83 protein-coding genes are annotated in these 88,925 nt (G+C 65.8%); 39 read left to right on the top strand and 44 right to left on the bottom strand.

The genetic code is table 11. The features are described 5' to 3' along the window. Window positions 1-193 precede the first annotated feature (193 nt). Complete coding sequence (locus IP83_RS18965) at window positions 194-790, bottom strand: 2-hydroxychromene-2-carboxylate isomerase (protein WP_054123797.1); 597 nt, start codon at window positions 788-790, stop codon at window positions 194-196. A 1-nt stretch (window position 791) separates the two neighbouring features. Further along, window positions 792-1,535 (bottom strand): SDR family NAD(P)-dependent oxidoreductase, encoded by a 744-nt coding sequence (locus tag IP83_RS18960; RefSeq protein WP_054123796.1) that lies wholly within the window; start codon window positions 1,533-1,535, stop codon window positions 792-794. A gap of 57 nt (window positions 1,536-1,592) precedes the next feature. Between IP83_RS18960 and IP83_RS18955 the strand changes: the two genes are divergently transcribed. The 5 genes from IP83_RS18955 to IP83_RS18935 all read left to right on the top strand — a co-directional run bounded on the left by IP83_RS18955 (window position 1,593) and on the right by IP83_RS18935 (window position 6,745). After that, complete coding sequence (locus IP83_RS18955) at window positions 1,593-2,195, top strand: uracil-DNA glycosylase family protein (protein WP_231625137.1); 603 nt, start codon at window positions 1,593-1,595, stop codon at window positions 2,193-2,195. A 43-nt stretch (window positions 2,196-2,238) separates the two neighbouring features. Continuing rightward, a complete protein-coding gene (locus IP83_RS18950; protein ID WP_054123794.1) occupies window positions 2,239-3,183 on the top strand; it encodes a carbon-nitrogen hydrolase family protein in 945 nt (314 codons plus the stop codon). A gap of 177 nt (window positions 3,184-3,360) precedes the next feature. Beyond that, window positions 3,361-4,701 carry an MFS transporter gene (locus IP83_RS18945; protein WP_054123805.1) on the top strand — a complete coding sequence of 447 codons (1,341 nt, stop codon included), beginning with the start codon at window positions 3,361-3,363 and terminating at the stop codon, window positions 4,699-4,701. Window positions 4,702-4,742: 41 nt separating this feature from the next. Continuing rightward, complete coding sequence (locus IP83_RS18940; RefSeq protein ID WP_054123793.1) at window positions 4,743-5,882, top strand: glycoside hydrolase family 68 protein; 1,140 nt, start codon at window positions 4,743-4,745, stop codon at window positions 5,880-5,882. Then, on the top strand, window positions 5,879-6,745 hold the full coding sequence (locus tag IP83_RS18935; protein ID WP_054123792.1) for an ROK family protein: 867 nt from the start codon (window positions 5,879-5,881) through the stop codon (window positions 6,743-6,745). The genes IP83_RS18940 and IP83_RS18935 overlap by 4 nt, the downstream gene beginning before the upstream one ends. Here IP83_RS18935 and IP83_RS18930 read toward each other — a convergent pair. Further along, on the bottom strand, window positions 6,738-7,739 hold the full coding sequence (locus tag IP83_RS18930; RefSeq protein ID WP_054123791.1) for a LacI family DNA-binding transcriptional regulator: 1,002 nt from the start codon (window positions 7,737-7,739) through the stop codon (window positions 6,738-6,740). The genes IP83_RS18935 and IP83_RS18930 overlap by 8 nt on opposite strands. A 244-nt stretch (window positions 7,740-7,983) precedes the next feature. Continuing rightward, the gene (locus IP83_RS18925; RefSeq protein ID WP_054123804.1) at window positions 7,984-10,413 is read right to left on the bottom strand and encodes a TonB-dependent receptor domain-containing protein; all 2,430 of its coding nucleotides are present in this window, start codon (window positions 10,411-10,413) and stop codon (window positions 7,984-7,986) included. Window positions 10,414-10,783: 370 nt separating this feature from the next. On the opposite strand from IP83_RS18925, the gene IP83_RS18920 reads away from it, so the two are divergent. Both IP83_RS18920 and IP83_RS18915 read left to right on the top strand, forming a co-directional pair. Then, window positions 10,784-11,977, top strand: a complete 1,194-nt coding sequence (locus tag IP83_RS18920; protein WP_054123790.1) for an acyl-CoA dehydrogenase family protein — start codon at window positions 10,784-10,786, stop codon at window positions 11,975-11,977. 61 nt (window positions 11,978-12,038) lie between these two features. Next, the gene (locus IP83_RS18915; RefSeq protein WP_054123789.1) at window positions 12,039-13,169 is read left to right on the top strand and encodes an acyl-CoA dehydrogenase family protein; all 1,131 of its coding nucleotides are present in this window, start codon (window positions 12,039-12,041) and stop codon (window positions 13,167-13,169) included. 142 nt (window positions 13,170-13,311) lie between these two features. Here IP83_RS18915 and IP83_RS18910 read toward each other — a convergent pair whose 3' ends face one another. Together IP83_RS18910 and mutM are read right to left on the bottom strand one after the other, a co-directional pair. After that, window positions 13,312-14,283 carry a nitronate monooxygenase family protein gene (locus IP83_RS18910; RefSeq protein ID WP_054123788.1) on the bottom strand — a complete coding sequence of 324 codons (972 nt, stop codon included), beginning with the start codon at window positions 14,281-14,283 and terminating at the stop codon, window positions 13,312-13,314. A gap of 89 nt (window positions 14,284-14,372) precedes the next feature. After that, entirely contained in the window at window positions 14,373-15,185 is an 813-nt protein-coding gene (mutM, locus tag IP83_RS18905; RefSeq protein ID WP_054123787.1) for a bifunctional DNA-formamidopyrimidine glycosylase/DNA-(apurinic or apyrimidinic site) lyase, read from the bottom strand. A gap of 59 nt (window positions 15,186-15,244) precedes the next feature. Here mutM and ubiE point away from each other — a divergent pair, with 59 nt between their 5' ends. The 5 genes from ubiE to dut are packed head-to-tail and all read left to right on the top strand — an operon-like array spanning window position 15,245 to window position 20,382. Next, window positions 15,245-15,997: a bifunctional demethylmenaquinone methyltransferase/2-methoxy-6-polyprenyl-1,4-benzoquinol methylase UbiE gene (ubiE, locus tag IP83_RS18900; RefSeq protein WP_054123786.1), complete on the top strand. Its 753-nt coding sequence runs from the start codon at window positions 15,245-15,247 to the stop codon at window positions 15,995-15,997. 9 nt (window positions 15,998-16,006) lie between these two features. Then, window positions 16,007-17,560 carry a 2-polyprenylphenol 6-hydroxylase gene (gene ubiB / locus IP83_RS18895; protein WP_054123785.1) on the top strand — a complete coding sequence of 518 codons (1,554 nt, stop codon included), beginning with the start codon at window positions 16,007-16,009 and terminating at the stop codon, window positions 17,558-17,560. Window position 17,561: 1 nt separating this feature from the next. Beyond that, on the top strand, window positions 17,562-18,680 hold the full coding sequence (locus tag IP83_RS18890) for an acyltransferase (RefSeq protein WP_156309872.1): 1,119 nt from the start codon (window positions 17,562-17,564) through the stop codon (window positions 18,678-18,680). 51 nt (window positions 18,681-18,731) lie between these two features. Further along, window positions 18,732-19,925: a bifunctional phosphopantothenoylcysteine decarboxylase/phosphopantothenate--cysteine ligase CoaBC gene (gene coaBC / locus IP83_RS18885; RefSeq protein WP_054123783.1), complete on the top strand. Its 1,194-nt coding sequence runs from the start codon at window positions 18,732-18,734 to the stop codon at window positions 19,923-19,925. Further along, window positions 19,912-20,382, top strand: a complete 471-nt coding sequence (gene dut, locus IP83_RS18880) for a dUTP diphosphatase (RefSeq protein ID WP_054123782.1) — start codon at window positions 19,912-19,914, stop codon at window positions 20,380-20,382. Before coaBC ends, dut begins: the two co-directional genes overlap by 14 nt. A gap of 16 nt (window positions 20,383-20,398) precedes the next feature. Here dut and IP83_RS18875 read toward each other — a convergent pair whose 3' ends face one another. The 4 genes from IP83_RS18875 to secB form a co-directional block, all read right to left on the bottom strand. After that, the gene (locus IP83_RS18875) at window positions 20,399-21,094 is read right to left on the bottom strand and encodes a DUF4136 domain-containing protein (RefSeq protein ID WP_054123781.1); all 696 of its coding nucleotides are present in this window, start codon (window positions 21,092-21,094) and stop codon (window positions 20,399-20,401) included. A 222-nt stretch (window positions 21,095-21,316) separates the two neighbouring features. Next, the gene (trpS, locus tag IP83_RS18870) at window positions 21,317-22,336 is read right to left on the bottom strand and encodes a tryptophan--tRNA ligase (protein ID WP_054123780.1); all 1,020 of its coding nucleotides are present in this window, start codon (window positions 22,334-22,336) and stop codon (window positions 21,317-21,319) included. An 8-nt stretch (window positions 22,337-22,344) separates the two neighbouring features. Beyond that, window positions 22,345-23,922, bottom strand: a complete 1,578-nt coding sequence (gene murJ, locus IP83_RS18865) for a murein biosynthesis integral membrane protein MurJ (RefSeq protein ID WP_054123779.1) — start codon at window positions 23,920-23,922, stop codon at window positions 22,345-22,347. Between the two features lie 42 nt (window positions 23,923-23,964). Further along, complete coding sequence (gene secB, locus IP83_RS18860; RefSeq protein WP_054123778.1) at window positions 23,965-24,492, bottom strand: protein-export chaperone SecB; 528 nt, start codon at window positions 24,490-24,492, stop codon at window positions 23,965-23,967. Window positions 24,493-24,744: 252 nt separating this feature from the next. Here secB and IP83_RS18855 point away from each other — a divergent pair, with 252 nt between their 5' ends. The 3 genes from IP83_RS18855 (at window position 24,745) to IP83_RS18845 (ending at window position 27,224) form a co-directional block, all read left to right on the top strand. Beyond that, window positions 24,745-25,419, top strand: coding sequence for a Tim44/TimA family putative adaptor protein (locus IP83_RS18855; protein ID WP_054123777.1), 675 nt, complete (start codon window positions 24,745-24,747; stop codon window positions 25,417-25,419). 6 nt (window positions 25,420-25,425) lie between these two features. After that, complete coding sequence (locus IP83_RS18850; protein ID WP_054123776.1) at window positions 25,426-26,625, top strand: murein transglycosylase A; 1,200 nt, start codon at window positions 25,426-25,428, stop codon at window positions 26,623-26,625. A gap of 206 nt (window positions 26,626-26,831) precedes the next feature. Next, a complete protein-coding gene (locus IP83_RS18845; RefSeq protein WP_369817044.1) occupies window positions 26,832-27,224 on the top strand; it encodes a Smr/MutS family protein in 393 nt (130 codons plus the stop codon). Here IP83_RS18845 and dapE read toward each other — a convergent pair. Continuing rightward, window positions 27,208-28,350 (bottom strand): succinyl-diaminopimelate desuccinylase, encoded by a 1,143-nt coding sequence (dapE, locus tag IP83_RS18840; RefSeq protein WP_054123774.1) that lies wholly within the window; start codon window positions 28,348-28,350, stop codon window positions 27,208-27,210. The genes IP83_RS18845 and dapE overlap by 17 nt on opposite strands. A gap of 133 nt (window positions 28,351-28,483) precedes the next feature. Between dapE and IP83_RS18835 the strand changes: the two genes are divergently transcribed. Further along, window positions 28,484-28,906 (top strand): hypothetical protein, encoded by a 423-nt coding sequence (locus IP83_RS18835; RefSeq protein ID WP_054123773.1) that lies wholly within the window; start codon window positions 28,484-28,486, stop codon window positions 28,904-28,906. Here IP83_RS18835 and IP83_RS18830 read toward each other — a convergent pair. Next, window positions 28,903-29,571 (bottom strand): glutathione S-transferase family protein, encoded by a 669-nt coding sequence (locus IP83_RS18830; RefSeq protein ID WP_054123772.1) that lies wholly within the window; start codon window positions 29,569-29,571, stop codon window positions 28,903-28,905. The genes IP83_RS18835 and IP83_RS18830 overlap by 4 nt on opposite strands. Window positions 29,572-29,720: 149 nt before the next feature. On the opposite strand from IP83_RS18830, the gene IP83_RS18825 reads away from it, so the two are divergent. After that, window positions 29,721-31,682: a bifunctional diguanylate cyclase/phosphodiesterase gene (locus IP83_RS18825; protein ID WP_082364850.1), complete on the top strand. Its 1,962-nt coding sequence runs from the start codon at window positions 29,721-29,723 to the stop codon at window positions 31,680-31,682. On the opposite strand, the gene yihA is transcribed toward IP83_RS18825, so the two are convergent. From yihA to IP83_RS18795, 6 genes are all read right to left on the bottom strand, one after another. Beyond that, window positions 31,679-32,338, bottom strand: a complete 660-nt coding sequence (gene yihA, locus IP83_RS18820; RefSeq protein ID WP_054123771.1) for a ribosome biogenesis GTP-binding protein YihA/YsxC — start codon at window positions 32,336-32,338, stop codon at window positions 31,679-31,681. The genes IP83_RS18825 and yihA overlap by 4 nt on opposite strands. Continuing rightward, the gene (yidC, locus tag IP83_RS18815) at window positions 32,338-34,161 is read right to left on the bottom strand and encodes a membrane protein insertase YidC (protein ID WP_054123770.1); all 1,824 of its coding nucleotides are present in this window, start codon (window positions 34,159-34,161) and stop codon (window positions 32,338-32,340) included. Before yidC ends, yihA begins: the two co-directional genes overlap by 1 nt. 40 nt (window positions 34,162-34,201) lie before the next feature. Continuing rightward, window positions 34,202-34,414 (bottom strand): membrane protein insertion efficiency factor YidD, encoded by a 213-nt coding sequence (gene yidD / locus IP83_RS18810; RefSeq protein WP_054123769.1) that lies wholly within the window; start codon window positions 34,412-34,414, stop codon window positions 34,202-34,204. Further along, a complete protein-coding gene (gene rnpA / locus IP83_RS18805) occupies window positions 34,411-34,809 on the bottom strand; it encodes a ribonuclease P protein component (RefSeq protein ID WP_054123768.1) in 399 nt (132 codons plus the stop codon). The genes yidD and rnpA overlap by 4 nt, the downstream gene beginning before the upstream one ends. 26 nt (window positions 34,810-34,835) lie before the next feature. Continuing rightward, window positions 34,836-34,970 carry a 50S ribosomal protein L34 gene (gene rpmH / locus IP83_RS18800; RefSeq protein ID WP_054123767.1) on the bottom strand — a complete coding sequence of 45 codons (135 nt, stop codon included), beginning with the start codon at window positions 34,968-34,970 and terminating at the stop codon, window positions 34,836-34,838. Between the two features lie 431 nt (window positions 34,971-35,401). Next, the gene (locus IP83_RS18795; RefSeq protein WP_054123766.1) at window positions 35,402-36,181 is read right to left on the bottom strand and encodes a universal stress protein; all 780 of its coding nucleotides are present in this window, start codon (window positions 36,179-36,181) and stop codon (window positions 35,402-35,404) included. A gap of 147 nt (window positions 36,182-36,328) precedes the next feature. On the opposite strand from IP83_RS18795, the gene IP83_RS18790 reads away from it, so the two are divergent. From IP83_RS18790 to IP83_RS18775, 4 genes are all read left to right on the top strand, one after another. Beyond that, window positions 36,329-36,997, top strand: a complete 669-nt coding sequence (locus IP83_RS18790; RefSeq protein WP_054123765.1) for an HAD-IA family hydrolase — start codon at window positions 36,329-36,331, stop codon at window positions 36,995-36,997. 226 nt (window positions 36,998-37,223) lie between these two features. Beyond that, window positions 37,224-37,934, top strand: a complete 711-nt coding sequence (locus IP83_RS18785) for a CoA transferase subunit A (protein WP_054123764.1) — start codon at window positions 37,224-37,226, stop codon at window positions 37,932-37,934. After that, window positions 37,934-38,593, top strand: a complete 660-nt coding sequence (locus IP83_RS18780) for a CoA transferase subunit B (protein WP_054123763.1) — start codon at window positions 37,934-37,936, stop codon at window positions 38,591-38,593. Before IP83_RS18785 ends, IP83_RS18780 begins: the two co-directional genes overlap by 1 nt. A 6-nt stretch (window positions 38,594-38,599) precedes the next feature. Then, on the top strand, window positions 38,600-39,283 hold the full coding sequence (locus tag IP83_RS18775) for a glutathione S-transferase family protein (protein ID WP_054123762.1): 684 nt from the start codon (window positions 38,600-38,602) through the stop codon (window positions 39,281-39,283). On the opposite strand, the gene IP83_RS18770 is transcribed toward IP83_RS18775, so the two are convergent. Genes IP83_RS18770 through IP83_RS18755 form a run of 4 tightly spaced genes read right to left on the bottom strand, consistent with a single transcriptional unit; the run spans window position 39,280 to window position 42,782 of the window. After that, a complete protein-coding gene (locus tag IP83_RS18770; protein ID WP_054123761.1) occupies window positions 39,280-39,696 on the bottom strand; it encodes a DUF983 domain-containing protein in 417 nt (138 codons plus the stop codon). The two genes, IP83_RS18775 and IP83_RS18770, sit on opposite strands and share 4 nt — an antisense overlap. Before the next feature lie 51 nt (window positions 39,697-39,747). Next, window positions 39,748-41,265, bottom strand: coding sequence for a DHA2 family efflux MFS transporter permease subunit (locus IP83_RS18765; protein ID WP_231625135.1), 1,518 nt, complete (start codon window positions 41,263-41,265; stop codon window positions 39,748-39,750). A gap of 19 nt (window positions 41,266-41,284) precedes the next feature. Beyond that, window positions 41,285-42,358: an HlyD family secretion protein gene (locus tag IP83_RS18760; RefSeq protein ID WP_054123759.1), complete on the bottom strand. Its 1,074-nt coding sequence runs from the start codon at window positions 42,356-42,358 to the stop codon at window positions 41,285-41,287. Further along, the gene (locus IP83_RS18755; RefSeq protein WP_369817043.1) at window positions 42,351-42,782 is read right to left on the bottom strand and encodes a MarR family winged helix-turn-helix transcriptional regulator; all 432 of its coding nucleotides are present in this window, start codon (window positions 42,780-42,782) and stop codon (window positions 42,351-42,353) included. Before IP83_RS18755 ends, IP83_RS18760 begins: the two co-directional genes overlap by 8 nt. A 157-nt stretch (window positions 42,783-42,939) precedes the next feature. On the opposite strand from IP83_RS18755, the gene IP83_RS18750 reads away from it, so the two are divergent. Together IP83_RS18750 and IP83_RS18745 are read left to right on the top strand one after the other, a co-directional pair. Next, window positions 42,940-43,566 carry a lysophospholipid acyltransferase family protein gene (locus IP83_RS18750; protein ID WP_054123757.1) on the top strand — a complete coding sequence of 209 codons (627 nt, stop codon included), beginning with the start codon at window positions 42,940-42,942 and terminating at the stop codon, window positions 43,564-43,566. Then, on the top strand, window positions 43,559-44,344 hold the full coding sequence (locus IP83_RS18745; protein ID WP_054123756.1) for a DUF1295 domain-containing protein: 786 nt from the start codon (window positions 43,559-43,561) through the stop codon (window positions 44,342-44,344). The genes IP83_RS18750 and IP83_RS18745 overlap by 8 nt, the downstream gene beginning before the upstream one ends. Before the next feature lie 9 nt (window positions 44,345-44,353). On the opposite strand, the gene IP83_RS18740 is transcribed toward IP83_RS18745, so the two are convergent. Beyond that, complete coding sequence (locus IP83_RS18740; protein WP_231625134.1) at window positions 44,354-46,144, bottom strand: bifunctional UDP-sugar hydrolase/5'-nucleotidase; 1,791 nt, start codon at window positions 46,142-46,144, stop codon at window positions 44,354-44,356. 126 nt (window positions 46,145-46,270) lie between these two features. Between IP83_RS18740 and IP83_RS18735 the strand changes: the two genes are divergently transcribed. Beyond that, the gene (locus IP83_RS18735) at window positions 46,271-46,906 is read left to right on the top strand and encodes a TetR family transcriptional regulator (RefSeq protein WP_054123755.1); all 636 of its coding nucleotides are present in this window, start codon (window positions 46,271-46,273) and stop codon (window positions 46,904-46,906) included. On the opposite strand, the gene IP83_RS18730 is transcribed toward IP83_RS18735, so the two are convergent. After that, the gene (locus IP83_RS18730; protein WP_082364848.1) at window positions 46,903-47,370 is read right to left on the bottom strand and encodes a thermonuclease family protein; all 468 of its coding nucleotides are present in this window, start codon (window positions 47,368-47,370) and stop codon (window positions 46,903-46,905) included. The genes IP83_RS18735 and IP83_RS18730 overlap by 4 nt on opposite strands. Window positions 47,371-47,615: 245 nt before the next feature. Here IP83_RS18730 and IP83_RS18725 point away from each other — a divergent pair, with 245 nt between their 5' ends. Further along, window positions 47,616-47,906: a hypothetical protein gene (locus tag IP83_RS18725; RefSeq protein WP_054123754.1), complete on the top strand. Its 291-nt coding sequence runs from the start codon at window positions 47,616-47,618 to the stop codon at window positions 47,904-47,906. 23 nt (window positions 47,907-47,929) lie between these two features. On the opposite strand, the gene IP83_RS18720 is transcribed toward IP83_RS18725, so the two are convergent. The 4 genes from IP83_RS18720 to gluQRS all read right to left on the bottom strand — a co-directional run bounded on the left by IP83_RS18720 (window position 47,930) and on the right by gluQRS (window position 50,560). Beyond that, the gene (locus tag IP83_RS18720) at window positions 47,930-48,799 is read right to left on the bottom strand and encodes a 3-hydroxyacyl-CoA dehydrogenase NAD-binding domain-containing protein (protein WP_054123753.1); all 870 of its coding nucleotides are present in this window, start codon (window positions 48,797-48,799) and stop codon (window positions 47,930-47,932) included. An 84-nt stretch (window positions 48,800-48,883) separates the two neighbouring features. Further along, window positions 48,884-49,459, bottom strand: a complete 576-nt coding sequence (locus IP83_RS18715; protein WP_054123752.1) for a cob(I)yrinic acid a,c-diamide adenosyltransferase — start codon at window positions 49,457-49,459, stop codon at window positions 48,884-48,886. A gap of 13 nt (window positions 49,460-49,472) precedes the next feature. After that, on the bottom strand, window positions 49,473-49,709 hold the full coding sequence (locus IP83_RS18710) for an HIG1 domain-containing protein (protein ID WP_054123751.1): 237 nt from the start codon (window positions 49,707-49,709) through the stop codon (window positions 49,473-49,475). After that, a complete protein-coding gene (gene gluQRS / locus IP83_RS18705) occupies window positions 49,706-50,560 on the bottom strand; it encodes a tRNA glutamyl-Q(34) synthetase GluQRS (protein ID WP_054123750.1) in 855 nt (284 codons plus the stop codon). Before gluQRS ends, IP83_RS18710 begins: the two co-directional genes overlap by 4 nt. A 537-nt stretch (window positions 50,561-51,097) precedes the next feature. Here gluQRS and guaA point away from each other — a divergent pair. Beyond that, window positions 51,098-52,657, top strand: coding sequence for a glutamine-hydrolyzing GMP synthase (gene guaA / locus IP83_RS18700; RefSeq protein ID WP_054123749.1), 1,560 nt, complete (start codon window positions 51,098-51,100; stop codon window positions 52,655-52,657). A gap of 44 nt (window positions 52,658-52,701) precedes the next feature. On the opposite strand, the gene IP83_RS18695 is transcribed toward guaA, so the two are convergent. Beyond that, entirely contained in the window at window positions 52,702-53,799 is a 1,098-nt protein-coding gene (locus IP83_RS18695; RefSeq protein WP_054123748.1) for an NmrA family NAD(P)-binding protein, read from the bottom strand. A gap of 97 nt (window positions 53,800-53,896) precedes the next feature. On the opposite strand from IP83_RS18695, the gene IP83_RS18690 reads away from it, so the two are divergent. Further along, window positions 53,897-54,826, top strand: coding sequence for a LysR substrate-binding domain-containing protein (locus tag IP83_RS18690; protein ID WP_197274451.1), 930 nt, complete (start codon window positions 53,897-53,899; stop codon window positions 54,824-54,826). 30 nt (window positions 54,827-54,856) lie between these two features. On the opposite strand, the gene IP83_RS18685 is transcribed toward IP83_RS18690, so the two are convergent. Continuing rightward, window positions 54,857-56,209 (bottom strand): hypothetical protein, encoded by a 1,353-nt coding sequence (locus tag IP83_RS18685; protein WP_156309870.1) that lies wholly within the window; start codon window positions 56,207-56,209, stop codon window positions 54,857-54,859. Between the two features lie 134 nt (window positions 56,210-56,343). On the opposite strand from IP83_RS18685, the gene IP83_RS18680 reads away from it, so the two are divergent. Next, window positions 56,344-56,739, top strand: a complete 396-nt coding sequence (locus IP83_RS18680; RefSeq protein WP_054123745.1) for a MerR family transcriptional regulator — start codon at window positions 56,344-56,346, stop codon at window positions 56,737-56,739. Between the two features lie 28 nt (window positions 56,740-56,767). On the opposite strand, the gene IP83_RS18675 is transcribed toward IP83_RS18680, so the two are convergent. Then, a complete protein-coding gene (locus IP83_RS18675; RefSeq protein WP_054123744.1) occupies window positions 56,768-57,664 on the bottom strand; it encodes a LysR family transcriptional regulator in 897 nt (298 codons plus the stop codon). A 109-nt stretch (window positions 57,665-57,773) separates the two neighbouring features. Between IP83_RS18675 and IP83_RS18670 the strand changes: the two genes are divergently transcribed. From IP83_RS18670 to IP83_RS18660, 3 genes are read left to right on the top strand one after another with little or no spacing between them, the layout of a single operon-like run. Continuing rightward, window positions 57,774-59,351, top strand: coding sequence for a proton-conducting transporter membrane subunit (locus IP83_RS18670; RefSeq protein ID WP_054123743.1), 1,578 nt, complete (start codon window positions 57,774-57,776; stop codon window positions 59,349-59,351). Window positions 59,352-59,381: 30 nt separating this feature from the next. Next, on the top strand, window positions 59,382-61,790 hold the full coding sequence (locus IP83_RS18665; protein ID WP_054123742.1) for a YbcC family protein: 2,409 nt from the start codon (window positions 59,382-59,384) through the stop codon (window positions 61,788-61,790). A gap of 3 nt (window positions 61,791-61,793) precedes the next feature. Further along, on the top strand, window positions 61,794-62,636 hold the full coding sequence (locus IP83_RS18660) for a DUF6671 family protein (RefSeq protein WP_054123741.1): 843 nt from the start codon (window positions 61,794-61,796) through the stop codon (window positions 62,634-62,636). Here IP83_RS18660 and IP83_RS18655 read toward each other — a convergent pair. From IP83_RS18655 to IP83_RS18640, 4 genes are all read right to left on the bottom strand, one after another. Continuing rightward, on the bottom strand, window positions 62,633-63,469 hold the full coding sequence (locus IP83_RS18655) for a class III extradiol ring-cleavage dioxygenase (RefSeq protein ID WP_054123740.1): 837 nt from the start codon (window positions 63,467-63,469) through the stop codon (window positions 62,633-62,635). The genes IP83_RS18660 and IP83_RS18655 overlap by 4 nt on opposite strands. A 76-nt stretch (window positions 63,470-63,545) precedes the next feature. Next, window positions 63,546-65,066 (bottom strand): cryptochrome/photolyase family protein, encoded by a 1,521-nt coding sequence (locus tag IP83_RS18650; RefSeq protein ID WP_054123739.1) that lies wholly within the window; start codon window positions 65,064-65,066, stop codon window positions 63,546-63,548. After that, on the bottom strand, window positions 65,063-66,589 hold the full coding sequence (locus IP83_RS18645; RefSeq protein WP_156309868.1) for a deoxyribodipyrimidine photo-lyase: 1,527 nt from the start codon (window positions 66,587-66,589) through the stop codon (window positions 65,063-65,065). Before IP83_RS18645 ends, IP83_RS18650 begins: the two co-directional genes overlap by 4 nt. Further along, window positions 66,586-67,761, bottom strand: a complete 1,176-nt coding sequence (locus IP83_RS18640) for an FAD-binding domain-containing protein (protein ID WP_197274450.1) — start codon at window positions 67,759-67,761, stop codon at window positions 66,586-66,588. Before IP83_RS18640 ends, IP83_RS18645 begins: the two co-directional genes overlap by 4 nt. Window positions 67,762-68,092: 331 nt before the next feature. Here IP83_RS18640 and IP83_RS18635 point away from each other — a divergent pair, with 331 nt between their 5' ends. Further along, window positions 68,093-71,491 carry a glycosyltransferase gene (locus tag IP83_RS18635; protein ID WP_054123737.1) on the top strand — a complete coding sequence of 1,133 codons (3,399 nt, stop codon included), beginning with the start codon at window positions 68,093-68,095 and terminating at the stop codon, window positions 71,489-71,491. Here IP83_RS18635 and IP83_RS18630 read toward each other — a convergent pair. Together IP83_RS18630 and IP83_RS18625 are read right to left on the bottom strand one after the other, a co-directional pair. After that, window positions 71,447-72,850: a HAMP domain-containing sensor histidine kinase gene (locus IP83_RS18630; protein ID WP_231625133.1), complete on the bottom strand. Its 1,404-nt coding sequence runs from the start codon at window positions 72,848-72,850 to the stop codon at window positions 71,447-71,449. The genes IP83_RS18635 and IP83_RS18630 overlap by 45 nt on opposite strands. Before the next feature lie 7 nt (window positions 72,851-72,857). Next, window positions 72,858-73,547: a response regulator transcription factor gene (locus IP83_RS18625; RefSeq protein WP_054123735.1), complete on the bottom strand. Its 690-nt coding sequence runs from the start codon at window positions 73,545-73,547 to the stop codon at window positions 72,858-72,860. Between the two features lie 360 nt (window positions 73,548-73,907). Here IP83_RS18625 and IP83_RS18620 point away from each other — a divergent pair, with 360 nt between their 5' ends. Then, on the top strand, window positions 73,908-77,084 hold the full coding sequence (locus tag IP83_RS18620) for an autotransporter domain-containing protein (RefSeq protein ID WP_082364847.1): 3,177 nt from the start codon (window positions 73,908-73,910) through the stop codon (window positions 77,082-77,084). A 59-nt stretch (window positions 77,085-77,143) separates the two neighbouring features. On the opposite strand, the gene IP83_RS18615 is transcribed toward IP83_RS18620, so the two are convergent. Further along, window positions 77,144-78,289: an aminotransferase class I/II-fold pyridoxal phosphate-dependent enzyme gene (locus IP83_RS18615; RefSeq protein WP_054123734.1), complete on the bottom strand. Its 1,146-nt coding sequence runs from the start codon at window positions 78,287-78,289 to the stop codon at window positions 77,144-77,146. Window positions 78,290-78,416: 127 nt separating this feature from the next. On the opposite strand from IP83_RS18615, the gene IP83_RS18610 reads away from it, so the two are divergent. Beyond that, window positions 78,417-78,944: a hypothetical protein gene (locus IP83_RS18610; RefSeq protein ID WP_054123733.1), complete on the top strand. Its 528-nt coding sequence runs from the start codon at window positions 78,417-78,419 to the stop codon at window positions 78,942-78,944. Here IP83_RS18610 and IP83_RS18605 read toward each other — a convergent pair. From IP83_RS18605 to IP83_RS18595, 3 genes are read right to left on the bottom strand one after another with little or no spacing between them, the layout of a single operon-like run. Further along, on the bottom strand, window positions 78,941-79,627 hold the full coding sequence (locus IP83_RS18605; protein ID WP_054123732.1) for a TadE/TadG family type IV pilus assembly protein: 687 nt from the start codon (window positions 79,625-79,627) through the stop codon (window positions 78,941-78,943). The genes IP83_RS18610 and IP83_RS18605 overlap by 4 nt on opposite strands. Further along, window positions 79,615-80,238, bottom strand: a complete 624-nt coding sequence (locus tag IP83_RS18600) for a TadE/TadG family type IV pilus assembly protein (protein ID WP_054123731.1) — start codon at window positions 80,236-80,238, stop codon at window positions 79,615-79,617. The genes IP83_RS18605 and IP83_RS18600 overlap by 13 nt, the downstream gene beginning before the upstream one ends. Next, window positions 80,238-82,241, bottom strand: a complete 2,004-nt coding sequence (locus IP83_RS18595) for a TadE/TadG family type IV pilus assembly protein (protein ID WP_156309866.1) — start codon at window positions 82,239-82,241, stop codon at window positions 80,238-80,240. Before IP83_RS18595 ends, IP83_RS18600 begins: the two co-directional genes overlap by 1 nt. A gap of 476 nt (window positions 82,242-82,717) precedes the next feature. Between IP83_RS18595 and IP83_RS21015 the strand changes: the two genes are divergently transcribed. Further along, a complete protein-coding gene (locus IP83_RS21015; RefSeq protein ID WP_231625132.1) occupies window positions 82,718-82,861 on the top strand; it encodes an aldehyde dehydrogenase family protein in 144 nt (47 codons plus the stop codon). Between the two features lie 67 nt (window positions 82,862-82,928). Here the strand turns inward: IP83_RS21015 and IP83_RS18590 are convergent, their stop codons facing one another. Continuing rightward, complete coding sequence (locus IP83_RS18590; protein ID WP_054123729.1) at window positions 82,929-83,189, bottom strand: ketopantoate reductase C-terminal domain-containing protein; 261 nt, start codon at window positions 83,187-83,189, stop codon at window positions 82,929-82,931. A gap of 51 nt (window positions 83,190-83,240) precedes the next feature. Beyond that, on the bottom strand, window positions 83,241-84,131 hold the full coding sequence (locus IP83_RS18585; RefSeq protein ID WP_054123728.1) for a LysR family transcriptional regulator: 891 nt from the start codon (window positions 84,129-84,131) through the stop codon (window positions 83,241-83,243). Window positions 84,132-84,180: 49 nt separating this feature from the next. On the opposite strand from IP83_RS18585, the gene mdlC reads away from it, so the two are divergent. From mdlC to IP83_RS21010, 4 genes are all read left to right on the top strand, one after another. Further along, window positions 84,181-85,791 carry a benzoylformate decarboxylase gene (gene mdlC, locus IP83_RS18580; protein WP_369817042.1) on the top strand — a complete coding sequence of 537 codons (1,611 nt, stop codon included), beginning with the start codon at window positions 84,181-84,183 and terminating at the stop codon, window positions 85,789-85,791. Window positions 85,792-85,813: 22 nt separating this feature from the next. Continuing rightward, window positions 85,814-87,145 carry an SRPBCC family protein gene (locus IP83_RS18575; RefSeq protein ID WP_231625130.1) on the top strand — a complete coding sequence of 444 codons (1,332 nt, stop codon included), beginning with the start codon at window positions 85,814-85,816 and terminating at the stop codon, window positions 87,143-87,145. Then, entirely contained in the window at window positions 87,142-87,642 is a 501-nt protein-coding gene (locus IP83_RS18570) for an aromatic-ring-hydroxylating dioxygenase subunit beta (protein WP_054123726.1), read from the top strand. Before IP83_RS18575 ends, IP83_RS18570 begins: the two co-directional genes overlap by 4 nt. 614 nt (window positions 87,643-88,256) lie before the next feature. Beyond that, window positions 88,257-88,526 carry a helix-turn-helix domain-containing protein gene (locus tag IP83_RS21010; protein ID WP_082364845.1) on the top strand — a complete coding sequence of 90 codons (270 nt, stop codon included), beginning with the start codon at window positions 88,257-88,259 and terminating at the stop codon, window positions 88,524-88,526. Here IP83_RS21010 and IP83_RS18565 read toward each other — a convergent pair. Then, window positions 88,521-88,925 (bottom strand): tyrosine-type recombinase/integrase (locus tag IP83_RS18565; protein WP_156309861.1); only part of this gene is annotated, 405 nt, incomplete at its 5' end. The two genes, IP83_RS21010 and IP83_RS18565, sit on opposite strands and share 6 nt — an antisense overlap.

The following is an 88,925-nucleotide window of genomic DNA, read 5'->3' as shown; positions in this document are numbered from 1 at the left end:
ACGACACCGCCATCATCGGCGGCGGAAACCTCGGCAACCTCGGCGCAGAGTGGATCTTGATCTAGGGCAGGCAGCCATAGAACCGGTTGAACGAGCTAGCTGCCGTCGACCAGACGGTCTCCAAACCTGTCCGATAGCACAGCCTTTGCTCGTTGCATGGATCGTGCACCATCAAACTCCGCGACCAAAACGGCTAGCACAACTCCTCGATCTGGCCGAGGCGTTCCTTGCCAAAGAACATCTCGCCATCGACGAAGAAGGTGGGGATGCCGAACGCCCCGCGATCCACCGCGTTCTGCGTGTTCGCGGCAAGGCGGTCCTTGACCTCGGCGGACTGGGCACCCTCTGCCAGCGCAGCGGCGGGCAGACCTGCTGCGGCGATGACGGCGTCGACGGCGGTCGTGTCAGCCGGGTTGAGCCCGTCTTCCCAGATCGCGCGCAGGAAGGCTTCGGCAAAGGCCTCTCCGCAGCCGAGATCGATCGCGGCGAGCAGCAGGCGCTGAAGATCGACCGAACGGAACGGGAAGGCCGGATTCATGCGGAACTTCGTCAGGCCATGGCGGACGATGAAGCGCTGCATTTCGAGCTGGGCGTAAGCGCTCTTGCCCTTCACATCGGCGTCGCGGATGAACGGCGGAGCATTGCCGGTGAGCTTGTGCATGCCGCCGAGCAGCGCCGGGGTAAGCGTGATTGTCGCGCCTTTGCGGGCGGCGAGTTCCTGCAGCGGCTGCCACACGAGGTAGCCGTTGGGGCTGACAAAATCGAAGATGAACTCGATGGTTTTGGGCATTTCAGAAGCGCTCCTGCCAAGGGCGAAGGTCAAGCTCGTGCGTCCATGACGAGCGGGGTTGCTGATGCAGCCAGACGAAAGCCTGTGCGGCATCTTCGGGCTTGAGCACGGAATCCTCCGCGAGCAGCGGGGCGACATCCTCCACGCGGCTGCGCAGGAAGGTGCCGTCGATGGCGCCGTCGCAGACGACGTGGGCGACGTGGAGGCCTTCGGGGCCAAGTTCGCGCGCCATCGATTGGGCGAGCGCACGCAGGCCATGCTTGGCGGCGGCGAAGGCGGCAAACCCGGCAGCGCCGCGCAAGGAGGCGGTCGCACCGGTGAAGAGGATCGTGCCCCGCCCCCGCGGCGCCATCACCCGCCCGGCTTCGCGGCCTGTCAGGAACCCGGCGAAGCAGGCCATTTCCCACACCTTTTGGAACACACGGGCTGTCGTCTCGCGGATGCCGAAACGGACATTGGCGCCGATGTTGAACACGGCGACTTCGATGGGGCCGATTTCGCGCTCGATCTTGTCGAACAAAGCGACGGTCTCCTCCTCGGAGCGGGCATCGACGCCGAAGGCATGCGCCGTGCCGCCCTCGCTGCGAATCTCGGCGCAGAGCGCTTCGAGCTGATCGAGGTGGCGGGCACGGCGGGTGACGCAGACGGTGAGGCCGGTGCGCGCAAAAGCCCGCGCAATGGCTCCGCCCAATCCATCACCGGCGCCGATGACGAGGCAGACGCCAGCGGGCGATAGTTCGTTCATGGCACTCCCCCGTTTTGCTTCTGGCACTGTCGTAGCTTGCGGGACGGGCGGCTGGCAATGCGGACAAGGATCGGCGACAAGGCAAGGATGGACCACGTAGGCCCCCTGCTGGACGAAATCGCCGCCTGCCGGGTCTGCGCGGAGAAGCTGGCGCATCCGCCACGTCCAGTCGTACAACTGGGGGCCGGTGCGCGCGTGGTGCTGATCGGGCAGGCACCGGGGCGCAAGGTGCATGACAGCGGCGTGCCGTGGGACGATGACAGCGGGCGGCGGCTGCGCGATTGGATGGGGATCGACGAGGCGGATTTCTACGATCCCGGCAAAGTCGCGATGCTGCCGATGGGCTTCTGCTATCCGGGCAAGGCCAGCGGTGGAGACATGCCGCCCCGCCCCGAATGCGCGCCGCTGTGGCATGCACGGGCGCTGGAGGTCCTGCCGCCGGACAGGCTCACGCTGCTGATCGGCACTTATGCCCACGCCCGTTATGCGCCCGGCAAGGGGAAGCTGGCCGAACGCGTGCGGCGGGGCAGTGGTTCGCCTGACGTGTTTGTCCTGCCTCATCCGGCTTGGCGCAGCGTGCTGTGGATGAGAGACAACCCGTGGTTCGAAGCGGATATCCTGCCCGAATTGCGCGCGGCCGTTGCAGCGCGGATCGGATAAGTTTGCACCTCGCGCGCCAGCCGAGGCGTGCTAGCTTGAAGGCATGAGCACCACACCCTTTCGCGCCGCTGTCGTGCAGGCGGCGTCCGATCCGGCCGGAGGCGGCGCATCCGCTGCCAAGGCCGCCAGTCTGATCGCCGGAGCCGGAGCTGCGGGCGCGCGGCTGGCGGTGTTTCCGGAGGCCTTCATCGGCGGCTATCCCAAGGGGGCGCGGTTCGGCGCGCCGATTGGCCTGCGCTTCCCCGAAGGCCGCGAAGCCTATGCGCGGTACTTCGCGGCCTCGGTGGCGCTGGACGGGCCGGAAATTGCGCTGGTGCGCGAGGCGGCGGGCGCGGCGGGCATGATCGTGGTGATCGGCGTGATCGAGCGGCTGGGCTCGACGCTCTATTGCACCGCGCTTATCATCGACGGCGAGCGCGGCACCATGGCGCACCACCGCAAGCTGATGCCGACGGCGGCGGAGCGGCTGGTATGGGGCTTTGGCGATGGCTCCACCCTCCCCGCCGTGGAAACCGCGCTGGGCACCGTCGGCGCGGTGATCTGCTGGGAAAACTACATGCCGATGCTGCGCATGGCGATGTATGGGCAGGGCGTGACGCTCTACTGCGCGCCCACCGCGGATGACCGCGACGGCTGGGTTTCGACGATGCGCCACATCGCGCTCGAAGGGCGCTGCCATGTGCTTTCCGCCTGCCAGTTCTTGCGGCGGCGCGATGTGCCCGAGGGGCAGGAATGCGTGCTGGGCGAGGATCCCGAGACAGTGTTGATGCGTGGCGGCAGCCTGATCGTAGGACCGCTCGGCGAAGTGCTGGCAGGGCCGGACTACAGCGGCGAGACGGTGCTCTATGCCGATATCGACCCGACCGAAACTGCCCGTGCCCGCTATGATTTCGACCCGGTCGGCCACTATTCCCGGCCCGACGTGTTCCGCCTCACCGTCGACCGCCGGGCAAAGCCGGCAGTGGCTTGGCAGGACGAGGAAGCGTGATTGCATGTGCAATTGATTCACTCGATTGAATCAAGGCAAATCTTGAGGTAAGCGGGTCGGATAAGGCTCCTTCGAGAGTCGTGCGGGAGAGAGCCGTTGGACCTGACCAAGCCCAAGTCGAGCACACCAGGTGCGGCAAAACACAAGCCGATCCTCTCGCTTGCACGCGTGATCGAGATGAACCTCGGGTTCCTCGGCCTGCAGTTCAGCTTCGGCCTGCAGCAGGGCAACATGGTGCCGATCTACTCATGGCTCGGCGCCGACGAATCGAACCTTCCGATCCTGCAGCTAGCGGGGCCGATGACCGGCCTCCTCATCCAGCCGCTGGTTGGCGCGCTTTCGGACCGCACCAGTTCGAAGTTCGGTCGCCGCACACCCTACTTCCTGCTCGGCGCGGTGATGTGCAGTCTTGGGCTGCTGTTCATGCCCTTCTCGTCGAGCCTGCTGATGGCGGCGAGCCTGCTGTGGCTGCTCGATGCCGGCAACAACATCACGATGGAGCCCTACCGAGCTTACGTCAGCGACCGGCTTGACGAGAGCCAGCACGAGATCGGCTATCTGAGCCAGAGCGCGTTTACCGGCCTTGCCCAGTGCCTGGCGTTCCTCTCCCCCTCGATCCTCGTCTACTGGGTGGGAATCGACCGCAATGCGGTGGATGCGCACAATATCCCGACGATCACGCATATCTCGTTCATGATCGGCGCGGTGCTGTCGATCACCACGATCGTGTGGTCGATCTGGCGCGTGCCCGAACTGCCGCTCAGCGAGGACGAGAAGGCCCGCATCGCCGCCGCACCGCGCTCCGCCGGGGCGACGCTGGGCGAGATCGGGCGCGCCATCGTGGAAATGCCGCAGGCAATGCGTTCGATGGCGTGGATGAGCCTTTTCCAATGGTACGGCTTCTCGATCTACTGGTCGTACAGTTCGCTTTCGATCGGGCGCTCGATTTACGATACCGCCGACAAGAGCAGCGAAGCCTTCCGCGCGGCAGTGCTGACCACGCAGCAGCTCGGCGCGTTCTACAACCTCGTCGGCTTTGTCGCGGCGCTGGCGATGGTGCCGATCTCGCGCGCGCTGGGCGCATCGCGGGTGCACATGGCGTGCCTTGCGGCTGGCGGGCTGGGCATGTTGGCGCTGGCACACGTATCGAGCGCGGCCAGTGCCCCCGGCGTCTTGTTCACCGCGCTGGCGATGCCGGACCTTGGCAGCCATACCCCGCTGCTGCTGATCGCGGTCACGCTGGGCTTCTGCTGGGCCAGCATAATGGGCAACCCCTACATCATCCTTGCAGGCTCGATCCCGCCTGAGCGGACCGGGGTCTACATGGGCATCTTCAACATGATGATCGTGATCCCGATGCTGATCAACGGCGTCACCTTCGGCTGGATCTACAACCACCTGCTCGGCGCGGACCCCCGCAATGCGCTGACCTTTGCCGGCGTGCTGCTGGTCATGGGAGCGATCACCATGCTGCGCGTGCCCGATCCGCGGCGGGCGGCCGGACTGGCTGCGGCCTGAATTCCCTTCGCAAAACCTTTATTCCGTCAGGACCGAATTTCATGCCCGTTCTCGCTTCTCCCACTGCGCTCTGGACCAGCGAGCACTTGCGCGCGCTGCGGATCTCGCCTTGCCATGAGATACCGCTCGTCGAAGGCGCAGGACTGCACCATCCGCTGCCGGGCTTCGATCTGTGGGACCTCTGGCCGCTGCAACTGGCCGACGGCAGCACTGCGGTGGTCGATGGCTGGACGCTGTGGTTCGTGCTCTCGGCCCCGGCTGGCGAAGACCCGGAAGCGCGGCACGATATCGTGCGCATCCGCCTGATGGCCGAGCGCGGCGGCGCATGGCGCGATCACGGCAATGCCCTGCCCGATGAACTCAATCCCGGCAGTCGCGAATGGGCCGGGTCAGCGCTCTACGATCCCGAGACAGGCGCGGTGACGCTGTATTGGACCGCATCGGGCCTGCGCGGCGAGGAACCCAGGACCTTCATCCAGCGCATGTTCGAGACGACCGGCACGCTGGCCGGTGACGCCACCACGTTTGCCATCGAGGGTTGGACCGCGCCGCGCGAGATCGCGGGAGGGCCGATACCGCACTACATGCTGGTGACCGCCGCGCAGGGCGTGCCCGGCTTTATCAAGGGCTTCCGCGATCCGGCCCATTTTCGCGATCCGAGGGATGGCTCGAACTATCTGCTGTTCACCGGATCGCTGCAGGACGCCAAAAGCGACTGGAATGGCTGCATAGGCCTGCTGCGACAAGAGAATGACGGCTGGGCCGTGCTGCCGCCGTTGCTGAGCGCGGATGGGCTTAACAACGAGCAGGAGCGGCCCCACGTGGTGTTTCACGCCGGGCGATACTACCTGTTCTGGTCGACCCAGCGGAAGGTCTTCGCGCCGGGCGTGCCCAACGGTCCCAACGGGCTCTATGGCATGGTGGCAGAAAGCATGGAGGGGCCGTGGCTGCCGCTCAACGACAGCGGGCTGGTCGCGGGCAATCCGGAGGAAGCGCCGGTGCAGACCTATAGCTGGTGGGTGACGCACGAGCTCACCGTGCACGGCTTTGTCGATTATCCCAACTCGCTGAAGGGCAATAACCATGGCGACGCGGCGTGGCGGCGAGCGCATTTTGCCGGGGTGCCGGCGCCGGTGTTCTGCCTCGTTCTCGACGGCACGCGCGCGGAAGTCGCGGCATGAGCACGGCGCGCTATGGCCTGATCGAGGCGGGCGGCACCAAATTCGTGCTGGGGGTCGCCGATGCTGAGCGTACAATCTACGCCCGGGAACGCATTCCCACGACCACCCCGGCTGAAACGCTGGGCTCGGCGTTGGAGTGGTTTGCGGCGCAGGGCGTGGACTATGCCGCGTTCGGCATTGCCTCGTTCGGGCCGCTCGATCTCGATCCCGCCTCGCCCGCCTTTGGCTGCGTGCGGGCGACACCCAAGCCGCACTGGAGCGGTGCGAGCTTGATCGAGCCGTTACTCGAGCGGTTCGGCGTGCCCGTTGCGATCGATACCGATGTGAACGGCGCCGCCTTGTCAGAAGCGCTGTGGGGTGCCGGGGCCGGACTCGGCTCGGTGCTCTACCTCACCATCGGCACGGGAATCGGCGGCGGCTTCTGCAGCGGCGGGCAGTTGCTTCAGGGCCTCTCGCACCCGGAAATGGGCCATATCCGCATGCCGCGCCATCCTGTGGACCTCGATTTCGCCGGAACCTGCCCCTTCCACGGCGATTGCCTTGAGGGCCTCGCCTGTGGTCCGGCGGTGATCGCGCGCTGGGGCATGTCGCTCTCGGAACTGCCGGCCGGTCATCCGGGCAAGGGCATTATCGCCTGGTACATCGGTCGCGCGCTGGCGACCTTCCAGACGGTGATGGAACCGGCTCGCATCGTGCTCGGCGGCGGCGTGACCGCGACGGAAGGTCTGCTCGATCTGATCCGGGTCGAGGCTCTGGCGGCGAACGGCGGTTATACCGTGGGCAAGATCGATGAACTGATCGTGCCGCCGGGCCTTGGTGACAATGCCGGGCTGCTCGGCGCGCTGGCCCTCGCGCTCAGGTAGATTCGCGGATGAGCAGGCGCGGCTGGAGGATGACCGAATGGATCTCCTCCCCCGCGATGCGCTGGATCACGCTGTTGACGAGGTTTTCCGCACCCTGCTCCAGATCCTGCGCGATCGTGGTGAGCGGAGGCATCGTGTGCTCGCCGAGCGGCAAGCCATCGTACCCGATCACCTTCACGTCGCCGGGAACTGACAAGCCTTGCTCGGCGAGTACGCGCATGGCGGTGACGGCGATGACGTCCGACGCGGCGAAGACACCATCCGGGCGATTGACCTTTGATCGGAAGTACTTGGCAATCTCGCTCTGGGCTTCATCGGCGACGAGGTGCGTGGGGACAGCGTTGAACTCCACGCCCGGCGCACGAGCGATCACGGATTGGCAGCCTTCGAGGCGCTGACCGATCTCAATCGCGCGCGGATCGCCGAAGAACACCACGTTGCGGCAACCGCGCTCCACCAGATGCTGACCGGCGAGCGCCCCGCCGCGGAAGTTATCCGATCCCACCGAGCAATGCGCCTGCCCTGCAAGGTGCGAGCCCCATGCAACCAGTGGGCGATAGAGCTCGGCCACGCGGTCGAGCACGGCGGACTGGTCCGATTGGCCGATCACGATGATGCCATCCGATTGGCCTGAACGCGCCAGCTTGAGCAGCCAGTCTTCGTCGGTCGGCACCACGCGCGAGAGGAGCAGGCTGTAGCCGCGGTTGGTCAGTTTGTCCGCGAGCAGGCCCAGCATCGTGATGAAGAACGGGTCGGAAATGTTCTGGCGGACTTCGTGGCCGAGCGGGATGACCACGCCGATCGTGTTCGTCTTGCGCATGCGCAAGTTGCGCGCGGTCGCGTTGGGCGTGAAGCCATGTTGCCGGGCGAGCGCCACGATCATGTCGCGCGTGGCGGGCGTGACGAGGTTCGAGCCCGACAGGGCGCGCGAGACCGTGCCGCTGGTGACGCCCGCCAGTTCGGCAAGCTCCTTGAGGGTCTTGGGCCCGGTCATCGAGAAAGCGTCATGGCAAATCAATGTCTTCAGGCGGAGACGGAGCGGGCATCAATCGCGACGTCTGCTCCGACTTCCGCTGCTGGCGGACAAGTCCCATGCCACAGGATAATCGCGAAGACCACTTGGGAGGGTAACCTCGAGACAAGTTTGTTTCCCTCGCCTGCGCGGATCGAACAAGAAAATCCCCCGGATGCAGACTGGCGCACCCGGGGGACTGGAGACCTTGCGGTCCGGCGTCGGCTCAGAAGTCGAGCTTGAGCGAAGCCGAGATCGTGCGACCGTTGATCGAGCGGGCGCGGACGATGCCGTTGCCCGGGATCGCGCCTTCTTCGGCCTCGGTGAAGCCGAAAGTGTCGAACAGATTGTTGGCGTTGATCGAAACCTGCACGCGCTTCAGCGGGCGGACCGCGACGAAGGCGTTGACCTGCGCGAAGGCGGGCAGCTTCAGCAGGTTGCTGTCCTGCGTGTAGCTCGAGGTCGTGCCGACAACGCTGCCGCCGATCGAGAACAGATCGGTGTTGTAGGTCGGCGCGAAGCGGTAGATGAACTCGGCCTGGCGGCGCGGACGGTTGCCGATCACGGTCGCGTCGAGCGACTTGATGATCTTGGCATTGGTCCAGGTGCCGCTCGCGTTCAGCGAGAAGTCGCCGATGCGGTAGGCGCCTTCGAGTTCGATACCATAGGCGCGGTAGGTGTTGGCGCTCGAGCGTTGCGTGGTCGCTTCGTAGTTCTGTTCCTCGGTCTTGGCCCAGAACGCGGTGCCATAGAGCGCGAGGCCGCCCGACTGGTACTTCACACCCGCTTCGGCTTGGCGGACGAAGTCGACCGGGCGCGCACCGGGGAGCAGGGCGCCCGAAGTCGGGCTGGTGTTGCCGCCGAACACGAAGCGATCGGCATTGGCACGGCCGCCGCGGCTGTAGCGCGCGAAGACCGATAGATCGTTCGCGAGGCGATAGTTGGCGCCGAACGAGTACGACCAGTAGTTGTAGTTGTAGTTGACCGGGCGCTGGGCATTCAGCGGCAGGATCGTCGTCTTCGATTCCGGCACCGAGATCACGCCGTTGCCATCGACATCGGTCGGCACGACAGGGCCGTCGCCCGCGACATAGCCGCGCGCATTGCCGGCGTCGTAGCGCAAGCTGCCGTCGACGGTGAACTTGCCGCTATTGTAGCTGGCGGCGAAGTAGGGCGCGTTGGTATCGAAATCGAGGTTGTAGGTGCGGCGGCAGCAGTTGCCGAAGAACGAGGCACCGTACGACACGAGCCCGCCATCGGTCTGGAGCGCGCCGGCAGCGTTGCGGACGTCGATGAGCGCGGCGTTGTCACCCTTCGCTTCGAGCAGGTAGGAAGACCACAGCCAGTCCATGTTGATCGTCTGGCGCGACTTGTAGAAGCCGGCGGTGAGATCGAGCGAACCGCTGCCGAGATTGAACTTGCGGTTGATCTTCAGGTCGTTGGTGATGTTGTCGAGGCTGCGCAGCTTGGTGTTGAACAGCACGATGTTGATCGCATAGGCGCCGGCGGGGACGGCCTGACCCGCGTTGGGACCGTTGGCGAAGACCGCCGTTGCGCCCGCGCCGCCGATGCCGGTGGCAAGGTTGCCAATGGTGTCCGCGCCCGCCGGGAACGGCGAGTTGAAGCCACCCGAGATATTGGCGTACCGGAACTTGTCGTTGACGGTCCAGCCATCAGCGACGTCGAACTGCGTCTCGAAGCCGATCGACTTCACGAGCGGGCGCATGCCGTCGCGGATGTCGTCAACCTGGCGGTTGTTCTGGCCATCGAGCGTCACCGCGCGGGTGAAGAAGGCGCTGTGGATGGTGTCGTTGTTGGGGCTGAGGCCCGGCAGGGCTTCGTACTTCGGGTTGGCATTGGTACCGGTCACGCGGACCGGGCTCGGCAGGTAGCCGATGGCGCGGTCGTCGAGGTACTTGAAGTTCAGGCGGAAGAAGCCGCCGTCGAAGGTCTTGGTGATGTTGCCCTTGATCTGGCCGCCCTTGTTGCCATCATAACCGGCACGGCGCGGGCCTTCGCCGACGCGGTAGAAACCGCCGACGTGGTAGCTCAGGGTGTCGCTCAGCTTGCCGCCGTAATCGGCATCGATGCGATATTCGCCGTAGTCGAGGCCGACGGTGCCCTGGATCGAGCCGCCTTCCTGGTTGCCGGTCTTCGAGATCAGGTTGATCACGCCGCCGGGCGAGTTCGAAGCGAAGGTCGAGGCCGAGCCGCCACGGACCGCTTCGACGCGGGCGACGTTGAAATCGGCGCGGAGGAAGATGTCGGCGTTGCCGAACGCGATGTCGCCGAATTCGAGGATCGGGAGGCCATCTTCCTGCAGCTGGAGGAACTTGGCACCGCCGGTCGAGATCGGGATACCGCGGACCTGGATGTTGGCGTTGCCTTCACCACCCGACGATTCCGAGCGGATGCCCGGCAGGCTGCGGAACAGTTCGGCGGCGGAGCGCGGCGCGGCGGCGGCGATCGTCTCGGCATTGAGCGAGCTGACCGAGACCGAGCTGTCGAGCTTGTTGGCGCTGCGAGCGACGGCGGTGACGACGATCTCGGCATCGCTGGCGGGTGCTTCGGCGGCGGTGGCAGCAGCATCTTCAGCGCAGGCAGGCGCGGCAAGGCCGGCGACGGCGAGTGCGAGGACTGATGCACACGATTGAATCGCGCGATAAGAATTGAACGTCTGCTTCACAGGTCTCTCCCTTGTGCGTGCACTTTTGTGCCAACGTCGGCAGCGAATCGAGCCATCGATGCGCTTTCTTTGCGCTCCACTCGCAAATGAGCGGAGCATCTGCAAGGTGTAATGCAAGCGATTGAATCAAGTTTAGCACGGGAACGGCAAACCTGTGTCTTCCATGTCACGCCTGAATCGACTGCCCTCTGCAAGCGCTCCGATACTCCGTAGACCAACGCCCCTCTTGACGTTTACGTAAAGTGGAAGGATGGAGGGTACAGGAGACCGGATGCGTGGCTGCGCGCCGAGTCCCGTCGTTTCGCGGCCTTCAAGGCCCTGAATATAAAGGGAGAGCATCATGGATCTTGAGTTCAGCCCCGAGGACCTCGCGTTCCGCGACGAGGTGCGCGCGTTCATCGCCGAGAACTATCCGGCCGAACTGCGCGGCAAGCAGGACGAAGGCGACGAGCTTTCGAAGGAAGACTTCCTCTCGTGGCACAAGGTGCTGGCGAAGAAGGGCTGGGTCGCCCCGGCATGGCCGGTGGAATACGGCGGCACCGGCTGGACGGCGACGCAGCGCTACATCTGGTCCGAGGAGACCGCGCGCGCGGACTGCATCCGCCTGATGCCCTTCGGCCTCTCGATGGTCGGCCCGGTGATCTACACCTTCGGTACGCCCGAGCAGAAGGCCAGGTTCCTCCCCCGCATCCTGTCGGGCGAGGACTGGTGGTGCCAGGGTTACTCGGAACCGGGTTCGGGCTCCGACCTCGCCTCGCTGCGGACCAAGGCGGTGCGGGATGGCGATCACTATGTCGTCAACGGCCAGAAGACCTGGACGACGATGGCGCAGCACGCCGACTGGGGCTTCTTCCTCGTCCGCACCGATCCCGATGCCAAGCAGCAGGAAGGCATCAGCTTCCTCCTGATCGACATGAAGACGCCGGGCATCGAAGTGCGCCCGATCATCACGCTGGGCGGCGAGCATGAAGTCAACGAAGTCTGGCTCGAAGACGTGCGCGTGCCGGTGGAGAACCGCGTCTACGAAGAGAACAAGGGCTGGACTTGCGCCAAGTTCCTGCTGGCGCACGAGCGCACCGGGATCGCCGGTGTCGCTGCTTCGAAGCGCGGGATCGAGAAGGTGAAGACCATCGCGCGGGCGGAGATGGACGGCGACAAGCCGCTGATCGCCAACGCCTTCTTCAAGCGAAAGATCGCGGAGCTGGAAATGGACCTCACCGCGCTCGAGTTCACCGAACTGCGCAGCCTCGCTGGTGAGAGCGCCGGCAAGGGCCCGGGGCCGGAATCGAGCCTGCTCAAGATCAAGGGTTCGGAAATCCAGCAGCGCCTGACCGAGCTGACCCTGGAAGCGGTGGGCCACTACGGCGCGCCCTACTTCCGCGGCTTCGGGGAAGGCGACAACGAGCACCCGATCGGTCCGGACTACGCGCACCGCGCCGCGCCGACCTATTTCAACACCCGCAAGACGACGATCTACGGTGGCTCCAACGAGATCCAGCGCAACATCATCGCCAAGATGGTGCTGGGGCTCTGATTTGACATGAGGCCGCCGCGCAGCATGTGCCGCGGCGGCCCTTTAGCGGGATTTGAGGACAATGGATTTCAGCTACACCGAAACGCAGGGCATGCTGCGTGACACGCTCGCGCGCTTCCTTGCCGACACCTACGATTTCGAGACGCGCAAGAAGATGCTGCTGCGCCCCGAGGGCCGCGATCCGGGCATCTGGCAGGCGCTCGCCACCGAGCTTGGCATTCTGGGCGCGCCCTTTGCCGAAGAGCATGGCGGCCTTGGCGGCGGCGCGCTCGAGAACATGATCATGATGGAAGAGCTGGGCAAGGTCATCGCGGTCGAGCCCTATCTCCAGACCGTGGTGATCGGCGGCGGTGCGATGAAGCGCGCCCCTGCCGCCATGGCCGATGCAGTGATCCCGGAGATCATCGCGGGCAATGCCGTGATCGCCTGGGCCTATGCCGAGCCGCAGGGCCGCTATGACCTGGCGAATATCCGCACGACCGCGAAGGCGGACGGCGCGGGCTATGTGCTTTCGGGCCACAAGGCGGTGGTCTATGCCGCGCCCTGGGCGACGCACTTGCTCGTGACCGCGCGCACCGGCGGGAGCCAGCGCGAGCGGGAGGGCGTCGAGCTGTTCCTGATCGATGCCAGCCTGCCCGGCATCGTGCGGCGCGACTACCCTTGCGTCGACGGCTTCCAGGCGAGCGAAGTCTACTTCGAGAACGTCGCGATCCCGGGCGATGCACATATCCCGGGCGGCATCGACCTGATCGAACTGCTGGCGGACGAAGCCACCATGGCGATCTGCGGCGAAGCCTGCGGGGTGAGCCGCAAGCTGCACGAGGGCACGCTCGACTACATCAAGCAGCGCAAGCAGTTCGGCCAGCCGATCGGCAAGTTCCAGGTGCTGCAGCACCGCATGGCTGACATCTTCATCGAGGTGGAGCAGATCGCCTCGATGGCGCTGATGGGCACCTTGAAGCTCGATCTGCCGTCGGACGAGCGCAAGGCGGCGGTAAGCCTCGCCAAGGCGAAGGTCGCGCGTTCGATCAACTTCGTCGGGCAGAACGCGATCCAGACCCACGGCGGCATCGGCATCACCGTGGAACTGGCTATCGGCCACTACTTCAAGCGCGGCACGATGATCGAGAACCAGTTCGGCTCGGCCGACTTCCACCTTGGCCGGTTCGAGGATCTGACGCTGGCGGCGTAACGCAACTGCCCCTTAAAGCCCCTTCCCCGCTCGGGGAGGGGTTGGGGAGGGGTGCCCAAGCTTTCCGGCAGGCGCCGCGCACCCCCACCCAGCCTCCCCCGAACGGGGGAGGAGCAGGTTGCGCTTGGTTGCGGGGTGGCGCCTACGCCATCCCCGCCAGCCGCTCGCGGATGATGCCGTTGGCCTGCGCCATGATGCGGTCCACCAGCTCCTTGCAGGTCGGGATATCGTGGATGAGGCCGGCGACCATGCCGCAGCTCCATGCGCCGGCTTCCATATCGCCTTCCATCATGATGCGCGGGTAGACCCCCGCGACTTCCTCGATGATGTCCTCGAACTTGATGTCCGCCCCGAGGCGGCGTTCCTTTTCGAGCAGGCGTTCGACGGCGGCGTTGGTGAGCACGCGTTCGGTATTGCGCAGCGGGCGCATGACGAGCCGGGTATCGAGTTCGGACGCGGCGACGAGCGCCTGCTTCACCTTTTCATGCACCGGCGCTTCCTGGGTGGCGATGAAGCGTGTGCCCATGTTGATGCCTTCCGCGCCCATGGCCAGCGCGGCGACGAGGCTGCGGCCATCGGCCATGCCGCCCGAGGCGACGAAGGGAATCGTGAGTTCCTCGGCCGCGCGGGGGAGCAGGATGAAGTTCGGGATATCGTCTTCGCCCGGATGGCCGCCGCATTCGAAGCCGTCGACCGAGATCGCTTCGCAGCCGACGTTCTGGGCCTTCACGCTGTGGCGCACCGAGGTGCACTTGTGGATCACCTTGATCCCGGCGTCCTTGAAATAGGGGAGGAACGGCGCGGGGTTGTTGCCCGCGGTCTCGACGATCTTGACCCCGCCTTCGATGATTGCGCGGATGTAGCCCGGGTAGTCGGGCGAATTGACCGTGGGCAGGAAGGTGAGGTTCACACCGAAGGGCTTGTCGGTCATGTCCTTGCAGCGCGCGATTTCATTGGCGAGATCGGCGGGCGTCTTCTGCGTGAGGCCGGTGATGATGCCCAGTCCGCCCGCGTTGGACACGGCGGAAGCCATCTCGGCAAAGCCGACATAGTGCATGCCGCCCTGGATGATCGGATGCTCGATGCCGAAGAGTTCGGTGATGCGGGTCTTCATGGGTGCCTTGATCCTCTCGGTCGTTGTTGTCCGCGTTGCGGGTCGCAGGAAAGGCAAGTTTGGCCCGCCGCGCAAGAGGGGCTGCGCTGCTATTTCTGGCAGGAAGCACAGAAGAACGTTGAGCGCCCGCCCTGCACCAGCCGCTGCACCGGCTTGCCGCAGGCGCAGGGATCGCCCTCGCGGCCATAGACGCGCCAGTCCTTGGCAAAATAGCCCAGTTCGCCGTCGGGCCGGACATAATCACGCAAGGTGGAGCCGCCTGCGCGAATCGCTTCCTCGAGCACGGCGCGGATTTCAGGCACGAGGCGGTTCAGCGCGGCGCGGCTGACTTTGCCGGCCTCGCGCTCCGGGTGGATCTTCGCGCGGTGGAGTGCCTCGCAGACGTAGATATTGCCAAGGCCCGCGACGATCTGCTGATCGAGCAGGAGCAGCTTCACGGCGGCGAAGCGGTTCTCGAAGGCCTTGGCGAGGTGGGCTGCCGTCAGGCCGGGGCCGAGCGGTTCCGGCCCCATCGCGGCGAATTGCGGCCATGCTTCCAGCACGGCGGTATCGACGAGATCGACCGAGCCGAACCGGCGTGCGTCGTTCAGCGCCAATGTGCGCCCTGCCCCGGTTTCGATCACCAGATGATCGTGCTTGCCGATTTCCTCGGGATCGATTCGCCAGCGCCCGCTCATGCCGAGGTGGAACACCATCGTCTGCCCGCGATCGACATGGATCAGTCCGTATTTGGCGCGGCGGCCAAGCCCCGTCACCCGCGCGCCGGTCAGCGCCTGCACCAGCTCCAGCGGGAATGGGCGCCTGAGGTCCGCGCGGCGGGTCTCGATACGTGCGATCACCTGCCCATCGAGGACATGGGCGAGGCCGCGGACGGTGGTTTCTACCTCTGGCAATTCAGGCATGGCTCTGTGCCCCTAACAGGCTTTGCGGTTGCGGCAATTCCCACGTAAAGGCGCGTGTCATGACCGACGCAACCGCTGCCGAGCCCGAAACCGTCTCCTTCGGCTATGAGGAGGTGACCCCGGAAGAGAAGACCGAGCGCGTGGGCGCGGTGTTTTCCTCCGTCGCCAAGAACTACGACCGGATGAACGATGCCATGTCGGCGGGCATGCACCGGCTGTGGAAGGACCGCTTCGTGCGCCGGGTCAAGCCGCGCAGCGGAGAGGCGATCCTCGACATGGCGGGCGGCACCGGCGACATCGCCTTTCGCATGGCGCGGCATGGCGCGGAGATCACGGTCTCGGACATCAACCAGGACATGCTCGATGTCGGCATCGAACGCGCCGAAAAGCAGGGCATTCAAGGCCTGACCTGGTCGCGCCAGAACGCCGAGGAGCTGACCTTCGGCGACAAGACCTTCAACGCCTACACGATCGCGTTCGGCATCCGGAATGTGACCCGGATCGACAAGGCGCTGGCCGAAGCACACCGCGTGCTGAAGCCCGGCGGGCGGTTCTTCGTGCTCGAGTTCTCGACCACCGAATGGCCGGGCTTTGCCGAGGCTTACGACTTCTATTCTCACCGGATCGTGCCGCAGCTGGGCCAGATGATCGCAGGCGATGCCGATTCGTATCGCTACCTGATCGAATCGATCCGCCGCTTCCCCAAGATGCGCGAATTCGAGGGCATGATCCGCAGCGCTGGTTTCCGCCACACAAAGGTCGAGCCGATTCTGGGCGGCGCAGTCGCGATCCATTCGGGCTGGAAGATCTAGGACCGGCCCTTGCTCCGCCACACGACTCATATTCGCCGCCTGCTCGGCTGGGGCATCACGCTTGCCCGGCACGGCGCGCTGATCGGCATCGAGAACGACCGCAATGCCCCGCCGCAGGTGCGCCGCTTGGCAAAACTCGCGCGCTGGGTTTCGCTGACGGGCAAGAACCGCGAGCGCGATTACGCGGGGGCCTTCCGGGCCATCGGTCCTGCCGCGATCAAGCTGGGGCAGACTTTGGCGACGCGGCCCGATCTGGTCGGTCCGGGACCAGCGACCAACCTGCTCAAGCTGCAGGACAAGCTGCCGCCGGTGGATTTCGCGCTGATCCGCCGCGAGATCGAGGACAGCTTCGAGCGGCCGCTGGAGGACTTGTTCGCCGAGTTCGAGCAAGAGCCGGTGGGTGCGGCTTCGGTGGCGCAGGTCCACCGCGCCGTGACGACCGATGGCCGCAAGGTGGCGGTGAAAGTGCTGCGTCCCGGCGTGCGCGAGAAGTTCACCGCCGATATCGCCACGTATGAATGGGCGGCCGCGCATCTCGAATCGTTCGGCGGCGAAGCCTCCCGCCTGCGTCCGCGCATGGTCATCGCCAATTTCAAGCGCTGGACGATGAGCGAGCTTGATCTGCGGCGCGAGGCGGCTTCGGCCTCCGAACTCGCCGAGCAGATGCACGCCTTCCCCGGCTACCGCGTGCCCGGTATCGACTGGGATCGCACCAATGGCCGGGTGATGACGCTCGACTGGATCGACGGCATCAAGATCAGCGACAACGATGCCATCGACGCCGCCGGGCATGACCGCAAGGTGCTGGCAAGCCGGCTGGTGATCGCGTTCCTGCGGCAGGCGATCAGCGGCGGTTTCTTCCATGCCGACATGCATCAGGGCAACCTGTTCATCGAAGCCGACGGAACGATCACCGCGATCGACTTCGGCATCATGGGCCGGATCGACCGCCGCGCGCGGCAGTGGCTGGCGGAAATCCTCTACGGCCTGACGACGGGCAACTACACCCGCGTCGCCGAGATCCATTTCGAGGCGCAATATGTGCCGAGCTACCATTCGGTAGCCGAGTTCGCGACGGCTTTGCGAGCCGTGGGCGAGCCGATGCGCGGCAAGCCGGTGAGCGAGCTTTCGGTCGGCCAGATGCTCGACGGGCTTTTCGCGATCACCCGCGATTTCGACATGCAGACCCAGCCGCATCTGTTGCTGCTGCAGAAGACCATGGTGATGGTCGAGGGCATCGCCACCCAGCTCGACCCGTCCATCAACATGTGGGACGTGGCGGCGCCTTTCGTGCGCGAATGGATCCGCGACGAACTGGGCCCGGAAGCAGCGATTGCCGACCGCATCCGCGAGAACGTGAAGACCCTGCTCGGCCTGCCCGATCTGGTCCGCCGCGTGGAGGAACGCTTCCCGCCCAAGGGCGGCGCGCCGGAAGATCCGCCCTTGCCGCCGGTGGTGCTCATCGGCGATGGCGGCGGGCTCAAGTGGCTCGGCTACGTCGCCGCAGCAGTGATTGGTGCGGCAGCCAGCGCGGGAGTCCTCCTGCTCGGTCCCTGGAGCTGAGGTGAGCAAAGCGCCTCCCCTGCCCGGCCTGCGGCTCAAGAAGCGGCACTTCAACGCGCTGGATCTCTCGCGCCTGCTCGCCGCCTGTGCAGTGCTGTTCTGGCACTACCAGCACTTCTTCGTGCCGCCGGTGGATTTCCAGTTCCACGTGGCCCGGGCGAAAGTTTCGCCGCTCTATCACGAGCTATGGTGGCTCTACGATTACGGCCACGTCGCGGTGCAGTATTTCTGGGCGGTCTCGGGTTTCGTCTTCGCGCATGTCTATCTTGCCGATGCCGGCGCGCGGGGGCGATTCTGGCTGGCGCGGGTGGCGCGCCTTTGGCCGCTGCATCTGCTGACGCTGGTGCTCGTGGCGGTGCTGCAGGCGGCCTACAGCGGCGTGAACGGCACCGAGTTCATCTACCACCATCAGGACATCAAGCACTTCGTCCTGAGCCTCGGCCTCGCGCATTTCTGGGGCTGGCAGGCGGATCAGTCGTTCAACGGCCCGTCATGGTCGCTCTCAACCGAGATCCTCGCCTATGCGGTGTTCTGGCTGCTGCTGCCGGGCCTCCGGAAGTCCCCCATGGTTCTTGCGCTGACAGCGGCGGTGACCGCGTTGGCGCTGTTCTTCCTCAAGGCGCCGGATGAGCCGGTGTTCACTTGCATCGGCTATTTCTTCGGCGGCGCGGCCGTCTATGGGGCGGCGCTGAAAGGCGGACTGCGTGCGGGCGTGTTGGCGCCGCTGGCGACCATGCTGGCCGTCGCCGCGGTGTGGCTCGGGTTGAGCCTGCACTGGGAAGACGGCGCGACACTGGCGGGCACCTTTGCCGCGCTCCTCGCCGTGCTGGCGATCGATACCGCAGACCGGGACGACAAGCTCGCCGCCGCACGGCACTTGGGCGATGCCTCTTACGGCGTCTACTTGTGGCACTTCCCGCTGCAGCTGATGCTGGTGCTGCTGATCGACGCCACGCTGGGTTCGCGTGGCATTGCTCGGCAACCGGCCTTCCTGCTGTTCTTCGTCGGCGCTAGCGTGCTGGCGGGCTTTGCCTCGCACCGCTGGTTCGAACGGCCTGCACAGAAATTGGTGCTGAAGCTTGCGGGCAAGCGGCGGGAGCGGAAAGCGCTCACAGCCTGATAGGCGCAAAACGGATTGCGCCGCGCGGCGCGCCATTGCACAAGCGCGGCCATGCTCGGCAAGCGCATCCTCCTCATCATCGGCGGCGGCATCGCGGCCTACAAGGCCAGCGAACTCGTGCGCCTGATCCGGCGCGAGGGCGGCTCTGTGACCTGTGTGCTGACCAAGAGCGGCGCGCAATTCGTGACGCCGATGACGCTTGCGGCGCTGAGCGAGAATGAAGTCCACACCACGCTGTGGGACCTCGATGCCGAAGCGAAGATGGGCCACATCCAGCTTTCGCGGAATGCCGATCTCGTGGTGGTCTGTCCGGCAACGGCTGATCTGATGGCCAGGATGGCGGCAGGCCTCGCCGATGATCTGGCCACCACGCTGCTGCTGGCGACCGACAAGCCGGTGCTCGCGGTGCCCGCAATGAATGTGCGGATGTGGCAGCACCCGGCCACCCGCCGCAGCGTCGCCACCCTGCGCGGTGATGGCATCGAGGTGATGGAGCCCGACGAAGGCCCGATGGCGTGCGGTGAATTCGGCCCCGGCCGCCTGCCCGAACCGCCCGCGATCCTCGCCGCAATTGTCGCGAAGCTGGGCGGAGAGCCGACCGGACCGCTTGCGGGCAAGCACGTGCTGGTCACTGCCGGGCCGACTCACGAGGCCATCGATCCGGTGCGCTACATCGCCAACCGTTCGAGCGGCAAACAGGGCTTTGCGATTGCCGCCGCCGCCGCGCGGATGGGTGCGCGGGTGACGCTGGTGGCGGGACCCGTCACGCTGCCGACGCCGCCGGGGGTGACGCGCGTGAACGTCGAAAGCGCGCGCGAGATGGCCGCGGCCGTCGCGACTGCCCTGCCTGCCGATGCGGCAGTGATGGTCGCAGCCGTTGCGGACTGGCGTGTGGCTTCCGAAGCCGAGCAGAAGCTCAAGAAGGATGGCTCGGGCGCGGTTCCCCCGCTGCAGTTGACCGAAAACCCGGACATCCTCGCGCGCCTCGGCGCTTCGCCCGATCGCCCGCGCCTGCTGGTCGGCTTTGCGGCCGAGACCGAGAACGTGGTGCCGCACGCGCAGGCCAAGCTGGTGCGCAAGGGCGCCGACTGGATCGTGGCGAACGACGTGTCCGGCGATGTGATGGGCGGGCACCTCAACGCGGTGCATATCGTGCGTGCCGACGGGGTGGAGAGCCTGCCCGAAATGCCCAAGGATGCGGTTGCTGCCGCGCTGGTTGAAAGGATTGCCAATGCACTCGCCTGACCCTGTGCCCGTTATGGTCAAGCGCTTGCCGGGCAATGATGACTTGCCGCTGCCAGCTTACGCCACCGCAGGCGCGGCGGGCATGGATGTCGTGTCCGCAGAAGACGTCGAGATCGCGCCCGGCGCGCGCCACGCGGTCGCGACGGGTCTTGCCATGGCAATTCCGGCGGGTTTTGAAATCCAGGTGCGTCCTCGGTCGGGCCTTGCACTCAAGCATGGCGTGACGGTGCCCAACACGCCGGGCACCATCGACAGCGACTATCGCGGCGAACTCAAGGTCATCATGATCAACCTTGGCGCAGAGACGTTCTCGATCCGCCGGGGAGACCGCGTGGCGCAACTTGTGTTGGCGCCGGTAACGCAGGCCAGCTGGCTGGAGGTCGAAGAGCTTGACGAAACTGCGCGCGGCGCGGGCGGGTTCGGCTCGACCGGGGGCCTTGCGGCGCTCCCCGGCTAAGCCGAACCCTTCGGGATCAGCTCTTCTTCTTTTCCGGTGCGATCGAGATCTTCACCGTTTCGCCATTGTTGCCGGGGAAGTTGGTGAAAATCGCTTCCACCAGCTTGGGCACCAGATAAGTCAGACGATTCGAACTGGATGATGCTTCGGCCTTGCCTTCGAACAGGCGCTTGCCATCGGCGCGGCGGTCGATCTTCATCTCGATCCCGCTGTTGAAGACCGTGACGACATCGACGCCGCCTCCCCAGCCGCCACCCCAGCCGCCGCCCCAGCCGGGACCCCAGCCGGGACCCCAGGCACCGCCCCAACCCGGGCCCCAGCCGCCCCAGCCGCCCCAGCGGCCACCCCAGCCAGGCCCCCAGCCCGGACCCCAGAAGGGATCGGCGAGGCCGTTATTGCGCAGGCGGTCACGACCCTTGTCGACCCCATAGTCAAACTGGACGACGAGATCGGCGGTCTGCGGGCTGGTGGCGGGCACGTAGCCAACCTTCTGCAGCTGCGCGGCGACAAGGCCGGCATACTGCGCGAACTCGAGACCGCCCGCATTGCGCGGATTCTCGGGGACAACCGCGAAGGTCTGACCGGCAGGCGCCGGCAACTCGGCCTGGAAGCGCGAGACATTGGCGTTGAACGGTGTGGTGCAGGCGCCGAGCGCCAGCAAGAGAGGCGCCGCGATCAGGGCGAAGCGATTACGCGTGGATATCAGGCTCATATGATTAAGACTCCTTAGCGCAGTTTCGGCCCCCCTGTTGGCCGGAACTGCGGCATTGGTAGCATGCAAAATGCATGAGCGTCAGGTGCTGAATGCCAGTTTAACGACAGCAATAAACTCCCGCAATTGCGGGCGATTCCAGCACCAAGGAGGCAATCTGATGCAATTTGTTACACTGTCGCAGCACGGTGCAAACACAGCAACTGATGTTAACCGCCGGGGTTACCCTCTGAGCAGCCCGAGCCCCGCATAGGCGCGTTCAAGCGTGGGCGCCGCGAGCGCCTTGGCCCGCGCGGCACCGTCCGCGAGAATCGCATCGAGCGCGGCGGTGTCGCGGCGCAGGTCGCGGTAGCGCGCGGTGATCGGCGCGAGCTTCTCGACGAGGAGCTCGCCCAGTGCCGGCTTGAACGCGCCGAAACCCTGCCCGGCGAATTGTGTCAGCACATCGGCCTGCGTGATCCCTGCCATTGCGGCATAGATACCGACGAGGTTGGCGGCCTCGGGGCGCCCTTCAAGACCGTCCTTGTCGCCCGGCAGAGGTTCCGGATCGGTCTTGGCCTTGCGGACCTTCTGCATGATCGCGTCGGCATCATCGGTAAGGTTGATGCGGCTCATGTCCGAAGGATCGGACTTCGACATCTTCGAGGCTCCATCACGCAGGCTCATGATCCGGGCTGCTTCGGGCGGAATGATCGGCTCGGGCAGAGTGAAGACGGGGGCCTCTTCCGAAGCGAAGTCGTTGTTGAACTTCTGCGCGATGTCGCGGGCGAGTTCGAGGTGCTGCTTCTGGTCCTCGCCCACCGGAACGTGGGTCGCCTGATAGAGCAGGACGTCCGCAGCCTGCAGCACCGGATAGGTGAACAGCGCGACCGAGGCGCCTTCGCGGTTCTTGCCGGCCTTGTCCTTCCACTGCGTCATGCGGTTCAGCCAGCCCATCCGGGCGGTGCCGGTCAGCAGCCATTGCAGTTCGGCGTGGGCGGGGACCTGCGTCTGGTTGAACACGACCGAGCGCTTGGGATCGATCCCGCAGGCGACCAGCGCGGCGACCATCTCGCGCGTGCCGGCGGTCAGCGCGGCGGGATCGTGCGGCATCGAGATCGCGTGGAGATCGGCGAGGAAGTAGAGGCACTCGCCGCCCTTCGCGGTCCATTCATCCTGCATCGCCACCCAGTTCCGGATCGCGCCCAGATAGTTGCCGAGGTGAAGATTGCCGGTGGGCTGGATGCCCGAGACGATGCGCATGGGACGAGTCACTCTGAAGGGGCGCGCTTGCGGCGCAGGAGAAGTTGCAAGTCGGCCTTGGAGAATGCGCCGAGGATGACCGCGCTGAGCCCATAGACGAGCCCGCCCGCCGAGACCAGCACCGCCAGCGCGAGGAAACGAACCAGCCAGGTGCCGTGGACGTAAGGCATCAACAGGCCCTGCCCCGCCCACAGCACGCCGCCCATGGCCAGCGCGGCAAGCGCAAGGCGCGGCACACGGCGGCGCAGGCGCGCATCCGTGGTGAACTGCCCGCGCGCCACGAGCGTGCGGTAGAGCATCAGCACGTTGACCGTGGACGCGATGGCCGTCGCCAGCGGCGGGCCGACATGTTGCAGCGGCAGGATCAGCACGAGATTGAGCACGAGGTTCACGACCATCGAGATCGTGGCGTAGCGCACCGGCGTCACCGTATCCTGCCGCGCGTAGTACCCGGGGGTGAGCACCTTGACGAGGATGTAGCTGGGCAGGCCGATCGAGAAGGCGGCCAGCGCCTGCGCGGTGAAATGCGCGTCCTGCGGCGTGAAGCGGCCATAGCCGAACAGCGCGGCAGCAATCGGCTCACCGCAGAGCACCAGCGCTACTGTGGCAGGCAAAGTCAGCAGCAGCGCGAGTTCAAGCCCGCGGTTTTGCGTTTCCATCGCAGCCGCTTCGTCGCCGCCGCCGAGCTGGCGCGAGATGGTTGGGAGCAGCACGGTACCAAGCCCGATACCGATCAGGCCCAGCGGCAGCTGGTTCAGCCGGTCCGCCATGTAGATGTAGGTGACCGAACCATGCGCGAGCAGCGAGGCGGCGAGCGCAGTCGAGATGACGAGGTTGATCTGCACCGCGCCAGCCCCGGCGGCGGCAGGCCAGATCAGCGCCATGAGGCGCTTCACGTCGGCATCGAGCCGCGGCAGGCGGAGCTTGAGGCTCACCCCGGCGCGGCGGCAGGCCCAGACCAGCCATGCCAGCTGCAGCGCGCCCGAGACCGAAACGCCGATGGCCTGATTGCGCGCGGTGATCATCGGATCGGCCGAATGGAACAGCAGCAGCGCCGCGATCAGCGTCAGGTTCAGCAGGATCGGTGCCGCGGCATTGACCCAGAACTTGTGCAGCGAATTGAGAATCCCCCCGCAGAGCGAGACGAGACTGATCAGCATCAGATAGGGGATCGTCATGCGCGACAGCGCGACGGCGAAAGCGAACTGCTCAGCGCTCACCCCGTTGAACTGGCCGGAGAGGACCAGCGTGACCGGCCACGCGAACACCTCGAGCAGCGCGGTCATCACGACCAGCGTCGGCAGCAGCACCGCCAGCGCCCGCTCGGCGAAGTCGAGGCCATCAGGCAGGCCCTGCCCCTCGGGATCGCCCACCTTGCGGTTGAACATCGGGATGAAGGCCGAGGCGAACGCGCCCTCGGCGAAGAGGGCGCGGAACATGTTGGGCAGGCGGAAGGCGACGAGGAACGCGTCGGACGCGAAGCCTGCGCCGACATAGCGGGCAAACAGGCTGTCGCGCACGAGACCCAGCACACGGCTGGCGAGCGTGAGCCCGCCAATCGTGCCGGTTGCCTTCAGCAGGTTCATGGCATCTGCTTCATGGCTGGAGCGGCCATGAAACCGGCCGGATCAGGCCTGACCGGCGGTGCCGGCGGCCAGTTCCTCGGCCTGGCGGGCCTGGAGCTGCTGAAGGTAGAGGCCGTTGAAATCGATCGGCTCGAGCAGCAGCGGCGGGTAACCCGCATCGCGCACGGCATCGGCAATGATGCGGCGGGCGAACGGGAACACGAGGCGCGGACCCTCGGCGAAGAGGAACGGATGGGCCTGCTCGTCCGTGATGTTGCGCATGCCGATCAGTGCGCCGTAGAGCAGTTCGACCGCGTACTGGGTGCCCTGCGGCGCCTTCGAGGTGGCGGTGATCTTCATTTCGATCTCGTGCACGTCGGGCCCGAGCGGGCGGGCGCCGATGTTGAAATCGATCGAGACTTCGGGCGCGTCGGTCCAGCCATAGCTGTCGGGCGCGTTGGGATTCTCGACCGAGAGGTCCTTGATGTACTGCGAGATCAGGCCGATCGCCGGGCTGGTGTCTTCCCCGTTGGGCATGGGCTGCGCCGCATCGAGATCGAGCGGGGTGATGATATCGCCTTCTTCGGCCATGATCGTGCTTTCGTGCGAATGAGTTGAGGAGATTGCGGCGGCGCCTAGCACCTGCCGGAGAGCGGGGCAATCACGCTTGCTGCGACAGAGTGCACCTAGAGGCAGGCGAAAATTGGCCTCAGGAGGGCAATCCGGGTGCCGTCCACGCGTTGTTCATTTGTATTTCGTAACCACATAGGGCACGATACTCATTCGGCGGCGACCGGGACCCGCAGGCCCGGCAACCGCCCTGATCAAGCAGGATGTGGCCTTGTGATTGTTGAAATTGTGATTCTCGCGATGATCGCAGCATTCCTGGGCCTGCGACTCTATGCCGTGCTGGGCCGCCGTCCGGAGCAGAACGAGGAGCCGATGCGCCGCCGCGTCGAGCAGCCCGATCCCTCCAGCGCGCCGCGCACGCTTGCACCGCGCCTGCCGGAAAAGACCGCCGCCGCGCCGCGCACGTTGCCGATGCCGCAGGATAACCAGCTCGACTCCCGCGCCGAGGCAGGCATTCGCGCCATCGTGAATGCCGATCGCCGCTTCGATGTCGGCCAGTTCCTTGCCGGGGCGCGCGGCGCCTATGGCATGGTGCTCGAAGCCTTCTGGCGTGGCGACAAGAGCGAGCTTTCGCAGCTCTGCGACAGCGATGTCTACGCCGGTTTCGCCGAAGCGATCGACGCGCGCAATGCGGCGGGCGAGGCGATCACCGCCAAGCTGATCCGCATCGAGGAAGCGCGGATTGTCGGGGCGGACTATGCCGCGCCGCGTGCACGGATCACCGTCCGCTTCACCGCCGATGTGGCGTCGGTCACCCGCGATGCGAACGGCGCGGTCATCGCCGGCTCGCTCGACGATGCCATCGAGACCCACGACGTCTGGACCTTTTCGCGCGATCTCACCTCGCGCGATCCGGACTGGGTGGTCGACGAGACCGACGAAGGCTGATTTTCTGTGGGGTTTCGGCGTGCAGGACAGGCCGGGAAGCTGGCCTGGCTTGCCGTTCTGGCACCGGCATTCCTTTCGAGCTGCCTTCCCATCATCCCGCAGGGCGCGCCGGTTCCCCCGGTGCCGCCCACCGCGCCCAACGCCGCGCTGGTCGGCACGCATCGGGGTCCGCTCGCAGCCGGACTCGGCTTCAGCGACGCCAATGCCCGCGCTGCGCTGTCTGCCTTCATCACCAGTTGCCCGCGCCTGACAAAGCGCAATGATACGAGCGGCCTGACCCGTCCCGAAGACTGGGCGCCAGCTTGCGACGCTGCGTCTGCTTGGCCTGCGGAAGACGCACGCGGCTTCTTCACGCGCTATTTCGAAACCGCCACGGTGGCGCGCGGCGAAGCGCTGGTGACGGGCTACTACGAGCCGGAGATCGCCGGGGTCCGCGTGCGCCAGCCGGGCTTCGACGTGCCGGTCTATGCCCTCCCCCCCGATCTCGTCCGCGCGCGTCCCGGCGATGCACCGCCGCAGCCCGATGGGACACAGCCGCTTGGCCGTTATGACGAGACCGGACGCTTCGTGCCCTACTACGACCGTACCGCGATCGAGAACGGCGCGCTTGCCGGTCGGGGCCTGGAAATCGGCTGGGTGGCCGACCGGGCCGAGCTGTTCTTCCTCCAGGTCCAAGGCTCAGGCCGCCTCCGCGCGCCCGACGGCAGCGTCGTGCGCCTCGGCTTTGCCGGGCAGAACGGCTATCCCTACACTGGCATTGGCAGCGTGATGCGGGCGCAAGGCCTGATCGGCACCGGCCCCGGCCAGTATCCCGGCTCGATGCAGGGCATCCTGCGCTACATCCACGAACACCCTGTGGAAGGCCGCGCGCTGATGCGGCAGAACCAGAGCTATGTGTTCTTCCGCGAGCGGACCGGGACGGACACGGTGGGCGCTCTGAACGTGCCGATCATGCCGCGCACCACCTTGGCGGCAGACCCGGCCTACGTCCCGCTCGGCGCGCCGGTGTGGCTGCAGGGTGAAGGCGGCATCAGCGGGCTCTGGGTGGCGCAGGATACCGGCGGCGCGATCAAGGGGCCCAACCGCTTTGACAGCTTCTGGGGTGCCGGGGCCGAGGCGCGCACCATCGCGGGCGGCCTGAAAGCGCAAGGGCAAGCGCTGATCCTGCTGCCCAAAGGCACGCTCGCCCGGCTGAACGGCCAATGAGAGCCCCTCCGCGCGGGCTCAGCCCCGATGAAGCCGCGCTATGGCGGAAAGTGGCGGCGACCGTCACCCCGCTCCACCCGAAGAAGGCGCCTCTTGCCCCTCTCCCGCCTGCAGCAGGGACCGGGAGTGGGCCGGACGAAGCACCGTCCCCTCCGCCCAAGCGTATCAAAGGCCGCGTCCCGCCGCCGCGCCCGGAACCTGCTCCGGTGCCAACTCCGCTCCGCCCGCTCACCGCAGGAGGCCTCGATTCGAGTTGGGACCGCAAACTCACGCGCGGACCGCTCCAACCTGACGTGACCATCGACCTCCACGGCCTTTCCATCGCCCTTGCGCACAGCCGCCTCAATGGCGGGATCGAGCAGGCGCTGGCGATGGGTGCGCGGGTGATCCTGCTGATTGCAGGCAAGCACCGTCCGGTGGCGGAGAACGGCCTGCCCAATCACCTTGAGCCAGGCGACAAGCGCGGCGCGATCCGCGCGCGGCTGCTCGACTGGCTGGCGGCGAGCCCGCATGCCGGGCGCATCGCATCGGTCCGGCCCGCCCAGCCGCGCCATGGCGGCGACGGGGCGGTCTACATCGTTCTCAGGAAAGCGCGCTGAGCGCGATCCGGCGGTAGATCCGCGTCAGGACTTCCAGGTCGTCCACCGCCACCGCCTCGTCGGTCTTGTGCATCGTCGCGTTGGTCAGGCCGAATTCGATCACCGGGCACAGCGCACGCAGGAAGCGGGCATCACTGGTGCCGCCGGTGGTGGAAAGCTCAGGGCTGATACCCGTCTCAGCCTCGACCGCCGTCGCCACGAGCGCCGACTGCGCGCCGGGGAGAGTGATGAATGCCTCGCCGTGCAGGGTCGCGCGGACCTCGGTGCGATGCCTGGCGGCAATCTCGGTCACGCGGTCGACCAGCGCCTGCCCGGTGTGGTGATCGTTGTAGCGGATCGAGAGCCGCGCGCGGGCTTCGGCCGGGATCACATTGGTGGCGCGGTTGCCGACTTCGAGATCGGTGATCTCGAGATTCGAGGGCTGGAACCACGCGCTGCCTTCATCGAAGACAAGTGCATCGAGTTCCGCCAGCAAGGCGACAAGGCGCGGGATCGGATTGTCGGCGAGGTGCGGATAGGCGACGTGGCCCTGCGCGCCCTTCGCCGTGAGCCACACATTCACCGAGCCGCGCCGACCGATTTTCACCATGTCGCCCAGCCGGTTCACCGAGGTCGGCTCTCCCACGAGACAGAAATCGGGAAGCGCGCCCACTTCGCGCATGTGGGCGATCAGCGGTAAGGTGCCGTACTTGGCGGGGCCTTCCTCGTCGCCGGTGATGATGAAGCTGATTGTGCCGGCCTCGGCTGAAATCTGCTCCACAGCACAGACCATCGCCGCGATGGCGCCCTTCATATCGACCGCGCCGCGCCCGTAGAGCACTTTGCCGCCGGGTGCGTCGCGCAAGTCCGCCGCGAACGGATCGCTGGACCAGCCCTCGCCCGGAGGCACGACATCGAGGTGTCCGGCAAACGCAAAGTGGCGCGAGCGTGCAGGGCCTTGGCGGATAGCGAAGAGGTTCTCGACCGGACCTTCCGGCGGCTCTCCGGCGAGGAAGCGATGCACCGCGAAGCCCATCGGCGCGAGCATGGCTTCGAGCACATCGAACACGGCGCCGGTGGCCGGGGTGATGCTGGGCGCCTCGATCAGCGCGGCGGTGCGGGCAAGGACATCGGTGGGAACAGCCATGGGGCGGCGTTAGACGAGCAGGAAAGCGGAGGGAAGCGTCTGCAAGGGCGGAGAAGCATGACCAGCGAGGTAATTGCAGGCCGCCGGGCGCACTGGGACAATCAGGGCGGCGCGCAAGGGGAGAGGATCAACGATGCGATCGCGCGCGTTTCACAAGTTCTGGCTGAAGGTGGCGGCTCTGATCATCGGATCGTTCGGGCCGGTGTTCTTTCTCGGCACGATGATCGCGACAGCCGAGCCTGCCCGGCTTACCCTCGACTTGCTCAGTTGGCCGATCGACGGCAGCGTAACCTATGCTGCATCCGACACGCGCTTCCTGTCCGCACTGACGGGCGGGTTCCTGCTGGGTTGGGGCGTGATGATCTGGTGCCTTTCCGCCTGGGTCCATGACGCAGCGCCCGAAGGCGTTCGGCGCGCGGTGGTGACGGGGCTGACGGCGTGGTTCTGCCTCGACAGCGCGGGATCGATCGCCTCGGGCAATGCGCCCAATGCGGTGATCAACGTGCTTGTGCTGTTGTCCGCCGTCGGCCCGCTGTGGTGGCCGGCGCGGGACTAGACCTCAGCCGCAGCATCAAAATGCGGGATCGACCAGCTTTCGTCCGCCGCCGCAGCCCGCCAGGTCTCGAGCCACTCGTGGTCCCAGACCGCATCCATGTAGGCAGCAGCAAAGCCCGGCACAGGCACACCATACTGCCGGAAACGTACCACCACCGGCGCGAAGAAGATGTCCGCTGCGCCAAAGGTGCCGAACAGGAACGGTCCGCCTTGCCCGAACCGCGCACGGGCCTGTGCCCATAGCGTAAGGATTCGCTCGACATCTGCACGAACTGCATCGGTCAGGGGCTTCGCCACCGGCTCCATGCGCAAGTTGAACGGCAGCTCGCTGCGCAGCGTGCCGAAGCTCGAATGCATCTCAGCGACCATTGCGCGGGCCAGCGCCCGGGCATCGTCAGCTTTCGGCCAATAGCGGTCGCGACCGACCTTGTCGGAAAGGTATCCCAGGATGGCGAGGCTGTCCCACACCACTCCGTCGCCGTCCCACAGCACCGGCACTTTGCCCTGCGACGGCGCGAGTTCGGGAATACCGGCTTTCACTGCATCCCAATTCTCGCGGTAGAGCGGAATGACCTGCGTTTCGAACGCAAGGCCGGATTGGCGGGCTGCCAGCCACCCGCGCAGGGACCAGCTGGAATAGGAACGGTTGCCGATGATGAGCTTCATGGGCGAGCAGGCCTAACCCGTCCGCACGGCGGTGTCGAGGCGCGCCGTCAAGGCCGGTCGCAAGGTTAGTTTTTTCAAGGCATGCCCGGCGTGGTCGCGCGGATGGACGGGACAACCGCGCGACAAGGCGCCTTGCGCAAAAGAGCCGTATGACATCGCAGGCCGACCTGACTGCTCCGCGCCTGGTGGCGGCGGGCGGATCCCTTGAGCAGGGATCCGGCCAACGTCCGCTGCCCGTCGTCCAGTTCCTGCGCCTGCGCAAGCAGTTGCCGCCGATGTACCTCATCCTGACGATGAACGCGGGCGCGCTGGCCTACACCCACCATGCTGTCGCGCCGCGCTGGCTGGCTGTCTGGCTGCCGCTTCTGCTGATCGCGGCCTGCGCCGTCCGCGTCGTACAGTGGATGCGTCCCATCGACGAGGGTCGTGTCGACGAAGTCTATGCGCTGCGGATGCTGCGGCGGACCGAAGTCATGGCCGCGCTGCTTTCGCTGCTGTTCGTGTTTTGGGCGCTCGGGCTCGACCACTACGGCCATGGCGACGAGCATGCGCATGTCACCGTTTTCGTGGCGATCACGGTGATGGGCTGCATATTCTGCCTGACCTATCTGCCCCGCGCGGCGCATCTGGTCTGCTTTATCGTGCTCGGGGTGTTCCTCACCTACTGCCTCGCGCGCGGGACGGTGACGATGGGTTCGATGGCGCTCAACATCCTCATGGTGGGCGTGGTGGTGCTCAAGGTGCTGCGGAATTCGTTCGGTTCGTTTGCCGCGCTCGAAGATTCGCAGGCGGCGTTGCACCATGAGCGGACGCAGGCGCAGCACCTTGCCGAAGAGAACGCGCGGCTGGCCCATTCCGATCCGCTGACCGGGCTGCCCAACCGCCGCTATTTCTTCGCCCGGCTCGATGCACTGCTGGCGCGGGGGGACAAGGCCCCGCCCTTCGCCATCGGGGTGATCGATCTCGACCGCTTCAAGCCGATCAACGATGTCCACGGCCATGCGCAGGGTGACCGCCTGCTGCAGGCCATCGGCGAACGGCTACAGGCGGCAAGCGGCCCCGACGCGGTGATCGCGCGGTTGGGCGGGGACGAGTTCGGGCTCATCATCGAAGGTTCGCTGGAAGCCGCCGAAGCAATGGGCGCCTGGCTCTGCGCGCAGGTGCAGGAGCCGGTGCCGCTGGGCGATATCGTGGTTTCGGTCGGCTGTTCGGTCGGCCTTGCTGCCTGGCCCGAGGCGGGCGCCAGCGCGCACGACCTGTTCGATCGCGCCGACTTTGCGCTCTACCATGCCAAGAGGACACGGCGCGGCGGCATCGTGCGGTTTTCATCTGAGCTGGAGCACATCATCCGCTCCGAACAGGCACTCGAAGCGGCGCTGCAAAGCGCGGACCTCAAGCGCGAGCTGGCCATGGTCTACCAGCCGATTGTCCGCACCCGCTCGCTGATGATGGTCGGTGTCGAGGCGCTGGCGCGCTGGGAATCGCCGACCATCGGTGCCGTTCCAGCCGAGCAGCTCTTCGCCACGGCCGAGCGGCTAGGGATGGGGCGCACCGTAACGCTCGCTGCCTTCGAGCGCGTGCTTGCCGACTTCGCCCGCCTGCCGGGTGAGCAGCGCCTCTCGTTCAATCTCGCACCGACCGATATCGCCGATCCCGGCACGGTCGCCGCGCTGATCGAGCGCATTGCGCGCAGCGGGGTCGAGGCCGAGCGGCTGGTGTTCGAGATTACCGAAACCTCGCTCATTGCCGACTACGCAGGCGCACGCGCCGCGCTCGAAAAGCTGCGCGCCTGCGGAGCCAAGATCGCGCTCGACGACTTCGGGACGGGCTACTCCAGCCTCAGCACGCTGCACATGCTGCCGATCGACATCATCAAGATCGACCGCAGCTTTGCCGTGCGACTCGACGATGGCGAGGGGCGCCGGCTGGTCCGCGCGATCTTCAACCTCACCCGTTCGCTGCGGCTGGAATGCGTGTTCGAGGGGATCGAGACCGAAATGCAGCTGATGGAAGCGACCCTGGCGGGCTTCCACTATGCACAGGGCTATTTCATCGATCGCCCGGTGGCGCTGGACGTGCTGCTGGAGCGGCGGACTACCAGAGCTGCCTAGATCGCGGCATCCTCGAGGATGGCGCCGCGCAGCTCTGCAATGCCCATCTTGAGCTCCGACGAGGTGACGTGGACTTGCGGAAAGGCCGCAGTCCGTTTGCGCGCGGCCGCTTCGGTCGCGGCGAGGGTGGCGGCAAGCTCGCTCGCCTTGATCTTGTCCGCCTTGGTGAGGACGACGCGGTAGCCGACCGCCGCCTCGTCGAGCATCTTCATCATGTCCTCGTCGACCGGCTTGATGCCGTGGCGCGCATCGATCAGCAGCAGCGTGCGCTTCAGCACCACCCGCCCGCGCAGGAAATCGCGCACGAGGCGTTTCCACTGCTCGGTGACCTTGGGCGGGGCCTTCGCGAAGCCGTAGCCGGGCATGTCGACGAGCCGTATCTGCAGGGGCGTGCCAACGTCAAAAAAGTTCAATTCCTGAGTGCGCCCCGGCGTGACCGACGTGCGCGCCAGCGAATTGCGGCCCGTCAGCGCATTGAGCAGCGAGGACTTGCCGACGTTGGAGCGCCCGGAGAACGCGATCTCGGGCACGTCCGGATCGGGAATGAACTTGAGCGCGGGCGCGGACTTCAGGAAAGTGATCGGCCCGGCGAACAATCGCCGGGCACGCTCTTCAAGCTCCGCGCGCGCAGCGGCTTCCGCTTCGGTGATCTCCATCAGCGCGTCTTGGGCTTGCGCGGCCCGCCCTTGGGTTCCTGCGCCTTCTGCTCACGCGCCACGACGCGGTCGATATCGAGTTGGTCCTTGCTCGCCTGCGCCTTGAGCTGCGGGTGCTTGCTGTAGAGGTACTTCTGCTGCGCGATGGTGAGCAGGTTCGAGGTGATCCAGTAGATCAGCAGGCCTGCCGCGAAGGGCGCCATCACGAACATCATCATCCACGGCATCAGCGCCATGACCTGCTGCTGCGACGGGTCCATCGCCGCCGGCTGCAGCTTGAACTGCGCCCACATCGTGATGCCGAGGAGGATCGCCAGCACGCCGATGGCAAGGAACGCAGGCGGGTTGAACGGCAGCAGGCCGAACAGGTTGAGCACGTGCAGCGGATCGGGCGCAGAGAGGTCCTTGATCCAGCCGAAGAAGGGCTGGTGCCGCATCTCGATGGTCAGCACGAGCACCTTGTAGAGCGCGAAGAACACTGGGATCTGCAGGAAGATCGGCAGGCAGCCGGCGAGCGGGTTCACACCCTCCGCCTTGTAGAGCGCCATGATCTCCTGCTGCTGCTTCTGCTTGTCGTCCTTGAAGCGTTCCTGGATCACCTTCAGCTTGGGCTGGATCGCGCGCATCGCCGCCATCGAGGCGAACTGGCGCTGCGCCACCGGGAACATGATGCCGCGCACGATCAGCGTGAGCAGGATGATCGCAAGGCCGAAGTTGTGCACCGCGCGGAACAGCGCGTCGAGCAGCCAGAAGATCGGCTTCTCGAACCAGCGGAACCAGCCCCAGTCAATCGAGAGCGAGAGATTGGTTGCGCCCTGCTTCTCGTAGGCTTCGAGGACGTTGTTCTCCTTGGCACCGGCGAACAGGCGCACGGTCTGCGTCGCCGTCTGGCCCGGCGCGACGGTGGCGACCGGGTAGATCAGATCGGCGCGGAAGATATCGGGCGAGACGCTGCGGAAATCACCCTTGGGCTGCACGGCACCATTCGCGGTGTCCGGGATCAGCGCGGAGAGCCAGTAGATATCAGTGAAGCCGATCCAGTTGGCCGCGCCCGCCGGGCTGACGGCGCCGGCGGTCTTTACGTCCGAATAGTTGGTGTCGAACGTCACCGCGCCGTCGAAGGCGGCAATCGGGCCCGAATGGACGTTCCACGTGTCGATGCTGGCGGTGCGATCGGTGCGGTTGACCAGCGCAAACGGCTTCACCGCGACCGGCGCCCCGCCCGCATTGCTGACCGACTGCGTCACCGTGATCATGTAGTTTTCATCGATCGCATAGCGGATCGCGAAAGTCTGGCCGGTGGCATTGCTCCATTTGAGCGTGACCGGTGTCGCGGGCGTCAGCTTGGCGCCGTCGGCCTGCCACATCGTGTCCGGACCAGGCGCGGCGACGCCGTTCTGGCCGAGCCAGCCGACTTGCGCGAAGTGCTGGGCGGGCGTCCCGGCGGGCGAGAACAGGCGCACCGGCGGGCTGTTCTTGTCGAGCGTCTCGCGGTGGCGCGCGAGCGTCAGATCATCGACGAGGCCGCCGAGAAGATTGATCGAGCCCTTGAGGCCCGGCGCATCGACGGGGATGCGGTGACCGGCGGTGAGCGCCTGCGCAAGGTCCTGCTTTTCGAGCGCGACATCCGCCGGGGCCTGCAAACCGCCTTCGCGGTTCGGCTTGGGGGTGGCGGCGGGTGCGGGCACGGCACCCGGCGTGGCGGGCGCTCCGGCAGCAAGCTTGGCAGGCTGCGGATAGTAGTACCGCATGCCGATGTCCCAGCCCACGAGCATGAGGGCCATGAGCACCATCGCCAGGATCACATTGCGCTGATTTTCCACTCTGCCTCGCGTTCGTAAGTCTGGTGTGCCGGTTGATTGTTCAGGGCACCGGATCGTAGCCGTGGCCACCCCAAGGGTGGCAGCGCAATAGCCGCTTCACCGTCAGCCAACCACCCTTAATCGCACCGTGTTTACCGAGCGCCTCGATCGCATATTGCGAACAGGACGGGCTGTAGCGGCAGGACGGCGGCAGCACGGCTGAAGGGCCGATCTGCCACAGCCGGACAATCAGGAACAGCAGCTTGCGGATCACTTGCCACGCCCCCTCGGTTTGCCTTTGAAGCCGGACGTGCGCGGCGGATCGCCCTTGCCCGCAGCAGCCCGCGAGAGCGCGGCTTCGAGTTCCTGCCGGAGCAGGCCGAAATCGCGCTCGATCCCGTTCTCGCGGCCGATCAGCACATGGTCCGCACCGGGAATGCCCCGCGCTGGCAGGATTTCCCGCGCCAGTGCCCGGAGGCGCCGCTTCATGCGGTTGCGGGCAACCGCGTTGCCGATGCGCTTGGTGACGGTGACGCCGAAGCGCCGTGATCCGTCAGGGCGCGCGAGCGGGTTCACCAAAAGCACGAAACCGGGCCTTGCGACCCGGATTCCGTTGTTCGCCGCGAGGAAATCGCTGCGCTTCGCGATTGTTTCCAGCTTGCACCCCATGACGGGCGCAACCGGAGCCTCGGCGATCAGGCCGAGAGCTTCTTGCGGCCGCGGGCGCGGCGGGCGCGGAGCACCTTGCGGCCGCCGACAGTGGCCATGCGGGCGCGGAAGCCGTGGCGGCGGGCACGCACGAGGTTGCTGGGCTGGAAAGTGCGCTTCATCGGTCTGCTCTTTTCGTTCGAATCGGTTTGCCCATGGCCTGCGCAGGACGCGGCCCGGAATCAGGAGCGCGCCGATACGCCGGGATGCCCGTGCAGTCAAGCGCTGCGGCGGCTTCGCGTCCTTCCGCACCACCCCCTTGCCTTGGCGAGGCTGACAGAAAAAAAGGCCCGGTCGTTGCCAACCGGGCCTGAAAGTTTTGGGAGAGGATGCCTGAAAGGCAGCTTTCATATGCAACTATCCCGTCATTTTCGCAAGTGCGAAATGGGGCAGGTTGATTGCACTTTTTGCAATACACTCATTACCATTGCCCATAAATGGCCAGTTTCCGCCGATATTACAGCGCCATGACTCCATGGCATGCAGTCAATGCCGAAATCAGATAGTGCTACTGCTGCGTCGCAACATGCCCCTAGAGGTAGGTCTCGCGCGCTTAATGAGCCAGCAGCAGCGGCACCATCGACTTGTCGAGCAGATCGCGCGAGACCCCGCCGAGCAGCAGTTCGCGCAGGCGGCTCTTGCCGAATACGCCCATCACGATCAGCCCCGCGCCCAGTTCGTGGGCCTTGTCGGCGATCGTCGTGGCAATCGCGCCATGTTTGGCGACTTCATGCACCTCGGCATGGATATCGTGGCGCGAGAGGTAGCAGGCGGCATCGCGTGCCGGGAAGCTGTCCTCCTTTTCGCGCACCATCAGGATGTGGACCGAGCTTGCCAGCGCGAGCAGCGGCAGCGCGGCACGCATGGCGGCCGCCGCTTCATGTCCGCCGTCCCACGCCAGCAGGACCGGCTTGTCGAACACCACGAAGGGCACCCCGCGCGGCAGCGCAAGCACAGGGCAGTGCGAGCCGAGCGCGACTTCCTCCAGCGCCGGATCATCGAGACTGGCGACGAAGACGTCGGTGAAGCGTGCCGCAGCCGCCACACCTTCGACCCGACCCTGATCGGTCAGCACGACATCGAACGGAACGTCCTCGTTGGCGAGGCGTGCGTCGAGATCCTTGGCGAGTTGCTCATCCGCCGCACGCACTTCGTTGATCACCTGGGCAGACAGTGCCGCACCGCCGAACGGCTCCCACAGCGCCATCTGCGCGAAGGGAGTCGCGATCTGGAACGAGACATGGCCCCGCATTGCCCGCGCCAGCGCGAGCGCGGTTTCGACACGGTCATCGAGGGTATCGGCAGTATCGGCCGGGCAAAGAATCGAGCGCATCTGGTTCCTCCGCAAAACAGGCTGGCAGAGCTTCATTACACCCGTTTCGGACCGAGCCCCAATGATCCAGATCAACTAACTACCTGCCCTTGCGCTCGCCGTGCCGACCGCTATGCCGCCGAGGCACAGGAACACGGAGCGGACAGCATGGCGGAGCGGGCATTTTCGGCAGTGATCTTCGATTTCGGCGGGGTCATCACCTCCTCCCCGTTCGAGGCATTCAACCGGCTGGAAGCAGAGCGCGGGTTGCCGCAGGACTTCGTCCGCCGCGTCAATGCGACCAACCCTGACGACAATGCCTGGGCCCGATTCGAACGCGCGGAAATCGGCGCTGCGGAGTTCGACGCGCTGTTCGCCGCCGAAGCCAAGGCGCAAGGGCATGAACTGACAGGGGCGGACGTGCTTGCCGTGCTTGCAGGAACGGTGCGCCCCGCGATGGTCCGCGCGCTCGACCAGCTGAAGGGCGCCGGCTACCGCATCGCCTGCATCACCAACAATGTGCCCACGGGGCCCCAAGGACTTCTGGGCGCAGGGCTTGCCCGCAGCGAGGATCGCAGCGATGCGCTGGAGCAGATCTTCGCCCGCTTCGAGCACGTGATCGAAAGCAGCAAGGCCGGCGTGCGCAAACCCGATCCGCGCATATATCTTATGATGTGCGAGAAACTCGGGCTGGAACCGGCGGCCTGCATCTACCTCGACGACCTTGGCGTGAACTGCAAGCCGGCCGCACAGCTCGGCATGCACGCGATCAAGGTGACCAGCGGTGAACAGGCGCTTGCCGATCTTTCCTCGCGGCTGGGGATTGCGCTTGGTTGAGCTGCTGCATTACAGCGTCGGTCCAAGGCCTTACAGCTGCGTGCACTGACAGGATGTAACCCCTCACCGGCCTCGCACGAACAACGGGGCAGGTGAAAATGAAGCCGGGCGCAGGGCCCACGCCGCGCTCGGGATAGCAGTCGCCGACCAGATTTGCGACATACAGATTGATGAGAAGCGGTCACGCGTTCTAATGCCTCCCGCTGCCAGAGGGACTGAAATTCGTATGCCGAAGAAACTCTACCCCGATGCCGCCAGCGCCCTTGACGGGCTATTGCGCGATGGTCTGCTCGTCGCCTGCGGGGGCTTCGGCCTGTGCGGCATTCCGGAACGCCTGCTCGATGCGGTGCGCGACAGCGGGGTGAAAGACCTCACGTTCGCCAGCAACAATGCCGGGATCGACAACGAAGGCATCGGCAAGCTGCTGCGCACGCGGCAGGTGAAGAAGATGATCGCCAGCTACGTGGGCGAGAACAAGGAATTCGAACGCCAGTACCTCTCCGGCGAGCTTGAAGTGGAGTTTTGCCCGCAAGGAACCCTCGCCGAGCGCATGCGCGCGGGCGGTGCGGGCATTCCGGGCTTCTATACCAAGACCGGCGTCGGCACGCTGGTGGCCGAAGGCAAGGAAAGCAAGGTCTTCAATGGCCAGGAGTACATCCTCGAGCAGGGCATCTTCGCCGATCTCGCGCTGGTCAAGGCATGGAAGGCGGATGAGACGGGCAACGTCGTGTTCCGCAAGACCGCGCGCAATTTCAACGTCCCGGCGGCGACCTGCGGCAAGGTCTGCGTGGTTGAAGTCGAAGAAATCGTGCCCATAGGCGCGCTTGATCCCGATGCGATCCACCTGCCGGGCGTCTACGTCCAGCGCATGATCGTGGGCGCGCCCTACGACAAGAAGATCGAATTCCGCACCACTCGCAGCACGGATCTGGGCTGATGACCAAGCATGATGGACTGACGGCGGGCTGGACCCGTGACCAGATGGCCGCCCGCGCCGCGCGCGAGCTGCAGGACGGCTTCTACGTGAACCTCGGCATCGGCATCCCGACGCTGGTGGCGAACCATATCCCCGAGGGCATGACCGTCACGCTGCAGAGCGAGAACGGCATGCTGGGCATCGGGCCCTTCCCGCTCGAGAACGAAGTCGATCCCGACCTCATCAACGCGGGCAAGCAGACGATCAGCGAGCTGCCGCACTCGGCCTATTTCGACAGCGCGCAGAGCTTCGCGATGATCCGCGGCGGGCACATCGATCTCACCGTGCTCGGCGCGATGGAAGTGGCCGAGAATGGCGACATCGCCAACTGGATGGTGCCCGGCAAGATGATCAAGGGCATGGGCGGGGCGATGGACCTCGTCGCCGGCGTCAAGAGGATCATTGTCGTCATGGAGCACTGCGCCAAGGACGGCAGCCCCAAGTTCATCCCCGCCTGCACCCTGCCGCTGACGGGCAAGGACGTGGTCGACATGGTGATCACCGATCTCGCCGTGTTTGCGCGGCCCGATCACGCCTCGCCGTTCAAGCTGGTCGAACTGGCGCCCGGCGTGAGCGCCGAGGACCTGCGCGCGAAGACCACCGCGCATTACGTGGAGTAGCAGACTGTGGCCTATACCCTCATCACCGCGAACCGGAACTATTCGAGCTGGTCGCTGCGCCCCTGGGTGCTGATGAGGGCGCTGGACATTCCCTTCACGGACAGGATCGAGCCCTTCACCAAGCCGGTGAACTACGACGAGTTCCGCGCGTTCTCGCCGACGGGGCAAGTGCCGGTGCTGCTCGACGGCGAGACGACGGTGTGGGACTCGCTTGGCATCGCGCTCTATCTCGCGGATCGGCATCAGGGCGTCTGGCCTACCGATCCCGCCGCCCGAGCCTTCACGCAGTGTGCGGTGACCGAGATGCATGGCGGCTTCTCGGCGCTGCGCAATGATTGTCCGATGAATGTCGGCGTCCGTGTCAAGCCGCGCCCGATGCGCGAAGCGCTCGTGAAGGACGTCGCCCGCGTGCGCGAGATCTTCGAGCAGGGCCTATCGCGCTTCGGCGGGCCATGGCTGGCGGGTGAGCGCTTTACGGTGCTCGATGCCTTCTATGCACCGGTTGCTTTCCGCATCCGCACCTACGGGCTGGATGTAGGGGCCGGACAGGCCTGGGTCGACCACGTGATCGCACATCCCGCCATGCAGGAATGGGAAGCGGCCGCGCTGGCGGAAGACTGGCGCGAGGCGAGCCACGAGGAAGAACTCGCGGCAACCGGCGTGCTTATCGCGGATTACCGGACGGCTTAGCCCCGTTCCTTCTCGCGTGCGTTAAGATCGGCCCATAGCCCCTCGGTGCCCGCCTCGACTGCCTTGTTCACGTATTGCGAGGCGGCAAGCCAGCCCTTGAACGGACGCAGCGTGGCGACGCAGCCGAGGACGAGAATCGGCACCGAGGTGAAGACGTGCACCCACCACGGGGGATCGAAGCGCACCTGCGCGTAGACCACCACGAAGACGAGCGGGAATGCGGTGATGCACAACGCGAAAAAGGCCGGGCCATCGTCCGTCTGCGCGTAGCTGAAATCGAGGCCGCAATGTTCGCAGGTCTTGGCGAGCTTGAGCCAGCCGGCGAACATGTGACCTTCGCCGCAGCGCGGGCATTTGCCGTGCCAGCCGCAGCGGAGGATCCATGCGAGCTTCGGGTTGGATATCAGCGCCATAAGGGGGGCGTTAGACCTCGACGCCCCCTTCAGCAACCGGTTAGTGGCGGGTTAGTGATCCGCAGCCGCGGCCATTTGCGGCGCGCCCGCCGGGGGCGCCTTGCCGGCCTTGACGAAGAACAGCACCGGGATCGAGGCCCAGCACAGCAGGCCCATCATGTAGAAATCGTTGAGGTAGCCGATCATCGCCGCCTGCTTGTTGACCATACCGTCGACCACCCGCATCCCCGCTTCGGATACGCCGCCAAATGCCGTGATCCGGTCAAGATCGAAGGGCACGCTCATCCTCGTGATCCGCGCGCCCATCTCCGCGTGGTTCACCTGGATGTTGCGCGCGAGCATGAAGGTGCAGACGGCAATGCCGATCGAAGCCCCGATCGAGCGCATCAGGTTGTTGAGCCCCGCCGCATCGGTGCGCATCTCCGGCGGCAGGGTTGCAAACGCGATCAGGTTTATCGGCATGATCGTGAAGGCGATGCCCACGCCCTGGATAAGGCCGGTGATGAAGATCGGCGCCATCGGCATATCGGGCGACCAGCCGGACATCAGCCAGAGCGACCAGCCCGAGAGCCCCATCCCGATAGTCAGTGCGACGCGCGGGTCCATCCTGGTGATCCAGCGGCCCAGCAGGGTGATCGTGACCAGCAGACCCACGCCGCGCGGCGCCAGCAGCCAGCCGGCATCGACCGCGGGATAGCCGTAGATTCCCTGCAATAGCCCCGGCAGGAGCGCCAGCACGGCCATCATTACGCAGCCGATCAGGAACATGAAGATCAGGCTGGCGACGAAATTGGTGTCCGCAAACATGCGCCCCGGAAACAGCGGCTTCTCGGCGGTGACGAGGTGGACCAGCGCCATCCAGCCGCTGCAAGCCCAGATGACGGCATAGGTCACGACCTCGGCGCTGCCGAACCAGTCCTGCGAGGGGCCGCGATCAAGCATCAGCTGGAACGAAGCGAGTGCAAGCGCGACGAGCAGCCAGCCGGTGAGGTCAATCGGCCGCCGGATCGCGGGCTGGCGCGGCAGCAGCCACCACAGCACGCAGCCTGCCGCAATGCCGATGGGCACGTTGATGAAGAAAACCCAGCGCCACGAATAGCTCTCTGTGATGTAGCCGCCGAGCAGCGGCCCGGCGATGGGGCCGAGCATCACGCCTTGCGTGAACAGCGCCATCATCTTGGGCCGCTCCTCCGCCGTGCTGGCGTTGAGCATCACCGTCTGCGCGAAGGGCGACAGGAACGCGCCGCCGACACCCTGGATGATGCGGAACGCCACCATCTGCCCAAGATTCTGCGCGAGCCCGCAGAGGATCGAAGCCACAGTGAACGCGACGACCGACAGCGTGAACACGACGCGGATGCCGAAACGGTCGACCAGCCAGCCGCCCAGCGGCAGCGCAACGGCCGAGGCGAGAACGTAGCTCGTCAGCACCCAGCTGATCGTCTCCTGCGTCGCCGAAAGCGAGGCTTCCATATGCGGCAGCGCGACGTTGGCGATGGTGGTATCGAGCACCTGCATCACCATCGCCGCCATCACCGAGGTGAACAGCAACGGCCGGTGCTTGACCACCCACGCAGGTTGCTGCGCGCTACTTGTCCCCGACATGGACCGTGACGTTCGCGCTGAGGCCGGCGATCAGCGGGCGATCCCCGCTGGAGCTGTCGATGGCGATGCGCACCGGCACGCGCTGTGTCACCTTGACCCAGTTGCCGGTGGCGTTCTGCGCCGGGAGCACCGAGAATTCGGAGCCAGTCCCCGCACCGATGCTGTCGACATGGCCCTTGAGCTTGAGGCCGGGATAGGCATCGAGCTTCACTTCGGCGGGCTGGCCGGGGCGCATGTGTGCAAGATCGGTTTCCTTGAAATTCGCCTCCACCCGCGCACCGCCTTCGCGGACGATCGAGAGCATCGGTACGCCGGTGAACACCATCTGGCCGATCTGCAGACGCGAAACTTGTGTCACGCGGCCCGAGACCGGCGCGCGGACCACCGTGCGGGCAAGGTCGACCGCCGCCTTGGCGCGGGTGGCCTGCGCGGCAGCGACTTGCGGGTTGAGGCCGGGCACCTGCGCGCCGGTCGCGAGCTGGGCGCGCGCCTTCTCGACTTCGGCACGGATCGAGCCGAGCCGGTCGCGCGCGACGGCGACAGCATGCTGCGCCTCGTCGATCCGCGCGCGGGTATTGAATCCGCGGTCGAGCAGCGCCTTTTCGCGGGCGTATTGCGATTCAGCGAGCGCCAGATCGTCGCGCGCGGCGGCAAGATCGGCAGCATTGGCGCCGACATCGGCCTCAAGCGCGGTCATGTGGGCCTGCGCCCCGGCGATCTGGGCATCGGCCTGACGGATCGCCACTTCATAGCTGGTGGGATCGATCCGGAACAGCACATCGCCGGCCTTGACCTGCTGGTTCTCGCGCACTTTCACATCGACGACCAAGCCGGTCACTTCGCCCGCGATCGAGACGATGTCCTGCTTCACATAGGCGTTGTCGGTAGAGACTTCGCCGGGCTGGCCGAACCACCAGTAAAGCGCGCCGCCGACGATCAGCGCGGGGATGACGAGCATTCCGACCAGCCGGAGACGCTTGGTGCGGGTTGCCTTGCGGCGTTCGGCAGCGGAGGTTTCTGCCGCTGCAGCGGGCTTGAAGGGATCGGCTTCAGCCATGGGCGAGCGCTCCTTCGGTCACGGGCTTTTCGGGCGCGCTGTCCTCCAGCAGATTGGCGCGCACGCGTTCGAGCAAGGTGAGCAGCAACTCGCGCTCGGCGGGCGCAAAGCCCTGCTGCGCTTCCTCGAACACCTCGGTGGCGCAGACGAACAACTCATCGAGCAACGGCGTCGCCGCATCGGTCAGGAACAAGCGCCAGGCGCGGCGGTCGTTGGGATCGGCGCGGCGCACGACCATGCCGGACTTCTCCAGCCGATCTATCATGCGCCCCGCCGTGATTGCTTCGACTTCAAGCCACTGCGCCAGCGCGCCCTGATTTATGCCGGGCGTGCGGCGCAGCGCGGCAAGCATGCGCCACTGCGGGCCGGTCACGCCGAAGCGGCGGCTGACGACGTCGAAGCGCTTGCGCAGCAGGCGGCTCACATCCGAGGTCAAAAAGGCAATATTATTCTGCATAAGCGCACATATAATAATCATGCTTATTATCGTCAAGCTTGCCTAAATGGACAGCTGGCCCTTTTGTTCCCTTCGACAAGCGAAAATGTCCCCGCTAAACCCCCCGAGTAAAAGGGGATCATGAATGGGCGAAAGGGTGCTGGAAAGCGGTCCGGGCGGCCGGAAGGCGAGCCTGTCGTCGCGGCTGGTCAAGCGCGCGCTGCTCGGGTTTTACCGGATGCAAGGCTGGAAAGCGGTTGGCACGCCGCCACCCGGTGGGCGCTATGTCATCATCGCCGCACCGCACACCTCGAACTGGGACTTCGTCTACTTCCTCGGCCTCGTCAACGAACTGGGCCTCGATGCGCATTTCATGGCCAAGGACAGCTTGTTTCGCTGGCCGATGGGCGGCTTCATGCGCGACATGGGCGGCATCTCCATCGACCGGTCTGCCCGGCACAACGTGGTCGATGCAATGATCGCCGAGTTCGCTCGGCGTGACCGTTTCGCCCTCACCATCGCACCCGAAGGCACGCGCAGCGCGGTCAACCAGTGGCGGACGGGGTTCTATCACATTGCCCTTGGAGCCGGGGTTCCCATGGTCGTCGGCTTGATGGACTATGGCCGCAAGGTGGGTGGACTTGGCCCCGCGATCATGCCGACAGGAGATTACAAGGCGGATATGCAGCAGGTGGTAGAAATCTATCAGAGCGTGACGCCGAAACACCCGGAACGCGGCATCAAGGACTTTGCGGGGATGTTCAATGCTTGAGGGCCTGCTGATCAATGCGCTTGCACTCGCCGTGCTGATGGCGCTGCTGGCGCGTACCGCGGCAAAGATCGGCGATGTCAGTTTCATCGATGCCGTATGGGGCGCGGCCATGGCGGTGCTGGCAGCATCTGCGTGGGTGCAGGCGGCGGAGAAAGGCCCGCGCGCAACGCTGATCGCAGCGATGGCCGTGATCTGGGGCGCCCGCCTCGGCTGGCATCTCTACACCCGCTGGCGCGCGCACGGCGAGGACGTGCGCTACGCCCGCATGCTCGGCAAGGCGCGCAAGGCCGGCAAGTATGGCCGGGCGGCGGCACAGGTCTTCGCGGTGCAGGCGGTACTGCTCTATGTGACGTGCCTGCCCGCGCAGCTCGGCGTGCTGGCGGCGGACAACGACGCCATCGGCCCGCTCGCGATGGCAGGGGCCGCGCTGTGGCTGATCGGCTTCGCGTTCGAGACCATTGGCGATGCCCAGCTCACCCGCTTCCGCGCCGACCCCGCCAACAAGGGCCGTGTGCTCGATACCGGGCTGTGGCGCTACACCCGCCATCCCAACTATTTCGGCGATACTTGCGTGTGGTGGGGCATCTGGCTGGCGGCGAGCGAGGCCGGCCTGCCGGTGGCGCTCGCCTCGCTGGCAGGGCCGGTGTTCCTGACCTTCACGCTCACCCGCTGGTCCGGCAAGCCGCTGCTCGAGAAAGGCCTCGTGCAGCGGCGGCCGGACTACGCCGCCTATGTCGAGCGGACCTCGGGCTTCATTCCATGGCCGCCGAAACGCTAGAGGCTGCGGTCATTTGCGGGCGTCGATGGTCCGCACGTCGCGCGGCACGTCGACCACGGTCTTGCTGCGGAACAGACCTTCGAACGCGTCAATATCGGTCGGCCCGGTCACCGTATCGCGCCCGGCCTTGAACACGGTAAAACCGTCGCCGCCGAGCGCAAGGAAGCCGTTCACCGTCACGCGGTAGCTCGCGGCGGGATCGAGGGGCTTTCCGTTCAGCGTGATCGCGGTGACCCGGCTGCCCTCCGGCTGGCGGCGATCATAGCGGAAGACAAACCCCGCCGAGGGCGCCAGCACCTGCTCCGGTCCGATCGCATCAAACCCCTGCTCCAGCACCGCCTTGATCTCGGCCCCGGTCAGCGTTTCGGTCACCAACGCATTACCGAAAGGCTGGACGAGGTAGATGTCGCCGAAGGTGACCGTTCCGTCCGCGGCCGGAACGAGCGCAGCGCGTACGCCATAGGGGTTCATGAAGGCGATCTGCGCTCCCGCGCTGCGGGTGGCCGCCAGCTGCGCATCGGCAATCAGGTGCGCGAGCGGCCCGCCGGTGCTGCCCGCAGGCGCCTCGCCGCGATCCGCCGGGCCGGAGAGCTTGCCGACCGGACGCGTCGCGGAGGACTTCGCCGCATCGACATAGCGCTGGACATAGGCGGCGATGTCAGCACGCGGGGCATAGGCAGGCACCAGCTGCGAGAGCGCGACCGGCCCCTTGGCCGAGTTGAACGGCTGCGACTGCACGATCAGGTTGCGCGCGCTCCGGGCGGTGACGCGGTGCGCGACGGGATCGATCGTGAGCGTGATCTCGCTCAGCTCCTTGCCATAGAGCCCTGCGCTGGTGAGCAGCACCTTGCGCGCCGGATCGCTGGTCGGCAGCTCGCAGATATAGTCGGCATGGGTATGGCCCGAGACCACGACATCGACCTCGGGCGACATCCGCGCGAGGATCGGCTGGATATCTCCAGCAAAGCCATTGCAGCCGTTGGGATCAGGCGCGCCCGTCTGCTTGCCGCCCTGATGGATCAGCACGACAATCGCATCCGCGCCCTGGGCCTTGAGCTTGAGCACCTCGGCATTGATCGTGTCTGCTTCGTCCTCGAAGGTGACGTCGGCAATGCCCGCCGGATTGACCAGCATCGGCGTGCCCCTGAGCGTGAGGCCGATCACCCCGACCTTCACTTGCGACGCACCGGTTCCGAAGGTGCGGATCGCACTCGCCGGGAACAGCGGCGCGCCGGATGCGGTCAATGTGCTGGCGGCGAGATAGTGGTAACGTGCTCCGGCAAAGCGTTCGAGCTGACATGGCTCGCGCACCGTCAGCTTCTCGCAGCCGCCTGCCTGCATCCGCAGCAGTTCCTTCGTGCCGCGGTCAAACTCGTGGTTGCCGACCGCCGCGTAATCGAGGCCGATGCGGCTGAGCGTTTCGACCGACGGCTCATCAAGAAACAGCGACGAGGCCAGCGGCGAGGCGCTGATGAGATCGCCCGCAGCGACAGTGAGCGAGTAGGGATGCTTCATGCGCAGCGTATCGAGCGCGCTGGCAAGCCAGGCCGCACCGCCTGCGGGGACTTGTGCGGTACCGCCTTGCCCATCGGGCATGCCCACGCTCTGGCGCGGGGGTTCAAGATTGCCATGGAAATCGTTGAACGCCAGCACTGCAACTTCCACGGGAACGGCCGGTGGCGGCGTCGAAACCAGGGCGCCCCCTGCCTGCGGTGCGGCACAGCCCGAAAGCAGCCCGGTAAACGCCAGCGCACCCGCTGCCAGCATACCGGCGCGGCGTGTATTGCCCATAAACGTCATCGACCCATCTCCTGCTGTCGGCATCACCGCCGATCCGGACTCGATCAATTACCTGTAACGCAATTGAATCCGTCTCGGGCAATGCCTAGTATGGGCAGTAGGCCTCCCCGGCGACAGGATCATAACATGCCCCGCGCGCAGTCCGATATCGAAGCCGGTCAGGAGCGTCTGGTCGAACTGGCCTGCGCCCTGATCGAGGAGCGCGGCGGGCAGGCGCTGAACATGCAGGAAATCGCGCTGCGGGCAGGCATCTCTCCGGCTCAGGTCTTCCGCTATTTCGAAAGCCGCGAGGCGCTGCTCGAAGCCGTCGCGGAATACTGGTTCCGCCCCAAGGTCGCGATCATGGAGGAAGTGGTCGCCAGCGAGCTGCCGCCCCGCCGCAAGATGTACGAGTTCTTCGCGCGCCGCTTCGTGATGATGCGCGATGCCTACCGTGCCGATCCGGTCGCACACGAGATGTATGTCGAACTGGGCAACGAATACTTCGAACAGGTCCGCAGCTACGTCGATCTGGCCGATCACTACCTCAGCATGATCATCGCCGAAGCAATGGGCGAAGGGTTCTTCCCTGGGCTCGAGATCGACATGACGCTGAGCCTGATCAACCAGATGGTCTCGCCCTACTGCAACATCGGCGTGATGGGCATGCTGATGGACCGCCTGTCCGAAGAGAAGCTTGCCCGGATCATCGATGCGGTGTTCGACGGCCTTTCCGCGCAGGACCGCGGGGCCATGGGCGTCAGCGGGCTGCGCGCCGCCTAGGCCACGCACCAGTCGCCGCGCCGGCCTTGCCAGTGTTCGGCGAGGCCTTCGCGTTCCAGCACTGCACCCAGACTGCGCCCGCCGCGCAACACCACGCGCAGTGCGCGCCCATAGCGGTCGGTCTCGCGCCCCTCGACCACCAAGGTGAACGAGCCGGCATTGAGCAAGTCGGTCAGCCGCAGTGTCGCTGCCTGTGCCAGACGGGCCTCATAGGCGCAGGAAGGATGGTCGAGCTCCGGCGCATTTATGTCGGCAATGCGGATCTTCAGGCCGCGATACCAGAACGTATCGCCGTCGACGACGCAAGTGACGCGCACGGGTCCCTCGCATGGCGCAAACCTGGCCGTTTCCGTGTCAGCCGCGGCGATTGGACGCGGCTCGGCGAGAATGGCGCGACCGGACAAAGCGGCGGCAAGCAGGACGGTGAGACCGGCAGTTTGCCGGATGACAGCTGCATTCTTCATGCCGCCGCGATGACATGTTTTCTTGCTTTGTTCTATATAAAATTATTATAGTACAGTAACTTAGGGTTCATTCGTAAAGCTGGGCGGCGGCAAGATTGCGGGGCCGACTGAGAAATCGCGGCAAAAGACCACAGCAAAGCGAAAAACAGTAATTCGAAAACAGCATCGGTCGATTGGCGATATCTTGACCAGAATTGCGGATTTCTACTGGCGCTCGGTTTCGCTGCAGCAGGTGTTTTCAGATCATGCCGGACTTCTTCTTCGATCTGCGTTGGCGCATCATTATCGGCCTTGGGGTGATGAGCTTGAGTTCACTGGGTCTCGCCATGATCGGCAAGAGCGCGTCCGTCAGCTATCAGGGGCCGAGCGCCGAAGAGCGCGAAGAGGCCCGCAAGGCCGTGCAAGAGTACGAGGCCGAGCGCGAAATTCGAAAGGCCCGGCGGACCGAAGGCTATGACCCCTCCGATCCGTCCGTCGTCCGCGATGGCTATCAGGACGAATACAACCGCGGGTCCTACAGCGATTCGCAACCCTGACAAGGCAGGCCGCGCCCCGGCGCCTAGCGCGTCGGGACCGGCACCTCGCCGCTGTAGTCATAGAAGCCGCGGCCCGACTTGCGGCCGAGCCAGCCTGCCTCGACATACTTCTGCAGCAGCGGTGCGGGGCGGTACTTCGGGTCACCCGTCGAGGCGAGGTAGATCTTCATGATCTCGAGCAGGGTGTCGAGCCCGATGAAGTCCGCGAGTTCGAGCGGGCCCATCGGGTGGTTGAGGCCCAGCTTCACGCCCTTGTCGATATCCTGGATCGAGCCGGTGCCCGAGCCGAGCACGAAAGCCGCCTCGTTGATAAACGGCACGAAAATGCGGTTGACGATGAAGCCTGGCTCGTCCTGCGACAGCACGATTTCCTTGCCGATATCGCTCACGAAACCGCGCACCGCTTCGATGGTCTGCACCGAGGTGGCAAGGCCGGGGATCACCTCGACCAGCTTCATCAGCGGCACGGGATTGAAGAAGTGGATGCCGATGAAGCGCTCCGGATCGGGCGAGGAGACGGCCATGCGGGTGATCGGGATCGAGGAGGTGTTGGTCGCCATGATCGCGGCGGCGCCAAGGTGCTTGCCGGCGGCTTCGAAGATCCTGTGCTTGATATCCTCGCGCTCGGTCGCGGCCTCGATCACGAGATCGGCCTCGCCGAGGCGGGCGTAATCGCCGACGGCGGTGATGCGCGAAACCGTCGCGACGGCGTCTTCAGCCGCGATCTTGCCGCGCTCGGCCAGCTTCATCAGGCCCTTCTCGATCTTGGCGCGGGCAGCTTCGGCGACGGCCAGCGAGATATCCGAAAGCAGCACGGACTTGCCCGAAGCGGCCGCGACCTGGGCGATGCCCGAACCCATCTGCCCGGCCCCGATGACTGCGATTGTCTGCATGTGAACTATCCCGCCTGATTGCACGTTTGCGGGCTGCCTAGTGGGGAATGGCGCCCATGGAAAGCTGCCAATTTGAGGGGGCAATCAGCGCGAGGCGCCCGGCACCCAGAGCGGATCGTTGCCCGCATTGATCGCGCGCGCGAGCACGAAGAAATAGTCCGACAACCGGTTGAGATAGGCCAGCGCTGCCGGGTTTACCGGCTCGCTCGCGGCCAGCGCAGTCGCGGCGCGCTCGGCGCGGCGGGTGATCGCGCGGGCCAAGTGGACGCGCGCGGCGCCTTCGCTGCCGCCGGGAAGGATGAAGCTCGTCAGCGGCGGCAGCGACGCATTGAGCGCGTCGATCTCGGCCTCGAGCCGGTCGGGCTGGGCAGCGACAACACGCAGCACCATTTCGGACGGGGTGAAATCCGCTCCGCCAATCTCGCCGAGCGGAGTCGCCAGATCAGCGCCCAGATCGAACAGATCGTTCTGGATCCGGCGCAGCGCGGTGGCGCGATCAGCCTCCAGCGCCAGCGCAGCGAATCCGACCGCCGAGTTCAGTTCATCGACTTCGCCGATCGCCTCGAGGCGCAGGTCATGCTTGGCGCGGCGCGAGCCATCGACGAGGCCCGTCGTGCCGTCATCGCCGGTGCGCGTGTAGATCTTGTTGAGCTTGACCACGCTGGAGGAACAGTCAGCGGCCGCCGTGGGTGAACAACAGCAGAATGGCGACAACCGCGACCGCGAGGCCCTGATACTTGATGCGGTTGAACATCATCTTGTTCTGCAGCAGCTGCATCTCGGTCGCACGCGTGCCATCGCCTTCCAGCTCGGCCTTGGTGCTGTTGAGGAAGGCGCCGATGCCGCGCAGCAGCGACCATACTGTAAGCCCCATCAGGATGAGGATCACGGGGACGAGGAAAAGTGTCATGGCAAGAGGTCTAAGCCCTCATGCAGCGAAATGCCACTGTCAAAGCGGGTAGCACGCAAAGCGGCTGCGAGCGCTGTCCCGTCCTCCCCGGCGCGGCGGCGATCCGCAAGCGACGGCGCATCACGGCGCTTGGCGAGCTTGCGGCCATCGGGGCCGGTCAGCAGGGGGTGATGATGCCAGCGCGGCTCGGGCAGGCCGAGCAGGACTTGCAGCAGGCGGTGGATATGCGTGGCGGCAAAGAGATCCGCCCCGCGGGTCACGACCGTCACACCGTCCTCGGCATCATCAAGCGTGGCAGCGAGGTGGTAGCTCGCTGGCGCGTCGCGGCGCCAGATCACCACGTCGCCAAACATGGCAGGGCGCGCGCTTTGCGGTCCGCGCAGTTCATCGAACCATGTGAGCGGCCCTGCCAATTCCGCCGCCTGCTCGACATCGAGGCGCCAGACCGGATCAGAAGAGCCGAGCGGCGGGTTGCGCAGACAGGTGCCGGGATAGATCGGGCCATCCGGCCCCTGCAGCGTGGCCGCCGCAGCCACTTCGGCACGGGTGCAGCGGCAGGGATAGATGAGCCCCATCGCGCGCAGGTTCTGCGCGGCTTCACGGTAGCGCTCGATGCGGGTGGACTGCGCGGGCACTTCCTCGAAAGTGAGACCCAACCAGTTCAGGTCTTCGCGGAATTCATCGGCCAGTTCAGGCCGGCTGCGGACGCCGTCGATATCCTCGATGCGCAGCAGAAAGCGGCCGCCGTCTCGCAGCGCACGATCGTGCGCGGCAATCGCGGCATAGGCGTGGCCCAGATGCAGCGATCCGTTGGGGCTGGGCGCAAATCGGGTGACGGTGGGCGCGGACATGGCCTCGGTTCATAGCCATGTGCCGGGAAAACAAAAACGGCTGCCTTAAAGGGTAAGGCAGCCGTTTTCTTTGGGAAGCCCGCGAAGCGGGTTGGCGTTCACCGGGCCGGCTCAGACGAGCGTGGCACCGAAGAACATGCTGCTGATGCCAGCAGCCAGAACGAGCGAGACGATCGCCGAAGTGTAGTTACGCATAATGTCCTCCTGTTTTGGGCACTTTCAGGGGACTCTCCCATTCCAGAGGCGCCGGCAGGGTGGTGGATTGCGCAGAGCGTTTGGAACGAGGGTGCAAATAGGCGTTCCCGCTCGTGCTGCAAGTGCGAACAAGGCAATAACAGTTGCATTTCACGCAATTGGTTTTGTTTTGAGACTGAATTACTGAAAAACAAGGATTTTTTCGATTCATGCCCTTTGGTGAAGCACAAATGTTTCAATGACAGAATAACTTCTAAACCAGATGCGCGTCGCGCAACCGTAACATTAGCCTTTTTTCGCGCGTCGCTGGACAGGGGGAACGCACAACATTATCCGCCTGCCATGAGCATTCAGCCTTCAGAATCGATCCTGATCGTCGACTTCGGCAGCCAGGTTACCCAGCTGATCGCGCGGCGCGTGCGCGAGGCGGGGGTCTACTCCGAAATCGCCCCCTTCACGCAGGCCGAAGCCGCATTCCACCGGATGAAGCCCAAGGGCATCATCCTGTCGGGCTCCCCGGCCAGCGTGCCCGCCGAAGGCAGCCCCCGCGCACCGCAGGTGCTGTTCGACAGCGGCCTGCCGATCCTTGGCATCTGCTATGGCCAGCAGGTGATGAGCCAGCAGCTCGGCGGCGAGGTCCAGCCGGGCGATTCGGGCGAGTTTGGCCGTGCCTTCCTGACGGTCACCGAGCCCTGCGCTCTGTTCGACGGCCTTTGGCAGCCGGGCGAACGCCATCAGGTGTGGATGAGCCACGGCGACAAGGTGACCCAGTTTGCGCCGGGCTTTCGCATTGTTGCCGTGTCCGATGGCGCCCCGTTTGCGGTGATCGCCAATGACGAGAAGCGCTACTACGGCACCCAGTTCCACCCCGAAGTGGTCCACACGCCCGATGGCGGCAAGCTGATCGCCAACTTCGTGCGCCATGTCTGCGGCTGCACCGGCGAATGGACCATGGCGGAATTCCGCAAGACCAAGATTGCCGAGATCCGCGAACAGGTCGGCGATGCCCGCGTGATCTGCGGCCTTTCCGGCGGCGTCGATTCCGCCGTCGCCGCCGTGCTGATCCACGAGGCGATCGGCGACCAGCTGACCTGCGTCTTCGTCGATCACGGTCTGATGCGCATGGGCGAGGCCGAGCAGGTCGTCAGCCTGTTCCGCGGCCACTACAACATCCCGCTGGTCCACAAGGACGTCTCGGCGCTGTTCCTCGGCGGCCTCGCCGGGGTGACCGACCCCGAAGCCAAGCGCAAATTCATCGGCAAGACGTTCATCGACGTGTTCGAGGCCGAGGCCAAGCAGGTCGGCGGCGCGGACTTCCTCGCACAGGGCACGCTCTATCCGGACGTTATCGAGAGTGTCTCGTTCACCGGTGGCCCTTCGGTGACGATCAAGAGCCACCACAACGTCGGCGGCCTGCCCGAGCGGATGAACATGAAGCTCGTCGAACCCTTGCGCGAGCTGTTCAAGGACGAAGTCCGCGCGTTGGGCCGCGAGCTCGGCCTGCCGGACGTCTTCGTCGGCCGCCACCCCTTCCCCGGGCCGGGCCTTGCCATCCGCATCCCCGGCGAAGTGACCCGCGAAAAGTGCGACATCCTGCGCAAGGCCGATGCGATCTACCTCGAGGAGATCCGCAATGCCGGGCTCTATGATGCGATCTGGCAGGCCTTCGCCGTGCTGCTGCCGGTGCGCACCGTGGGCGTCATGGGCGATTTCCGCACCTATGACAGCGTCTGCGCGCTGCGTGCGGTGACCTCGACCGACGGCATGACCGCCGACATCTATCCCTTCGATGCCCATTTCCTCAGCCGGGTGGCGACACGGATCGTCAACGAGGTCAAGGGCATCAACCGCGTGGTCTACGACTACACCTCGAAGCCGCCCGGCACCATCGAGTGGGAGTGATGGCATGAACAGGCCCACCTCGCGTATGCGGGGTGGGCCCGGGTTCACGCGACGTCGCGGGCAAGACGCAGCGCCGGGCGTCCATAGACCTGGCTTCCATGCTCGGCCTGCCAGCGCAGATCGTCGATGGCGAGACGCGGGTTGGCCGGCTGGGGATGCTTGTGCCGCCGCGCGTAGCGATCAAGATCGACGTTCGGGGTCATTCCGGTGCGCAGGAACAGCCCCACCGCTGCAGCAAACCGCCCCCAGCCGGGTTGCGCTTCCGGCAGTGCGGCATAGCGGCGCGCAATGGCCAGAAAGTCATCCGGATCGCGGCCGGTCACTTCGCGGACATGGTCGGTCGGACCGCCATGACCGAAGGTGCCGCGTTCGTTCTCCGCAATGTAGCTGCGCGAATCGAGCGCCACTTCCGGCGTGAACCCGGCGGCCAGCATCGCCTTCGTGAACATCCACAAGGGCATCGGCATGACCCTCAGCCGCCGCCCGAAAGCCGTTTCGAGATCGCGGCGCATATCTGCAAAACGTATCTCGCGCGGGCCGGTCGGCCGGTAGGTGCGGCCGTCGTGACGCTTCGGATCGAGCAGGGCATGCGCTGCAACCGCAGCGATATCCTCGTTCGAAGGCGGCGCATTGGGCCCGTCGCTCCACACCTGCGGCAACACGCCGAGATGCGCGATGAAGGGCAGCACCGGACCAATGTAGTTGTCGGCGAAGAATCCGGGACTGACAGTGGTGTGGGCAATCCCCGGCAGCTGGTCGAACAGCCGGTCAGCCAGCCAGTGGCTGCGCGTGGTAAGTGAGGGATTGGCCGGATTGGCGAGCCACTGGGTCAGTTGCACCACCGATTCGAGCCGGGCCGCGCGGGCCGCTTCGGCAAAGCCGGCGGCTGCGTGCAGCGCAAAGGGATGCATGGGCGCCGCGAAATAGGCACGCGAGACGCCCTTCAGCGCGTCCTCGACTGAATCGAAATCGAACAGGTCGCCGGTCACGACTTCGGCACCGGCACGCTCCAGCGCCGCGGCGCGCGCATCGCGGCGGTGGACCATCGCACGCACCTTGGCGCCGTTGTTCAGCAGCTCATCGACCACGGCGCGGCCGGTCTTTCCGGTTGCGCCTGTCACCAGGATCAGGGGCTTTGTCATCGCAGGTCTCCTTTGCTTCGGTACCTGCAAGCTAAGCCCCTTCCCTTGATGCGATAATCGGGATTATACTGCACTTGCTATGAAGCAACGCTTCACAATGCGTGCAGGCGCCCTCGACGGGATCGAGACCTTCCTCGCGGTCGCTCGGCATCGCAGTTTCCGCAAGGCTGCGGTCGACCTCGGCGTATCGCCTTCCGCCGCCAGTCAGACGGTGCGCGCGCTGGAAAGCCGACTCGGTGTCCCACTGTTCCTGCGCACCACGCGCAGTGTCGGGCTGACCGAGGCCGGCGAGCGCCTCCTCGCTGATGCGGCACCCGCTTTCGAGGCCCTGACCCATGCCGCCGCCAATGCGCAAGGCCTGGGCGGCCGGCCCAGCGGCCGCCTGCGTATCGCCATTGCGGCCGGCGCGGTGCCGATCATCCTGCGACCGGTTGTAACGCCATTTCTCGCCGCCTTTCCCGAGATCGAACTCGAGATCGTGATCGGCTCGAGCGTTACCGACATAGTCGGCGAAGGCTTCGACGCCGCGATCCGCTTCGGCCAGCTGATCGCGCCCGATCTCACCGCCATCCGCCTGACCCCAGGCTTCCGCCTGCTCGCGGTCGCGGCGCCGGCCTATCTTGCCGCACGCGGCACTCCGGCCCGCATCGAAGACCTGGCGGGCCACAGTTGCCTCCGGCTGCGCGGCAACGGCGGTGCGATCGATCCCTGGCGCTTCCGCGACGGTGCGCACGACATCGCGGTGGAAGTCCGCGGGCCGCTGATCGCCAACGACTTCGCCACCTTGCGCGACGCCGCGCTTGATGGTCTCGGCATTGCTCAGATCCCGGCGCCGCTCAGCCTCGCGGCGCGGCGCGGCGGAACGCTTGTCCCGCTGCTCGATGACTCGGCGCCCGATCTGCCTGGCATGTTCCTGTGCCATTCGGGCCGGCATCAGACCCTGCCCAAGCTTCGCGCCTTCATCGACCACTTGCGCGCCTATACGGGTCGATTCCTCGATCGGAAAGAGCAGCGCGGGCCGGGCTGACCTGCACCGTTCGAGCGTGGCAGTCCCATCTCAGCCGATGATCCGGATGCGCGCGAAGAGCATGAAGCTCGTCGGGCTCAATCCATAGCTGGGCTTGATCGCATCCGGCAGCGCATACTTGCTGACGAGCCCGCCCAGATCGAAGGCGACCTTGCCAACCGGCAGCGAGTAATAGCCGCCAAGGCTGAACTTGCTGACGTTGAACGCTTGCCCGGCCAGTGGATTCTCGTCGGCCTCGTCACCGAACAGTTCGTCCTTGTCGACGTTTTCGGCGCGGCCGAATACAGTCCAGCGCCCCAGTTGCAGCGCGCTGTCGAGCAGGAAAGCATCGGCGGGATGCGCATGATCGCCGCCCAGATGGGTGTTGCGCCCCCATGCCAGGGTGGACTGCCAGTTGCGCTTCGGTCCGAGCGCACGGTTCCACGTGATCGAGGCCGTGGTGCGGCGCACGTCTTCGTCGGGATGGAGGCCTTCGGGGCTCTTGAGGAAGCCGTGGCTCACCTGCATCGAAAGGTTCGCGGTCGGGTTCCATGTCGCGCGCACGGACCAGCTGTCGAAGCGCGGTCGCTCGAAATCCCAGCGATTTGAGTCGGGTTCGCGCCCGGTGAACACGGAGCCCTCCAGCTTGACGCCCTTGGTCGCAAGGCCCGCCGTCAGCACGCCGAAGGTGACATGGGTGCTGTCGAGCCAGTGGTGCGAGATCGGCGCCTCCGGGTTCGCCATACCGGGGAAGCGGTGCATGAAGGTGGCCGGACCCAGCGCCGGTTCACCCGGCAGGCCGAAGTAGACGAAACCGGAGAGCCCATCGGTGATCGGGTGGCTGTAGGTCGCCGAAAGTTCCATGAAGGCATCGTGCGGGTGCTGCCGGTCGATGAGCTTTGTAACGCCGTCAGCACTTTCGCCGCTGGCGAGAAGCAGCGGATAGCCGCGCTTGCCCATCAGCGGGTCGAGGCTGACCATCCCGCGCAAGGTCAGCGTGCCGCCGCCGAGCGGGCGCTGCGCGCTGCCCATCAGCATCGAGGTTGAGAACGTCTTGCGATCGCCGCGCGGGCCACCCTGATTGTCATATATCAGTGTGGCAAAGCCGTGGACCATCGTCGACCAGCCGCCGAGCCGGCCCATGATCGCCCACATCGGCGCCGTATCGGGCTGCCATGCCGTCCCCGATGCATCGCGCATCATGCTGTAGGGGCCGAGCGCGCCTGCGAAGCCCTTCATGTCCATGCCATGCCCGGAATGATCCATGCCCGCATGGTTCATGGCCGCATGATCATCCGGCGCCGGCGCAGACGGCTCCGCAGCAATATCTGCCGAGGGGTGCCGGTGATGGTCCATTCCCGCCATGGACTGGGCGTGCAACGCCGAAGGGAGAGCAAGTGCCATGACGCCCACCAGGCAAGCGCTCGCGGAGGTGGTCATCGGGTAAGCCTTGCCTGAGGTTTGGTACACGCGGTCTGCCTTGCTGGTTGCACTGCCGCGGCGCATATAGCTTCCGTACCATAGTACGGAGTCAACCCATGCCCGCGATGACCATTGCGAAGCTGGCGGCAGAAGGTGGCGTGGGGGTCGAAACGGTCCGCTACTATCAACGCCGTGGCCTGATGCCCCAGCCTGAACGTCCCAGCGCACAAGGACGCGTGCGGCGGTATGACGCCGGGGACTTGCGCCGCCTGCGCTTCATCAAGGCAGCGCAGGCGGCGGGCTTCACACTTGAGGAAATCGGGCAATTGCTGGCGCTCGATGCATCGGAAGACCGGGCGCGCGCCCGCGAACTCGCACGTGCCCGCGTCGGCGCACTCGACGCGAAGATCCGCGAACTTCAGGCCGCGCGCGACGCGCTGAGCCGGTTGGCGCAGGTCTGCGAGGAGGGCTCTACCCTTCTCTGCCCAATATTGACCGCGTTCGAAACGTGATAAAGCCAGTTGCCGGCTGCGATCGGGTTCACGCCTGATCGAAGCGGTCCTGCATCGCACGGTCGATGAGCTGGCGCACCACAGGATTGGGGAAGCGCCGGAGGGTCGTGACAGCAAGGAAGGTCTCGGCAATGCCAGGAAGGGCCTCGGCCTCGGCCAGCACACCATCGGCGAGCTCGTCGCGCACCGCGATCGGGGGAAGCACGCCGAGCGCGTGACCTTCGCGCACAATCAGACGCATCATCGCCATGTCGTCCACTTCGGCGGCGATCTGGGGGCGTATGCCAAGCCGGTCGACATACCCATCAAAGGCTATGCGCATGCCGCTGCCCGAGGCTGGCAAGACCACCGGATGCGTGCGCAGCAAGTCTGCCACTGCGCGGGTTTCGCCCAGCAGCACAGGGGCACCGACGAGACTGACCGGCTGTTCGGAGAGCCGCTGGACGATGAACGGCGCAAGCGCGTCGCTCGCCGGGGCGAGATCGGTGAGCACGACGTCGATCGCCAGTGACTGCAACGCGCCCAACAATTCCGCCTGGCTGCCCGAGCGCAGCACCACTTCGATATCGGTCCGCGCGAGGAGGGGCTCCACGAAGCTGATCTGGAAGTTGCGCGACAGCGTGGCGAGTGCGCCGATGCGGATGGCCTGTCGCACCTTGCCGGTCTCCTTGAGCGTGCCGAGCAGTTCATCGCCAGTCGCAAAGATCGCCTCGGCATGGTCGAGCGTGATTCGGCCCGCTTCGGTCAAGTGCAGCGCGCGCCCGCGCCGCTCGAACAGCGCATGGCCCAGCCGGTCCTCTAGCTTGCGGATCTGCACCGACAGCGCGGACTGCGAGACATTGAGCCGCTCGGCTGTGCGCGAGAGATTACCGTCCTGCGCGACGGCCCAGAAATAGCGGAGGTGGTTGTAGTTGAGATCTGCCATATCGTTCACATAAAGCGAACGATATGGGCTAAACAATGAATTTTTTGCTGAGCGCCGGTTTCGCTACGAGGAAGGCAACTTCGAAAGCCCCACCAGCGGAGCACCGATCATGCCTTTCTCGCTCGCCGTCCTTGTCCCACCCGCGTTGCTGCTGATCGCAGCGGCGCTTGGTTTCTCCCAGCCCGGCCGTATCGGTCGCGGCCCGCTGGCACTGATCGAACTCCTCGCGCTTATCGCCGTGGCGATGGCCGGGGGCACGATGGCTGCACTGGCCATCGGCGGAGCGACCACGCTCACCCTCGCCGCCGCGGGCCCCGCGCTGCCGCTGCTCGCGTTCCGGCTCGATCTCATCAGCGCGACAATGCTGCTGCTGGTCAGCTTCGTCGGCTGGATCGTGGTGCGCTATGCCCGCGTCTACCTCGATGGCGAGACGCGCCAGGGCGTCTTCATGGCCTGGCTGGCGACGACGCTGGCGATGGTCATGCTGCTGGTGACGGCCGGTTCGCTCGTCCAGTTGCTCGGCGCGTGGATCGCGACCAGCCTCGCGCTGCACAAGCTGCTGCTGTTCTACCCTGAGCGGGTCGCCGCCCAACGCGCCGCGCGCAAGAAGTTCGTCACCGCCCGCGCCGGCGACGCCGCGCTGCTTGGTGCCGCGCTGCTGCTGTTCAAGGCTTATGGCACGACCGACCTGCCCGCAATCCTCGCCGCCGCGCATGCCGGGATGGGTGGCTACGGCGCGATGACCGCCGCTGGCCTCCTCGCCATCGCCGCGCTGCTCAAGTCCGCGCAGTTCCCGCTCCATGGCTGGCTGACCGAAGTGATGGAAACCCCCACCCCGGTTTCCGCGCTGCTCCATGCCGGTGTGATCAACGCGGGCGGCTTCCTCCTCATCCGCTTCGCCGATGTCATGCTGCTCGCTCCCGGCGTGCTGGCGGTGCTCGTCATGGTCGGCGGCTTCACCGCGCTGTTCGGCGGCCTCGTCATGCTCACCCAGCCGGCGATCAAGACCTCGCTGGCCTGGTCGACGGTCGGCCAGATGGGCTTCATGATCATGCAGTGCGGCCTCGCGCTGTTCCCGCTCGCGCTGCTCCACATCGTGCTGCACTCGCTCTACAAGGCGCATGCCTTCCTCGCCTCGGGCGGTGCGGTGGAACAGATCGCCGCAGCGCGGCGGCCGGGTCCGGTTGCCATCCCACGCCCCGCAGCGGTCGGCCGGGCCTTCGTTGCGGCGCTTGCCATCTACACGCTGATGAGCTTCGCCTTCGACGCCGTCCCCGGCTTCCACCACAAGTCACCGCAGGCGGTCGCGCTCGGCGCCATCCTGATCTTCGGCGTCGCCTACCTCTTCGCCCAGGGCCTCGCCGACAGCGCCCCCCGCGCCCTCACCCGCAAGATGGCGGTCTACGCGGTCGCTGCCTCGATCGGCTACTTCACGCTCCATGGCCTCGCGCTCTGGCTGACCGCCGGGACACTGCCCGCCACCCCCGCGCCCGGCCCGCTCGAATGGACGCTGATGGTGCTGGCAGTGCTGAGCTTCGGCCTCGTCGCGGTGGCGCAGTCGATGTTCCCACTCTGGGCGTACCACCCGGCAGCCGCAGGCCTGCGGGTCCACCTCTCCAACGGCCTTTACGCCAACGCCCTGTTCGACCGGATGCTCGGCGGCTGGACGCTCAAGCGGTCGGCCTGAGACGCACCCTCTTTTCCCGAAGGATCTCCCATGCTCATGATCCCCACCGACAACAGCCAGACCCTAGCCCAGCTCAAGATCGCAGCCGATGGCGCGGCCCGCGCGATCCCGCCGGTCTGGCCGCTCGCCTCGAGCGTCGCGGTCAACCCCTACCTCGGCCAGACCGGCCTGACGCTGGCCGAGACCGCCGCGCTGATGGCGCGCGTCTCGGGCACGCCGGTGACCATGCCGCGCCAGTGGTACCGCGACCGGATCGCCAGCGGCGCAATCACCGAGGCACATCTCTCCGCCGCGCTTGCCGCTTCGCCGCACGCCGGAAAGCCCGGTTCGCTCGCCGCGCTGCAAGCGGCGCTGATGCTTGAACCGGCACCCGCCAAGGCCGTCCCGACCGTCGCCGATCTCGCCGCCAAGGCCACCGGCATCGACTGGCCGGGGATCATTGCCGAGCGCTTCGGCGCCTGGGCCGGCGGCTACTTCGACAAAGGCCAGGCGCTGTGGGCCGCCTCGCGCGGCAAGGGCGCCTATGCCGCCTGGCAGGCGGTCGCCTCGCACGATCTGACGCCGGAAATCGCGGGCCTGACCGGTTTCGGCAGCCTCGTCGCCGATGCGCCCGAGCGCGCGGCCGAAGCGCTGGCCTGCGCCGTCGACACACTCGCGCTGCCGTCAGCGGCCCTGCCGACCTACTTCCACAGCCTGCTCGTCACGCTGGGCGGCTGGGCGCATGTCGCCCGCTACGAGCTGTGGCAGGCCGAACTTGCCGGCAAGAGCGACGAAACGATCACTGATTTCCTCACCATCCGCCTGCTTTGGGAGCAAGCGCTGCTGGGCCGCTACGGCAGCAAAATCGGACAAAGCTGGCTGGCGACAATCGCCGCGCACGAGGAACCGGTCGAGCCCTCTGCCGACCAGATCGTCGACGCGATCCTGCAGGAAGCCGCAGAGCGCACAGGGCAGACGGCCTTGTCCGAAACGCTGGCAGAGCCGCTTGCCGGGTTCGAGCGTCAGCCCCCCGTGCTCCAGGCTGCCTTCTGCATCGATGTGCGCTCGGAAGTGTTCCGCCGCGCGCTGGAATCGCTCGACAAGCGCATCCAGACCTTGGGATTTGCCGGCTTCTTCGGCCTCACCGCCTCGCACCAGCGGTTTGCCTCGGACGTCCACGAACATCGCCTGCCGGTGCTGCTCAATGCCGGACTGACCAGCCGCGCCGGCAGCGAAGGCGCGACCCATGCCCGCCACACCGCCCGCGCCGAGCGCGCCTGGGGCCGGTTCAAGCTGGCGGCGGTCTCCTCGTTCGCCTTCGTCGAAGCCGCGGGCCCGATCTATATCGGCAAGCTGCTCAAGGATGCGCTCGGCCTCAAGGCGAACAAGCCACCGCGCGATCCCAAGCCCTTCGCCGATCCCGCGCCCGATACCGCGACCCGCGTCGGCATGGCCGCCTCGATCCTCGGCGCGATGTCGCTGACCACCGAGTTCGCGCCGCTGGTGCTGCTAGCCGGGCACGGCGCGAATGTCGTCAACAACCCGCATGCCAGCGGCCTCCACTGCGGGGCATGCGGCGGCTATTCCGGAGAAGTGAACGCGCGGCTGCTCGCTGGGCTGCTCAACGATCGCGAAGTGCGCGCCGGCCTTGTCGACAAGGGCATCCTGATACCCGACACCACACTTTTCGTTGCCGCGCTGCACGACACGACCACCGACGCCGTGACGCTCTACACCGAAGACCAGCCCACGGACCTGCACCGCGATGCGATCGCGCAGGCCGAGCAGTGGCTGGCGGTGGCGGCCGTGCTCACCCGCAGCGAACGCGCGCTTCGCCTGCCGCGCGCGAACAGCGACGCGAGCGTGATCAAGCGCAGCCGCGACTGGTCGGAAACGCGGGCGGAATGGGCGCTCGCAGGCTGCAAGGCCTTCATCGCCGCACCCCGCATGCGCACCGCCGGCCGCAGCCTCGAAGGCCGCGCCTTCCTCCACGACTACGTCTGGCAGCGCGACGAGGGCTTCGGCGTACTCGAACTGATCATGACCGCGCCGGTCGTTGTCGCGAGCTGGATCAGCCTGCAGTATTACGGCTCGAGTGTTTCGCCCGAGCTGTTCGGCGGCGGCAACAAGCTGCTCCACAACGTGGTCGGCGGCATCGGCGTGATCGAGGGCAATGGCGGTCCGCTGCGCGCGGGCCTGCCGTGGCAGTCGGTCCACGACGGGCACCAACTGATGCACGAGCCGCTGCGCCTTTCGGTCTGCATCGAAGCCCCGCGCGAGGCTATGACCGCGGTGCTCGAGAAGCATGCCGGGGTGCGCGCGCTGTTCGACAACAAGTGGCTCCACCTCTTCGCCATCGACGACGAAGGCAAGCTCGCCTGGCGCTATGCTGGCGATTTGCAGTGGGAAGCGGCGACCGAAATGGCCCCGGCAGCGTCAGCAGCGGAAATGGCGATCTGAACGATGGACGGCGCGCGGGCGGTGCTCGCGACAATGCACGGCAAGGAGAGGGTTATCGCCCCCCTTGCCGCGCGTTTCCTCGGGCTGGACGTGGTTGTTGCCGAAGGGCTCGATACCGATGCGTTCGGCACGTTCAGCCGGGATGTGCAGCGTATCGGAACGCCGCGCGAGGCAGCGCGGGCCAAGATCGCGGCGGCCTTCCGCCACCATCCCGAAGCCCGCGTGGGGCTGGCGAGCGAAGGCAGTTTCGGTCCGCACCCGAGCTTGCCGTTTGCTGCGCTGGACCGCGAACTCGTGGTCATGATCGATCGCGAGCGCGGGCTGGAACTCGTCGGCCACCATGCAACGATGGCCACCAACTTCGCGCATCAGGTGGTGACAGGCGTTGATGCGGGACTGGCTTTCGCGGCAAAGGCCGGATTTCCGGCGCATGGCGTCATCGTGATGAGCGTGCTGGACGGCGCCCCTGCACCGCAGTTGGCGCTGTTCAAGGCCGTCGAAACCGAAACTGACCTCGCCGAAGTCCTCGCCCGTACGATCGCGCTCACCGGCGCCGCCCATATCGAGACCGACATGCGCGCGCACCGCAACCCAAAGCGCATGCGCGCGATCAAGCGGGCGATGATCGACCTCATCCGCCGCTCGCGCAGCTTTTGTCCGGCATGCGCACGGCCCGGCTTTGCGATGACCGGACGAGCCAGTGGCCTCCCCTGCGCGTGGTGTTCCTCTCCAACACCTCTGGCCCGCGCGGAAGTCTGGACTTGCGAAGGCTGCGGCCACTGCGAGGAGCGTCCGGTCAGCGCCGCCAGCGCCGATCCGATGCACTGCGAAGAGTGCAATCCTTAGGCCGCGAGCTTGTCGTAGCCGGTCGGCGTTACATCCTCACCGAAGCGATAGGCGGAGGCAGTGATCCCGCCGCGCAGGTCATTCTCGGAATAGATGCACACGCCCGGATCCCCGCCCGCCGCGCCGACCGCGACCAACAGCGGGATGAGGTGATCCTCGCGCGGGTGGGCTACTCGGGCAGCCGGCGCCTGATCCCAGCGCAGCAGCTCAGCCGCCCGCGCCTCCGGTTCCAGATCGAGCAGGGTATGCCGCAGCCAACCGTCGAACTGCCGCGAAGGCTCGGCGGCGCGCGCATCGAACATGCGCAAGTTGTGGTACGAAAGCCCCGAACCCATGATCACAACGCCCTCGTCCCGCAGCGGCGCCAGCGCGCGGCCGAGGGCGAGGTGCGCGGCGGGATCGTAGCCCTGCTTCATCGACAGGCTGACGACGGGGAGGTCTGCCTCGGGCCTGATCGGCTGCATCATCGAAAACGTGCCGTGGTCGAAACCGCGCGCCGGATCATCGCAGACCGCAATGCCTGCAGCCGACGCCAGTTGGCGCACCCGCGCCGCCAGCACCGGATCGCCGGGAGCCGCGTAGCGGATATGGTAGGTGTGCTCTGGAAAGCCGAAATAGTCGTAGACCATCCCCGGCTGCGCGGCACTGGAAACCGTGAACTCCGGCTCCTCCCAATGCCCCGAAACCGCAAGCACCGCGCGCGGCGGCTCGGGCAGCTGTGCAGGCAGCGCCTTGAGCGACGCTTCCAGCCAGGCAAAGCCTTCGCGGAATGGGCCGTCGAGCCAGGGCCAGGGGCCCCCGCCATGCGAGAGGAAGAACACGGGCTGCTTCATGCCGCCAATCTAGGCTGCACCGGGCCATGGCGACAGTCCCAAGATTCGCGGGTCTCTGTTCAAAAAACCCGAACGGTCACAGCTTCGCCAGCAGCGCAGCCGCGCTCTCGGCGATGCGTGCCTTCTCCGCATCGGCAAACTTGTCATAGGTCCGCACCATCTGCGCCATGCGCGGATTGCCGCCGATCTTTTCCCGGTGGCGCGCGATGAAGTCCCAGTAGAGCGGGTTGAACGGGCAGGCATTTGGTCCGGTGCGCTGCTTCACGTCATACCGGCAAGTGCCGCAGTAGTTCGACATGCGGTTGATATAGGCCCCGCTCGCCGCATAGGGCTTAGAGGCCAGCAGACCGCCATCGGCGAACTGGCTCATCCCCACCGTGTTGGGCAGCTCCACCCATTCATAGGCATCGGCATAGACGCCGAGATACCATTCATGGAGCTCGTGCGGATCGATCCCGGCAAGCAGCGCGAAGGTGCCTGTCACCATCAAGCGCTGGATGTGGTGGGCATAGGCATGCTGACGCGTCTGGGTGACAGCGGCGCGGACGCAGGCCATCTCGGTTTCCGCCGTCCAGTAGAACGCGGGCAGCGGGCGCGTGTGTTCAAGGAAATTGCGCCGCTCGTAGCCGGGCGCGGTCAGCCAGTAGATCCCGCGCACATATTCGCGCCAGCCGATGATCTGGCGGATGAAGCCCTCGGCGGCATTGAGTGGCACGCGGCCTGCCTGCCATTCCGCCTCGACCGCGCGGCAGACTTCCAGCGGATCGAGCAGCCCGCAATTGAGATACTGCGCAATGACGGCATGGTAGAGGAACGGCTCGCCCTCCAGCATCGCGTCCTGATAGTCGCCGAAGCGGGGCAGCGCGCGCTTCACGAAGGCCGCGAAGGCGGCTTCGGCGTCGGGGCGGATGACGGCGAACTGGAAGGGTTCGAGATCGCCGAAGTGGTTGTCAAACCGCGCCGCGACCAGCGCCATGACCTCCGCCGTGATGGCATCTGGCGCAAACACCGGCGGGCGCGGCATGAACAGATCGGGCGCGGCGGCCTTGCGGTTCTCCGCGTCGTAGTTCCACTCGCCGCCCGCCGGTTTGTCGCCCTCCATCAGGAGGCCGGTGCGGCGGCGCATCTCGCGGTAGAAATACTCCATCCGCAGCGCCTTGCGGCCTTCCGCCCACTCGCGGAACACCGGCAGCGGGCAGATGAAGCGCGTGTCGGGGAGAATCTCGACGGGAAGACCGAACTGCGCCTCCCACCCTGCGAACATCTGCGCCACGCGCCATTCGCCTGCCTCGGTGACGAGGATGCTGTCCGGCTTCTGCGCAGCGACAGCCCGCGCCACTTCGCCCGTGAAGCTGCCGGTGTTACCCGGATCATCGAGCTTCACATAGTCCACTGTCCAGCCCAGCCCACGCAGCTCCTCGGCGAAATGGCGCATCGCGCTGAAGAGGAACGCGATCTTCTTCTTGTGGTGGCGGACGTACGTCGCTTCCTCGCTGACTTCGGCCATCAGCACCCGGTCGCGCGCCTTGTCCGCCGCCTGAAGCGAGGACAGCGCCGGGCTGAGCTGATCGCCCAGCACAAGGACCAGCCGGCTCACAGGTCGAGCGCCAATTGCGTGGTCGGCGCGCGGCGACGCGATTTCTGGCCCGTCATCGGCATGCCCGCTTTCCGGCTGCCATGCTTCTCGGCAATGCGGCTGGCCGTCACGCGGTGCCCCGAGCCCTTGCGTACCGCATGCAAGGCATCGCGGGCGGCAGCGGCGGCTTTCACATGATCGACAATCGGCGGCGGATAGCCAAGGCCTGCTGTGCTTTCCCACTTCCACGGCTCATGGATCAGCGGGGTGGGCACATCGGCAACCTCCGGCACCCACCGCCGCACAAACAGGCCTTCCGGGTCCTGATCATGGCCCTGCTTCACCGGATTGTAGACCCGCATCGTGTTGATCCCCGTGGTGCCCGATTGCATCTGCACCTGGCTCCAGTGAATGCCCGGCTCATAGTCGACGAATTGCCGCGCCAGATGTAGCCCCGTCGCGCGCCAAGGCAGCCAGAGCTGGTAGCTGGCGAACGAGACCAGCATTGCCCGCATCCGAAAATTGAGCCAGCCATGCGCTGCCAGCGCGCGCATGCAGGCATCGACGAAAGGATAGCCGGTGCGACCCTCGCGCCATGCCGCCAAGCGCTCGGCATCGAGCTCATCGGGGCGCAGGCCATTGTAGGCAGGGTGCAGGTTCTCGAACTCGATGCGCGGCTCGTCCTCCAGCTTCTGCATGAAATGGCAGTGCCAGTGCTGGCGCCCGGTGAACGAGATCATCGAGGCCCGCCAGCTGCGCGCCGCTGCACGCTCATCCCCGCGCAGCCCCTTGAGCCGCGCCGCACTCGCCTGCGCGACTTCACGCATCGAAAGCGTGCCCCACGTGAGGTGCGGCGAGAGGCGCGAGCTGGCATCAAACGCCGTCACCGGGCTCGACATCTGCCAGCGATAGTCCCTGCCGCGTAGCTCGAGAAAGCTGGCGAGGGTGGCAAGCGCCGCGACGCGCCCACCACGCTGGCGGTTTGGACAAGGATCGGGAGCAAGGCCAAGATCACACGCCTGCGGAATGCGCATGGGCCAATCCGGGCCGAGCGGCTTTAATGCGGCGGGCGGCGCGGTGAGCTCTTCAGCCATGCGCCGATCCCAACTGCGTGCCCAGCCGTGGCGCGATTTCAGGCGGCGGATCACACCGTTCTGCGGCAGCTCATGCCACGGCACACCCACCTCGCGCGCCCATGCGGCGACCGCCTTGTCGCGCGCATAGGTCCAGCCGTTGCCGGTTTCCTCGTGGCTCCACAGTGCGGCAATGCCGTGACGCTCATGGATCTTGCGCAGCACCGCCACTGCATCACCGCGCACCACGCAGAGCGGTTGCCCCAGCGCACCCAGCACCGCCTGCAATTCCGCGAGGCATTCGGCCGCGAAGTCCCATTGCCGCGCAGACGCATCCTCCTCGGCCCATAACCCTGGTTCGGCAATGTACAGCGGCAGCACCGGCCCGTGTTCGGCAGCAAGCGCCAGCGGGCGATGATCCGCGATGCGCAGGTCGCGCTTGAACCACACGACCTGCAGCGGCACTTTCACAGCATCCCCTCGGCGCGCAAGTGCCCCTCGATCTCGGCATCGAAGGCAAAGAACCCGCGCCGTGCATGGGGCCAGAGGCCCGCATCCCAGCGCCGCCGCACTGGGCGCAGCGCGATCCCCTCGGCCGCCAACACAGGTTCCAGTCCGGCCAGCGCATCGGCGACCGGGCCGACCGGGGCACAAGGCGTTAGGACCTGACGCGCGCCGACAGCCCGCGCCGCTGAAAGCAGCGTCTCAGCATCGAGCCTGTCCGCCAGAGTGGAGCCGCAGCCGAAGTGCGTTTCGGCGCGTGTGGCGGCATCGGCCATGGCTTCGCCCGCAAAACGCCGCGCCGCATCGCCCCAAAGCAGTGCCGGATCGCATGCGGCAAGCACCCCGCGCACAGGCGCATCGGCAGCAAACAGCGATTCTGCATTGAGGTCTTCGTGATGCACCAGCAGCAGGCTCGGCGCAGCCATATCGGGCGTAGCCAGCGCCTCCAGCTTGCCTGCGGGCCCAACCGGTGGTTCGGTCAGCGCGGCCGCTTCCTCCGCCAGTCCGCGCGGCGCAAAACGGCCTTCGGTGTAGCGCGCGATATTGTCCGCCCGCGCGAGATAGGTCTTGCCCGCCGTCTGCAGCCCCGCCACCCAGCGCCATGAGAGCGTGTTGCTTGCCGGGTCGGCGTCGATAAGGTGGCGCAGGAAAAAGTCTGCCCCCAGCGTCCACGGCAGGCGCAAGGTGAAGATCCAGATCGAGGCGAACCACATGCGGGCGTGGTTGTGGAGATAGCCCGTCTCGACCAGTTCCCGCGCCCAGGCATCGAAGCAATCGATCCCGGTGCGTCCCGCTTCTGCCGCCATGACATCGGCCTCACGCTTCGCCGCATCGCGCTCGGCAAGGAAGCGCTGCCACACCGCCGGGCGCAGTTCGACCCAGCCTTTCCAATAGGTCCGCCAGCAGACTTCCTGAATGAACTTGCCCGCCGCGTTGAAGCTGTGCCGACCCAGCACTTCGGCCACCACGTCCTGCTCGGTCACCAGCCGGTAGCGCACGACAGACGAAAGGCGCGAGACGGCAGAGGGCTTGCCGGGCCCCGGATCGGTGTTGCGCCCTGAAGCATAGGACGCCCCGGCGCGTGGCACGAAACGGCGGAGGTGATCAAGCGCAGCACGGCGTGTAGGGAGAGGCAGCATCCCCTTGCCCTTGGCCCCGCACGCTGTTGCGGCCCAGATGGTCATGCGGGCAAGTGCCTGTCCAGAATACAAGTACTTGTCGCGCGGGCATTTCGCGAAAATGGCCAAAGCGTAATGTTCTGCTCACACCGCCGACGGGCACCGCGCCCTAGATGGGCTTTCGACGATGGGCGCCAGTCACGGGATGCGTGACGTGACGGTCCCCTGTTCCGCTTTCCGGTCCGGCGTCCATCGTCACCCAGCCCGGCTGCTACGAACCCAGCCCGTGCGAGAGCAATGCCTCCTGCGCGCGGCTCTATCGTCTCCGGCGCAAGCCTTGAGGAACAGACCCGTGTCTCGTCCGATCTTCTTCGATCCCACCGGCCGCCGCCGCCGCCTGACCCGCCGCGGCGCGTTCATCGGGCTCATCGTGCTGCTCGTAGCCGCGCTGGTCTTCGCGACGACCGTGGTGACGGTTCCCCCCGCAGCGCCGCTGCCCCTGGGCTTCGAGCGGCAGGCGCCGTTCCCGCTGAAGACGCAGGTCAGCCGCATCTCGCACAAGATCTTGCATGAACTGAACCAGCTGCTCGGCCGCCACAACCCTGCCACCGGACGGGACACCGGCCAGGCGCTCAACGTCGGCTTCTACACTTCGTGGTCGGACGGCAGCGCGGAGACGCTGCGTCGCCATGTCAGCCAGCTCGACTGGGTTGCGCCGACGCTGTTTTCGCTGGGCCATGGCGGCAATCTGGTGGTGACCGATGATGCGCCGATGCGCCGCATCCTCACCTCTGCCATCCACCGCCCGCTGGTGGTGCCGGTGCTGCAGAACGCCGCCAACGCCAAGTGGGATGGCGCAGGGGCAACCGCCGTCATGGAAAGCCCAGCCCGCCGCGCCGCGCTGGTGAACCAGATCGATGTTGCACTCGACAGATCGGGGGACGGCGGCGTCATGGTCGACTTCGAGAACCTGCCCAAGCCCGGTATCGCTGCGCTCCGCACCTTCGTTGCCGATCTCCATGCCCGACTCGCGCCCAAGCACCGCGTCGTTGCAGTGACGATGCCGATCGACGATGCGGACTGGTCCGCCAAGCGGCTGGCCGAGGTCGCCGACAAGGTCGTGCTGATGGCCTACGACGAGCACTGGCAGGGCGGCGAGCCCGGGCCGATCGCCTCGAACGGCTGGTTTGCCGGCCACCTTACCGATCAGCTCAAGGGGCTGGCCCCGAACAAGGTCATCGTTGCGCTCGGCAACTATGGCTACGACTGGTACAAGGGTCACGCCGATGTCCAGACTGTCGAAGAAGCCTGGCTTTCCGCGCATGACAGCGGGACCACGCCCACATGGGACAAGGTGAGCGGCAACACCGGCTTCGGCTATCTCGACGATCAGGACATCAACGCCGCGACCCCGCCTGAGCGGCATCAGGTGTGGATGCTCGATGCCGCCACCAGCTGGAACCAGATGCAGATGCTCTCCCGCCTCGGTGTCGGCTCGGTCGCGCTGTGGCGGCTGGGATCGGAGGACCCCGGCTTCTGGGACGTGCTCAGGACATGGCGCAGCGGACACGGCGCCGTGCCCGATCTCGGCCGGATCAAGGAGACCAGCAACGTCGATGTCGAAGGCAATGGCGAGATCCTGCGCATCGATGCGACGCCCGAAGAAGGCGCGCGCCAGATCCACTATACCGTCGCGCAGTTCGGCCGCCCTTCTCTGATCGACGACGAGCGCTATGGCACGCTGCCGACGCCCTATGTCGTGCGCCGCACCGGCGATCGGCCCAAGCTCGTCGCGCTGACCTTCGACGATGGGCCGGACCCGAAGTACACGCCCGAAGTGCTTTCGGTGCTCGAGCGCTACCACGTGCCCGCCACCTTCTTCATCATCGGCGAGAATGGCGTGGCCGGGCGCAGCCTGCTTCAGCGCATGGTTGCCGACGGCGACGAGATCGGCAACCACAGCTACACCCACCCCAACATGGCCGAGGATTCCGAGACCGGCGTGAAGCTGGAACTCAACGCCACGCAGCGCCTGATCGAGGCCTATACCGGCCGCTCCACCCGGCTGTTCCGCGCGCCCTATTTCGGCGACGCCGAGCCGACGACGGCGGACGAAATCGGGCCCGCGCTGATCGCGCAGAAGGAAGGCTACACCGTCGTCGGCCTCCACGCCGATCCGGGCGACTGGATGAAGCGCAGCGCGGACGACATCGTCGCGCGCACCGTCGACGCGGTCGAGCATGCCACGCCCGACCGCAGCGCCAACGTGATCCTGCTGCACGACGGTGGCGGCAACCGCGAGCAGACCGTGGCGGCACTGCCGCGCATCATCGAGCGGCTGGAAGCGGATGGCTACCGCCTTGTGCCAGCCTCGACGCTGGCCGGGCTCAAGCGCGACGACGTGATGCCGCAGGTCAAGGGCTGGGACCTCGCCGCGGTGCGCGTCGACGTCGCGATCTTCTCGGTGCTCGCGCTGCTGCTGGCCGCGCTCAACTGGAGCTTCTTCTTCGCGATCGCCCTGGGCGTGATCCGCGCGCTGGGGCTGACCGGGCTGGCGCTCGTACCGGATCGCCGCAAGGTGCCCGCTCTGGACAATGGCTACCAGCCTGTCGTCAGCGTGATCATCCCCGCCTACAACGAAGAGCGCGTGATCGAGGCTTCGGTGCACCGCATCCTCGCAAGCGACTATCCGCACATGGAAGTGATCGTGGCGGATGACGGCTCGAAGGACCGCACCAGCGCCATCGTCGCGGCGGCTTTCGGGGACAATCCGCGCGTGCGGCTGATGACCATGGTCAACGGCGGCAAGGCCTCCGCGCTCAATCGTGCGCTGGCCGTCGCGACCGGGGAAATCGTCGTCGCGCTCGATGCCGATACCCAGTTCGAGCCGCAGACCATCGCGCGGCTGGTGCGCTGGTTCGAGAACGCGCGCGTCGGCGCCGTCGCAGGCAATGCCAAGGTCGGCAACCGGGTCAATCTGGTCACCCGCTGGCAGGCGGTGGAATACATCACCGCGCAGAACATCGAACGGCGCGCGCTGACCCGCTTCGGCGCGATCATGGTCGTGCCCGGTGCGGTCGGCGCTTGGCGGCGCAGTGCGCTCAATGATGTCGGCGGCTATCCGGAAGACACGCTGGCCGAGGATCAGGACCTCACCATCGCGATCCAGCGCAAGGGCTGGAAGGTGTGCTACGACGAAGATGCCGTCGCCTGGACGGAAGCGCCCGAGACGCTCGCCGCGCTGTCCAAGCAGCGCTTCCGCTGGGCTTTCGGCACGCTGCAGTGCCTGTGGAAGCACCGCGCGGTGCTGTGGGCGCGCAAGCCCGCCGGGCTATCGTTTGTCGGCATGCCGCAAGCGTGGCTGTTCCAGATCCTCTTCGCGCTGATTTCGCCGCTGATCGATCTCGCACTCGCCGTCTCGATTGTCGGCACCGTTCTGCGCGTCATGCAGCATGGCTGGGCGCAGACGCAGACCGATGTGCTGCGCATGGGGCTCTACTGGGCCGCATTCACCTTCATCGACCTCGTCTGCGGCTGGGTCGCCTACCGGCTCGACGTGCGCGAGCGGCGCTTCCCGCCGATCCTGCTGCTCAGCCAGCGCTTCGTCTATCGCCAGCTGATGTACAGCGTGGTGATCCGCGCGGTGGGTGCGGCTCTGCAGGGCCTCGGCATCGGCTGGGGGAAGCTGGAGCGCACGGGCCGCGTCTCAGCAGGGCAGGCGCAAGGTGGCAACCAGGCCCTTGCCGCCTGAGGGGCCGCCGGCAGCAGGATCGCCAAGCACGAAGCTTCCACCGTGGAGCCGCGCCACCGCGGCGACCATGGCAAGGCCCAATCCGCCGCCGGGCCGGGTGCGCGCATCGTCAAGCCGGACGAAGCGTTCGACCACGCGCGCCCGGTCAGGCAGCGCAATGCCCGGGCCATTGTCCTCTACCGCGATTTCGGCCCAGATCATGCCATCCGCATCCGGGACAGCGCGAGTGCTGACGACCACGGCATTGCCGCCATACTTGAGCGCATTGTCGATCAGGTTGGCGAGTGCGCGGGAAATCAGCTCTCGGTCAGCCGGTGCGGTAACCGGCTCCAGCCGCGCTTCCAGCCGCACTTCGGACTGTTCGGCGAGCGGATCGTAAAGCTCGACCAGATCTTCCGCCACAGCCGCCAGATCGAGCGGGCGGCGGCGATCCTCGACTGCGCCGCCCTCGATCAGGCTGATCTCCAGCGCATTCTCCAGCATCGTGCGCAAGGCATCCGCATCCGCACGCGCGGCTTGCAGTGCCTCGATCGCTCGCGGCTCCTCTGCCCGCGCAAGCGCAAGATCGATCGCCGCCGAGAGCCGCGTGACGGGGGAGCGCAGATCATGCGCCAGCGCGCCGGAAACCGCGCTCAACTGTCCGACCAGTTCGCCGATCCGCTCGGCCATGAGGTTGACCTGCTGGCGCAAGTGATCGAAGCCGTCCCCCGTTCCCTCGATCGGCACGCGCGCGCCAAAGTTGCCTGAGGCCAGCTCCGCAGCGGTCTCGGCGATGAGGTGGGTACGCCGACTGATCACAAAGCCGACGACGACCGCACTCAGCAGCGCCATCAGCACGGCGACGGCGATGGTCAGCTCCGCGGTCGAGGCAAAGGCGAGGTTGATGCGCCGCTCGGCGAGGCTGACCACTCCGACGACGAGCCGCTCGCCATCGGGCAACTGGCCGACAAGGGCGACACCTTCGCTTGGGGGCTGGTCCGGCCCGCGCCGTACGGCAACGTGCTGCGGCTTGGTCGAGACCGGAATGTCCGGCACCTGCACGAGGTTGCTGAGGACCGGCGCGTCCTTGCCGATCAGCGCAACGAAGACGGCAGGATCGGCCGCGCTGCCCCGCCGGGCGGTGATGTATTCGGCGAGTTCCTCGCGCCCGCCGTCGTAGTAGGCCGCAAGCAGGTCATCGCGCACGTCGGTAACCTGCCGCTCGCGGTCGATCCGCACCACATCGAGCATCTGCCCGCGCAGAAACACGATGACGAGCGCGCTGGAAAGCAGCTGAAGCACGAAGATCGCCGTCACCAGCCGCACCATCGTCGGCGAGAGACCACGGCGAACCGCGCGGCGAACGGTGCGCGCCGGCATGGTCGGGTCAGTCCGCCGCGAGCCGGTAGCCCGCCCCGCGCACGGTGTGGAACAGGGTCTGCTCCTCGCCGTCGTCGATCTTGCGGCGCAGGCGGCTGATGTGGACGTCGATCACGTTGGTGCCGGGATCGAAGTGGTAATCCCACACCGCCTCGAGCAGCATCGTGCGCGTCACCACCTCGCCCGCATGCATCAGCATGTATTCGAGCAGGCGGAACTCGCGCGGCTGCAGCGCGATCTTGCGCGCCCCCCGGCGCACCTGCCGCGTCAGCCGGTCAAGCTCGAGATCGGCGCAGCGCAGCGTGGTGTCCTGGACCTGCCGAACAGCGCCGCTCGCCCGGCGCAGCAAGGCCTGAATGCGCGCGAGCAGCTCTCCGAACGAGAACGGCTTTCCGAGGTAGTCGTCCGCGCCCGCAGTCAGCCCGGCAATGCGATCATCGGTGCTGGCAAGCGCGGAGAGCATGATCACCGGCGTTGCCATTTCCGCCGCGCGCATGGCCTTGAGCAGCGCGAGGCCGTCCATGCCCGGCAGCATCCTGTCCAGCACCACAACATCGAACTGGCTGTCTGTCGCCAGGAACAGCCCGTCGCGGCCATTGCCGGCGTGGTCGACGGTAAAACCTTCCTCGGCAAGCCCGGACCTGATGTAGTCCGCGATCTGTGGGTCATCCTCGACGAGCAGAATGCGTCCTGCCACTGGGTCATTTCCATGTTGCAACTAAAGCGGAATATCGGATTTCCACAATGGATGCCGCAGCAGCCACTCGCAAGAGCTTTCCCGCGCCGATGGCATAACCTGCCGCGTGGCCGATCAGCCCGACCTGAACGCCCGCTTTACCACGGCGAAATGTTGCTGAAATTTTCCGCTAAGCCATCGCGCAAAATCACGTTAAGACGCGCGCAAATCGGACCGAACAGCCTGCCCGGGGGCAGGGTCTAGGGCGATTTTGCACTGATCAATCCCGGTGCGCGATGACGCGGCGCGCTGGACTTAGTACCACACGGGCACCGTTTGCCACCCTTGGCGACGTTCCCCATGCCGGATGACGAGATACCGATGGACAGCAAAGCCCTGATCGCCCGAACTTTCACGCAAGCGGCCAAGAATGCGGCAAACCTCCTCGCCACTGCCGCTCCGGCTGCCCTGATGGTCGGCGTGACCCCCGCGCTGGCGGACACCACTGTCAGCACCGCGACGACGACCCCGCTGGTCACTTCGACCGCCGGTGCGGTCACCGTGGCCAGCGGCGGCACGATCAAGCTCGACACCGGCACGGCGGTGACGGTCGATGCATCGCAGAATGTGACAGTCGCCAGCGGCGGCACGCTCGACATGGGCGCGGGCAACGGCGCTGCGGGCGTGATCGTGAACAGCGGGACGACCTCCAATGTCTCCAACGCCGGCACGATCCAGGTACTCGAGACCTTTACCCCTCCCGATACCGACAACAACGGTATCCCCGAAGGCCCGATCGCGCAGGCAACCGGGCGCTATGGCATCCGCGTGGCGCCAGGCGGGACGGCAACGGGCACGATCTCCAATACCGGAACGATCACCGTCGACGGCCTCAATTCGGCGGGCATCGCGGTTGATTCCGCGCTGACCGGCTCGGTCACCAACACCGGCACGATCCGCATCCGGGGTGACAACTCGGTCGGTATCCGCACCGGTGCAGTTTCCGGCAACGTTTCGGCGGGCGGCTCGATCGCCGTGGTCGGCAGCGGCACCCAGGCGCTGGTGGTAAACGGCGATGTCGGCGGTCTGGTCAAGATCAACGGCGCACTTTCGCAGTTGCCGTCCTACACTGCGGACAGCGGCGCAACGCAGAACCTGCCGCGCAGCGCGCTCTCCACCGGCAAGGCCGCGGTCGAGATCAACGGCAACGTGGCTGGCGGCGTGATTGTCACGACGGCTTCGGGCAGCGGCACGACGGCGGAAACGACCGGTACGATCGCCTCGATCGGCAATAGCCCGGCGCTCCAGATCGGCGGTGCCAACAACATCACCATCGGCGGCGGCACGAGCAGCACGGGCACCTATTCGGTCGCCATCGACGGCAGCGTCAGCGCCAACGCCACTTTCAGCTCCACCAATGCCTCGGCCGTGGTGATCGGCGGCAAGGGCGGCAATGTCACGCTTACCAAGGGCATCGGCGTCGGCGGCAGCGTGACCGCGACCACCGTGGACGCGGGCGCGGCGGCGATCCTCGTCAACGCCGGTTCGACCGTCCCCTCGCTCTACAACAATGGCACGATCAGCGCAGTGATCAGCCAGCCGGGCATCGGCTCGTCGGCAGCGATCAGGGACCTTTCGGGCACGCTGACCACGATCACCAACAACAAGACCATCTCGGTGACCGGTTCGAGCGAGGACCAGCTGGCGGCGATCGACGTCTCGGCCAATACCACGGGCGTGACGATCAGGCAGGCGCTCAACAGCACCGATGCGGCCTCGCAGACCACCGACAAGGCGGCCACCGGCTATGATCCCGATACCGCCAAGGTCTACACCTCGATCCGGGGCAACATCTACACCGGCAGCGGCAACGATACGCTCGACATCGCCTCGGGCACCGTCACCGGCAACAGCTTCCTCGGCGCGGGCAACGATGTCGTGAAGCTGGCGGACGATGCCAAGTACACCGGCAACGTGGATTTCGGCAGCGGCACGGCTTCGCTGGCGATGACAGGCAATTCGCGCTTCACCGGCACACTGATCCTGAACGATCAGGTCGGCACGCTGACGCTTGCCGACAAGGCGATCTACCGTGGCACCGTGACCGGCGGTTCGCAGCTGGCCGTTACCGTGAACGGCGGTACCTTCGGCGCGAACTCGGCGGTCACGACCACGGTCAAGTCGATCGACTTCGGCGCCAACGGCACACTGGGCGTCTATGTCGACGGCGCCACCGGGACGGCATCCAAGCTCGTCGCCGATACTGCCAGCTTCGCCAGCGGCGCTAAGATCTCTGCGCGGGTCACCTCGCTTGCCAAGGCGGAAGGCACCTACACCGTGCTCAGCGCGGGCACGCTCACCGGCGGCAACAATGTCGCGACCTCGGCGCTCAACCTGCCGGTTCTGTTCAAGGGCACCGTCGCGGCTGTGGGCAACAATGTCACGCTGACGATCGCCCGCAAGTCGGCGAGCGAGATCGGGCTCAACACCCCGCAGTCGCAGGCCTACAACGCGATCCTCGCCAATGCGGCCAAGGACACGCTGCTGCAATCGAGCCTGCTGCAGGCGGCGGATACCGCCACGCTGCAGACCCAGTTCAACCAGATGCTGCCCGACTATGCCGGCGGCACGCTTGATTTCCTTTCGCGCGGGATGCGGCTTGCCTCGCGCCGGATCGACGATGATTCGAGCTGGTTCACGATCAGCAGCGCCGGTGGGTGGATCGAGCCGATCTACTTCAGGGGCAAGCAGAAGGCCGGCGCGACGCAAGGGTTCACCAACAGCGGCGGCGGGCTCTCGCTCGGCTTCGAGAAGGCATTCGGTTTCGGCCATATCGGCGCGTCGTTCACTTACCTGACCGGCAACTCGACCACCGACGCCACGCAGAAGGTCAAGGTCAGCAACATCGAGCTCGCCGGCTTCTGGCGCCTCGCCTCGGGGCCGTTCTACGCCTATGCCCGCGTCGGCTGGGGCCGCCCCTCGTTCACCTCGACCCGCACCTTCACCGGCGCGGTCGACAACCAGTCGTTCGGCTACAGCGCGAGCGGCAAGTGGAAGGGCACGCTGATTTCGGGCTCGGGCGGCCTGTCCTATGCCCTCTCGGTCGGCGATCACTTCAAGCTGAAGCCGCGTGCCGCGATCGAATACTTCCGCCTGAAGGAAAACGGCTACACCGAGACCGGCAACGCACCGCTGGCGCTGACGCTGGCAAGCCGGACCAGCCAGCTGGTGAACGCCAAGACCACGCTGGTGGCCAGCTGGAGCAGCGCGCCGGGCGACTACGAGAACCGCCCCTTCACCATCGAGGTCGAAGGCGGCCGTCGCAGCCGCATCTCGGGCGAAGTCGGCAACACGCTCGCCACCTTCAACCGCGGCGCGACAAGCGGGGGCGACAGCTTCACGCTGACCGGCCAGCAGCTGCCGTCGGCGTGGGTTGGCGAAGTCAGCCTGCTGCAGGGCGGGCTCGACTACACGTGGAAGATCGGCTTCGGCTACGAAAAGCTGCAAGGCGGCGGCACCGGCTATTCGGGCCGCGCCTCGCTCGCGATCGCGCTCTGAGGCGCGCCGCACAGCGCAAGCGATCAGGGGGTGGCCGCAGGGCCGCCCCCTTTTTCGTTTCAGGCCTGCACCAGCGCGCTTTGCGCCTGGAACCACGGCACCATCCGCGCGATGGCTTCCTCGACCAGCAGGGTCGAGACCGCAAAACTGAAGCGCACGAAGCGGTGCCCGTCGACCGGGTCGAAATCGATCCCCGGTGCCGTGGCGACGCCCGTCTCCTCGAGCAGGCGGATGCAGAACGCCATCGAATCCTGCGTCAGGTGGCCGACGTCGGCATAGACATAGAACGCCCCGTCCGGCGGGGCGATCCGCGCCAGACCCATTGCCGGGAGCGCAGCCAGCAGCAAGTCGCGATTGCGCGCATAGGTCCGCACATGCCTGTCCAGCTCCTCGCCGCAATCGAGCGCGGCAAGGCCCGCGTGCTGGCTGAGCGAGGGCGGGGTGAGGAACAGATTGCCCATCCGCGCGCGCGCCTGCCCGACAAGGTCCTCGGGCACGACCAGCCAGCCGAGCCGCCAGCCCGGCATGCTGAAATACTTCGAGAAGCTGTTGACCACGATCGCTTGCCGCTCGAACGGCAGCATCGAGCTGGCGGGCGCGCCATACGTGATGCCCTGGTAGATCTCGTCCGAGACGATATGGATGCCGCGCGCGCGGCAGACTTCGGCGATGGCGGCCATTTCCTCTGTCGCGATCACCGTGCCGGTCGGATTGGCGGGGCTGGCGATGATCACCCCGTCCGGAGCGGGATCGAGCGCGGCCAGCGCGGCGGCGGTGATCTGGTAGCCGACGTCCGGCCCGCAGGGCAGCTCGACCGGCTCGATCGACAGCGCACGCAAGGTGTTGCGATAGGCCACATAGCCGGGCCGGGCGATGGCAACCCGCGCGCCCGGGGCAAAGCGCAGCGAAAGCGCGATCACGAGCGCGGGCGAGGCACCGCAGGTCAGCACGATCTGCTCAGGCGAGACCGCAACCCCGGTCGTCTCTTCCATGTAGCGGGCCAGGCGCGCGAGCAGCTCGGTGCTTTCCCAATAGCCCTTGTCCTCCTCGTCCAGCACGGCACGGGCGCGGGCAAGCGCGGCAGCGGGCGCACCGGTCGAAGGCTGGCCATACTCCATGCGGATGACCGAACGCCCCTCGGCCATCAGGCGCTGGGCAATGGCTGAAATGGTGATGGCGTGAAAGGGTTCGAGCTGAGGTGTCATGCCCGAGGGCCTAGCACCGGGCATGATGCGGCGCAAAGGCGCTGGAGTTGACATCCGGCGGCCTGCGCGCGAGCCTTGCGTGCTGATCCGGGCGGACCAATCGCACCGGACAGTGGGAGAGCCAGACATGTCCACACCATCCGCGAGCGCGGGTGCGCCGCCGCAGCTGCCCTTGGGGCAGGCCGCCATCGTCACGCTGGGCGTCATCGTCGTCATCGCCGGGTTTGTCGCGCTTGGCGCATGGCTACATGTCACGCCGCTCTACGCGGGCTTCCTGCTGCTGTGGGCATGGTCGGCGCTGCACCAGCTTTCAATGAGGGCATTGCCAGGCGCGCTCATCGGTGCGCTGACGGGCGCGGGCATGAGCTTCCTGCTCCAGACCGGCGCGGCCACCGGCAATACGGCACTCGTCATTGCGGCGCTGCTGTTGATGGTGGGCGCGGTGTTCCTCGTCGTCGCAGGCCGCGCGACACTCGTATGCAACCAGAGCACAATGCTGTTCATCACCGTGCTCAACGCGCCGGTGATCCAGAAGGGCGAGGATTTCCGGCAGGTGATCGTGGCCATCACGCTCGGCGCGCTATGGTTCGGCGTGGTCGCCTGGGTGATCAGCCGGATCGTGCCGGCGCCCTCAACGGCGGCTGCAGCGTCCTAGCACTTCGCCTGCGGCTGGGTCGGCGAGGGATTCTTGATGCCGGTCAGGTCGCGGTCATCGCGAACGTAAAGCGCTGCTTCCTTGCGGATGACCTTGGAGGGGATAAGGCTGCCGAGAAAGAACGGCTTGTAGTTGTAGGCGACCTCGACGAACATGATCGCCGTACTGGGATCGGCAGTCATCTTCGTGGTCGTGTAGCCCATTCCGGCGAACGAAGTTCCGGTGAGGCCGGTGCCCTCCACACCATAGCGCGAGACATAGGCAGTATTGCCCCAGCATCGCTGCCATGCGATCCACTGGCCGCCGCTGCCGTTGACCTGGAGGCTGGAGACGATCACACGGCCGCGCTGCGGAATCTGGAGATCTTCCGCTTGCAAGGCAGCGCCGCGGAACACCTGATTCATGTCGAATTCGCGGAACAGAGGTGCACCGTTCACCTGCGTCTGCTTGGCCCTGCTCGCGTTGTCCGCAACCGTGATGGCGAGCTGATTGAGCCGCACGTGGATCAGCGCAAGGTTCACCACTTCGACACCACTCAAGGTGAGCGCCATCAGAAACGGCATGGCAAGGCCAAGCTCGACCGCGCTCACTGCGGCAGTGCTGCGGGCGAGACGGTGGGCAAAGCGGCCAAACCGGCCCGATGTCACGCCGCCTGTCCGGCGGTAATGCATCATGTCGGACATACCGATACCCCCGTGCGGGTGGACTGTGTCGCGTAAGGCTGGTTCATCAGAATGGTCGTCTGGGGGACCGTCTGATACTCCGGCAGGCCGAACATCTTGGCGAAGCCGAACCACTGCTTGTACGAGACGGTGACAGTGTAGACGACAATGTCGTTCGCACTGCCAAGGCCGGTCTTGCCCAAATCGGCGTCCCAGGTGTTGTTCCCGTTCATGTCGACGAAACATTCCTTGTTATCGTAGACACCATTGCCGTTGCTGTCGGTAAAGTCCTCGGGTTTGCCCACCGAGGTGAAGTCGGCGTAGTTCTTGCGCGTGAACGTGATGTTCGCTGTCGGCATGACGTACTTGATCGAATTGGCCACCAGCGTGTCGAGCGTGGTCTGGTTCGTCTGCCCGCTCTGCAGCGAGGACTTGCGCGCCGCGGCATTGATCGACCCGGTGAGGACGGTGCGCACGTAATAGCCCTGCGCCACTTGCAGCGAACCGAACACGATGAGGAACAGGATCGGCGCGGTCAGGCCGAACTCGACCGCGCTGACCCCACGCTTGTCCCGCAGCAGCGACCGCGTGCGCATCCGGCGCAGGACGCCCGGGAGGAAACGATGAGCCATCACTTGTTGATCCGCAGGTCGGCCACCTGGCCGGCAATGAACTTGAAGGTGTTGTTGAGCGCGGTCGTGTCGCTCGCGTAGTACGCGCGCCCGGCCGTCGCGCAGGTCTGCATCTGCGTGGTGATCGCCGTGCCGAAGCCGATCAGCCACACCGTGTAGCCGGCGTTCTTTGCCTTGGTGCAGGCCGCGAGGAAGCGGTTGTTGTGATAGTTGGTCAGCGTGGTGTTGTTGGAACCATTCGGCGCGACGCGGTTGTCGTACAGTTCCTGGCCATAGGCACTGTAGGCTGTGGTGGTCGGCGCCATTTCACCGTCGGTCATGAAGATGATATGGCGGCTGACCGAGGGATACTTCACCGGGTCGGCATTCACATTCGACTGGAAGATGCCGGTCGTGCTGCCAAGCCGCGCGCCCCACAGCATGCCGATGTCGTGATAGGTGCTGCCATTGGCGACCAGAGTGTTGACATAGGTATCCAGCCAGCTCGGCACCACGGTCGGATTGGTGGTATCGACTTCGGTGAACAGCATCGCCTTTGGCGGGCACTGCGAGCCGACGCGATAGGTATCGCTCTGCAAAGATGTCTCGGTGCGCGAAACGACATTGGTGCTGCCGCGATACCATTCGAGATCGTTCTCGTTGAGCTTCCACTGCGTGGTAGGATCAGTGGAGACCGGAGCCGAATCGATGTCGAAGTCCTTCGCGCCGCTCGGCACCGGGTTCATGGCGAGGTTCTGCACCGTCTGGCGCTCCTCGATGCAGCCGTCCCATCGCGCATTGGTAATCGTGAGGCCTGAAACGCCCTGCGTGCCGTTCAGGGCGGCTAGCGCAACCATATCGTAAGTCGTGCGTGTGGGGACCGTAGTCGTCGCGGAAACATTGGTTACGACTGGAACTGTACCCATGCCCTTGAACGCCCTCACATCGATGGACGTGTTCTGGAAGATCCAGTTGGTGAACTGGTAGCGCAGCTGGTAATTCGTGGTCGTCGCCGTGGAGACGTTGCGCACGCATGTCCCGATCGCGGAGCTGCCGGAGCCGGAGGTCTTCGTCCATGAGCGGTACGAGTAAGTGGCCCAGGTCGTGTCGGCAGGCGGTGGCCCTCCGGCGACAGTGGCCGGATTGCTGCCCGCGGTCGGGTAGCTGTTGGTGCCGTAGCTGTTGCACTGCGTTTGGGTAATCGCCGAGCCGAAGGTCTGGGTCGTGGCGGTGGCCGGACCGGTTGTGCCGATGTAGACGGGCGTATCGAACTTCGCGAGCGCGGTCTGGAACGGTTGCAAATCTGCGAAGTAGCTCGTCGGCATTTGCCCCGCGGCGACGATGCCACCCAGATTGACAGTCGCCGTGTAGGGTACGAAGCCGAAGCGGATGCGCGTGTTGGTCTTGTCGACGACGGCAGCCGCGACGGTCTTGTAGAAATTGCGGATCGCGTCGCGCAGACCCATGATCTTCGACGTGCTGCTGCTGTTGCAGTTGGTCCCGTCAGGATTGCACGCCATCGAGCCGGTGGTGTCGAGCACGAACATCACGTCCGCGCTCGCCATCTGCAGTTCGGCGCTGCATTGCACCGTCAGCGTGATGCTCTTGAATCCGAACACGCCCATGATCACCGTGGGCATCTGGGTTGTCGCGGTACCGCTGATCGCGCCGGTGCCGCTCGAAGCGGTGGTAAAGGTGACGTTCTGCGAATTGGTGGCAAGCGGGTTGAAGTTGAAGTTGAACATCTTGTTCGCCTTCGCCGTCTCCGACGTGCCGTACGTACCCGAAGTCGCCATCGCCTTGCGGCCTGCCAGCACGCCCGCGTCGCAGGCGTTCTGCAGGCTCGTCTTGGTCATGTAGGCGCGCGCCATGTCGGTCCCGCTGCCGACAAGGCTGACGAGCAGGATGATCGTGGCCAGCGCGATGCCCATCGTCGTGCCCGCCGTATCGCGCAGCAGGCTGCCGATCAGGACACGCATCACGGCGCGGATCTGGCCTTCCGGTGCATTTGAGCGGCGCGGCATCTGGCGTTCGTCCTCCAAAGGCAAGGCCACCTCCCCCAAACGCCGCGACTCCGCCCAGACAGACGGAAAGCGGGCACGAGGGTGACCCAATCTCAGTCCATGCAGGCCAATCGCCTTCCAAATCGTAAATTTGCTGAAAAAACTTGTCTCCGCAGCCTAACGCAGACGCCGCAAGCACGGCGGCGGCAATGGTAAACGCGCTGGTAGCGCTCAGGCGCAGCGGGTTTGGCAAGAGCGCGCGGAACGCAGCACCGAGGGTTTCACGGTGGTGCAATCCCCGATCAGGTTACCTTCGCCTCGCTCGGCATTCCCTTCTCAGCGCTCTCTTCCACCCAACAGAACGCCCTGATCGCGGCAAGCAAGGTGAACCACGCCGAGCATGCCCGCGCCAAGCCAGACAAGCCGCCCGCCAAGGATCAGGAGCGACCCGGCAAGCTCGACCGCGATGGTCAGCGCGGCGCGTGTGCAGCGGCACCGTGGGGATCAACGCGCATGGCCTGCTTGATGTGGCGCTGCCCTTTGGCGGCATGAATCAATCGGGATTTGGCCGGGAATACGGCGCGGAAGGCGTGCTGGCCTATACCGAACTCAAATCGGTGGCCGCGCTGCTGGGGGCCTAGCGAGGCTGGATGAGGCGCCTTCTCGAGGCGGGCGCCACATCAGGAATCGACCGTGCCACCGCGCGGCCTAGCCACGCGGCTCGCCCATGCGCACCAGATCGGCGAGCATCCGGGTGGTCGGCGTGGCCACGTCGGCCTGCTCGGCCATGCGCACGATCGCGCCGTTGATCGATTCGATTTCCGTCCGGCGTCCGGCCAGCCGGTCCTGCAGCATCGAAGGCTTGTGTGCCTTGTGATTGGCGAGTGCGAAATCGATCTTGGCGAGGACACGTGCCGCCAGAAAACAGCCCATGGCGCCCGCGCCGACAATCGCAATTTTCGAGATCATGATCTGGTCCCTTACGTGTACGCGCGAATTTTCGGGGATCGGTGGAGGTCGTCAATCATGCATCGGGAGAAAGTTCAGAATCATGCGTGCAGCCTGCGGCAGGAGGCCGGTACGCCGACGGTAAAGCAGCATCTGCCGCTCGGTTTCGAGCGCCGGAACGTCCAGCTGGCGCATGGTCCCGCTGGCGAGGTGCGGCGCCACAAGCGGACCCGGCAGCCAGCACAGCAGGCGGCTGGCGGCGGAGACCGCGATCATGGTTTCGACCGAGGCCGTCTCGACCGGGACGGGCGGCATCGGCAGACCGTGCTCGCGAAAACGGCCGGCAAAATGGACGCGCGGGGTGGCGGTGGAGCCGGGCATGACCCAGCTCTCGGCGGCAAGGTCCGCCATGGTGGGGTTATCGGCAATCGGGTTTTCCGCCGCGCAGAACACACCGAACCGGTCGGTGTAGGCGCAAGTGCCCACGGCCTCGACCGCGTCGGATTCGAGCGGTGCGGCGGTGACTACCAGATCCACCTTGCGATCGAGCAGCGCGCCGAGCAGATCGCCGTCAGTGCCTTCGCGCATTTCGACCGAGAGATCCGGATAGGCCTCGATCAGGGCGGCGGCAGCGCGGGTGACGAGCGTGCGCATCACCGCCGCCACCGCGCCGATGCGCACCACGCCGCGCCGGAGCCCGCGCAGGGCGTCGAGCTGATCGCGTGCGGCCTGCATCTCGAATGCGAGGAGGCGGGCGTGTTCGAGCAGGATCTCGCCCGCCGCCGTCACGACCATTCCCTTGCTCTGCCGGTCGAACAGGCGGTGGCCCAGGTTCTGCTCCATCCCCTGTATCATCCGGCTCAGCGAAGGCTGGGTGAGGTGGACCAATGCCGCAGCGCGGCCCAGACTGCCGGTCTCAGCAACGGCAAGAAAGGCGCGAAGTTGACGTTCATCAAAAGTCATACGCTCAACGTATGGCTTTTCCCAAAGAATGCAATTGTAGGCATGGCAAATGCACGGCATCCTCTTCAAGAGGTCGCTGACAGCGCGGCTCGTCGGGGGAACTATGCCAACTGTTCGCGATATCACGATCGGCCTACTGCGCGAGCTGGGAATGACCACGATATTCGGCAATCCCGGCTCGACCGAACTGCCGATGTTCCGGGATTTTCCAGCCGATTTCCGCTATGTGATGGGCCTGCAGGAAAGCGTCGTGCTCGGCATGGCGGACGGCTTTGCGCAAGGCACCGGCAATGCCGCGATCATCAACCTGCACAGCTCCGCAGGCGTCGGCCATGCGCTGGGCAACCTGTTCACCGCCTTCAAGAACCAGACCCCGCTGGTGGTGACGGCGGGCCAGCAGGCGCGTTCGATCCTGCCGTATGAGCCGTTCCTCTTCGCCGAGCGGGCGACCGAGTTCCCGCAGCCGTTCGTGAAATGGGCCTGCGAGCCGGCGCGGGCGCAGGATGTGCCTGCCGCCATCGCGCGGGCCTATGTCGTGGCGATGGAGCCGCCTTGCGGACCGACGTTCGTTTCGATCCCGATCGACGACTGGGACCAGCCGGGTGAGCCGTTCAAAGCGCGCAAGGTGTATTCTGCCCGCGCGCCGGAAGCGGCGGCTATTGCCGAATGCGCCGACGCGCTGGCCCGTGCCACCCGGCCCGCCTTTGTCGTGGGCGCCGGCGTTGCGCGCGACGGGGCGTGGGACGAGGTGATCGCGCTGGCCGAGCAGCATCAGGCCGCTGTCTGGGTCGCTCCGATGTCGGCCCGCTGCAGCTTTCCGGAAAGCCACCCGCTGTTCGCCGGCTTCCTGACCGCCGGGCGTGAAGCCATCGTGGCGTCTCTTTCTTCGCACGATTTCGTGCTGGCGCTGGGCGGACCGATGAATCTCTACCATGTCGAGGGGCTGGGGCCGCATATCGCGCAGGGAACCGAAGTCTGGCTGATCGGCGACAATTCGGTTCATGCCGCATGGGCGCCGGTGGGGACGGCGATCATCGCCAACACGCGGCTGGCTTTGGCGAAGTTGCTGGAGAGTGCTCCCGCTTCGCCGCGTACCGCACCGTGCCCGCGCGCCCTGCCGCCGGTGCTCGACGGGTCGGCCATGACCGATTCCTACGTGCTTCAGCACCTTGCCGCTCTGCGCGATCCCGCGAGCGTGATCGTGGAGGAAGCACCATCCACGCGCGGGACGATGCACGATTATCTGCCGATTCTCGTCAAGGACACTTTCTATACCTGCGCCAGCGGAGGGCTAGGTCATGGCCTCCCTGCCGCTGTCGGTATGGCGCTGGCGCGGCCTGGCGAAAAGGTGATCGCAGTTCTGGGCGATGGCTCTTCGATGTATGCGATCCAGGGGCTCCATGCGGCTGCGCAGCTGGGAGTGCCGGTGAGCTTCGTGATCCTGAAGAACCGCCGCTACGAAGCGCTGCACAGCTTCGGTCGGCTGTTCGGGATGCAAACACTTGTCGGCACGCAGTTTCCCGAGCTCGATTTCTGCTCGCTGGCGAAGGGCCACGGCATCGAGGGGCGCAGCGCGGCCGATGCGGCGGCGCTCGATGCGGCTTTGCAATGGTCGCTGGCGGCGGACAAGCCGACGCTGGTCGAAGCCGTGATCGACTGAGAAAGGGGACGAGGCCGTGGATGTGACCAGGTTCGTTGACGATCGCCCCGAAGACGGGGTGTTTCGCGTCAATCGCGCGATCTTCACCGATCAGGCGGTCTTTGACCGCGAGATAGCGCAGATTTTTGAAGGTGGCTGGGTCTTTCTCGGGATCGAATCCCAGGCGGAGAACCCGCACGATTTCTTCACGACCACGATAGGCCGCGTGCCGGTCATGGTCCAGCGCGATGGCGAGGGCATCTTGCACGCCTTCGTCAATTCCTGCCCGCACAAGGGCGCGCGGCTGGCGCAGACGCGCGCGGGCAATGCGCGGCTCCATGTGTGCCCCTATCACAGCTGGAGCTTCGACAGCGCGGGTCGCAGCAAGGCCGTGAAGTGGCAGAAGGCCGGCTGCTACAGCGCGGCCTTCGAGCAGGGCGATCACGGCCTTGCCGCGCTGCCGAGGTTCGAGGCCTATCGCGGTTTCCTGTTCGGCAGCGTGGCCGCCGACGTCATGCCCTTGACAGACTATCTCGGCGAGGCGGCGAAACTGCTCGATCTCGTCGCGGACCAGAGCGAACAGGGTCTCGAACTGGTCCCGGGGCAGGTGACCTTCACCTATGAGGCGAATTGGAAGCTGCAGCTGGAAAACTGTTCGGACGCCTACCACTTCACCTCGGCGCACCCTTCCTACATCCGCGTGCTGGAGCGGCGGCAGCAGGAGATGAGTGCCGACGTGGTGGCCTCGGTCTGGGAAAACAGCGACTACTGGAAGGAAGAGGCGCAAGGCGTCGCAGGCGGGAGCTACAGCTTCACGAACGGGCACGTGCTCAATTGGGGCATCTTTGGCGTAACCCCGGCGATCCCGCTCTACGAAAGCGCCGGCGCGCTGGCCGAGCGGCATGGCGAGGGGCGGCGCGACTGGATGTTCAACATGCGCAACCTGACGATCTTCCCCAATCTGCAGGTCGCGGAAAATGCCTCGAGCCAGCTGCGCGTGATCCGTCCGCTCGCGCCGGGCCTGACCGAAATGCGCACATGGTGTATCGCGCCAAAGGGCGAGAGCGCCGCCGCGCGCCGCCAGCGCATCCGCCAGTACGAGGACTTCTTCAACCCCACCGGCATGGCGACGCCGGACGACACCGTCTCCTACGAGAACTGCCAGATCGGCTACGGCGGTACGGTGGAGCCCTGGCTGCAAGGCTATGCCCGCGGCATGACCGCGACGGTGGAAGGCGGCAACCGCTTCTCTGATCTGCTCGGCATGAACCCGGCGCGCAGCGTGCTCGCGGATTCGCAGCTTTGCGACGAGACGCTGTTCCACAGCTACTACCGCGCCTGGGCGCAGCGCATGGCCGGGGGAGAGGCGGCATGAGCAACCCGCTGACCCGCGCCGAGGCGGAGGACCTGCTCTTCCGCGAGGCCCTGCTGATCGACACGCAGCGCTTTGCGGAATGGCTGGAGCTGTTCACCCCCGATGTGGAGTTCTGGATGCCGGCCTGGCGCGACGAGAACGCCACAACCGAGGACCCGGACCGCGAGCTTTCGCTGATCTACTACAAGGGTCGCCGCAATCTGGAGGACCGGGTGATGCGCCTGACCTCAGGGCTTTCGGTCGCGTCGCTACCCCTGCCGCGCGTGGTGCATCAGGTGACCAACGTGCTGGTGCTGGAGGCGGACGAGGCCACGGCCAGCGTCTGCGCCGCCTTTACCTGCCACCGCTTCGATGTGCGGATGAACCGCACCGACTGCTTCTTCGGAAGGTACGACTACCGGCTGGTGCGGCAGGACAGCGCGTGGCTGATCGCGCGCAAGAAGATCACCCTGCTCAACGATACCGTGCCGACGGTGGTGGACATCAATTCGATCTGAGAGCGCTTGCGATTTGCTGCATGCGCAGGAGGTCTGCGATCAAATGCCCACCCCATGAAGCAATCGGACTTATGACATCATTCGAGTGGATTTCGTCACGGTACGTTTGCTGCAATGAGCTACGAACCCCTCCAGCCCGCGCCTTGTCGCGCGGCCGACAGGACTGCGCAGGTCATCACGCCCATATCCCGATTGTCAGACCATTCGCGCGCCAGCAACAGCTACTCGGGAATGGGGGAAGGTAAGCACACCCCACACGACTTGTCACAGGCTGTAAGATTTTGAAATAAGTATGTAAATTGGTCATTCTGGACCGTTCGTCGCTTTCCCGTCACTCTGACTTTCAGGTCTTTCTGCCAGTCAGGTCACCGTATCGGGAGGCGAAAACCGCACAAATCCGCACCCTTCATGTTCTTGACATGTTCCATATACCGATGTAATGTGCTTCTTACTTTCGCAGGGTGACCAGGCTCCTTCGTTTGAAGGAATCTGCCAATGATACGATTGAAGATTTGCCAAGTTTACGGCTTGGGCGAACTGCGCTCACATGAGTGCCCTGCGGTGCAAGCGAGCAGTCTGGACCCCGTGGCCGCAACGAGCGTGGAGGCGGGCCAATGATCCGTCGCACAACAAACATAACCACCCCCCATGGAAAACAACTGGCATTGCCATTTGGTCGGGAGAAGCGCTCCGAGGCGCTCCCACTGGAACCCTTCACGGTCCGCATCTCGGAGGCGATGCGCCTCACCGGACTTCGCCGGTCCAAGGTCTACGAGCTCATCGCCTCAGGCGAACTAGAGGTGATCAAAGTAGGTCGGTGTAGCCTTGTGGTGGTCGCCAGCCTGCGAGCGCTGATAGAGCGCGGGCGGCAGGCTCAATCATGATACGCTGTGCCCGAATTTGGGCCGAAGGATCGTGGCGCCCGCGCGCAACTGGTCCAGGTAGTCGGACCAGTGCTGCATCATCCGGACGCGCTCGTCCCAGTACTGACCGCGCGCGTAGGCGCGCCGGATCGAGTTGCCGTCGGCGTGCGCCAATTGCCGCTCGATCGCATCCGGATTCCAGGTCCCCATTTCGTTGAGCAAGGTGGCGGCCATGGCGCGGAAGCCATGGCCCGTCATCTGATCCTTGCTGAACCCGAGGCGCCGAAGCGCTGCGTTGATCGTGTTATCCGACATAGGCCGATCGACTGACCTCAGCGATGGAAATAGAAAATCGCTGTAGCCGGTGACCTGCCACGGGTAATTTCCTCCAGTTGCGATTAGAGTCCGGCCCTCACGAGG

This window comes from Novosphingobium sp. AAP93 (genome assembly GCF_001296055.1).
Lineage (GTDB): Bacteria > Pseudomonadota > Alphaproteobacteria > Sphingomonadales > Sphingomonadaceae > Novosphingobium.
This window is presented reverse-complemented; position numbering and strand designations above follow the sequence as displayed.

Excerpts from the sequence above, each read along its gene's own strand:
- IP83_RS18920 (WP_054123790.1), top strand. The coding sequence starts at position 10,784 with ATGGATCTTGAGTTCAGCCCCGAGGACCTCGCGTTCCGCGACGAGGTG.
- yihA (WP_054123771.1), bottom strand. The coding sequence starts at position 32,338 with ATGGAGATCACCGAAGCGGAAGCCGCTGCGCGCGCGGAGCTTGAAGAG.
- murJ (WP_054123779.1), bottom strand. The coding sequence starts at position 23,922 with ATGAACCTGCTGAAGGCAACCGGCACGATTGGCGGGCTCACGCTCGCC.
- IP83_RS18670 (WP_054123743.1), top strand. The coding sequence starts at position 57,774 with ATGCCTTTCTCGCTCGCCGTCCTTGTCCCACCCGCGTTGCTGCTGATC.
- IP83_RS18730 (WP_082364848.1), bottom strand. The coding sequence starts at position 47,370 with ATGAAGAATGCAGCTGTCATCCGGCAAACTGCCGGTCTCACCGTCCTG.
- IP83_RS18595 (WP_156309866.1), bottom strand. The coding sequence starts at position 82,241 with ATGCCGCGCCGCTCAAATGCACCGGAAGGCCAGATCCGCGCCGTGATG.
- IP83_RS21010 (WP_082364845.1), top strand. The coding sequence starts at position 88,257 with ATGATCCGTCGCACAACAAACATAACCACCCCCCATGGAAAACAACTG.
- IP83_RS18720 (WP_054123753.1), bottom strand. The coding sequence starts at position 48,799 with ATGCAGACAATCGCAGTCATCGGGGCCGGGCAGATGGGTTCGGGCATC.
- IP83_RS18780 (WP_054123763.1), top strand. The coding sequence starts at position 37,934 with ATGACCAAGCATGATGGACTGACGGCGGGCTGGACCCGTGACCAGATG.
- IP83_RS18930 (WP_054123791.1), bottom strand. The coding sequence starts at position 7,739 with ATGACCGGGCCCAAGACCCTCAAGGAGCTTGCCGAACTGGCGGGCGTC.
- IP83_RS18675 (WP_054123744.1), bottom strand. The coding sequence starts at position 57,664 with ATGGCAGATCTCAACTACAACCACCTCCGCTATTTCTGGGCCGTCGCG.
- IP83_RS18940 (WP_054123793.1), top strand. The coding sequence starts at position 4,743 with ATGCCCGTTCTCGCTTCTCCCACTGCGCTCTGGACCAGCGAGCACTTG.
- rnpA (WP_054123768.1), bottom strand. The coding sequence starts at position 34,809 with ATGGGGTGCAAGCTGGAAACAATCGCGAAGCGCAGCGATTTCCTCGCG.
- IP83_RS18760 (WP_054123759.1), bottom strand. The coding sequence starts at position 42,358 with ATGGCTGAAGCCGATCCCTTCAAGCCCGCTGCAGCGGCAGAAACCTCC.
- IP83_RS18750 (WP_054123757.1), top strand. The coding sequence starts at position 42,940 with ATGGGCGAAAGGGTGCTGGAAAGCGGTCCGGGCGGCCGGAAGGCGAGC.
- IP83_RS18955 (WP_231625137.1), top strand. The coding sequence starts at position 1,593 with ATGCGGACAAGGATCGGCGACAAGGCAAGGATGGACCACGTAGGCCCC.
- rpmH (WP_054123767.1), bottom strand. The coding sequence starts at position 34,970 with ATGAAGCGCACTTTCCAGCCCAGCAACCTCGTGCGTGCCCGCCGCCAC.
- IP83_RS18875 (WP_054123781.1), bottom strand. The coding sequence starts at position 21,094 with ATGAGCCTGATATCCACGCGTAATCGCTTCGCCCTGATCGCGGCGCCT.
- IP83_RS18790 (WP_054123765.1), top strand. The coding sequence starts at position 36,329 with ATGGCGGAGCGGGCATTTTCGGCAGTGATCTTCGATTTCGGCGGGGTC.
- IP83_RS18665 (WP_054123742.1), top strand. The coding sequence starts at position 59,382 with ATGCTCATGATCCCCACCGACAACAGCCAGACCCTAGCCCAGCTCAAG.
- mdlC (WP_369817042.1), top strand. The coding sequence starts at position 84,181 with ATGCACGGCATCCTCTTCAAGAGGTCGCTGACAGCGCGGCTCGTCGGG.
- IP83_RS18785 (WP_054123764.1), top strand. The coding sequence starts at position 37,224 with ATGCCGAAGAAACTCTACCCCGATGCCGCCAGCGCCCTTGACGGGCTA.
- IP83_RS18600 (WP_054123731.1), bottom strand. The coding sequence starts at position 80,238 with ATGGCTCATCGTTTCCTCCCGGGCGTCCTGCGCCGGATGCGCACGCGG.
- IP83_RS18795 (WP_054123766.1), bottom strand. The coding sequence starts at position 36,181 with ATGCGCTCGATTCTTTGCCCGGCCGATACTGCCGATACCCTCGATGAC.
- IP83_RS18935 (WP_054123792.1), top strand. The coding sequence starts at position 5,879 with ATGAGCACGGCGCGCTATGGCCTGATCGAGGCGGGCGGCACCAAATTC.
- IP83_RS18695 (WP_054123748.1), bottom strand. The coding sequence starts at position 53,799 with ATGACAAAGCCCCTGATCCTGGTGACAGGCGCAACCGGAAAGACCGGC.
- IP83_RS18630 (WP_231625133.1), bottom strand. The coding sequence starts at position 72,850 with ATGCCGGCGCGCACCGTTCGCCGCGCGGTTCGCCGTGGTCTCTCGCCG.
- IP83_RS18915 (WP_054123789.1), top strand. The coding sequence starts at position 12,039 with ATGGATTTCAGCTACACCGAAACGCAGGGCATGCTGCGTGACACGCTC.
- secB (WP_054123778.1), bottom strand. The coding sequence starts at position 24,492 with ATGGCCGAAGAAGGCGATATCATCACCCCGCTCGATCTCGATGCGGCG.
- IP83_RS18570 (WP_054123726.1), top strand. The coding sequence starts at position 87,142 with ATGAGCAACCCGCTGACCCGCGCCGAGGCGGAGGACCTGCTCTTCCGC.
- IP83_RS18735 (WP_054123755.1), top strand. The coding sequence starts at position 46,271 with ATGCCCCGCGCGCAGTCCGATATCGAAGCCGGTCAGGAGCGTCTGGTC.
- IP83_RS18590 (WP_054123729.1), bottom strand. The coding sequence starts at position 83,189 with ATGATCTCGAAAATTGCGATTGTCGGCGCGGGCGCCATGGGCTGTTTT.
- IP83_RS18610 (WP_054123733.1), top strand. The coding sequence starts at position 78,417 with ATGTCCACACCATCCGCGAGCGCGGGTGCGCCGCCGCAGCTGCCCTTG.
- IP83_RS18690 (WP_197274451.1), top strand. The coding sequence starts at position 53,897 with ATGCGTGCAGGCGCCCTCGACGGGATCGAGACCTTCCTCGCGGTCGCT.
- gluQRS (WP_054123750.1), bottom strand. The coding sequence starts at position 50,560 with ATGTCCGCGCCCACCGTCACCCGATTTGCGCCCAGCCCCAACGGATCG.
- IP83_RS18945 (WP_054123805.1), top strand. The coding sequence starts at position 3,361 with ATGAACCTCGGGTTCCTCGGCCTGCAGTTCAGCTTCGGCCTGCAGCAG.
- IP83_RS18685 (WP_156309870.1), bottom strand. The coding sequence starts at position 56,209 with ATGGCACTTGCTCTCCCTTCGGCGTTGCACGCCCAGTCCATGGCGGGA.
- IP83_RS18585 (WP_054123728.1), bottom strand. The coding sequence starts at position 84,131 with ATGACTTTTGATGAACGTCAACTTCGCGCCTTTCTTGCCGTTGCTGAG.
- dut (WP_054123782.1), top strand. The coding sequence starts at position 19,912 with ATGCACTCGCCTGACCCTGTGCCCGTTATGGTCAAGCGCTTGCCGGGC.
- IP83_RS18660 (WP_054123741.1), top strand. The coding sequence starts at position 61,794 with ATGGACGGCGCGCGGGCGGTGCTCGCGACAATGCACGGCAAGGAGAGG.
- IP83_RS18950 (WP_054123794.1), top strand. The coding sequence starts at position 2,239 with ATGAGCACCACACCCTTTCGCGCCGCTGTCGTGCAGGCGGCGTCCGAT.
- ubiE (WP_054123786.1), top strand. The coding sequence starts at position 15,245 with ATGACCGACGCAACCGCTGCCGAGCCCGAAACCGTCTCCTTCGGCTAT.
- IP83_RS18965 (WP_054123797.1), bottom strand. The coding sequence starts at position 790 with ATGCCCAAAACCATCGAGTTCATCTTCGATTTTGTCAGCCCCAACGGC.
- IP83_RS18725 (WP_054123754.1), top strand. The coding sequence starts at position 47,616 with ATGCCGGACTTCTTCTTCGATCTGCGTTGGCGCATCATTATCGGCCTT.
- IP83_RS18960 (WP_054123796.1), bottom strand. The coding sequence starts at position 1,535 with ATGAACGAACTATCGCCCGCTGGCGTCTGCCTCGTCATCGGCGCCGGT.
- IP83_RS18640 (WP_197274450.1), bottom strand. The coding sequence starts at position 67,761 with ATGCTGCCTCTCCCTACACGCCGTGCTGCGCTTGATCACCTCCGCCGT.
- IP83_RS18825 (WP_082364850.1), top strand. The coding sequence starts at position 29,721 with ATGACATCGCAGGCCGACCTGACTGCTCCGCGCCTGGTGGCGGCGGGC.
- IP83_RS18655 (WP_054123740.1), bottom strand. The coding sequence starts at position 63,469 with ATGAAGCAGCCCGTGTTCTTCCTCTCGCATGGCGGGGGCCCCTGGCCC.
- IP83_RS18835 (WP_054123773.1), top strand. The coding sequence starts at position 28,484 with ATGCGATCGCGCGCGTTTCACAAGTTCTGGCTGAAGGTGGCGGCTCTG.
- dapE (WP_054123774.1), bottom strand. The coding sequence starts at position 28,350 with ATGGCTGTTCCCACCGATGTCCTTGCCCGCACCGCCGCGCTGATCGAG.
- IP83_RS18745 (WP_054123756.1), top strand. The coding sequence starts at position 43,559 with ATGCTTGAGGGCCTGCTGATCAATGCGCTTGCACTCGCCGTGCTGATG.
- IP83_RS18770 (WP_054123761.1), bottom strand. The coding sequence starts at position 39,696 with ATGGCGCTGATATCCAACCCGAAGCTCGCATGGATCCTCCGCTGCGGC.
- IP83_RS18910 (WP_054123788.1), bottom strand. The coding sequence starts at position 14,283 with ATGAAGACCCGCATCACCGAACTCTTCGGCATCGAGCATCCGATCATC.
- IP83_RS18830 (WP_054123772.1), bottom strand. The coding sequence starts at position 29,571 with ATGAAGCTCATCATCGGCAACCGTTCCTATTCCAGCTGGTCCCTGCGC.
- IP83_RS18615 (WP_054123734.1), bottom strand. The coding sequence starts at position 78,289 with ATGACACCTCAGCTCGAACCCTTTCACGCCATCACCATTTCAGCCATT.
- mutM (WP_054123787.1), bottom strand. The coding sequence starts at position 15,185 with ATGCCTGAATTGCCAGAGGTAGAAACCACCGTCCGCGGCCTCGCCCAT.
- coaBC (WP_054123783.1), top strand. The coding sequence starts at position 18,732 with ATGCTCGGCAAGCGCATCCTCCTCATCATCGGCGGCGGCATCGCGGCC.
- IP83_RS18710 (WP_054123751.1), bottom strand. The coding sequence starts at position 49,709 with ATGACACTTTTCCTCGTCCCCGTGATCCTCATCCTGATGGGGCTTACA.
- IP83_RS18605 (WP_054123732.1), bottom strand. The coding sequence starts at position 79,627 with ATGTCCGACATGATGCATTACCGCCGGACAGGCGGCGTGACATCGGGC.
- IP83_RS18620 (WP_082364847.1), top strand. The coding sequence starts at position 73,908 with ATGGACAGCAAAGCCCTGATCGCCCGAACTTTCACGCAAGCGGCCAAG.
- trpS (WP_054123780.1), bottom strand. The coding sequence starts at position 22,336 with ATGCGCATCGTCTCGGGCATCCAGCCCACCGGCAATCTTCACCTCGGC.
- IP83_RS18680 (WP_054123745.1), top strand. The coding sequence starts at position 56,344 with ATGCCCGCGATGACCATTGCGAAGCTGGCGGCAGAAGGTGGCGTGGGG.
- IP83_RS18740 (WP_231625134.1), bottom strand. The coding sequence starts at position 46,144 with ATGACGTTTATGGGCAATACACGCCGCGCCGGTATGCTGGCAGCGGGT.
- guaA (WP_054123749.1), top strand. The coding sequence starts at position 51,098 with ATGAGCATTCAGCCTTCAGAATCGATCCTGATCGTCGACTTCGGCAGC.